The sequence below is a fragment of the Bacillus benzoevorans genome (genome assembly GCF_014207535.1).
GTDB lineage: Bacteria > Bacillota > Bacilli > Bacillales > Cytobacillaceae > Bacillus_BD > Bacillus_BD benzoevorans.
In genome coordinates this window covers 114,301-197,270 of record NZ_JACHGK010000004.1, presented here as the reverse complement: position 1 = coordinate 197,270, position 82,970 = coordinate 114,301, and the positions used below count along the sequence as shown (strand labels likewise).

Here is an 82,970-nt window from a genome sequence, read left to right as displayed (position 1 = left end):
CCTTTAGAGGCCTTCTATTAGACAGTTTTTCTGGATTCCTGGCTCAACCTGTCCTTTTAAGACCTTCTATTAGACAACTTTTCTGGTTTCCTGCGTCATCCTGTCCTTTAGAGGCCTTCTATTAGACAGTTTTTCTGGATTCCTGGCTCAACCTGTCCTTTTAAGACCTTCTATTAGACAACTTTTCTGGTTTCCTGCGTCAACCTGTCCTTTAGGGGTCTTCTATTAGACAACTTTTCTGGTTTCCTGGCTCAACCTGTCATTTTAAGACCTTCTATTAGACAACTTTTCTGGTTTCCTGCGTCAACCTGTCCTTTTGCGGTCTTCTATTAGACAGTTTTTCTGGATTCCTGGCTCAACCTGTCCTTTAGAGACCTTCTATAAGACAGTTTTTCTGGATTCCCGCGTCAACTTGTCCTTTTGCGGTCTTCTATTAGACAGTTTTTCTGGATTCCCGCGTCAACCTGTCCTTTTGCGGTCTTCTATTAGACAGTTTTTCTAGATTCCTGGCTCAACCTGTCCTTTAGGGACCTTCTATTAGACAGCTTTCCTGGATTCCTGGCTCAACCTGTCCTTTAGAGACCTTCTATTAGACAACTTTCCTGGATTCCTGCCTCACCAAGAGACCCCCACTATAAAGAAGAAGTCGAATCAGTTGACTGCGATTAATTAACAGTATATTCTGAAATGTGCGTCGAAACCTTGAACGGAAATCTAAAGTAAAACCAAACTCAACCCAGCCTGGACAGAAAGGAACAAAATTCATGAGTGAAACAAACACATTGACCTTAAAAAGGAATAAAACAAAACGAATTGGAATGGCCATTGTGCTAGGTTCCTTTGCCGGAATTGCCCCGTTATCGACAGATATGTATCTGCCGTCACTCCCACTGCTCGTTGAGGATTTTCAAAGCAGTACGTCTGTAGCCCAGCTCACATTAACATCAAGCTTGCTTGGCATGGCGTTAGGGCAGCTCTTCATTGGTCCGCTCAGTGATCAAAAAGGAAGACGGATACCCCTTGTTCTTTCATTAATCGTTTACTGCGTATCCTCGTTTTTATGTGCCCTCGCCCCTTCTGTATGGGTGCTTATTTTACTTCGATTTATTCAAGGAGTCTCGGGAGCTGGAGGAATGGTCATTTCGAGAGCCATTGTCCGTGATATGTATACTGGTATCGAACTGACAAAATTCTTTGCCCTGTTAATGCTGATTAATGGAGCAGCGCCGATATTAGCCCCTGTTGCCGGAGGACAAATCCTTCAATTCACGACCTGGAGGGGAGTCTTCATTGTATTGGGCGTGTTAGGTATCATAATGGTCAGCGCTGCTTTCTTCAGCGTCCAGGAAACACTTGCTGAGGAAAACCGCATCAAAGGCGGAATAAAGAATACGCTGCTCACCTTGAGAAAACTGTTGACCGATAAGATTTTTATGGGATATGTCTTCACTCAGGGCTTCGTGACGGCTGCAATGTTCTCCTACATTTCCGGCTCGCCCTTCGTGATTCAAAACGTTTTTGGGGCTTCACCGCAAATGTTCAGTATTATTTTTGCCATCAATGGCATGGGAATTATCATTGCCAGCCAGACAACCGGCCGTCTTGCGGGGAAAGTGAAGGAAAGTACGCTTTTGAAAATTGGTCTCAGCATTGCCCTTTTGGGCGGACTTCTGCTTGTTTCTATGCTTACATTGGATGTGGGTCTGGTTGGTGTACTGCCATCCCTATTCTTAGTGGTATCCAGCGTAGGGATCGTCGGAACCACAACCTTCTCGCTCGCCATGCAAAGCCAGGGCAAATCAGCCGGCAGTGCGGCCGCATTATTGGGGTTAATGCCCTTTATTTTAGGTTCAATTATGGCGCCGCTTGTCGGCATCGGTAACGTGCCATCCCCATGGCCGATGGCTATCGGTATCCTCAGCTGTCAGCTAGTCGCTGTCCTATCCTATAGGTTTGCAGTAAAGGGAGCGGCTAAATAAAGGGAAGTAAAACAGGTGTCTTCTCAATCGGGAAGGCACCTGTTTTTTTAGCTGCCGTCAGCTTTTTTTGAAAAATAAATCCCCGTCCATTAAATCCACACGAATTTGTCACAAGGGATTTCTCCCAATATGGATAATTATTCCAATAGGGAGATGATTTTAATGGTAAATTTAGTAAGGCGATACCAATTTTATGCGATGAGCATCTAGAAACAAGGCTTGAAGTTATCAACAATCATCATGAGTCTGCCCCCCAAAAAACACTGTTTCCGCCTTTGCCTCTCATCGCCAACCTTGCCATGTTCATGAACAATCTAGGAATCCTGCGATTGAAAATCAAGAAAGGAGTGAATAAAATGAAAAAGCTGCTTTTTATTATCATTGCGATTATCGTAATCGGTTTTGCCGCACTATCTTTTATGACAGATAGTTTTGGCTTTAAAACCGCGCCGATTCAGGACAAAAAGACATTGAAAAATGACAAGATAGAGCAGATAGAGATTCAGCATGCCTCAAGTGATGTTCATGTCACTTCTACATCCGGCAAGGATATAACAGTCGAGATGAAAGGAAAGGTCAGCAGGAAGTTTAAGGACCAATTTAAACTGGAGGTCACGGAGAATGGCAATACAGTCAAAATTGCTGTGATCCGGGATGACGGAGATTGGAACCCTAATATTGGCATCAATATGGTGGATGTTAATCTGGAGGTTGCGCTGCCGGAAAAGGTTTATAAAGCGATAGATGTCGATCTGGTATCCGGTGATATGGTGGTGAAAAATGTGAAGGCAGACGAAATTTCGCTCAACACTAACTCCGGAGATATAAACGCTGAGGATAGTATCTCCGAAAAGAAATTTTCCATCCACACCATTAGCGGGGATATGACGCTGCAGGATATGAAAGCGGAAAATTTGCAGATTGATGCTACAAGTGGTGATGCGTACATCCGCAAAGCGGAGACAAAATTTGTTACCTTGTCATCCATATCCGGCGATATTCGGTTAGATCATGTTACGGGAGACATTGAAGTTAGGGACATGTCCGGTGACATCCAGATAAGCAATGATAAGCTGAACGGAAATATAATAGTTGATTCCATGAGCGGTGATGTTGGTATTCAATTGAATAAGAATCCTCTGTCGCTGGCATTAAATTATGACGGCATTTCCGGGGAAGCGAATGTACAATTGGACGGAATGCTTTTTGAGAAAAAAACAGAGCATTCCATAAAAGGTGAAATTGGAAATGGCGATTATGTTGTCGATGTCAGAACATCTTCAGGAGATTTCACTATACAATGATGCAAAGAAGAGGCTCTGTTTTCATCTGAACAGAGCCTCTTTTATGTATCGAGGTAAAATCTTGCTCTTTCCGGCTGCCTTTTTTCCATCCCAATCAAAACCGGCCGCTTAATAACCGGCATTTTCCTCGGCTCATTCCTTCACCATGAAAGCCTGGCTGCCTATTATATGAAATGAACGCAAAAAAAGGGGAACTCCTATTCGTTGAATTATTACCCAGGAAATATCGAATTTTGTTTATATTTGTCGTAATTTTTGGAAATTTTTAAAACCCAACTTTACGTCAACATAATTAAAAAAATCATTTATTTGCCGATATAAATAATAATCATAGTGAGCTCAGGGGGGGAGGACAAAATGATGGACCGGGTTTCGAATCAACAACACTACAACGCAACGAGAGTCGCAGCAACTGAAAAAGTAACACCAGTGAAGGAAGAAGATTTTCTGAAGAGCATGGATCAGGAGAAAGAAAAACGTCACAAGGGAATGACGAAAGAAAAAATGGAAGAAGTTGTTCAGGGTATGAATGATTTCATCCAGCCGGCAAGTACTTCCATTAAATTCGTGCTGCATGATCGGCTGAATGACTACTATATCAGAGTGGTAGATGATAAGACAAAAGAAGTCATTAAAGAGATTCCTTCGAGTAAACTGTTAGACGCCTATGCCGATATGATGGAATTTGTAGGGATACTGGTGGACAGGAAAATTTGACATGGACCAGTTGAGATAAATTTGTATGAAAAAATTAAGAGAGGTAAAAGAAAATGGCTAATATGAGAATAAGCGGTCTTGCGAGCGGCATGGACATTGACTCGATTGTCTCGGATATGATGAAAATAAAAAGAATTCCGCTTGATAAATTAAATCAGCAAAAGCAGATCCTGGAATGGCAGCGCGATGATTACCGCTCCATGAATACACTATTGGACAATCTCGACAGAGCCATATTTGACAATGTCTCTTTGCAGAAAAACTTTATAGCGAAGAAAGTAACTTCATCCAATGACAGCGCCGTGTCTGCAGTAGCGATCAACTCGCAGGCGAATGTGTCGAATAAAATTGATGTTGTCAAATTAGCTGAGGCCGCTTCCTGGAAAGCAACAGACGATATAAAAACATCTGGAAATTTTACAGTATCTGCGGAAGATGGTTCAGTAAAAGTAAAAACTGATACAACATTAAAGTTTAAAGTAAAAGATCCTGGGGCAACTGTTTATAGGGAAGTTTCAATTGAAATTAAAACGGATGACAGTATCGACTCGGTAATCAGTAAATTCAATAACTCTGAACTAGGTGTGTCCGCAATGCGGGCAAAAATTGATATTGGTAGTGGGGTATACGAAGATCGAGTTATTTTTTCCTCTAATAAAACGGGTTCTGGAGGAGAACTTATCACAGCCGATACCACTACAGCAACAAATGAATTTTTAGGTGATTTAGGTTTTGCAGCTGCTAAAGGCAAAGTAGGAGAGTATACGTTGGTTCAAGATCAGTCAGGTCAAGATGCAGAGTTGAAAATCAACGGCTATCTAACAAAGCAATCATCCAACACTTTTACCCTAAATGGCATTCAGTATACGCTTAAAAAGAAAACTGATGTGGATAATCCCGCAATCATCTCCACCACCACCGATGTCGACACGGTATTCAACAGCGTCAAAACCTTTGTTGATAAATACAATGAGGTCATTGAGAAAATTCAGGGTGAATTGAAGGAGGAACGGTACCGCTCCTACCAGCCTTTATCGAATAAAGAAAAAGAGGCGATGTCAGATAAGCAGGTAGAACTGTGGGAGGAAAAAGCCCGCAGCGGACTTCTCCGCAATGATTCCATTCTTTCCAGTGCCTTAAATACGATGCGGATGGACTTATATTCGACAGTAGGCGGCTTAACCAGCGATTTTAACCATTTATCAGATATCGGCATCAAAACCTCCAGCAACTATCGCGATGGGGGTAAGTTGATTATTGATGAATCGAAACTGAAGGAAGCGATCAATAAGGATCCAAATGCAGTTTACAAGCTATTTGCGAATGAGGGGACAAGCAAAGAAACAAAAGGACTTGCCAGACGTTTGCGCGATTCCATAAAAAGTTCCATGGAAAGTCTGGTTGAAAAAGCAGGCAGTTCCACGAAAACAAATAGTCAATTCACGATCGGGCGGCTTTTAACCAGTGTTAATTCACAAATTGACCGCTATGAGGAAAGGATGAGCGACCTGGAGACCCGCTACTACAAACAATTCAGCGCAATGGAAAAAATGATCCAGAAGGCTAATTCACAGTCAACGTCCCTCATGCAGTATTTTAGCTAAAAAAGTTAAAATTATGACAACTATGATAAATATACTCAATAACTAAAGTTCCTAAAGGCAAGTAAAGAAAGGAAGTAACCATAATGGCTATGCACAATCCATATAAATCCTATCAGCAAAACTCTGTCAATACCGCGTCACCGGGCGAATTGACCCTTATGCTTTACAATGGCTGCCTTAAATTTATCCTTCTCGCTAAGAAGGCCATCGTAGATCATAATATAGAAGAAAAAAATACGAATTTAATTAAGGCGCAGAAAATCATCCAGGAATTAATGGTTACGTTAAATATGGATATTGCGGTTTCACAGGATATGATGGCACTATATGACTACTGCAATCGCCGCCTAATTGATGCCAATTTAAAAAATGATGCTGCGATTTTAGATGAAGTAGAAGGCTTCATAAAAGAATTCCGTGATACCTGGAAACAGGTGATACAACTGAACCGGCAGAAACAGTTTACAGAAGGCGGCAGGGTTTAGTGAACGCAGTCAAGGATTTTTATGACACAACGGTACAATTAATACAGTTACTAGAAAATCAACAAATAAAACGGGACGAGAAAATTGAACAAATCGAGAACTTACTAGCACATCGGGAGGGGCTTATGGAAGAGATAAAGCCCCCTTTTTCACAGGAAGAACAAAAGTTTGGAATCCTGCTTCCTGAATTAAATCAAAAGCTGCTAAAGCTGCTGGAACAAGAGAAATCTGTCATCCAACAGGATATGATCCTGCTAAAAAAGCAAAAGGAAAATAATAAAAAATACACAAATCCCTATGAATCCCTCATCACCGTTGAGGGCGGCTTCTATGATAAACGCAAGTAAACAAACGGCCGCCTGCAGGAAAATTCAAAATTAGTGATAAATACGTCAGGAATGTCAAAAATTCGACACATTATGAAAAAACTTTGATGATTTAGCAGGAGTTTAAAGGGGCAAAATAGAAATGTAATCATATAAGAAATTCCAAAATAGACATCTTCAAATTGTAAGGTTATGATGTTTATTATAAAGGAAAGCGGTTAACGCGGACCTTTTTAATATTGAAGATTGTAAAAAAGATAAAGGAGGAGTTCACTTATGAATTATAACATTCGTGGTGAAAACATTGAGGTAACTCCAGCAATCAGAGACTACGTTGAAAAGAAAATAGCAAAGCTTGAGCGCTATTTTACTGAAACACCCGCAGCTAATGTAAATGTTAACTTGAAAACTTACACAGATAAAAAGGCAAAAGTAGAAGTGACTATTCCGATGCAAAATCTAGTGTTACGTGCAGAGGAAGTTCACGATGATATGTATGCTGGAATTGACCTTATTACTGATAAATTAGAGCGTCAAATTCGTAAACATAAGACAAAAGTGAATCGTAAAATGCGTGAAAAAGGAAGCCTGAACACCTTGTTCGCAACTGTGAATGATGAACCTGCAGCAGTGGAAGATGACAATGAGCTTGAGCTTGTTCGTCAAAAAAGCTTTGACCTAAAACCAATGGACAGCGAAGAAGCGATTCTGCAAATGAACATGCTGGGTCACAGCTTCTACGTTTTCACTAATGCTGATACAAACCGCACAAATGTTGTTTACAAACGTAAAGACGGACGTTACGGCTTAATCGAAACACATTAAGCTAAAAAGTAACTAAATACTTAACAAATAGTAACGCGGCTCCTAAAATGGGGGCTGCGTTTTTTAACTTTAATCTAAATTTAATCAAAACGTGTTATCCTTCATCATGCACTACAATCAAGCTTGAACCTTCCCAAATGAGGTGATTTTCTCACAAAAAATCTTCATAAAAATGAATCTTAAAAGAAGAGTTTTTCGTATATAAAGAGAAATCTTGCTTTTTATGCACAAGTTGTCACTGATTAGTGGAAGTGGTAAGATAATGGAGGAAACGAACGAAAAGTCAAGGAAGGATTCGTTAACTTCAAAGCGAATCTTTTTTCATGAACAAAAAAACAGTAAGTTTTAAAAATGCAGTAATTTTTTTTCACAATCATATCAATAAAACCGGTGGATGCCTCGATTTTTCAAAGGATTTCGAGCTCGGCGACGGACAGGACGTCCTAGTCAGGCTAGACATAAGGATGTGGCGCTCTGAGCGTGAAAAAAATCGGGCACAAATTCGGCGGAGCGAATTTGATCAAGTAAAAGGAGCGTATGTATGGCTGGGATTTTAAGTAAGGTGTTTGATCCAAACAAACGCGAAATAAAACGACTCACAAAAATGGCAGAGGAAATTGATGCGCTTGGTCCTGCTATGGCCAAGTTGTCAGATGATGAACTGCGGAATAAAACAGAAGCATTTAAAATTCGTTATCAAAGCGGGGAAAGTTTGGATGATCTTCTTAATGAGGCATTTGCCGTCGTTCGGGAAGGTGCTAAGCGTGTTCTAGGTCTGTATCCGTATCCTGTTCAGCTGATGGGGGGCATTTCCCTTCATGAAGGGAATATTTCAGAGATGAAAACCGGGGAAGGTAAAACGTTAACTTCCACGATGCCTGTTTATCTAAATGCTCTTTCCGGAAAAGGGGTACATGTCGTAACCGTCAATGATTACCTTGCCGGCCGTGATGCCAGTGAAATGGGACAGCTTTATACTTTCCTTGGTTTAACTGTTGGATTAAATCTAAATGGTTTATCGAAAGAAGACAAGCAGGCGGCATACGCTTGTGACATTACGTATAGTACAAATAATGAACTTGGTTTTGACTATCTGCGCGATAATATGGTGCTCTATAAGGAGCAAAAGGTACAGCGTCCGCTGTATTATGCGGTAATAGATGAGGTTGACTCGATTTTAATTGACGAAGCCCGTACACCTTTAATCATTTCCGGTTCTGCGCAAAAATCAACCCAGCTCTATATTCAGGCCAATGCCTTCGTTCGTACGTTAAAAAGAGAGGACGATTACACGTACGATGAAAAAACAAAAGGTGTGCAATTAACGGAGAGCGGGATGAACAAGGCTGAGCGTTCTTTTGGCATTGAAAACCTATTTGATATTAACAATGTAACGATTAACCATCATATTACCCAAGCATTAAAGGCCCATGCCAGCATGCATATTGATGTCGATTATGTCGTTCAGGAAGGCGAAATTATCATTGTTGACCAATTCACCGGTCGATTAATGAAAGGACGCCGCTATAGTGACGGACTGCACCAGGCGATTGAAGCGAAGGAAGGCTTGGAAATTCAAAATGAAAGCATGACGCTCGCAACGATTACGTTCCAGAACTACTTCCGGATGTATGAAAAACTTTCCGGGATGACGGGTACGGCAAAAACAGAAGAAGAGGAATTCCGCAATATTTATAATATGAACGTTGTCGTCATTCCAACAAATAGACCGATTGCCCGTGATGACCGCCCAGATTTAATATATGCTTCCATGGAAGGTAAGTTTAAAGCCGTTGTCGAAGATATTGCCGAGCGCCATGCGCTTGGTCAGCCAGTGCTTGTTGGTACGGTAGCGATTGAAACATCGGAGATCATTTCTCATTATTTAATCAAAAAAGGCGTCCGCCACAATGTATTGAACGCGAAAAACCACGGGAAAGAGGCAGAAATTATTGCCTTTGCCGGGCAAAAAGGCGCCGTGACCATTGCGACAAACATGGCCGGCCGCGGTACCGATATTAAGCTCGGTGAAGGAGTAACAGAACTTGGCGGGCTGGCCGTCATTGGGACAGAACGCCATGAGTCACGCCGGATTGATAACCAGCTCCGCGGACGTTCAGGCCGTCAGGGAGACCCTGGGGTAACGCAGTTCTATCTTTCAATGGAAGATGAATTAATGCGGCGCTTCGGCTCCGACAATATGAAGGCGATGATGGCCAAGCTTGGCATGGATGATACACAGCCGATTCAAAGCAAGATGGTATCTAAAGCGGTTGAATCTGCGCAAAGACGGGTGGAAGGAAATAACTTTGATGCCCGGAAACAATTGCTGGAATATGACGATGTCCTTCGTCAGCAGCGGGAAATCATCTATGCGCAGCGGAATGACGTACTGGAATCCGAAAATCTGCGCAGCATCGTCGAGAATATGATCAGTCAATCGCTGCAGCGCAATGTTGCGGCACATGACCTAAGTAATGAGGATTCGGACCAATGGGGTAAATCTGTTCAGGCTTTACTCGATTATGTACACGGAAATCTCCTTCACGAAGGCGACATTACCGCCGAGGATTTACGCGGGAAAGACACAGAAGAAGTAACCGAATTGATTATTGCCAAAGTAAAAGAGCACTATGATGAAAAAGAAGCACAGCTAGGCGAAGAAAGAATGCGCGAGTTTGAAAAGGTAATCGTTCTGCGTGCCGTCGATTCAAAATGGATTGACCACATTGATATGATGGATCAGCTCCGTCAAGGGATTCATTTACGTGCTTATGGTCAAATCAATCCGCTTCGTGAGTATCAGCAGGAAGGATTTGCGATGTTTGAAATGATGGTGGAAGCCATTGAAGAAGACACAGCAAAATACATCATGAAGGCTGAAATCCGCCAGAATCTTGAGCGCCAGGAAGTGGCTAAAGGTCATGCCGTGAATCCGAAGGAAGACGGTGAAAAGGCGAAGAAAAAGCCGGTTGTCAAAAAAGAAACGATTGGCCGTAATGATCCATGTCCATGCGGCAGCGGCAAAAAATATAAAAATTGCCATGGTAAATTTGAATAATTAACCATATCATGGAGGAAGAGGGTCGGCAGAGTTAGTGGCTGTTGGCTCTCTTTTTGAGAAAAAAATGATTTTCATTCAAAAGCTTTTGTTATAGAATTATGCGGGAAACATTCACACATTATTAGGGGTTATTTTTTCGAATATTAAAAATTGAACAATATACAGAGGTGGGTTACAAATGGAATTAGCAGAAATACGTCATGAGTTAGAAAAAATAGCTGAAACATTAGCGGGCTTTAGGGGGTCTCTTTGACTTAGAAAATAAAGAGGCGCGCATTGCTGAATTAGATGAAGACATGTTAAGACCTGATTTCTGGGACGATCAGCAAAAAGCACAAGGTATTATTAATGAATTAAACGCGTTAAAAGACCTTGTGAATGAATATAATGGTTTACAAGAAATTTATGAAAACCTGGAAGTATCTTATGAGCTTGTAAAGGAAGAACCGGATGAAGAGCTTCAAGCGGAGCTGGAAACTGAATTAACAAGCTTATCCGACCGTATGAGTACTTTTGAACTGCAGCTTTTGTTAAGTGAACCATATGACCGCAATGATGCTATTCTTGAATTGCATCCGGGTGCAGGCGGTACCGAGTCACAGGACTTTGGTTCGCTGCTTCTTCGGATGTACACAAGATGGGCGGAGAAAAAAGGCTTCAAAGTGGAAACTCTTGATTATCTTCCCGGTGAGGAAGCGGGGGTTAAGAGTGTTACGCTCTCGATTAAAGGTCACAATGCTTATGGTTACTTAAAGGCTGAAAAAGGTGTTCATCGTCTTGTCCGTATATCACCGTTTGATTCTCAAGGGCGTCGTCATACATCCTTTGTATCCTGCGAAATCATGCCTGAATTTAACGATGATATTGAAATCGAGGTTCGCACAGAAGATATCAAAGTCGATACGTATCGTGCAAGCGGTGCGGGCGGACAGCATATCAACAAAACAGAATCAGCGATCCGGATTACCCATCTTCCATCTGGAATCGTAGTTACCTGCCAAAACCAGCGTTCACAAATTAAAAACCGTGAGCAAGCGATGAAAATGCTGAAATCCAAACTCTATCAATTGGAAATTGAAAAGAAAGAGGAGCAGATGGCAGAAATCCGCGGTGAGCAAAAGGAAATCGGCTGGGGCAGCCAAATTCGCTCTTATGTCTTCCATCCATATTCTATGGTAAAAGACCACCGTACGAGTGTGGAAACAGGTAATATTCAAGCAGTCATGGACGGAGATATTGATATGTTCATCGATGCTTACCTGCGTTCGAAGATTAATTAATCTTTTTCATAATGAACAGCAAAACCCCTGACCGCATTTTTGGCGGCAGGGGTTTTTTTAGCTGTTCACAATATTGAAACAATTGCCGAAACCATTGATATCCATACATTTGCCTTGATTTTGCGACAGTAGAAGAAATGATCCTAATGTCAAATGGAACCGGGGTTGGTATAATGTAGCTGTACTATGCTTTTATTTCCATAAGGGGTGACAAAACTTGAAGAAGAAATTATTAGCACTATTATTCGGTACTTCTCTTGTTCTTGCTGCATGCGGCGGCGGAGACAAAGATGATGCTGCCAAAAGCGAAGGCGGAACAGATACAACAGAAACTGCCAGTGCTGGAGATGCTGAGAAAGTATATGGCCAATACTGTGCCGCTTGCCACAATGCAGACCTAAGCGGTGGTGTAGGTCCTGAACTGAAAACAGTAGGATCCAGATTATCGAAAGATGAAATTGCAACCGTACTGAAAGACGGTAGAAATGCTATGCCTGGCGGATTAATCAAAGGCGAAGAGCTTGATGCTGTTGCTGAATGGTTAGCGGCAAAGAAATAATATAGAAAAGAAAAGGGGCTGCCTGATTTTATACAATAGCTGCTATTGTATAAAGGGAGGCAGTTTCCTTTTCCCTCCAGTGAGTCCCTCCTCCTCCTCATACCTTCAAATTTGAATTTTCTTTCAAAATTCCTGTAAATTCACAATTTTTCCCTGCTTTATCCAACCTTTTTTCCATATGAAAAGAAACTGTAATATTTTTTACAGTTATTTTGTTATCGTATGATGTTATAATGGAATAGTTGCAAAAAGAGGATGGATTTTGTATAAAAATGTCGAAAATTATCGAACGAAGACTTATTCTTTTCCAATAAAATGATATTAGGTGATAAACAAATGATTGAAATGGAAAATGTATATAAGAAATATCCTAATGGAGTGGTAGCGGCTAATGGGATCACTACCCGAATCAAACAAGGTGAATTTGTGTATGTTGTCGGACCGAGCGGAGCCGGCAAATCTACGTTTATTAAGATGATGTATCGTGAAGAAGCACCTTCAAAAGGAACCATTATGATAAACGGAATGAACCTCTCAAAATTAAGAGATGCAAAGGTTCCTTTATTGCGCAGGCAAATCGGCGTTGTCTTCCAGGACTTTAAATTGCTGCCGACACTGACCGTTTTTGAAAATGTGGCCTTTGCCTTGGAAGTAATTGAAGAGTATCCGGAAAATATTAAAAAACGGGTAATGGAAACGTTGGATCTGGTTGGCTTAAAGCATAAGGCACGAATGCTGCCATCTGAATTATCAGGCGGGGAACAGCAGCGTGTAACGATTGCCCGTTCCATCGTGAATAACCCGAAGGTTGTAATTGCGGACGAGCCTACAGGAAACCTTGACCCAGATACATCATGGGACATTATGAAAATATTTGAAGAGATTAATCAAAGGGGAACTACGGTCGTAATGGCTACCCATAATAGAGAAATAGTCAACACCATTAAGCATCGTGTGATTGCGATTGAAAGTGGTGTCATCGCGCGGGATGAGCAGAGAGGTGATTACGGATATGAAAGCTAGAACATTTCGCCGCCATGTAAGAGAGAGTTTTAAGAGTTTAGGAAGAAATGGATGGATGACCTTTGCGTCCGTAGGTGCAGTAACCATTACCCTGCTTCTTGTCGGAGTATTTTTTGTCATCATGATGAACTTGAATCAAGTGGCTAAGGGGATTGAAGAGGATGTTGAGATACGCGTCCATATCGACGTAGCTGCTGCAAAGGACCAGCAGGAAGTATTGCACAAGCAGATTGCTGCCCTCCCGGAAGTAGATAGTGTTAAGTTTTCTCCGAAGGAAAAAGAACTGGATAATTTAGTGCAGAGCTTTGGCGAAGAGGGAGAGGCCTTTAAGTTATTTGAGCAGGATAACCCGCTAAGTGACGTCTTTATCGTGAAAACGAAAGAACCGACTGACACGATCAAGGTGGCAAAAAAAATTGAAAAAATGCAATATGCTGCAAAAGTAAAATACGGTCAAGGGACAGTTGAGAAGATTTTCCAAGTAACGGATACAAGCCGAAACGTTGGAATCATCTTAATTATCGGACTTTTATTTACAGCGATGTTTTTAATTTCTAATACGATTAAAATTACAATTTTTGCCCGTAGAAGAGAAATCGAGATTATGAGACTTGTTGGTGCCACCAACTGGTTTATTCGCTGGCCATTCTTCCTCGAAGGATTGTGGCTGGGATTGATCGGTTCCGTACTGCCTGTAACCATCGTTGGCATCACCTATTTCTATCTCTATGAATTTTTGTCTCCAAAATTAAAAGGCAACTTTATTCAAATGTTAGATTTCAATCCATTTTTCTATCAAGTGGCAGGACTGCTCATTTTAATGGGGGCCTTAATTGGTGTCTGGGGAAGTCTGATGTCTGTAAGGAAGTTTTTGAAAGTCTAATAGCCGGGCCCTTTGGATACTGGAGAATGCTTCTTTTTTCAAGAAGCTCCGGTATCCTGTGCCCTCTTTCTATGAAAAAAGTAATGTTTTTACGATTAGAATAGGATTTATCGTGTGATATTTTAACTAGTATCGATGTAGCTGCCATAGGCAGTTTTAAAAGTGAAATAGATTTACCTATACATAATGTTTTGGGCATTCACGGGAAAGGAGAAATCACAATTGAAAAGATCTATTTTTGCACTATCTGTGACTGCTGTAATGGGATTCAGTACTGTTTTTGCAGCTGTCCCAGTGGAAAAAACACTGGCAGCATCAAAAATGCAAGATTTACAGGATAAGAGTAATGAGATTAAAAGTAAACGAGATCAAATAGGGGATAAGATTGATAGTTCGAATGAACAGCTGGGTGAAATACAAGCCAAGCAAAATCAGGTAACAGCGGAAATCAATGCAATTGATCTCCAAATTGGCGACACAGAAACGAAAATTGTGGAAAAGAACCAGCAAATCAATGAGAAAAAGACCGAGATTGATGCACTGAATAAAGAAATTGACGTCTTAATCAAACGGATTGAAGAGCGGAATGAAGTTTTAAAAGAACGTGCCCGTTCCTATCAGGAAAATGGCGGTAAAATTGGTTATATTGATGTATTAATCGGTGCAAAAAGCTTCAGTGAATTTATTGATCGGATTGGCGCCGTTGCGGTCATCATGGAAGCAGATCAGGAAATTCTGAAGCAGCATACAGAGGATAAAAAGGCTTTAGAACAAAAGCAGGAAAAGGTGAAAGCAGACTTAGCCTCCCTCGAAACGATGCGCCAAGAGCTTGAAACGTTAATGAAAGATCTAGATGTGAACAAAGAAGAGAAAAATAGATTGATGGCCCAGCTGCAACAGGAGGAGACTCAGGTCAAGCAATTGGTCATGACTCTTGAAGAGCAGGAGTCGATCTTAGCCGGCCAGGGTGCAGCGATCCAAAGAGCGATTGAATTGGAGCAGCAAAGACAGCGTGAAGCTGCTCAAGCGGCGAGCCGTACCGCGACTGAAAGCCGCAGCAGAGGCGGCAGCGGACCTGCGGTGGAAGCACCACCGGTTTCGAGCGGAACCTTTACAAGACCGGCTTCGGGCCGTCTGTCATCCGGCTTTGGTTACCGCGGTTTTAATGGCGGGGGCTTCCATTACGGAGTCGATATTGCTCAGGGCGGTACTGTGCCTGTTGTTGCCGCTGCTGATGGAGTGGTGATCCGTTCCTATTTTTCTACTAGCTACGGAAACTGCATCATGATCGCGCATTCGGTTAATGGACAGACTTATACAACGGTTTATGCCCATTTAAGCAGCCGTTCTGTCGAGGATTCGGCTGTCGTTTCAAAAGGTCAGCAAATCGGCTATATGGGCAATACCGGCGATTCATACGGCCAGCATTTGCATTTCGAGCTCCACAGAGGTCCATGGAATGCCGCAAAATCAAATGCAATCAATCCAGTTGGAATTGTTCCGTTGTAATATATTTTAATAGAATCATAAGAAAAGAAGAGTGAATCGCTCTTCTTTTTTTTGCGTATGCTCTAACACCGCTTCCATCTTTTCTTGTGGAAATTCTCATAACTCGTCCATTATTACATATATTGAATTAGATGCAGAGGATGGGCAGAAAGGGAGATGGGAATGAAGCAAAGGTGGATAGCACTTCTCATGATAGGATCCTTACTAACAGGCGCCGGTGGTACTTATGCTGCTATTACCTGGTTAGACGGGGATGCACCGGCAGCGGTTGAATTAAAATCTGAAACAGAAGCAGTGGCAGATGACGCAGCCCAAGAAGCCATTGTACAGGATGTCGAAACAATGGATAAATTCGTCCAGGCTTATCAATTAATTAAAGGCAGTTATGTTGAAGAGGTAAAGGATGAGCAGTTGATTGAAGGAGCCATCCAGGGAATGATTACTTCTTTAAAGGATCCTTATTCGGTTTATATGAACAAGGAAATTTCGAAGCAATTTAATGAAGCATTGGAGCCTTCCTTTGAAGGGATTGGCGCAGAGGTCAGCATGGTGGATGGGAAAATTGTCATTGTCGCTCCGTTTAAGAATTCCCCTGCGGAAAAGGCCGGCGTCAAGCCAAATGATCAAATCCTCAAAGTGAACGGGGAAAGCGTTGAAGGCTTGGATTTATATGAAGCGACGGTTAAAATCCGCGGTAAAAAAGGCACCACCGTCAAACTGGAGCTCCTGCGGCAGGGTCTGAAGGAACCGATTGTCATAGCTGTGAAACGGGACGAGATCCCGCAAATAACAGTCCATTCAAAAGTGAGAAAGCAAGGAGACAAGTCAATCGGTTATATCGAAGTGACTACTTTTTCAAAAGAAACAGCGGCTGACTTCAGTAAGCAGCTGAAGGAGCTGGAGAAAAAGAAAATAGACGGGTTAATTATTGATGTCCGCGGTAATCCAGGCGGTCTGCTCGAAAGCGTGCAGGATATCTTAAAGGAATTTGTCTCCAAGGAAAAACCGTATGTCCAGATTGAAAAGCGTAATGGGGAGAGAGACAAGTTCTATACGACGCTGGAAGAAGAAAAGGCTTATCCTGTAGCGGTGTTAATTGATAAAGGAAGTGCCTCAGCTTCGGAGATTCTCGCCGGTGCGCTTTCAGAGGCTGAGGGCTATACGCTGATTGGGGAGAAAACCTTCGGCAAAGGAACTGTACAGCAGGCAAAGCCAATGGGGGATGGCAGCAATATTAAGCTGACACTGTATAAATGGCTCACACCTGACGGCAATTGGATCCACAATAAAGGGATTAAGCCTGATTTAGAAGTCCAGCAATCGAGGCTGTTCCAGCTGCACCCGGTGCAAATGACGGAACCGTTAGCGAAGGATATGAATAGTGAGCAGGTTAAAAATGTGCAGTCTATCTTGACGAATATTGGCTACGAGCCTGGGAGAACGGATGGTTATTTTGATAATGGTACGGAAACAGCAGTTAAAGCATTTCAAATGGAAAATAATTTGCCTGCCAATGGCAGAGTCGATGAAAAAACAGCAAAAGCTCTGGAACAAAAAGTCATTGATGAACAGAAAAAGGAAAAAAATGACCTGCAATTACAGGCCGCCTATAAATTTATTGAAAAAATTGAGTAAGCTTGGCTGACATATCAGGGATCGGACTCACGCAAGCAATCTCCTGAAGTAATTCTTTCTGGAGGTGCAAGGCATGAGTCCGATCCCTTTAACTTTATTCAGCAGAAATCGCCCACTTCTATAAGTGGGGGATGAATGCAATAAGTTGACCAATTCAGCGGGGGTTCAAACCCCGGCTGAATAAAGTTAATGCCTCCGGCGGATGCCTCGATTTTTCAAAGGAAATTTTCGAGCAAGCTCGAAAAAAATCGGGCGCAAATACGCCAAGGCGAATTTGATCATGTCAGGAAAAATCTTTATTGGAGGAGGACCGCGGTCTCAGATATAGAGTACAATAGTTTTAGAGACAGGAGGCGGGAAAATGGGAACAACAGAGAAAAGGGGTGCCGTCGTTTGGGAAAGGGCTGCATTCTGGCTCGTGCTGATTTTTATTGCTGCCGGTACGGGTTATATGTTTTTCATGGATAAAAATACAAAAGTGTTTATGGGCTTCATGACACTCACCTTAATGGCTGCGATTTCCATCGGGCAAAAGTATATGAAACTGCCTTCCCTTTTTGTCTGTATCCTCTACGGCTTTATCCTAATGGCCGTCGGGTTTGGCACGTTTGGCGGCATGTACCGTATCCCTCATTTCGATGATGCACTCCATATTTTCTCGGGTATCTTTCTCGGATATGGCAGTTGGATTTTATTAAAGTATTTGACAGGGAAGGAATGGAGTAGTAGGCTTCCAAATTCTTTTATCGTTCTCTATATTTTTTGCTTTTCTCTTGCCGGAGCCGGGGTATGGGAGCTTCTCGAATTTGCCGGTGATAAATTATTTCATTTTACCGCCCAGGGCCGGGACCCGGATGACACGATGTTTGACATGATTGACGGGATGATTGGAGGAGCGATAGCAGCCATTTTCATCAGCAAACGCAAGTCTAAACAACAGAGCTCCAGCCAATAATTTACTGCCTCTTCCTAATTTGATAGAATAGAGTTTAATAGTGTCTTTTAACGTTGGATTTAGATTGTAATCTTGAATATAAGGTTGGTGGCGGCATTGGTACAAGAATGGATGTTGGAATTGCTAAAAGGATTGGGAAGGCTGCTGCTGAATCCTGTTTTTTATTATCTTTTTTTCCTAGCAGCCATTTTAGGCGTTTCGAGGGTCAAAAGGGAGAGGAAAAATTTCCATGTCCGTGCCGAAAATGCGTATTTTGAATTGCGGCAGCTGTTGCCGCTTGGGCTTGCCGCGGGTCTCGTTCTGTCCATTATCACCATTGGAGCGGGACTTGTCATTCCCATTGAACTTATCGTTTTTGCTGCGGGCTTCACGCTTCTATGGAGCTTAACTGCGAAAATACGGCTGTTATCTCCTGTTTATACGGTAGGGTTTGCATTTTTTGCCATGCTCTTTTTCCTTAGTAAAAAGTGGGAGCTGCCGCTGATTACGAGCAAAACCCCTGAATGGAGTCCGGACATTCTCTCGCCGATTGCGGTCCTGTTAGCCCTGTTAATCCTTGCAGAAGGCATTTTGATCAGCAGAAATGGGGGTAAAGGAACATCGCCGAAGCTGGTCATTGGAAAAAGAGGGCTGGTTGTTGGGATCCATGAAGTAAAAAGGTTATGGATGCTGCCAGTCTTCTTAATGATTCCGGGCGAATCTTTGGCAGCGCCATTTAAATGGTGGCCGCTTTTTTCTATCGGAGAACAAAGCTATGCACTTATCCTAGTCCCATTCACCATCGGCTTCTTCCAGTATATTAAAGGGATGCTGCCGGCAGAGTCTGTGAAGAGTGTCGGAAAGAGGGTCGTAAAGCTTGGGAGCGTTCTGGTTGTCTTATCGCTGATTGGCTATTGGTATCCGTTGGCTTCGATTGTTATCGTCGCGCTGGCGATCATTGGCCGGGAGATCATTTCTTTCAGACAGCGATCGATAGAGGATAACCTGCCGTTTTATTTTTCAATGAAAAATCAAGGAGTGATGATTCTTGGGGTTTTGCCTGATTCTCCTGCTGCGGGGATGGGCTTGGAAGTTGGCGAATTGGTGATGAAAGTAAATGGTGCACCGGTAAATGATGAGGAGTCTTTTTATAATGCACTAATGCAAAACCGTGCCCACTGTAAGCTGGAGGTTTTGGACGTAAACGGACAGATCCGCTTGACTCAGCGCGCCCTCTTTGAAGGTGACCATCATGAACTGGGAATTCTCTTTGTTCAGGATGAGAGAAAGTGGGAAACAAAAAGAGTGCAGTAACGATTGATTGTTAAATAAGAGAAGCGGAATCGGGAGTCATATCCCGGTTCTTTTTTTGCGTTTTTAACAGCTAGTACTCAAAGAAAGGATAGGTTTCATTTTTAAAGGAAAAATAGCCTATACAGGCACTTAGGAGCTAGCATAACAGGTTTAAATAGTGTGAAAAAATAAATAAAGGGAAATTCAAAAATTTACATTGATTTTCGTAACAATAGTTTATATACTGAAAACAGATTCCGGGTAATAAAATATAGTTTCACAATGTGGAATAGTTCGAATGGAATAGAGAAATGTAAGCGAGTTACTCTGGACAAAGTGTTAGTCATCAAATACAACTTCTGGTAGAAGAAGGAAGAATGAGAATAAAGTTTTTAAAGGGTGGGAATTAAAATGAAGAAAGTAGTAACAATGGGGGAAATTATGCTGCGCTTATCAGCACCAGGTCAGCAAAAGATTCAGCAGACTCAAGCCTTTGATGTTGTCTATGGCGGTGGAGAGGCGAATGTAGCGATTGGCTTGTCGCAATTAGGATTAAAAACGTCATTTGTTAGTAAATTACCGGATCATGCTCTTGGTTACAGTGCCAATCAGCAGCTGAATCGATATGGGGTAGATACCGAGCAAATGCTGTTTGGCGGGGAAAGGATTGGAATCTACTATTTAGAAAAAGGATATTCGATCCGTCCTTCGAAGGTAATTTATGACCGCAGCGGCTCTTCTTTTGCCACATCGAAAACGGATGAATACGATTTAGAGGCTGCTTTTCAAGATGCGGATTGGTTCCATATCAGCGGTATTACCCCTGCTTTAAATGAAGAAATTTTTCAATTAACAAAGCAGTCCTTAGCAGTGGCTAAACGCATGGGGCTAACGACAAGCTGTGATTTAAATTATCGAAGCTCCCTATGGACTTTTGAAAACGCACGCAAAAAAATGACTGAGCTGATGCAGGATGTTGATGTGTGTATTGGAGTCGAACCGCTGCAATTACTGGATGCTGAAGGAAACGAAATCAAAGACCGCTTACCGGCAAAGCCTGGTCCGGATGATTATAAAGAGATTATGCAGGAAATGCATCGAAAATTTGCTTTGAAGTATATTGCGATGACATTTAGAAATCAGTTGTCTGTGAATCATCATCAATTAAAAGCACTTCTTTCAGACGGCAGCGGCTTTTATCAATCTCCTGAAACGGATGTTGAAATCGTCGATCGTGTCGGTACGGGCGATGCCTTTTCAACGGGGCTGGTCTACTCCCTAGTGAATGGGTATGAGCCGCAAAGGGCGGTTGATTTTGCCACGGCATGCTTCGCTTTGAAGCATACCATTGAAGGCGATGCAGGTTTGATGAGTTTAGCAGAGGTGGAACAATATATGGAAAATCGGAATTCCTTTTCCATTAGGAGATAATATTTAGGCTCCAAATGCAAAGACTATGCGGAAATAATTTATATTTCATAAATTAGAAATAAATTAGAAATAAATTAAAGGAGAGAAAAGAGATGAGTTGGTTACCAATACTTTGGGTAATAGTTGGGGTGGCATTGCTTCTATTCTTAAATATGAAGTTCAAGCTGAACAGCTTTGTGGCCCTTTTAATTGTGGCACTATTAGTAGGAATTTTAAATGGTTTATCTTTAGCGGATGTTATTGCGACAGTTAAAGCAGGATTTGGTGGTACTTTGGGAAGTTTGGCACTTATTATTGGTTTTGGTGCTGTACTGGGTAAATTAATGGTTGACTCCGGTGCCGCACAGCGAATTGCCACCACATTAATTGATAAATTTGGGATCAAATATATTGAGTGGGCACTGATTATTACCGGAGCAGTTTTCGGTATCGCAGTCTTTTATGAAGTTGCATTTATTATTCTTGCTCCTCTGGTTATCAGTATTGCAAAAGAAGCAAAAATTCCATTTTTACGACTCGGAATAACAGGGGTTGCAGCTGCGACAATGGCTCATAGTATCTTCCCGCCGCAGCCCGGACCAACTGCGCTTGTTGAAGCATATGGCGCGGATATGGGTATGGTTTATATCTTGGGTCTTATCGTTGTTATCCCGGCAGTTATTTGTGCCGGAATTATCTTGCCAAGATTTTTAAAGAATTTAGATCGTCCAATTCCTAAATTGCTGGAGCAAACGAAACAATTTACAAACGAAGAAATGCCTCGTTTTGCGACAAGTATTCTGGTGCCGCTTACACCTGCTATTATCATTACTTGCGGAACCATTATTAAAATGTTTATTGCAGAGGGTACTATTTTCTTTAATATTGTAAACTTCTTTGGCAGTGCCGAAATCAGTATGTTAATTTCAGTTCTAATCGCTATTTACGTATTTGGCTTAAAACGAGGCCGTAAGATGAATGAAGTCATGGATTCCTTTGCTGATGGTATTAAAGGGATCGCGATGATTATCTTTATCGTTGGTGCCGGTGGTGCCTTCAAGCAAATCATCATTGATTCCGGTACCGGTGAAACAATCGCATCGATGATGCATAACTTACATATGAATCCGTTGTTTATGGCTTGGCTGATTACGGCGATCATTCGTATTATGACAGGCCAGGGGGTTGTATCAGCGATTACGGCTGCAGGGATTATCTCACCGCTGATGGACACAATGGATGTGAATCCTGTTCTGCTTGTATTAGCGACGGCGGCCGGAAGCAACACGATTACACATGTGAACGATGCTTCATTCTGGTTATTTAAAGAATACTTTGGCATCAGCATTAAAGATACCTTTAAAACATGGGGATTGCTGCTATTGGTTAACTCATTAGTGGGACTTTCAGTCGTATTGATTCTCGATATTTTTATGTAACTTTATTCAGCAGAAGTCTCCTATTTCTATAAGTGGTGGGATGAATGCAATAACTTTACCAATTCAGTGAGGGTTCAAACCCCGGCTGAATAAAGTTAAGCCTCCGGCGGATTGCCTCGATTTTTCAAAGGGAATTTTTCGAGCAAGCGCGCTAGTATAGGGCGCAAATACGCCAAGGCGCATTTGATTATTAAAAAGGGAAGGCGCGTCATCATCTGATGCGCTTTCCCTTTTTCTTTACATTTGCGGCTCGATATGAATATTTGAATCCTGCACATCGTGTTCCGCAATCAGCCGTTCTTCCACGTTTTCAGCAATCTGGTGTCCTTCTACAATTGTTAAAGTCGGCTCGACAAAAATAGTGGCATCGACAATTGTTCGGTTGCCGTGCAAACGGGCTTTGATGTCTTTAACTAATTTCACGCCCGGTGTTTTATTAATCGTTGCTTCAAGTTCCTTTAGCTTCTCCACTTCGAATGCATCGGTTAAATCAAGTGACGCTTCCTTGAAGATGCCCCAAGCAGTACGGCAGATCATCAATCCGACGATAACCGCAGCCAATGGATCAAGCCAGGAAAGACCAAAATAGGACCCCAAAATTCCAACCGCGGCACCAACACTGACAAGGGCATCCGAACGGTTATCCTGAGCTGCTGAATACAGTGCCTTGCTGTTAAGTTTTTTCGACAACCGAAGATTGTAAACATAGACAGCAAACATAAAGACGGCGGACAATAATGCCACCAGGGCGGTCATGATGTTCGGGTCACTGGCATCATGCTGATAAAAGGACTGTATCGATTGAAAAATGACCTGAAAGCCAACCGTGAACATAATTAAGGCCGCCATTAATGAGGCGATCGTTTCCGCTCTTGAATGTCCGTAGCGGTGGTTATCATCAGGCGGTTTCTGTGAGATGCGCAGACCGATTAATACTGCCGCCGATGCAAGGATATCAGTTAGGTTATTTAAACCGTCTGCCCACAAGGCTTCTGAGTGGCCGATTTTACCCGCGGTCAGCTTGATGGCTGATAATAAAATATAAGCAGAAATGCTAATCCATGCTCCTTTTTCTGCTTTCTTTAAATTTGTTTCCCCCATCCCATAAAAACCTCCACTAGACCATTGCTTTTTTACACTTTTAGTATAAAATTGCAGCGAAGAAGAACCCCGGCGGAGCAGCAATTTTTAGGAAAAAAGTATAAGTGCAGCTACGCCTCTGTCTTCGCCTTTTGGCTCGCCAATCGGCGAGTTTTCTTTACCTAAATAGTATTCATAGGAAATGTGTATTTTATACTTATCCATAATGACGGCATCGGCTCTTGCTATTATATTGAAATATTTACTACAAATTATTATGATGAAAATGTGAAAAATAGTAAAAACTATTGAACTTTTTCTGTCTCTATTTCATAATATATATGAACATATATTCATATAAGAGAAGAAAGTAGGCGGTTATATGGGACATCACCATGGACACCATCACCACGGACATAGTCATGGCCATTCACACGGTCATGCTGGCAATAAAAAAGCGTTATTTTCTGCGTTTCTACTCATATCACTTTTTATGGTTGTCGAAGTAATCGGCGGTATCGTCACGAACAGTCTCGCCCTGCTGTCAGATGCCGGTCATATGTTGAGTGACGCTGCGGCCTTGGGACTGAGTTTTTTTGCCATGAAGCTTGGCGAGAAGCAAGCATCCCAATCCAAAACCTTTGGTTATAGACGGTTTGAAATTATCGCCGCATCTTTAAATGGCATTACATTAATGGTCATTTCACTGTACATCTTTTATGAAGCCTTTCACCGTTTTCTGAATCCGCCAGAGGTGCAAAGTACGGGGATGCTGATCATTTCCGTTATTGGTCTGTTGGTCAATATTGCCGCGGCCTGGATTTTAATGAGCGGTGATAAAGAGGAAAACTTAAATGTAAGAAGCGCTTTCCTTCATGTGATTGGAGATATGCTTGGTTCGGTTGGGGCCATCGCTGCCGCTTTACTGATGATCTTCTTTGGCTGGGGAATTGCCGACCCAATTGCCAGCATCATCGTTGCTGTTTTAATTCTTATCAGCGGCTGGAGAGTAACAAAGGATTCTTTCCATATATTAATGGAAGGAACACCGGATCAATTTCATATGGATGATGTGAAAGCGGCCTTGTTAAATATCCCGCATGTTATGGAAGTGCATGACCTTCATATCTGGTCAATCACATCGGGAATGCCAATGCTGAGCTGCCATATTGCCATAGAGGCACCAGGCATTCATGATAATATTCTACTGGAGGCGCAGACAATCCTGCATGATCATTTCGGAATCGAGCATAGCACACTCCAGATAGAAAATAATCAAAATGGATGTCCGAATCCACATCCAACCTGTAATTAGTGATGGGCATGTTCAATCGTCTGCTTGAGGATATCCATCACATGTTCATCATCATGTGTGTAAAATAAAGACGTTCCTTCGCGGCGGAATTTAACGAGTCGCAAATTTTTCAGGAAGCGCAGCTGGTGGGAAACTGTTGATTGCAGCAGCCCCAGCTTTTCAGCGATTTCATTGACGGAATGCTCGCCATGAAAGAGCAGATGAAGAATCCGGATCCGGGTAGGATCGGACAACGCCTTAAAGGTCTGTGCCACGATAAATAATGTTTCTTCATCTAGCTCTTGCTCTGCCGCCGGTTGGTTTTCGTTTTCCATTTTATCAACTCCTATTATTCATTATAACGAATATTCACGTAGATAAAAAATCATGAACGAATCATTGTTCATGATTTTTTTAGATCAGGTCACATAGCGGGTTATCTTTATGTTTAAAATAAAACGTGCTATAGTAAAATAAGAGTAATTTATCGTTTTTTATAAATAGGGAGGTGAACCCTCGCTTATTAGACGAGGGACTTTTTGGACGGTTTTAAGTTATTTGTACTTTTTATATTAATTGCCTTAACGGCTTTTTTTGTTGCCGCAGAGTTTTCGATCATCCGTGTCAGGGGGACAAGGATCAGCCAGCTAGTGGAGGAAGGAAATAGAAAAGCCATGGCGGCCCACAAGGTAACGACCCATTTGGACGAGTATTTATCAACGTGTCAATTAGGAATTACGATCACGGCACTTGGAATCGGGTGGCTTGGTGAACCGACGGTAGCGCATATCTTTAAGGCATTGTTTGCTGAGTGGAACCTATCATCTGCAATAGCTGCCCCGGTCTCTGTGATCATTGCCTTTAGTTTGATTACTTTTCTCAATGTCGTGGTAGGTGAATTAGCGCCGAAATCTTTTGCGATTCAAAAAAGTGAACAGATTACCCTGCTTATTGCCTCCCCGCTGATTTGGTTTAACCGCCTGACCTATCCAATTGTTTGGTCGATGAATCATTCAGCTCGTTTTATTACGGGGTTATTCGGCTTTAAAACAGTCTCAGAAAATGAATTGTCCCGCTCAGAGGAAGAGCTGCGGATCATCCTGTCGGAAAGTTATGAAAGCGGAGAAATTAATCAGTCGGAATATAAGTATGTGACGAATATTTTCGACTTTGATGAGCGGGTAGCGAAGGAGATCATGGTACCGCGTACCGAAATGGTGACTCTTTCGATAAATGACAGCAAAGATAAAATTCTCAGCATCATGAATCAGGAAAAATATACCCGTTATCCCGTTGTGGAGGATGGTGACAAAGATAATATTATCGGAATTGTTCATATGAAGGATGTATTAACGGCATGGGTAGACAATCCGGATGCCCCGTTATCCAATTTTGTTAAACCGGCCATCTCCGTCATTGAAACGATCCCGATACATGATTTGCTGCTGCTCCTGCAAAAAGAGCGCAGCTATGTCGCGATTCTGCTTGATGAATACGGCGGTACTGCCGGAATGGTCACGATGGAGGATATGGTCGAAGAAATTGTCGGTGAAATTCGTGACGAGTTTGATGCCGATGAAATCCCGGAAATAAGAAAAAAGGGTGAAGACCACTATATTCTTGATGCGAAGCTTTTGATCTCGGAAGTGAATGATCTGCTCGGTATCCATTTGGACGAAGATGACGTCGATACGATTGGCGGCTGGTTTTTAAATCAATCATATGAAGTAAAACTAGGCGACTCCATTGAAGCAGAAGGTTATCTCTTTACGATAACTGAAATAGATGAGCATCATATTATTTTTATCGAAGTGAAAAAAAGCAGCCCGAAAGAAGCGGAACCAGAAGAGGTTAAAATTTAACCAGTGACCCTTTTAAAAAAAGTAATTTATTTTTCTGCGGCAGAAAAGCCTGGTTGTATCTATATCTTATCCAATTTATAATAGAAATGCAGGATGCTGGTTCTCTTCTGTGAAAACCAGCATTCCTTCTATCTGTAATAGGTAGAAAATTTTATCGCGCTGATTCTTTGTGAATCGGGCCAAAGAGGGTGTCATAATTGGTATTAAAGTATTTATCCGCTTTAGTATTACCATGTCTGATAGTTATATTGTTTGCGAGAGTCACGTATAACCGGGTGTTAGCGCTTGTCTTAACCGTGGCTTTAATTGCAGCCTCTGTATATAAAGGATATACAGATTCACTTACTTTGATTATTATCGACGCCTTTTCCTTAACCGTTGGTTTTTGGTATGCGGAAAGAATCAAAAAAAAGGCAAAACTGCATCCGTAGCGGTTGTCTCTTTTGTTAGGAGACAGGGCTGCCGGCACACATCCATTATCATTCAGAACCTAGACAACTGGCATCCATTAGCAGCCAGTTGCTCACGATAATAGAAACGGAAACCTTTCCACATTGGAACAGGTTTTTTTGTTTTATTTTTGATGGAATGTTTGTTCGTGTTTAGTTGTTTATATTTGCTTTTTTTGTGGTAGAATGGGTATAACTGAATCAATAGGAAACGGGATTGATCTGCGATGGGGAATGGACAGCAGATTCAGATAAAGCAGCAAAAATGGATGGGGGGACAATGATTGAAAGACCAATTTGAATTAGTTTCAAAGTATACACCGCAGGGGGATCAGCCTGAAGCGATCAAGAAGATCGTTGCCGGCATTCATGCGGGGAAACGTCATCAAACCTTACTGGGAGCAACAGGGACGGGAAAAACCTTTACGATTTCTAACGTCATCAAAGAAGTGAATAAACCGACACTGATTATGGCTCATAACAAAACACTTGCAGGACAGCTGTACAGTGAATTTAAAGAGTTTTTTCCAAATAATGCAGTAGAGTATTTTGTCAGCTATTATGATTATTTTCAACCGGAGGCTTACGTCCCTTCTACTGATACCTTTATTGAAAAGGATGCCAGCATCAATGATGAAATCGATAAACTGCGCCACTCGGCAACATCCTCATTATTTGAACGGAAGGATGTTATTATCATTGCCAGTGTTTCCTGCATTTACGGTTTAGGATCGCCGGAAGAATACCGTGAGATGGTTCTGTCTTTAAGAACCGGGATGGAAATTGAACGGAATCAACTATTACGCCGGTTGGTTGATATTCAGTATGAGCGGAATGATATCAACTTTATCCGTGGTACCTTCCGGGTCCGCGGCGATGTCGTTGAGATCTTTCCTGCTTCAAAGGATGAGCATTGCATCAGGGTGGAATTTTTCGGAGATGAAATTGACCGCATTCGCGAAGTCGATGCCTTAACAGGGGAAATTATCGGTGAACGTGAGCATGTGGCGATTTTCCCGGCCTCCCACTTCGTTACCCGTGATGAAAAGATGCAGATTGCGATCCAAAACATTGAAAAGGAATTGGAAGAACGTCTCGCTGAATTGCGCGCGGACGATAAACTGCTTGAGGCACAGCGGCTTGAGCAGAGGACACGCTATGACTTAGAAATGATGCGGGAAATGGGCTTTTGCTCAGGGATTGAAAACTATTCCCGTCATCTGACATTGCGTCCTCCGGGTTCTACTCCTTATACACTTCTTGATTATTTTCCGGAAGATTTCTTAATTGTTATTGACGAGTCCCATGTCACTTTGCCGCAAATCCGCGGGATGTTTAATGGGGATAGGGCAAGAAAGCAGGTGCTGGTGGATCATGGCTTCCGCCTGCCGTCTGCACTCGATAACCGTCCGTTAACTTTTGACGAATTTGATCGGCATGTGAAGCAAATTGTTTATGTTTCTGCTACACCCGGTCCGTATGAGCAGGAGCATTCTCCGGAAATGGTGGAGCAGATTATCCGCCCGACAGGACTCCTGGACCCAATTATCACCGTCAGACCAATAGAAGGACAGATTGATGATTTAATTTCTGAGATTCAAGAGCGAACGGCAAAAAATGAGCGTGTTCTAGTGACGACGCTGACGAAGAAGATGTCTGAGGATTTAACGGATTATTTAAAGGAAATCGGCATCAAGGTGAACTACCTGCATTCCGAGGTTAAAACATTGGAGCGGATTGAAATCATCCGTGAACTCCGTCTTGGAGTCTATGATGTATTAGTCGGAATCAACCTTCTTAGGGAAGGTTTGGATATTCCCGAGGTTTCACTGGTGGCTATTCTTGACGCAGATAAGGAAGGCTTCCTGCGTTCAGAGCGTTCCCTCATTCAAACGATTGGGCGCGCCGCTCGTAATGCGAACGGACAGGTCATTATGTACGGGGATAAAATAACGAATTCAATGGAAATTGCTATAAATGAAACAAAAAGACGCCGTGCGATTCAGGAAGAATATAACCGCAAACACGGCGTCACACCGCAAACGATTCAAAAGGAAATTCGTGAAGCGATTCGTGCCACCCATGCGGCGGAGGAACAAGAAGAATATAAACCATCTTCCCAATACAAGAAGATGTCCAAGAAGGAAAAAGATGAATTCATTATGAATATGGAAAAAGAGATGAAAGAAGCAGCAAAAGCCCTCAATTTCGAACGTGCGGCAGAGCTTCGTGATCTAATTTTAGAGCTGAAATCGGAGGGGTAACCATTCATGGCGTTAGATAAACTAATTGTAAAAGGTGCCAGAGTTCATAATTTAAAAAATGTTGATGTCACGATTCCAAGAGATAAATTGGTTGTATTGACGGGGCTTTCCGGTTCGGGAAAGTCCTCCCTTGCGTTCGATACCATTTACGCGGAAGGGCAGCGGAGATATGTTGAATCATTGTCATCCTATGCCCGCCAGTTTCTTGGGCAGATGGATAAGCCGGATGTGGATTCAATTGAAGGTCTTTCGCCGGCGATTTCGATTGACCAGAAAACCACAAGCCGCAATCCGCGTTCAACCGTTGGAACGGTTACGGAAATCTATGATTATTTTCGTCTCCTTTTTGCCAGAGTGGGCCACCCGACGTGCCCAACCCACGGAATCGAAATTTCCGCACAGACCATTGAACAAATGGTAGATCGTATTGCTGCTTATCCGGAAAGAACGAAAATTCAGGTGCTCGCCCCGGTAATTTCGGGAAGAAAGGGAGCGCATGTGAAAGTCCTCGAGGATATTAAAAAACAGGGCTATGTCCGTGTCCGTATCGACGGGCAAATGTATGATTTAGGCGAAGATATTGAACTGGAAAAAAATAAAAAGCATTCGATAGAGGTTATCATAGACCGGATTGTGGTGAAAGAAGGGGTTGCCGCCCGCCTGTCTGATTCCCTTGAAGCAGCCTTAAAGCTGGGAGAGGGCAATGTGATCGTCGATGTGATGGGCGAGGAGGAGTTATTGTTCAGTGAAAACCATGCCTGCCCAATCTGCGGCTTTTCTATTCCGCTTCTAGAGCCGCGTTTTTTTTCTTTTAATAATCCTTTCGGGGCTTGCCCGGAATGTGACGGACTTGGGATGAAGAAAAAGGTTGACGTTGATCTCGTTATCCCAAATAAAGATTTATCCTTGAAAGAGCATGCCATTGCCCCATGGGAACCAACGAGTTCGCAATATTATCCGCAGCTGCTGGAATGTGTTTGTAACCATTACGGCATTGATATGAGCATTCCGGTGAAGGATATTCCGGAAGAGCAGCTGAATAAAATTCTCTATGGCTCAGATGGTGAGAAAATCCACTTCCACTATGAAAATGATTTTGGGCAAATCCGCGATAATGACATTGAATTTGAAGGGATTCTCAAGAATGTAAACCGCCGTTATCACGACACAAGCTCCGACTGGATCCGTGAGCAGATGGAAAAATACATGGCTGAGCGCCCATGCCAGGCTTGTAAAGGTCAACGGCTGAAAAAGGAAATCCTTGCTGTTTTAATTGCAGGAAAAAATATCGCAGATATTACGGAGCTCTCGGTTGTAGAGGCGCTGGACTTTTTCAATTCCCTGGAATTATCGGAAAAGGAAAGGAAAATTGGTCATTTGATTTTTCGTGAAATTAAGGAGCGCCTTGGTTTCCTCAAAAATGTCGGTCTTGATTATTTAACATTAAGCCGCGCTGCCGGAACCCTCTCAGGGGGAGAAGCACAGCGGATCCGGCTGGCAACGCAGATTGGTTCCCGTCTAACCGGCGTTCTCTATATTTTAGATGAACCATCGATCGGATTGCATCAGCGCGACAATGACCGCCTGATCGGTTCCTTGCAGGAAATGCGCGATATCGGGAATACCTTAATTGTCGTAGAGCACGATGAGGATACAATGCGGGCGGCTGATTATTTAATTGATGTCGGTCCTGGTGCCGGTGTTCACGGCGGCCGGATTATTTCCGCCGGAACACCGGAGGAAGTGATGGCTGACCCGAATTCATTGACAGGACAGTATTTATCAGGGAAAAAGTTTATCCCGTTACCGATCGAAAGACGCAAACCGGACGGACGGTTTATTGATATAAAAGGAGCGGCGGAAAACAATCTGAAAAATGTCAATGTCAAATTCCCACTCGGATTGTTTATTGCGGTTACGGGGGTATCCGGCTCAGGGAAAAGCAGCTTAATCAACGAAATCCTTCATAAATCATTGGCACAGCAGCTGCATCGGGCACGAACGCTGCCGGGGAAATATCGTTCGATTAAAGGAGTCGAACATTTAGAGAAGGTAATCGATATCGATCAATCGCCGATTGGCCGTTCTCCTCGATCGAATCCGGCTACTTATATAGGCGTGTTTGATGATATCCGCGATGTCTACGCTGTAACGAATGAAGCAAAAGTGCGCGGCTATAAGAAAGGGCGCTTTAGCTTTAATGTCAAAGGCGGGAGATGTGAGGCGTGCCGCGGTGATGGGATCATCAAGATCGAAATGCACTTTTTGCCTGATGTCTATGTTCCTTGCGAGGTGTGCCATGGCAAACGCTATAACCGGGAAACACTTGAAGTGAAATACAAAGGGAAAAATATTGCAGAAGTTTTAGAAATGACGGTTGAAGATGCATTGCAGTTCTTTGAAAACATTCCAAAAATCAAGCGCAAACTGCAAACGATTTATGATGTCGGACTGGGTTACGTTAAGCTGGGGCAGCCGGCTACAACGCTGTCAGGCGGAGAGGCGCAGCGGGTGAAGCTCGCTTCGGAACTGCACCGCCGGACAAATGGGAAAACCCTCTATATTTTAGATGAGCCGACAACCGGACTGCATGTGGATGATATTGCCAGACTGCTTCAAGTGCTGCAGCGCCTGGTCGACAATGGCGACACCGTACTCGTCATTGAGCATAATCTTGATGTCATTAAAACAGCTGATTATATTATTGACCTTGGACCTGAGGGCGGCGATAAAGGCGGTACGATTGTTGCATCCGGAACCCCTGAAGAGGTTGCTGAAACGGATGGCTCTTATACAGGAATATATTTAAAGCCGATGTTAGCCCGTGACAGGAGCCGGATGGAGGCAGAGTATGCTGTAACAGGGGATTAAACATTCATGGCAAGGATTTATTTGGATGAGGAGGGTTATTTTTGAAACCTTCTCATCCTTTCATTCGTATAATCGCTATAGGCAATTTCTCTAATTAAAGGAGGAATCAATAATGAATGAACAGCGTAAGCGGATTTTAAAAATGGTCGAAGAAGGAAAACTGACTGTTGATGAGGCACTGGTTTTATTAGCTGAACTGGATAAATCAACCGTTTCAATGGAAGCTAAGCAGGATAACTTAATTAAGGAATTATCGACCTTTGTCCAATTTGATGAAAAGCAAAAGGAAGGACAAAAGGATACTGGCTGGCAGGGGAAAAACCATTCAACGAAAGATAAATTTTTTGATTTCGTTGATATGGCTGTGAAAAAACTAAAGGATTTCGATCTCGATCTTAATTTCGGAAAGCATATTGAAATCTCGCATATCTTCCAGCAAACCGATGCCTTTATTAAAAAAATGGATATCGATGTAGCAAACGGAAATATTACGGTCATTCCATGGGATCAAAAGGATGTCCGTGTGGAGTGTCAGGTGCGCGTATACCGTGTAGATAACCAGGAGCAGGCAAGGATGAACTTTTTAAAGGATGTTATGTTTGCCATCGAAGGCGATTGTCTCCGTTTTTCAACCGGTCAGAAGTGGATGAAACTCAATGCAGTCCTTTATATTCCGCAAACCGATTATGAAAAAATTAAAATCAGAATGTTTAACGGCAATATTGACAGCAGACAATTAGATGTAAAGAAATTCAGAGTGAAAACCGCTAATGGAAAGATTCTCATGGATGAAATCAAGAGCTCCATCATCGAGGCAGAAACGGCTAACGGTGCGATTAGCTTCAATAATTGTGTGGCGGCTGACATGGAGGCTGAAACGATTAACGGTGCGATTACAATCAATGGAGATTTCCGTAAGGTAGAACTGCAGTCGTTTAACGGAGATGTGGAGTGTAAAGTATTTGGCAATCGATGTGAATGGATTGATGCCAAAACCACAACAGGCGGCATTTTGCTGGCCGTTCCGGAAGGCGCTGCGGTGAATGGTGAATTGAAGTCTAATCTAGGAAACTTTAAGGTAGATGTGGAAGGGATTCAAATCGTAGAAGAAAAAAGCGAGCTGATCCAGAAAAACCTAACCTTCAAATCCGTGAAGGATGCTCCAAACAAAATTCATCTATTTGCCGATTCCAAAACGGGGGTCATTAAGATTAGCAAATCATAAATAGAGATAAAATATTCATAATAACGTATGCCCTGTCGTGGATGAGCATATAGTGGGGAATATAAGCTTTATGTTGTAGAGGTGTTGAAATATGAAATGGCTGCTGGGGATTTTAATTAATGCAGTATTGTTTATGGCTCTTGCCGGTTTCTTCAAAGATTCAATCTATATTGAAAGTATTTATGCAGCACTGGGGGCCAGTGTCGTATTGTCGTTATTAAATATTCTAGTTAGGCCGATCTTGATTATTTTGACACTACCGGTAACGGTTTTAACATTGGGCTTATTTTTACTAGTTATTAATGCCGTCACGCTGCTGCTTACCGACAGTATAATGGGAAGTTCCTTCGAGCTGAACAGCTTCGGTACCGCTTTTTTAACAGCGATCATCATGTCGTTCGTCAATCTAATTATTCAAAATCAATTTAAATCGAAGGAGCAGAAGTAATGCTGCTGCGTTTCGAAGCAGGACTAATGGGAAATGGCTTTGTTTCCCCATTAGTCCTTTTTGCGTCGTGCCGTCTCCTTAAGTGACCGGCTCAGTTAAAGTTCAGTGTTGATAATAGCCTTATGTGTATGGCGTGAACGACTTTTCCTTGGCACAAGGAACTTTAGTGAACCCATGCACATAAGGCGGTTTATGAATCAACAACAAGATTTAACAAAGCTAAGCGGAAATAGGTGATTCCATTTGGTTCTCATACAAAAAGTGATAAAATAGTGTTTACTGAATGCCTGCATAAGGATTACACTGTAAAGTATGATTGGGGGCAATACGCTGCGGGCAGTGATAAATATAGAAATGCTTATTGCGAAAGGAGAACTCTTTTGGTTAAAGTACGCACAAAAGACGTGATTGAGAAGTTTAAGCTTGAGCTGATCAGCGGGGAAGAGGGGATTAACCGCCCGATTACAACAAGTGATATATCAAGACCGGGGCTGGAGCTTGCCGGCTATTTTGATTACTATCCGGCTGACCGGATTCAATTAGTGGGCATGACGGAACTGACATTTGCTGAAAAGCTGACTGCAGGCGAACGCGGCTTGCGGATGGAGAATCTATGTACCGATGTCACTCCGGGCATTATCATTACGAGAGATCTTCCCGTGCCGATGGAATTGATTGAAGCAGCGGAGCGTGAATCAGTGCCGCTTTTGCGGACAAAGCAGAAGACCACTCGTTTTTCAGGTCTATTAACGAATTTTTTAGAAAGCAAACTAGCACCGACAACAGCCATTCATGGTGTTTTGGTTGATGTCTATGGTGTCGGTGTCTTAATCATGGGACAAAGCGGCGTCGGTAAAAGTGAAACGGCCCTGGAATTGGTGAAGCGCGGACACCGCCTTGTTGCGGATGACTGCGTAGAAATCCGTCAGGAGGACGAAAATACGCTCGTCGGAACTTCGCCGGAATTAATTGAACATCTCCTGGAAATCCGCGGCTTAGGAATCATTAATGTCATGACCTTATTCGGTGCCGGTGCGGTTTTAAGCAATAAAAAGATATCCCTTGTCATCAATTTGGAGATTTGGGATCAGACGAAGCAATATGACCGATTGGGACTTGATGAGGAGAAAATGAAAATCATTGATACTGACTTGACCAGACTGACCATTCCGGTACGGCCAGGAAGAAACCTTGCCGTCATTCTCGAGGTGGCGGCGATGAACTTCCGTTTGAAACGGATGGGAGTCAATGCGGCGGAGATTTTTACTAACAAGCTGTCAGAGTCAATCGAAGACGGTGGTCAGCAAGACGATTTCTTATACTAATCACTTCCTGGATGAAGAGTACTAAATAATTTGGAGGGGAAAAGATGGAAAAGGCAATACAGCCATTGGATCCGGTAGCGGTCTCGCTCGGCCCTATTGATGTACATTGGTATGGGGTGATAATCGGGGCAGGGATTATTCTTGCCCTGATGATTGCCATGCGTGAATCAACCCGGCGCGGTCTCGATAAAGATTTGTTTGCTGACTTAATGCTGTGGGCGATTCCGATTGCAATCATATCGGCACGTATATATTATGTGATTTTTGAATGGGATTATTATGCCCAAAACACTGGGGAAATCATGGCAATTTGGCACGGGGGCATTGCGATTCACGGTGCTTTGATTGGCTCGGTGCTGACGGCCTATTTTTTTACGAAAAAAAGAAACATTTCCTTTTGGAAGCTTGCTGATATCGCGGCGCCAAGTATCATTTTAGGACAAGCGATTGGCAGATGGGGAAACTTTATGAATCAGGAGGCACACGGCGGAGAGGTGACTCGTACCTTTCTCGAAAACCTGCACCTGCCTGAGTTTATCATTAATCAAATGTATATCGAGGGGGTTTATTATCACCCTACATTTTTATATGAATCGGTTTGGGATTTACTTGGTTTTCTCGTTTTAATTCTGCTGCGCAGGGTGAATCTCGGGAGGGGCGAAATGTTCCTTACCTATGTGATTTGGTATTCAGCCGGACGCTTTTTCATCGAAGGCTTGCGTACCGACAGCTTAATGATTGGAGATCTGCGGATGGCACAGCTGATTTCAGCGGCATTGATTGCCTTCGGTATCATCGCGATGATCTACCGGCGCGTAAAGGGCTATGCGAATATCCGTTATTTAGATAAGAACAGCTAAAGTGCAATAAATCCAGACAGAAAGAAGACAGAGCAGCAAGAAAAGGGAGATAGTGGAAATGACTGGAACTTTAAAAAGAGGGTTTTTGACCGGATTACAGGTGACCTGGACTTTTGGAAAGATCATCTTTCCGATCACTTTAATCGTCACGATGCTGCAGTATACTCCGTTTTTTCCATGGCTGATGGAAGTGATTTCCCCGTTTATGAATGTACTTGGCTTATCAGGGGATGCGGCGATACCGCTTGTCATCGGGAATTTTCTTAATTTATACGGGGCCATCGGAGCGATATTATCCCTTGATTTAACCGTAAAGGAAGCTTTTATTATCGCTGTTATGCTTTCTTTTTCACACAGCATGCTGATTGAATCCGGTGTTGTCTTAAAGGTCGGCGTCAAGCTGTGGATTGTGCTCCTCAACCGCATTGGGCTCGCGATTCTCTCAGCGGTTCTCATTAATCTGCTGTGGCAGGGCGGCTCAGAGCCGGCACATTTCGGTTTCGCCTCAACAGCTGCAACAGCAGTTCCACAAGGCTGGGGAGAAATCAGCCTGCTTGGTTTGCAGCATGCCTTTATGGGAGTGGTGCAGCTGGCGGTGATTGTTATTCCGCTTATGCTGGGGATTCAATTTTTAAAAGAAAAGGGCTGGATCGATTTATTTGCCGGATGGATGGAGCCGGTTACGCGGTTTTTAGGTGTTAGTAAAAATACGGCGACTACACTTGCTGCAGGTCTGACATTCGGTCTGGCATATGGTGCAGGGGTCATGATCCAAGCGGCAAAAGAAGAAGGTGTAACGAAAAAGGATTTAACGATTGCCTTTATTTTTCTCAGTACATGCCACGCGGTGATCGAGGATACCCTTGTCTTTACCCTGCTTGGCATACCGGTGTATTATCTTCTCTTCATCCGTTTGACCGTAGCCATTATCTTAACCGTGACAGTGGCAGTCCTTTGGAAGCGGTCCGAATTGGCAAAAGGAAAGGAATTGACGTATGAATCATAATATTACAACGCTGTTGTTTGATTTAGATGGAACATTGATCGATACAAATGAATTAATTATCCAATCCTTCTTACATGCATTGGATAAATATTATCCGAATCAGTATAAACGAGAAGATGTTATCCATTTTATGGGACCTCCGCTTGAAGAAACCTTTTCGAAGGTGGACGCCGAACGAATGGAACTGCTGCGGCAAACCTACCTTGATTTTAATAAAACACAGCACGACCATTATGTGAAAGAGTTTACCGGCGTTTATGATGCTATTGAAAAGCTGCACAAAGCTGGCTATAAAATGGGTATTGTCACAACAAAACGAAATGTAATTGTACAAATGGGGCTCCGTTTGACGGGGTTGACTCCGTTTTTCGAAACCGTTGTAACCTTTGATGACGTAACAAAAGTGAAGCCAGACCCGGAAGGTGTAAATAAAGCATTGACTTTTTTCGGAGTTTCACCGGATGAAGCGATTATGGTTGGGGATAACTATCATGATATTGAAGCGGGGAAAAACGCTGGTACGAAAACGGCCGGTGTTGCATGGTCATTGAAAGGAAAGGAATTTTTACAGCGCTGGGAGCCGGATTATATGTTAGACACAATGGATGATTTACTCCGCATTCTTGGTGTGAGTCAAGGATGAGAAATACCGAGCGCTATCCGGTTGAAGGGGCTAATTCCTTATGGCATGTCTATAAAACCGTACCGTTTTGGAAGGTGGTAAAAAATTTTATCGTCATTCAAATGGCACGCTATACTCCATTTCTTGGCATGAAAAATTGGCTTTACCGCACATTTTTGCGGATGAAGGTCGGGGAGGAGACGTCCTTTGCCTTAATGGTGATGCTCGATATCATGTTTCCGGAAAAAATCAGCGTCGGCCGGAACACGGTCATTGGCTACAATACCACAATCCTGGCCCATGAATATTTAATAAAAGAATACCGGCTTGGTGAAGTAAAGATTGGCAGTGAAGTGATGATTGGCGCCAATTCTACCATTCTTCCCGGAGTGACCATTGGCGACGGCGCCATTGTCTCTGCCGGAACGCTGGTCCATAAAGATGTACCTGCAGGTGCCTTCGTCGGCGGAAATCCCATGCAGGTGATTAAAAAAGGGTGAAACATGTACACCCGCACCAGGTGACAGATCCCTTGAGGATTCCTGTCGCCTTTTTTATTTATACTGTTATGTAAATCGATGTGGCTTTTGAGAATTTGTTGATTGGAGTGGAAGGCACGAAGACTCCCGCGGGAGAAGCGAGACAGACGAGACCCCGCAGACACGAAGTGTCGAGGAGGCTCGTCGGTCGCCCGCAGGAAAGCGAAGTGCCTGGAACGGAAATCAACACCCCTATTTATCGGAGCCGTTGTTTAAGGTGATACTAATGTTACAACGGAGTACATATCCGCTTTATTCCCTCTTGACAATATCGTTTATGGAAGGCTACAATATCTTTAACTTACTAATACATTAGCGAACTAAAGTATTCTGAAACTGAGGTGTTTTAGCGCATGAGCCGCTTATTTATGTTTGAAAAGCCATTAGGCATGAGAGATACATTACCGGAATTATATGAAACAAAGCATTCGGTCCGCACTGCGATCAGCGAAGTGATGAAGCAATGGGGCTATCAATTTATGGAAACACCAACTTTGGAGTATTACGAAACGGTTGGTGCTGCTTCTGCGATTTTGGACCAGCAGCTATTTAAGCTGCTTGACCAGCAAGGACATACTCTTGTCCTAAGACCGGATATGACGTCGCCCATTGCCAGGGTTGCCGCATCAAAGCTGCTAAAGGAAGATTTACCGCTCCGCCTTGCTTATACGGCGAATGTGTTCCGTGCCCAGCAGCGCGAAGGCGGACGTCCTGCCGAATTTGAACAAATCGGCGTGGAATGTATCGGCGATAGTACAATCAGCGCGGACGGCGAAAGCATCGCGTTACTTGTCGATTCATTAACAGAAACCGGACTGGAGACATTTCAGCTTTCAGTTGGACATATTGGCTTTGTCCAAGAATTCTTTATTGATATTTTAGGAACGGAAGAACGGGTTAAAGCATTAACGACCTTTTTATATGAAAAAAACTACGTTGGCTACAAAGAACATGTGAAGCAATTAACCTTGTCTTCCATTGATAAACAGCGTCTGTTAGATTTTCTCAAACTGCGCGGTGGAGAAGAGGTTATTGATTCTGCCGTAAAACTGCTTGAAAACGGAAAAGGAAAAAGCGCCCTCCTCGAATTAAAACAGTTGTGGGAGATTCTGACGGATTATGGTCAAGCAGGAACAAAGGTTAAATTTGACTTAACACTTGTCAGCCATATGAGCTATTATACAGGTATATTATTTGAAGTGTATGCAGGTCAGGTTGGATTTCCAATTGCCAGCGGCGGACGCTATGACAGGCTTTTGAAAAAGTTCGGCAAGGATACCGGTGCCACCGGTTTTGCCATCCGTCTTGACCGTCTGCTTGAGGCATTAGGAAAAATCGAAGGTAAAGAACCGGTGCAGTGTATCCTTTTTAGCAGCGAGCGCCGCAAAGAAGCGATTACGTTAGCTGCGCAAAAACGATATGAGGGTGTTAAAGTGGTTCTCCAAGATATTAATGGTGTGACGGATATTGATGCCTGTACAAAATTATATGATGAAGTTGTGATGTTAGTTGGAAACGCCGGGAAGGAGTCAGCACGATGAAAGAACCATTAATATTTGCCATGCCGAAGGGGCGTATTTTTGAAGAAGCAGCGGCATTGCTGCGAGAAGCAGGATTCAAGCTGCCGCCGGAATTTGATGATTCACGAAAATTGATTATTGATGTACCAGAGGAGAACTTCCGCTTTATCCTTTCAAAGCCGATGGATGTGCCGACTTATGTTGAACATGGGGTCGCCGACCTTGGGATTGCCGGAAAAGATGTGATGCTGGAAGAAGACCGCGACGTTTACGAAGTATTGGATTTAAAGATCAGTGCCTGTCATTTAGCGGTTGCCGGTCTGCCAAATACAAAAATGAATGATGTCGCACCACGTATTGCGACGAAATACCCGCATGTAGCTGCGGCGTATTTCCGTGAGCAAGGGGAACAGGTTGAAATCATTAAACTAAACGGTTCGATTGAATTAGCGCCGATGATTGGTCTTGCTGATCGAATCGTCGATATTGTTTCCACTGGAAGAACGCTTGTAGAAAACGGATTAGTAGAATATGAACAGATTGTCGACATTACTTCACGCTTGATTGTCAATCCGGTAAGCTATCGAATGAAGGATGAGCGTATCAATGAAATTGTCGAGGCCATTTCAGGTGTATTAAATAAAGAAACTACAATGAAGTAATCATCAGGTGAAACTATATTAACGGGTTAGGAGCAAAGTACGGTGAAAATTATCCAAGTAAATGAAGATATTTCATTAAAACGATCAGTTGATAGTGGAACAGAAGAGCAGCGTGCGATTGTAAAGGATATTATTGGAGCGGTGAAAAGCGGCGGCGATCAGGCTTTGTTTGATTTCACAGAAAAATTTGACCGCGTCCGTCTTTCTTCATTAACTGTAACAGATGCTGAAATAGAGGAAGCCTATAAAGAAGTGCCGAATGCTACGGTCGAAATTATCAAGGAAGCAGCGGAAAATATCCGCGTCTTTCATGAAAAACAATTAAGAAATTCATGGATTACAACGGAGAAAAACGGTACAATGCTGGGGCAAAAGGTGACTCCGCTTGATTCTGTCGGCGTGTATGTGCCTGGCGGAACAGCGGCCTATCCTTCGTCTGTCCTGATGAATGTCGTGCCGGCTCAAGTTGCCGGTGTGGAACGGATTGTTATGGTATCGCCTCCGGGTCAAGACGGGAAACTGCCTGCCGGTGTACTAGTTGCCGCGAAGGAGTCGGGTGTGAAGGAGATTTATAAAGTCGGCGGAGCACAAGCGATTGCGGCATTGGCTTACGGGACAGAGTCCATTAAGCCGGTCGACAAAATTACAGGTCCGGGAAATATATTTGTGGCCTTGGCAAAGCGTGAAGTGTTCGGAGATGTTGATATTGACATGATTGCCGGACCAAGTGAAATTACCGTTCTTGCTGATGAAACAGCAAGAGCCAATGAAATTGCAGCTGATCTGCTTTCGCAGGCTGAACATGATGCACGGGCCTGCAGTGTCCTTGTTACCACTTCCCGCAAATTAGCCGAAGAGACAGCATCAGAGGTTGAAAAGCAGCTGGCAGTATTGCCGCGTAAAGAAATTGCGGCTCCAGCGATTGCTGATTATGGTGCCATCTATGTAGCAGAAACAGTGGATGAAGCGATTGAAACAGTGAATAAACTGGCCCCTGAGCACCTTGAGGTTATCATGGAAAATGCAATGGAAAAGATCGGGAAAATCCGTCATGCCGGAGCCATCTTTATCGGCCGCTACAGTTCAGAACCAGTGGGAGATTATTTTGCCGGTCCAAACCACGTTCTGCCTACGAATGGAACAGCCCGTTTCTCAAGCCCGCTGAATGTGGATGATTTCCAAAAGAAGTCGAGTATTATTATGTACAGTGAGCAGGCTTTTAACGAAAATGCAGCGAAAATAGCCGCATTTGCCCGACTCGAAGGTCTTGAGGCACACGCTCGATCCATTGAAGCAAGATTTAAGAAGTAATTTTGATAAAAGAATACAGGGAGAATTTAAATATGACAAGAAGTGCTTCTATCGTTAGAAATACATCAGAAACACAGATTGAACTAGAACTAAATATTGACGGCACAGGGAAGTCCAACTTGGAAACAGGAGTCCCTTTCTTAAACCATATGCTGGATTTGTTTGCCAAACATGGCCAATTTGATTTAAGAATCCAAGCAAATGGGGACACATATATCGATGATCATCATACGACAGAGGATATTGCGATTTGCCTTGGTGCTGTATTAAGGGAAGCACTCGGCGATAAAAAAGGAATCAAACGCTATGGGAATTTCTTTATTCCAATGGATGAAACTCTGGCACAGGTGGTCATTGATTTAAGCAACCGTCCCGCATTCGTCATTAAAGGGGCTGATTTTCCAAGCCAAAAGGTCGGGACATTTGATACAGAACTGGTTCATGAGTTTCTCTGGAAATTGGCTCTTGAAGCAAGAATGAATCTTCATGTTATTATCCATTACGGTCAAAATACACACCATATGATTGAGGCTGTTTTTAAAGCAATGGCACGAGCACTTGATGAGGCCACAACCATTGACCCGCGTGTAAAAGGTGTTCCGTCATCAAAGGGGATGTTATAAAATGATTGGTATTGTCGATTATGGCATGGGGAATTTATTCAGTGTCTCTAAGGCGCTGGAACGTCTCCATGTTCCTTACTTTATTTCGGAAAAAGCAGCAGAGTTGAATGAAGCAGACGGGCTTATTCTTCCCGGTGTCGGTGCCTTCAAGGATGCGATGGTCCGCTTGAATGAAACCGGTCTTGCCGATTTTATCCGCGGCTATGCGGCTTCAGGCAAACCGCTTCTTGGCATCTGCCTCGGTATGCAGCTGCTGTTTGAGGAAAGTGAAGAGCACGGTTATATGGAAGGTCTTTCGCTGTTACCGGGAAAGGTCGTTCGTTTCCCTGGCGAGTCAAGTGACGGGATATCTTATAAAGTACCGCATATGGGCTGGAACCGTTTGCAATGGGTGAATGGTTCCATCCTGACAGATAACTTAAAGGAAGACTATGCTTACTTTGTCCATTCTTTTTATGTCAAAACAGACGACCCTTCAATCTTGATTGCGAAGGCTTCTTATTTTGAAGAGGTACCGGCTGTTGTCGGCAGAAAGAACGTGTTTGGCATGCAGTTTCACCCGGAAAAAAGCAGCGATCTTGGGGTAGAACTGCTGCGTAATTTCACAGAGTTAGCGTAAAAGAAAGGGGACAGGAGCTATGGCATTTACCATTTACCCTGCCATTGATATGAGAGGCGGGAAATGTGTACGTTTAATACAAGGTGATTATAATCAAGAAACCGTTTATGGCGATTCACCGTTTGATATGGCTAAGACGTTCAAGGAAGCGGGAGCAAACTGGATCCATATGGTCGATTTAGACGGCGCTAAGGATGGCAGACGTGTCAATGATACCTTTGTGATCCAGGCTGCGAAAGAGCTGAATGTCAACGTTCAAATCGGCGGCGGCATTCGGACAGAAGAGGATATCCATCATTATTTAGAAAATGGTGTCACAAGAGTCATTATTGGCAGCATCGCGATTTCAAATCCTGAGTTTGCCATCGAGATGGTGAAAAAATACGGCAGTGCTATCGCCATCGGACTGGATGCGAAAAACGGCTATGTAGCAACACATGGCTGGTTAAATACATCGGAAGTCAAAGCAGTAGAAGTCGGGAAGCGCTTTGCCGATGCCGGGGCGGAAACGTTTATTTTTACCGATATTGCAACAGACGGGATGCTGACAGGACCGAATACAGAAGCTGTCAAACAAATGGCTCTGGAAACAGGTAAAAGCGTCATTGCCTCCGGAGGTGTCAGCTCCCTTACGGATTTAGCCGTTCTGAAGGAATTGGAAGGATCAGGCGTATCAGGAGCCATTGTCGGAAAAGCTATTTATGAAGGAAGATTCACTGTTGCTGCTGCTTTGAAAGAGGTGGGTGTATAATGATTACAAAGAGAATTATCCCTTGCCTCGATGTAAAAGAGGGTCGTGTCGTCAAGGGTATTCAATTTGTTCAGCTTCGTGATGCAGGCGATCCCGTTGAGCTGGCCCGCTTTTATGACGAGCAGGGCGCGGATGAACTCGTTTTCCTTGATATCTCGGCTTCCCATGAAGGCCGGAAAACAATGGTGGAAGTGGTTAAGGCGGTGGCATCGGAGCTGGCGATCCCGTTTACAGTCGGCGGCGGAATCAATTCACTTGAAGACATGAAACGGATTTTACGTGCAGGAGCGGATAAGGTTTCTTTGAATACAGCTGCCGTCAATCATCCGGAGTTGATCACAGAAGGATCGGACTTTTTTGGTGCCCAATGTATCGTTGTGGCGATTGATGCGAAATGGGATGAAGAGCTTGGATCTTGGCGTGTCTACACCCATGGCGGCAGAACAGCGGTTGATAAAGAAGTGATTGCTTGGGCAAAGGAAGCTGTGGAACTCGGTGCCGGTGAAATCCTCCTGACAAGCATGGATTGTGACGGCGAGAAGACCGGTTTCGACCTTGCTTTAACGAAGGCAGTCAGTGAGGCGGTTACCGTTCCCGTTATTGCTTCAGGCGGTGCCGGCAATGCCGAGCATTTTGCTGAGGCCTTTATTGATGGGAAAGCAGATGCAGCACTCGCAGCATCGATTTTCCACTATAAAGAAACCTCTGTACGCGAAGTGAAATCGTATTTAAGGGAAAAAGGTGTAAACGTCCGATGAATATGGAACAGATCAAGTTTGATGAAAAAGGATTAATTCCGGCAATTGTTCAGGATGCCAACACGAAAGAAGTCCTAACGCTGGCCTATATGAATGCTGTTTCGCTTGCGAAATCGCTGGAAACAAAGGAAACGTGGTTTTACAGCCGCTCACGTCAGGAATTATGGCATAAAGGTGCCACAAGCGGCAATACACAAAAGATTGTTGAAATGAAGCTGGATTGTGACCGGGATGCTATCGTGGTTCTGGTGCAACCTGCAGGACCGGCATGTCATACAGGAGCGATCAGCTGTTTCTCAGAACGGATTTTGAAGGAGGTTTAAACTGCTTCATAATAACTACTGAATTGTAACAAAACATTCAAAAGGCACCGATCGTTTTTATTGCACTTACGAACGTATATTTGGTATAATAAATTAAAACCAGTATACGAGGTGTTTTACGATGAAAATCACTCGAATCTGTTTATTAGAAACGAATCATAATGAAGAAATCGACCATCTTACACAAAACATTTCTTGTAAAAAACCAAGAATTACAACTAAAGGAGGTGAAATCCTGGTTACAAAATTCTTGCGGAAGTCTGACCAGTAGAAGGAATGGTCTTTCGCAATAGCCAGCTCTAACAGAGCACCGCAGGTCGTCCTGGACAGTAGGTTCATGACAAGGGTTCGAGTCCTTTCCTGACGGAGTGACGTGAGAATCGTCATGGCATGCCCCTTTTTCTTGGTTCGGGGGCGAATCGTTACTATTTGAAAACTTTTAATAGTTTTTAATAGATTTTTGTAACCAGGAAGAAAAGTGAAACAAGAAGCCAATCTAGCGGATTATCAAATTCTGATGGATCTAGAAAAAATCATCGACCAGCGTGAAAAAGAACGTCCGGAAGGTGCCTATACGACGTATCTGTTTGAAAAAGGCGTCGATAAAATTCTGAAAAAAGTAGGCGAAGAAGCGTCAGAGGTTATTATTGCAGCAAAAAATCGCAGTCACGAGGAATTAAAATGGGAGGCTGCAGATTTACTTTATCACTTGCTTGTCCTCATGCGTGAGCAGGAGCTTCCATTCAAAGAAGTTCTGAATGTGTTAAAGGAAAGACATGTAGCAAAAGAACAAAAATAATTTTCACATAAAAAAAACCGGCGGATTCCGCCGGTTTTTTGCTTGCTTAAGTATGAAAGCTGTCGTAGTTTTTTCTTTCCTGCTCATCCTCTTCTCCGGTGTATAGAAGTGTGATATACTAGATAAGTTAGAACCAAATAACTTTTTTCAGAAGAACCAATCACTTTTAAAGTTTAGAAACGAATACCAATCACGAATTTAGCGGGGGTTCAAACCTCAGCTGAAAAAAGTTAAGCCTCCGGCGGATGCCTCAGATTTTCAAAGGAAATTTTTCGAGCTTGCTCGAAAATATCTGGGCGCAAATACGCCAAGGCGCATTTGATATATGGAGGATTACATGAGTAAAAACTCGCATGTTACACAACCAACAGGCAAAGTATTGTCGTTTATTCCAACGGGTGAATACTATTTTACAAAAGGTTTAAAGGCGTTTCGCCGCCGTGATTTTCATAAAGCAAAAAAATATTTACAGCGCGCTCTTCAGCTTGAACCTCATGAGCCAATGATCGCCTGCCAGCTGGCCATTATTTATACAGAACTAGGCGAATATCAGCAATCAAATCAGCTGCTGCATATGGTCATGGAAGAGATGGATCATGATATGGTGGAGTGTCATTACTTCCTTGCTAATAATTATGCCCATTTAGGTTTCTTTAAAGACGCTTATCATCATGCCAATTGTTATCTGGAAATGGAGTCTGACGGTGAATTTGTCGAGGATGCAGAGGATCTAATTGAAGTGCTGACTCTCGAAGCAGATGAGATCGATGATGAAGATCTTTATGGGCAGGATGACTTAATGATGAAACAGGAGCAGGCGCGGGAATTGCTGGAATCCGGTCATTTTCCAAAGGCGATTAAAATTCTGAATGAAGTGATTAAGGAATTTCCGGAGCATTGGTCTGCTTACAACAATCTAGCGTTGGCTTATTTTTATCTCGGAGAATTTGAAAAGGCATTGCAAATACTGGATGACGTCATGGAACGAAATCCGGGAAATCTGCATGCCGTCTGTAATAAACTGGTCTTTTCTTATTTCCTAAAAGACTTCAAGCAAGTGATGGAGATAAAGAGCATGCTCAAGAAAGTACAGCCAATCCTAACTGATCATCAATATAAGATAGGGGCGACATTCGCATTGGTCGGGGAATATGAACCAGCATATCAGCTGCTGCGTAAGCTGCAAAAGCATGGTTACGAAGGGGACGGTCCCTTCTATTACTGGCTTGCTTATTCATCCTATTTTACCGGGAAGGAGCAGCTTGCTCGTACTGTGTGGGAAAAAGTACTGGAAATCAATCCTGAAAAAGCAGGATTTGAGCCGTGGAGTGAGAATCACCCGACTGCCGCCGGCTATGAAGAGAGCGTGACAACGATTCTGAAAAAGCTGGACAGCAATCATATGGAGGAAAGACTCTTTGCTGTTTTTCTTATCTCCCTTTCAACTGATCAAGGCAGCGATCTTTTCGTTAAAGAGCATCTTAAATTCGAGCAATTTTCAGTGCTGGAAAAACAATATGTGTCCATGATTCGTTCCGGAATTCAGCCGGAAAGCAGCCAGATTCCTGCTGCACATGAAGTAGCATTGATGCTGTACGAACAGCATCAGCCAATCGGAACCGTAGAAGCAGGACTATATTTAATGTGGTTTACTGCTTTTATATCCATGTTCAAGGAAAAGGTATCTTTGAAAAATAAAAAGGCTTATGCTGCGGCAATCGAGTATATCTGGAATAAGCTGCGCAGTGAAAAAGTGTCACAGCAGCAAGTGGCCAATCATTATGGTCTTTCCCTTTCAACCTTGCAAAAATACGTTAAACTGGTGAATCATCATCTGCAATGAGCAAACAAGTGGACTTCCGATCCGTTGTTTTATAGGATAGTGATGAGAAGGTTATACTAACAAAATCTTATCTGCGCAATAATCAAAAGGCTTCGGCCAAGTGGGAATGATTAAAGGAGTGGGACAACGTGACGGAAGAGAAAATTTACGATGTGATTATAGCAGGTGCCGGACCGGCAGGAATGACAGCAGCGGTCTATACTTCACGTGCCAATTTATCAACATTAATGCTTGAACGGGGAATTCCAGGCGGACAAATGGCCAATACGGAAGAAATCGAAAACTATCCGGGATATGAAAGTATTCTTGGTCCGGAATTGTCGACGAAAATGTTTGAGCATGCGAAGAAATTCGGTGCTGAATATGCATATGGTGATATAAAAGAAGTGATTGACGGAAAAGAATATAAAACCATTGTTGCTGGTTCAAAGCAATATAAAACCCGTGCTATTATTATTACAACAGGTGCTGAGTATAAGAAAATGGGTGTTCCTGGCGAAAAGGAATTGGGAGGCCGCGGTGTTTCTTATTGTGCGGTTTGTGATGGTGCCTTTTTCAAAGGGAAAAATCTTTTTGTTATAGGCGGCGGCGATTCTGCCGTTGAAGAGGGCGTTTATTTAACTCGCTTCGCAGATAAAGTAACGATTGTTCACCGCAGAGATGAGCTTCGTGCGCAAAAAATTCTGCAGCAGCGCGCATTTAATAACGAAAAGGTTGAATTTATCTTTAATCACACGCTGAAACAAATCAATGAGACGGACGGAAAGAAAGTCGGCAGCGTCACACTTGTATCGACAGAAACGGGAGCCGAGCAGGAGCTTTCGGCAGACGGAGTCTTCATCTATATCGGAATGAACCCATTATCAAAGCCATTTGCGAACTTAGGCATTACAAATGAAAACGGCTATATCGTTACTAATGAAAAAATGGAAACTGCTGTTCCTGGCATTTTCGCTGCAGGCGATATCCGTGAAAAGACTCTTCGCCAAGTGGTTACAGCCACAGGTGACGGAAGCATAGCAGCAGCAAGTGTGCAGCATTATGTAGAAGAACTCCTTGAAGAATTGGAATTAAAAGCATAGGACAGGGAATTAGTAAATTTTTACAAAAATTCATCTTCTTTTAATTTCTTTGTAATCGTTACGAAATATAATTAGAGTATGATGAAGGTAGAAATTGACCCCCTTTAAAGATATTTCATGAAAGCGCAGGCAGCGTAGCCTGTGCTATTTTTTTGCTCCCATCACTACAATCTTGTTTCATTGTGACCGATACATAAAAATAGTATAATAAAGTGAAAAACTTGTTTTGGCTTCACAAATGCCTCCAAGTGAGGTTTTTTTCTGGATGGTGGGGCTTAGATGGTTCGTGAAGCTTTGCTTCACTCTGGGGTTGGGATGAGTTTTGGACGCAGACTTTTGTTTAGTTTGTGGCTCTCAGAACGCTCATTGAAAGAAAACAACTTGAATATAGATATACTATCATTAGTGAAAGTCTAATTGAGGTGATCCAGTTTGCAGCGAGTGACAAATTGTGTATTGTTAAAAGATGATAAAGTGCTGCTTTTGCAGAAGCCGCGCCGAAATTGGTGGGTGGCTCCAGGCGGCAAAATGGAACCAGGAGAATCTGTTCGTGACTCCTGCATCCGGGAATTCCGCGAAGAAACAGGTATATATTTACGCAATCCTAACATTAAAGGGATTTTCACCTTTATTATGAAAGATGAGGATAAAATCTTATCTGAATGGATGATGTTTACATTCTTTTCAACTGCTGCAGATGGACTCTCTGTCGAAGAGTCGGATGAAGGCATTATCCGCTGGCAGCCAGTTGATGAAATCAGGAATCTTCCGATGGCAGAAGGAGATTATCATATCTTAGAGTATATGATTCATGGGAACGGAATTATTTACGGAACTTTTACATATACTCCAGATTTTAAATTGCTCAGCTATCGTCTTGACCCAAGCTAATGGATAGGAGGGATAAATCATGAGTACCGGAGCAGTAAATGATATTCAATTGGTGATAATTACCGGAATGTCTGGTGCAGGAAAAACCGTTGCAATTCAAAGTTTCGAGGATTTGGGTTTTTTCTGCGTTGACAATTTACCTCCTACTTTACTTCCGAAGTTTTTGGAACTGATGAAGGAATCAGGGAATAAAATGAACAGAGTTGCGCTCGTCATGGACTTAAGGGGAAGAGAGTTTTTTGATCATCTTTTCAAAGCACTTGATGATTTAGCGGAAAGCTCATGGGTGACTCCGCAAATTCTTTTTCTTGAGGCAGATGATGCCACGCTTGTGAGGAGATACAAAGAAACAAGAAGGAATCATCCGCTGGCAAAAAACGGTCTGCCGCTTGAGGGGATCAAGCTTGAAAGAGAACTGCTTGATGAATTAAAAGGCAGGGCGCAAATCATTTATAATACTTCAAACATGAAGCCGAGGGAATTAAGAGAAAAAATCTTAACCGAGTTTGCTTCGACTAAGCAGTCCTTATTTACAGTCAATGTGGTTTCTTTCGGATTTAAACACGGCATTCCGATTGACGCGGATCTTGTGTTTGATGTCCGGTTTTTACCGAACCCCCATTATATTGAACATATGCGTCCGATGACCGGGATGGATGAAGAGGTTTCGGGCTATGTGCTGAAGTGGAATGAAACGCAGAAGTTCTTGGAAAAGGTAACTGATCTTTTAGCCTTTATCCTGCCGTATTATAAACGTGAAGGGAAGGCCCAGCTGGTCATCGCCGTGGGCTGTACAGGAGGCCAGCACCGTTCCGTTGCACTGGCAGAATATATCGGTCATTATTTTGAGAAAGATTACCATACTAGAATTTCGCATCGTGATATAGATAAAAGGAAGGAAACACCGAAATGACGAATAATAGACAGCCCCGGATTGTTGTGATCGGCGGCGGGACTGGATTGCCTGTACTGTTAAGAGGGTTAAAGAAATATCCTGTTGACATTACGGCCATTGTAACAGTAGCCGATGATGGAGGCAGTTCCGGCAGACTGCGGGAGGAGTTGAATATTCCTCCCCCTGGTGATGTTCGAAACGTTCTCGCTGCTCTTTCTGATGTAGAGCCGCTAATTGAAGAAATGTTTCAGCATCGGTTCAAGGCTGCAAATGACTTATCAGGACATTCGCTAGGTAATTTAATCTTGGCTGCCATGACATCGATTACGGGGAACTTTATGCATGCTATTCAGGAAATGAGTAAAGTCCTGAATGTAAGGGGAAAAGTCCTGCCTGCATCCAATCAAAGTGTTGTCCTAAATGCCATTTTTGAGGATGGTTCAATTGTTTCAGGTGAATCGAAGATCCCGAGCTGCGGCAAGAAAATCAAGAAGGTCTTTTTAACACCTGAGCATGTAACCCCGCTGCCTGAAACCATTCTGGCCATTAGAGAAGCAGATTTGATTGTCATTGGACCCGGCAGCCTCTATACAAGCATTTTACCTAATCTTCTTGTCCCTGAAATTGGGGATGAGGTAGCTCGTGCCAAAGCAAAAAAGGTATATATTTGCAATTTAATGACACAGGCGGGAGAAACGCATGACTATACGGCCGGCGATCATATCCGCGCCATTTATGACCATATCAAACAGCCTTTTATCAATACCATTCTGGTGAACAATGAAGATATTCCTCTTCCGGTACAGGAGAAGTACAGTAAGGAAGATGCCGTTCCAGTCCATTTTGATATAAATAGTTTATATTCGCTCGGGCTGGAGGTTATTTTTGGTGAGATTGTTTCGATTGAAGATGATGTGATCCGTCATGATACAAAGGAAGTAGCAAAAATTTTATATTCTTTGTTAATTGATGAAACCTTAAAGCGATCGTGAGCGTATTACAGAGGTGCATTGATTGATCATACACCTAGAAAAGCTTGGCTGCCGGAATCTGTTCCGGTACCAGGCAGCATCGGCTCATGGATTGCCGGTATTGGATAAGCGGGGTACCGCTTATAATGAGAGGGGTGAAGTAGTGTCGTTCGCATCAGAGACGAAAAAGGAATTAACGAATTTAGAGGTAAAAGACTGCTGTGGCAAAGCTGAATTATCAGCGCTGATCCGGATGAACGGCTCACTCTCGTTTGCAAATAAAAAACTGGCTATCGATATTCAAACTGAAAATGCTGCAATTGCCAGGCGCATTTATACGCTAATTAAGAAATATTATACCGTAAATGTAGAATTGTTGGTTCGAAAGAAAATGCGCTTAAAAAAGAATAATGTTTATATCGTTCGCTTAGTGGAAAAAGCACGGCAAATCTTGTCCGATTTGAAAATAATCGGGGAGGGGTTCGAATTTGCTCACGATATTTCTTCGGAATTAATCAAGAAAAAATGTTGTAAGCGCTCTTATTTGCGCGGGGCTTTCCTTGCGGGAGGTTCTGTCAATAATCCGGAGACATCTTCCTATCATTTGGAAATTTCTTCGCTTTATAAAGAGCATAATGATGCTTTATGCGAATTGATGAATTCATTTGATTTAAATAGTAAAACGCTTGAACGAAAAAAAGGCTTTATCACTTATTTGAAGGAAGCAGAAAAAATTACGGACTTTTTAATCATTATTGGTGCAAATACTGCGCTGTTGAAATTTGAAGACGTTCGGATTGTCCGCGATATGAGAAATTCCGTGAATCGGTTGGTCAATTGTGAAACTGCTAACTTAAATAAAACGATTGGTGCCGCCATCCGCCAGGTAGAAAATATTAAATACATTGAACAGACGGTCGGTCTCGGAATCCTTCCTGAAAAGCTTCGGGAAATAGCCGAACTGCGCGTAGCCTATCAGGATGTAACGCTAAAAGAGCTGGGTGAAATGGTATCTGGCGGAAATATCAGTAAGTCGGGAATTAATCACCGGCTGCGAAAAATAGATGAAATCGCTGAAAAATTAAGAAAAGGCCAAATGACAGGAGGAAAATAAAAAATGGTAGAAAAACAGGTGCAAGTGAAATTACGAACAGGGCTGCAAGCACGTCCGGCAGCATTATTTGTTCAGGAAGCAAACCGCTTTTCATCAGATGTGTATTTAGAAAAGGATGGAAAAAAGGTAAATGCGAAAAGTATCATGGGATTAATGAGTCTGGCTATCGGTTCCGGAAGCACGATACAATTAATTGTTGATGGTTCAGATGAAGAAGAAGCACTAAACAAATTAGCAGACTATATCGAACAAGATATCTAAACAAAAAACTCGCAGCGAAAAATCTGCGAGTTTTTTTATGAAGCAAATGATTATTTATCTGATTTCTTTTCAACAGCAGAGCTGCGGGAAATGATATGGTCAATTAGGCCATATTCTTTTGCTTGTTCAGCTGTCATGAAGTTGTCGCGATCTGTATCTTTGGCAATGACATCAAGAGGCTGTCCAGAACGTTCAGCTAAAATACCATTTAATTTATCGCGTAAGAATAGAATGCGTTTTGCGGCAATTTCAATCTCGGTTGCCTGGCCTTGCGCGCCGCCAAGCGGTTGGTGAATCATGACTTCCGCGTTAGGAAGAGCATAGCGCTTGCCGATTGTACCAGCAGTAAGAAGGAATGCACCCATGGAAGCAGCCATACCAATACAAATGGTTTGTACGTCAGGCTTAATAAACTGCATGGTATCATAGATAGCCATTCCAGCTGTAATGCTTCCGCCAGGGCTGTTAATGTAAATGGAGATATCTTTTTCAGGATTTTCTGCTTCAAGGAATAAAAGCTGTGCTACAATTGAGTTAGCCACATTATCATCGATAGCGCTTCCCAGCATAATGATGCGGTCTTTTAATAAGCGGGAATATATATCATAAGCCCGTTCGCCGCGGTTTGTTTGTTCAATAACTGTTGGGATTAAATTCATATTTTACATCCTCCTCAAGTTATAATGAGATCAGCAGAAAGTGGTAAATACTGCTGTTACTTGTAATTTAATCATACACTGATGGTCAAAAGAGGTCAAATGATTAGACTCATAAGCCAGAAGGATTATTCGACTTTTTCAATCAACATTAACCTTTCCATTTTTACCCACAATATATGATCTTCATACTTGTGTTTTTTAAAAATAGGCACTGTTAAACCTTGTTGTTGGTCATATACCGCTTTATAAGAATATAAAAAACCTCTCATTCAAAAAGAATAAGAGGTTTTTCAACCATTGTTTACGCCCTCGGAGGGAATCGAACCCCCATTTCCAGAATCGGAATCTGACGTGCTATCCGTTGCACCACGAGGGCAAAATAATAAACTTGTTAACCAACGCTTTTCTATTATACTCGATCCTCCTTGCATTTGCAAGGCTCTTTTTATGCATAGTTTTAAGCGATTTTGTCATAAAAATCCCGTGACGATAATAATACTGTTATTGTAGAATGAAGAAAGAAGGTGGTGGCATAAATGGATTTACGACCAGGTTTAAGACAGCAGCAAACGATAAAACTGTCGATGACCCAGGAACTGACACAGGCGATCACATTGCTGCAATACTCCACACAGGAGTTATCGGAATTTCTGGAAAATAAGGCGATTGAAAATCCCCTTTTACAAATTGAAGCAGGGAATATCAAGACCATTGACCCGCGTTATGACAGAGTAAAGAAGGTTAAAAGCTCCACCCAGGCCGACCGGCAAAGCTGGCTCGAGCAAATGGCAAAAAATGAAACATCGTTAGTCAGTTACTTAATGTCACAAATTGACCTTGGACAATACAATCATGAGATGAAAAGAATACTTAACTTTTTAATCAACAGCCTTGATGCAAACGGTTACCTCCCGATGGGCCATGATGAGTGTGCTCATATTCTGGAGGTTCCCCATGAGAGGGTGGAAAAAGCTGTTGCATTGATTCAAGGGCTTGAACCTGCCGGAATAGGGGCAAGGAATTTACAGGAATGCTTATTGCTGCAGCTTGAGCGTAAAGAAAAGAAAAATCATCTTGCTGAAAGTATTATTTCGGATTACTTTGTTCTTTTTGCTGAAAAGAAATGGAAGCTCGTCGCAAAGCACTTAAATGTCGAATTGAAGGAAATTCAGAATGTTTTTGACTATGTTCAGTCTTTAAATCCACGTCCTGCATCTGATTTTTCCTCCGAGCAAACCGCCTATATTATTCCTGATATTACAATTAAGTGGGATGGGAATTCCTTTTCAGTCAGCATTTTTGATGAGGTTCTGCCAAAAATTGAGTTTAATCAATCCTATTATGAAAAATTCAACCGCTTTCAAGATAAACAAGTGCAGCAATTTTTAAAGGAAAAGCATCATGATTATCATTGGATTGCTAGAAGTATCGAGCAAAGAAAAGAAACGATACACAAGGTTGCACTAAAAATCGTGGAGAAACAGCCTGACTTCTTTATTTACGGTCCGGAGAAACTGAAACCGATGACGATGAAAGAAATTTCTGAGGAATTAGGCATTCATGAATCCACTGTCAGCCGGGCAGTCAGGGAAAAATATGCTCAGACTCCGTTTGGTACTTTCGAACTGAAATCCTTTTTTTCAAGTGCTATAAAAACAGCTTCTAATGAAGATACCGGTTCCCAGGAAGTGAAAAAATGGATGACGAAGCTAATAGATGAAGAAGATAAATATCAACCGCTTTCTGATCAGGAATTAGTGCGTTTATTAGAGGGAAAAAAAGGTATAATAGTATCGAGAAGGACAATCGCGAAATATCGTGATCAATTAGGGATTCCATCTTCGTCAAAGAGAAAAAGGTTCGGATAACTTTATTCAGCTGAATAAAGTTATGCCTCCGGCGAGCCTTGCATTTTTCAAAGGAAATTTTTCGAGCAAGCTCGACGACGGACAGGACGTCCTAGTCAGGCGAAGCCATAAGGCTTTTCTTAGAATTTTAGTTCTTAGAAAAGTCAATCGGGCTTAGCGCGACAGGATGTGGCGCTTTGAAGCGTGAAAAAAATCGGGCGCAAATACGCCAAGGCGCATTTGATTATGGGGTGAGGAACACGAAGCATAAGTTGGTTTTGTATACTCGAAACGGCTGCCACCTATGTGAGACAGCGAAAGAAATATTACTTAAGTTAATGGACGAATGTCCTTTTGATTATGAAGAGCGCGATATCAGTTTAAATGACGACTGGACAGAGAGATATGGTTTAATGATCCCGGTTGTTGAAATTGATGGGAAAGAAGTCCAATATGGACAGGTTGACAAAAAGTTCATATATGAAACGCTTACAAAAAAATAATGGGCATTTCTTACTTGAAATAGTAAAACATCCCTGTTAGTATACAAGTGCAGGGAGATTTTTTTTGAAGCAAGTGGGACAATAAATGTCTAAGTGGGACAAAAACTGACCAGTTGTGAAGGAGCAGCATAAAATGAAATCAGTAATAAAAGTTCAAAAAAAATTATTGCCTGACCTGCTTGAAGTTATGCAAAAAAGATATCAGATTCTTAAGTTTATTGGCTCGATGGAACCGGTCGGCAGAAGAAGTTTGGCCATGCAGCTCGGTTTGACTGAACGGGTTCTGAGAAGCGAAGTGGATTTTTTGAAGAAGCAAAACTTGCTTTACAGCACGGGTTCCGGAATGAGTTTGACGGATGAAGGAAAGGATCTTTTACTTGAACTTCATTTTATGATGAGAGACATTTCGGGGATTGATCAGCTGGAAGCCCAATTGGAGAAACGGCTTCAGATTAAAAAAGTCATGATTGTTTCCGGGGACAGCGATGAACAGCCGTGGGTCAAAAACGAGATTGGCACAGCCTGTGTCACATGCATAACGGGTAGTCTGCAGGGGGAAAATATCATTGCCGTTACCGGGGGTTCGACTATGGCCTCCGTTGCAGAGATGATGACGCCAATGAGCGGGAAACAGGAGATTCTATTTGTGCCGGCAAGAGGGGGCATCGGAGAAGATGTCAAAAACCAGGCCAATACGATTTGTTCAAGAATGGCTGAGCAAACAGGTGCTAAGCACCGGGTTTTATATGTTCCCGATCAGGTAAGCAGTGATTTGTACCAATCACTTATCAAAGACCCTGAAATTAACGAAGTATTATCTTTAATTCAATCAGCGAGCATGGTTTTACATGGCATAGGAGACGCTATCACAATGGCGGAGCGAAGAAAATCAAGCAGTGAAATCATGACAAAGCTTAAAGAGTCCCATGCGGTCGGTGAAGCTTTTGGCTATTACTTTAATGAACATGGTGAAGTGATTTACAAGGTCCAGACCATCGGACTGCAATTAGATGACTTAGCGAATGCAAAAAATATCATTGCAGTTGCCGGAGGTTCTTCAAAGGCCCAGGCCATACGTGCCTATTTGAAACAAGCTCCAAAATCAACGATATTGATTACCGATGAAGGAGCAGCAAAAGAGTTGTTGCAAGGGTGAATCCCTTTCATATAATAATAATCCTGAATCCATAAAGGAGGAAATTTAACATGGCAGTAAAAGTTGGAATTAACGGTTTTGGTAGAATTGGACGTAATGTGTTCCGTGCAGCGATAAATAATCCTGAGTTTGATATTGTAGCGGTGAATGACTTAACAGATGCTAAGATGCTGGCACACCTTTTAAAATATGATTCTGTTCACGGAGTTTTAGATGCAGATATTTCTGTTGATGGCAACAACCTTGTAGTAAATGGAAAAACAATTACGGTTAAAGCTGAACGTGATCCGGCACAAATTGGCTGGGGAGCACTAGGTGTTGAAGTGGTAATAGAATCAACAGGCCGTTTTACAAAACGCGATGATGCGGCGAAACACTTAGAAGCTGGTGCTAAAAAGGTTGTTATTTCGGCTCCGGGTTCAAATGAGGATATTACAATTGTAATGGGTGTAAACGAAGAGAAATATGATCCGGCAAACCATCATGTCCTTTCAAATGCATCTTGTACAACAAACTGTTTAGCACCGTTTGCTAAAGTACTGCAAAATACATTTGGCATTAAACGCGGGATGATGACGACGATTCACTCTTATACAAATGACCAGCAAATCCTGGATTTGCCGCATAAAGACTACCGCCGTGCCCGTGCAGCAGCTGAAAACATGATCCCGACAACTACAGGAGCAGCAAAAGCCGTTGCGCTAGTATTGCCTGAATTAAAAGGTAAATTGAATGGAATGGCTGTCCGTGTGCCAACACCAAACGTATCATTAGTTGATTTAGTTGTTGAACTGGAAAAAGAAGTAACAGCAGAAGAAGTAAATACAGCACTAAAAGCAGCTGCAGAAGGCGAATTAAAAGGTATTCTTGCTTACACTGACCTGCCGCTTGTATCAAAAGACTTTAACGGCGCAACTGTTTCATCTACCGTTGACGGACTTTCAACAATGGTTATGGAAGGCAATTTAGTAAAAGTTATCTCTTGGTATGATAACGAAATCGGCTACTCTAACCGTGTGGTAGATTTAGTCCAATATATCGGATCAAAAGGACTGTAAACAGATAATTTTATTTTTAACTGAAAATTATTGGATTATCTTCCAACTTACGACTATAATGTAAAATGGGAAACAGGGGAGAGGGGGTACAAGCCCCGCTCCTTTTTGTGCGGAAAAAGGAAGAACAGTCCGTTTTTCTTGGGTTTTGTCTAAGAGTAACAGGGTTTCGTGCATCATGTTTTAAGCAAGACTTTCGCAGGCATACTACATCACAAAGATAGATTTTTTCAGAACCTGAAAGTTTTAAATAGAGAAAAGACTGCTTGATCCAACAGCTTCTAAAGGAGGACCTTTTGTTGAATAAAAAAAGCGTAAGAGATGTTGATTTTAAGGGAAAACGAGTTTTTTGCCGTGTTGATTTTAACGTACCGATGCAGGATGGACAAATAACAGATGAAACCCGGATTCGCGCAGCCCTGCCAACAATTCAATATTTACAGGAGCAAGGAGCAAAAGTGATCTTAGCCAGCCATCTTGGCCGTCCAAAGGGAAAAGTTGTTGAAGAAATGCGCTTGACACCAGTAGCAAAACGCCTATCTGATTTATTAGGCTCTGATGTGAAAAAAGCGGATGAGGCCTATGGTGAAGCTGTTAAAGCGATCATTTCAGAAATGAACGAAGGAGATGTCCTGCTTCTTGAAAACGTCCGTTTTTACCCAGGAGAAGAGAAAAATGATCCAGAATTAGCACAGGCGTTTTCTGAATTAGCGGATATATATGTCAATGATGCTTTCGGTGCTGCTCACCGTGCACATGCATCAACAGAAGGAATTGCTCACCATCTTCCTGCCGTTTCCGGTCTTTTAATGGAAAAAGAATTAGAAGTGATTGGGAAAGCACTTTCTAATCCGGAACGTCCGTTTACTGCTATTATTGGAGGAGCAAAAGTTAAAGATAAAATCGATGTGATTGATAATCTCTTGGATAAGGTTGATAATCTTATTATTGGCGGAGGCCTGGCCTACACCTTTATTAAGGCGCAAGGTCATGAGATTGGAAAATCTCTGCTTGAAGAAGATAAAATCAACTTAGCCAATTCATTTATAGATAAAGCAAAAGCAAAGGGTGTCAATTTCTATATGCCAATTGATTCTGTTGTGGCTGAAGAATTTTCCCCTGATGCAAATACAAAGGTCGTTTCGATTAATGAAATACCTGCTGAGTGGCAGGCACTTGATATCGGTCCGAAAACAGCGGAACTTTATCGTGATGTCATTCAAAAATCAAAACTTGTCATTTGGAACGGTCCTATGGGAGTTTTCGAAATGGATAAGTTTGCCAATGGAACAAAAACCGTTGCAGAAAGCTTAGCTGAAGCGAACGATACATATTCTATCATTGGCGGCGGAGATTCTGCAGCAGCTGTTGAAAAGTTCCATCTAGCCGATAAAATGAGCCATATTTCTACAGGCGGCGGCGCTTCGTTAGAATTTATGGAAGGTAAGCAATTACCTGGAGTAGTCGCACTAAATGATCGATAATTTCTGCAGTGGAATCAAATATAACAAAAAGCGCTCATCAGATATACAGAATTAGGAAACACTTAGGAGAGGCTTGAAAGGAAGTTATAGAATGAGGAAACCAATCATCGCAGCAAATTGGAAAATGCATAAAACTCTTTCAGAGGCTAAAAGTTTTATGGAAGAGATCAAAAAGTCCACGATCCCGACTGGTGAGCAGGTTGAAACGGTTGTCTGTCCGCCGGCTTTATTTCTTGAAACATTAGTATCGCTTGCGGGTCAAACAGAAGTAGGTATTGGTGCGCAAAATATGCATTTTGCGGAAAAAGGGGCCTTTACTGGTGAAATCAGCCCTGCTGCACTAGAGGATCTTGGCGTAAAATATGTCATTATCGGTCATTCAGAACGACGTGAAATGTTTAATGAAACAGATGAAGCTGTCAATAAAAAACTGGCAGCTGCATTTAGTCACCATTTAGTTCCAATCGTTTGTGTCGGTGAAACATTAGCACAGCGTGAAAGCGGCATTACGAATGAATTTGTCGCAGGACAGGTCGAGAAAGCTTTGGCCGGGCTGACGGATGAGCAAGTCAAACAGGTTGTCATTGCCTATGAACCGATTTGGGCAATTGGAACAGGAAAATCTTCAACTCCTCAAGATGCCAATGAAGTTTGTGCTCATATTCGTTCTGTTGTCGCAGGTCAATTTTCACAAGATACAGCAGAAGCGGTTCGGATTCAATATGGTGGAAGTGTAAAACCAGAAAATATAAAGGAATATTTAGCGCAGGCAGACATAGACGGCGCTCTTGTCGGCGGTGCCAGTCTGGAATCGGCATCATTCCTTCAACTAGTGGAGGCAGGTAAGAAATGAGTAAATCACCAAAAGCATTAATTATATTAGATGGTTTCGGGTGCAGGGATGAAGTAAAAGGAAACGCGGTGGCACAAGCCAAAAAACCTAATTTAGATCGTTTATGGAATGACTTTCCTCACAGCCATCTTTTAGCTTCAGGAGAAGCAGTAGGGCTTCCAGATGGTCAAATGGGAAATTCCGAAGTCGGACATATGAATATCGGTGCCGGCCGGGTCGTCTACCAAAACTTCACAAGAGTAAATATTGCAATTCGTGAAGGACAATTTGAAAAAAATGAAACATTTTTAGCTGCGATCGATCATGTGAAAAAACATGATTCCAGCTTACACTTATTTGGCTTGCTTTCAGACGGCGGTGTACACAGCCATATTACACATATGTATGCCTTATTGCGTCTTGCAGCAGACCATGGTCTGAAAAAAGTCTATGTACATGGATTTTTAGACGGCCGTGATGTAGGTCCGCAAACAGCGGAAATTTACATCAAGGATACACTGGAAAAAATGAAAGAATATGGCGTTGGAGAATTCGCAACGATTTCCGGACGCTATTATTCTATGGATAGAGATAAGCGCTGGGAACGCGTTGAAAAATGCTACCGTGCCATGGTTTACGGTGAAGGACCGGCTTATACGAATCCGCTGGATGTCGTAACAGACAGCTATAAGCATGAAATCTATGATGAGTTCGTTCTTCCTTCAGTGATTACACAGGAAAATGGCGAACCGGTTGCAACGATTCAGGATAATGACGCGGTTATTTTCTATAACTTCCGTCCTGACCGTGCGATTCAAATTTCAAATACCTTTACAAACGATGATTTCCGTTCTTTTGAAAGAGGAGAAAAACATCCAAAAGGTCTTTGTTTTGTCTGCTTAACCCATTTCAGCGAAACTGTGAAAGGCTATGTAGCGTTTAAACCGACAAACCTGGATAATACATTTGGGGAAATTATGTCACAGCATAATTTAAAACAGCTGCGTATTGCGGAAACAGAAAAATATCCGCATGTTACATTCTTTTTTAACGGCGGCCGTGAGGAACCGTTTCCTGGTGAAGAGCGTATTCTCATTAACTCACCAAAGGTTGCGACATACGATCTACAGCCGGAAATGAGCGCCTATGAAGTAACAGATGCCCTTCTAAAGGAGATTGCAGCTGATAAATTTGATATGATCATCTTAAACTTTGCCAACCCTGATATGGTTGGGCATTCAGGTAAGCTTGAACCAACAATCAAAGCGATTGAAACGGTTGATGAATGTTTAGGGAAAGTGGTAGATGCGATTTTAGCAAAAGGCGGGGAAGTCATTATTACAGCCGACCACGGAAATTCCGATGAGGTGATCACCCTTGAAGGCAAACCAATGACAGCTCATACAACAAACCCAGTGCCGGTCATTGTAACAAAACCAAACATCGAACTGCGCAATGACGGGATCCTGGCTGACCTGGCTCCAACCTTGCTGCACATGATGGGCATCGACACACCAGCCGAAATGACAGGAACCTCCATCATCAAATAAGGTGCCAGGCACCGCAAAAAGACAATTGTCCATTTTTGGTGCCTGGCACCGCGAAAAGACAAATGTCCTCATCTAGAGGACATTTGTCCCGATTACGGCGCCAGGTACCATTTAAATAAAAAGTTCATATAGACAAAGGAGAGATTTTTAATGCCTTATATCCAACACGTTTACGCCCGTGAAGTTCTTGATTCCCGTGGTAATCCAACAGTAGAAGTAGAAGTATTAACAGAGTCCGGATTTTTCGGACGCGCTTTAGTTCCATCTGGTGCTTCAACTGGTGAATATGAAGCAGTTGAACTTCGTGACGGAGACAAATCCCGTTACCTTGGTAAAGGTGTTTTAAAGGCTGTTGAAAACGTTAATGAAGTGATTGCTGAAGAAGTAATCGGCATGGACGTAACTGATCAAGTAGCGATTGACCAAGCGATGATCGAACTTGACGGTACAGAAAACAAAGGAAAACTTGGCGCCAATGCCATCCTTGGTGTTTCTATGGCAGTTGCTCATGCTGCAGCTGATTCTGTAGGACTTCCATTATACCGTTACTTTGGCGGATTTAACGCAAAGCAGCTTCCAACTCCAATGATGAACATCATCAACGGCGGATCTCATGCTGATAACAACGTTGATTTCCAAGAATTCATGATTCTTCCTGTAGGCGCTCCTACCTTCAAAGAAGCACTTCGTATGGGTGCGGAAGTATTCCATTCATTGAAAAAAGTTCTTTCAGGCAAAGGCTTAAATACTGCAGTTGGTGACGAAGGCGGATTTGCGCCAAACCTTGGTTCTAACCGTGAAGCATTAGAAGTGATCATCGAAGCGATCAAGGCAGCAGGTTATGAGCCTGGTCAAGATGTATACTTAGGTATGGACGTTGCTTCTTCTGAGTTCTTTAACAAAGAAACAGGCAAATACGATCTTGCCGGCGAAGGCCGCACAGGCTTAACTTCTGAAGAAATGGTTGCTTTCTATGAAGAACTTTGCAATGAGTTCCCAATCATCTCCATTGAAGATGGCTTAGACGAAAACGACTGGGAAGGCCACAAATTATTAACGGACCGTCTTGGTAAAAAAGTTCAGCTTGTTGGGGATGATCTATTCGTTACCAACACGAAAAAACTTGCTCAAGGTATCGAACAAGGCGTGGGCAACTCCATCCTAATCAAAGTGAACCAAATTGGTACATTAACAGAAACTTTTGATGCTATTGAAATGGCAAAACGCGCAGGCTACACAGCTGTTGTTTCCCACCGTTCCGGTGAAACAGAAGATGCCACTATCGCTGACATCGCTGTAGCAACAAACGCTGGTCAAATCAAAACTGGTTCTATGTCCCGTACAGACCGTATCGCAAAATACAACCAACTTCTTCGCATCGAAGACGAACTTGGCGATGCAGCTGTTTATGCAGGCTTACAATCTTTCTATAATTTGAAAAAATAATTCCCTTATTGCGGCTTGGCGGCGAATTTTGTCTCCCTGAGCCGTTTTTGGGACCGCAATTAGTCAACACCTCCTATTATGTGTAAGCAGTTCACATAATAGGAGGTGTTTTGTTATTAAAATGAAAAAAAATCAAATTACATTTTTACCTCCATAAAAATAAAATTTAGGGTCTTTTTTTCGCAAAAAAGCGCTTAAACCCCCCTGAAATTACATTTTTCCCTTTTTGATTAATAGACTGATTTGGTTTATGCTCAAGGAAAAAAGGAGAGTGTGAAATGGAGGTAAACGTTGTTTCAAATGGCTTTCACATCGTAAAAACAAGAGACCAAATCGGCGGCACACTTAGAACGGATGTCTTTGAGCTTGACACGGGAAGGTTTCAGGCATTTTCAAATTACATACAGGATAAAGAAGAGGAGATCATCGGCTTTGCTGAAAGCTTTAATGCAAAGGAGGCTATCCGCCTGTCACGAAAGGATTTAAGAAAACAATGGCAGTCCGCAAGATAAATCAGGATCATTGGTGAGATGGACATAATTATCCGAGAAAGTTGTTAATAAAACTAGAAAGTATTTGTCTCCAGCCGAAAAATATGCTACATTAAAAATAATGTAAAAGTGCGTATTTAGGAGGTTTACTTCATGTTGCATACTATTTTGCTGATTCTATTAGTCATTGTGTCGATTGCTCTTATTGCCGTTGTCCTTCTTCAGTCAGGAAAAAGTGCCGGCTTATCAGGTGCTATTTCAGGTGGAGCGGAGCAGTTATTCGGAAAACAAAAAGCACGCGGAATTGATTTAGTGCTTCACAGAATGACAATCGTATTAGCTGTATTGTTTTTTATTTTAACTATAGCGGTTGCCTACTTTCAACTTTAATAAAGTAAACAGCCTGGCCAGTCGGTCAGGTTTTTTTTATACGCGCCCGAAAGAATTACTAGAGCATTCCTGCAAATAATAATGAAAGACTCTTTCGAAACAGACAGAGAAACAAAGAGGGATTAAACACATGAAAATCATAACACCTAAACCATTTACAATCGGAGAGGGAAAAAGGGCTGTTTTACTGCTGCATGGATTTACCGGCCACACAGCCGATGTCCGCATGCTCGGCCGTTACCTTGAAAAAAGAGGCTATACCTGTCATGCCCCATTATACAAAGGTCACGGGGTACCGCCGGAACAGCTTGTGCACACCGGACCTGAAGACTGGTGGAAGGACGTAATGGATGGATATGAATATTTGAAAAATAAAGGCCACCATGAAATCGCCGTTGCCGGACTTTCACTCGGGGGGGTATTTTCATTGAAGTTAGGATACAATGTACCTGTTAAGGGAGTTATCCCCATGTGTGCACCGGCCTATATAAAGAGTGAAGAAGTGATGTATGAAGGAATCCTCGAGTATGCCCGCGAATATAAAAAACAGGAAGGTAAATCCGAGGAACAAATCAACAAGGAGATGGAAGAGTTTCAAAAGACTCCGATGCAAACTCTAAAGGCGCTGCAAGAATTGTTTACCGAAGTTCGGGAACACATAGACCTGATTTATGCTCCTTTATTTGTGATCCAGGCCCGCCATGACCAAACGATTAATACGAATAGCGCCAATATTATTTACAATGAGGCGGAATCCACAATAAAGGAAATAAAGTGGTATGAAGAATCAGGCCATGTCATTACCCTCGACAAGGAAAGAAACCAATTACATGAGGATATTTATCAGTTTTTAGAGAAACTGGATTGGGAAGAATAAAGAGAAAAATCTCTAAAGGAGAGATTTACATGGAAGAAAAAATAAAAGATTATATAGAACGACTCTTGCATTACATGAAAGATGAGGCATATAAGCCACTAACCGTGCAGGAATTAGAAACAGCTTTAGAAGTCACAGATTCTGCTGAGTTTAAAGACTTTGTCAAAGCCCTCGTACAAATGGAGGAAAAGGGACTGGTTGTCCGGACACGAAGCAACCGTTATGGTTTGCCGGAAAAAATGAATCTTGTAAAGGGAAAGCTGACCGGACATGCAAAGGGGTTTGCTTTTGTCATTCCGGAGGAACCGGGGATGGACGACATTTTCATTCCTCCGCATGAAAAAAATAATGCGATGCACGGTGATATTGTTCTTGCCCGTGTTTCTGCGCAAGGTTCCGGTCAGAGACGAGAAGGAACGATTGTCCGAATCCTTGAGCGGGGAGCCCAGCAAATTGTCGGGACTTATACAGAAAGCAAAAACTTTGGCTTTGTCATTCCGGATGATAAAAAATTTGCCGGGGACATCTTCATTCCAAAAGCCGCTTCCCATGGAGCTGTAGAAGGCCATAAAGTGGTTGTTAAGCTGACGGTTTATCCAGAAGGGAGAATGAGTGCAGAGGGTGAAGTTGTGCAAATTCTTGGGCACAAAAATGACCCTGGTGTAGACATCCTTTCAGTCATTCATAAACATGGGCTGCCGCAGGAATTTCCTGAAGAAGTATTACAGCAGGCCGTTGATACCCCTGACTCGATTGACGAGAGTGAAATTCAAAACCGCCGCGATCTGCGCAACGAAGTGATTGTCACCATTGACGGTGCCGATGCGAAGGATTTGGATGATGCGGTTACCGTCACGAAACTGAACAATGGGAATTATAAACTCGGGGTACATATTGCCGACGTGAGCTATTATGTCCGTGAAGGAACTCCGATTGATTTGGAGGCAGCCGACCGCGGCACAAGTATATATTTAGTCGATCGGGTTATTCCAATGATACCGCACCGCCTTTCTAATGGAATCTGTTCCTTAAATCCAAAAGTAGACCGCTTAACGCTATCGTGTGAAATGGAGATCGATTCCGATGGTGTCGTGGTTAACCATGATATTTTCCAAAGTGTCATTAAAACAACGGAAAGAATGACCTATTCTGATGTGAATAAAATTTTAACCGAAAAAGATGAGGAATTAATCAAGCGTTATGAGCCGCTTGTTCCAATGTTTCAGCTCATGGAAGAGTTGGCACAGATTCTTCGCGACAAAAGGATGCACCGCGGAGCGATTGACTTCGATTTTAAAGAAGCGAAGGTTCTGGTCGATGAAGAAGGGAAACCGGCAGATGTTGTCTTAAGGGAACGTTCCGTCGGAGAAAAATTAATTGAGGAATTCATGCTAGCCGCGAATGAAACGATTGCTGAGCATTTCAGCTGGCTTGAAGTGCCGTTTATCTATCGGATTCATGATGAACCGAAGGAAGACAAACTGCGCCGTTTCTTTGAATTTATCACAAACTTTGGCTATATCGTAAAGGGAACAGCCAATTCCGTTCATCCGCGTGCGCTTCAAGAGATTATCGAAGAGGTGCAGGGCAAACCGGAGGAAATGGTTATTTCAACTGTTATGCTTCGTTCGATGCAGCAAGCCAAATACGAACCGGATAACCTCGGACACTTTGGATTAGCAACTGAGTATTACACTCATTTCACCTCGCCGATCCGCCGTTATCCCGATTTAATCGTTCACCGCCTCATCAGAACGTATTTAATCGAAGGAAAAATGGATCAGACCACAAGAGAGAAATGGGATGCCAAGCTTCCGGGGATTGCGGACCATTCCTCGAAAATGGAACGGCGCTCCGTTGACGCTGAAAGGGAAACAGATGAGCTGAAGAAAGCGGAATATATGGAGGATAAAATCGGGGAAGAATTTGATGGCATCATCAGTTCTGTTACCAATTTCGGGATGTTTATTGAACTGCCGAATACGATTGAAGGACTTGTTCATGTCAGTTATATGACTGACGACTATTACCGCTATGACGAAAGACATTATGCCATGATTGGCGAACGTACCGGACATGTCTTCCGCATTGGGGATGAAATCACGGTCCGCGTGATTAAGGTAGATAAGGATGAACGCTCGATTGATTTTGAAATCGTCGGCATGAAGAACACACGCAGACGCGATCCAAATGAAGGAACGAAAGTGATTAAAACCGGCAGTTCCGAACGCAAGCCGCGCAAGGGCAAAGGCGATCGCGGTGAAGGCGGACGAAATCGCAATAAAACCGGTGACAGAAGCAAAAATGGGAAAAAGAAAAACAGAAACAAAAAATTCTATGAAAATGCTCCTAAAGCAAAAAGGAAAAGCAAAAAACGTTAGGACGTCCTAGTCAGGTGAAGCCATAAGGCTTTTCTTAGAACTTTAGTTCTTAGAAAAGTCAATCGGGCTTAGCGCGACAGGATGTGGAGCTTTGAAGCGTGAAAAAAATCGGGCGCAAATTTGATCTAACGAACAAGCACGGGACTATCCTGTGCTTGTCCTTATCATTGTATACAGTCCTAATTTTTGCTAAAATATAGAGCAGTAGAAAGTGGGGAAGCTCTATGCCAAAAGGTGAAGGTAAAACGATTACACAAAATAAAAAGGCTTATCATGACTATTTTATTGAAGAAACCTATGAAGCAGGGATTGTCCTGCAAGGGACGGAAATTAAAGCGCTGCGTGCCGGCAGAGTTAATTTAAAGGATTCCTATGCGAAGATCCTCAATGGGGAAGTATTTCTGATTGGAATGCATATCAGTCCATACGAGCAGGGCAACCGCTACAATCATGATCCGGAGCGGACAAGAAAGCTGCTGCTGCATCGGAAGCAAATCAATAAGCTGATCGGCGAAACGAAAGAAATTGGCTACTCAATTGTCCCATTAAAGATCTATTTGAAAAACGGTTATGCGAAAATCTTAATCGGTCTTGCAAAGGGTAAAAAGAAATACGATAAGCGTGAGGATTTAAAGCAAAAAGAAGCGAAACGGGATATTGAACGTGCCTTCCGCGACAGACAAAAGATGTAAGCTATTCTAGTTGGCAGCATATCCAACTGTTAACAATTGATCTTCGCTAGTTTTATGCTATAATAATAAATGTCAGCAGGGATTGCTGATGATAATCTTCGCTCGATTCCTTCGAGCATCCTAACGTCAGCGGCATTGCCGCGAATCGAATAGGTGATTCAGTTCATCATCGATTTTCTATATGGGGACGCTACGGATTCGACAGGGGTAGTTCGAGCTTAGGTTGCGAGTCGAGGGGATCGGCCTCGTTAAAACGTCAAAGCCTATAACTGGCAAAACAAACACAACTTTAGCTGCTGCCTAATTAGCACAGCTGTTCGCCCCTCCATCGCCTATGTGGTAGGGTAGCGGACTCAAATTTAGTAGGCTACGCCGGATTCCACCGTCTGAGGAAAAAGGAAGAGAATAACCAGACTAGCTGCCCGGACGCCCGTCGATAGGCATATGGTGCAGCGAATCGCGAATATATCGACTACACTCGTAGAAGCTTAAGTGCCGATATTCTTGGACGTGGGTTCGATTCCCACCGTCTCCACTACATAACCTGGTAGTGGTAAATACACATACGAACAGACTTGCCAATAGTGGTGAGTCTGTTTTTATTTAAGATTAACAAACTCATTTTCAAAAGCAATTTTTCTTTCAAGCTCTTCCGGGGTGTATTTCCCGTTCCAAACTAATATAAATAAAAAAAGCTTAGCCTCTAATCGCTAAGCCCCCCTTATGCACTATGTATGGCAGTTGTTCTATATCGTTCATCTATACCATAATTATGGATAAATTTTAGTGATACCTGAAAGCGTTTTTACAATTTCTTGGCAGCGGCCCCACCTACGCCGATTACCATGACAGCCACACGCGCTGTCCGCCTATTACTTATTATAAGGCGGTTTTACATAATATTAAATCATTTTCATAACCATTATTTCGACAGCATTTTTTGCTAAAATACTGCGTAAATTGGCTCCGATTTTGACTGGCCGGGTTGAGTTAGCTGAAAAGCTGTTTAAAAGGAGGGTCCGTTCGGACAACCTCAGCCGGAGAACCGGAAAAGCTGTCCGAATCCCAGGTACATTCAGACAACCTCACCACGAAAACCTAAAGCTATCCGAATCCAAGACGCCCTCCCTCTAACCAAAACACGCCTTTCAAAAGGGGGTCTATCGGTCTTCGGTTTTTACGGTAAGAAAAGAAGAGCAGTTCTGCTCCTCTTTTCTTATTTTTTCTCAGCAAGCCAAGCTGCAACAGCTTCTGCATCTGCTCCCTTTAGAAGTCCGGCAGGCATAGTGGCCCCGCCATTTTCAATGATCCCTAAAATTTCCTCTTTGGAGTATTTTGAACCAATTGCATTCAAATCAGGAGCAGTTCCACTGACTAAATCCGCACCATGACACGCTGAACAGCTTTGCTGAAATTTAGATTCAGCTTCACCGGTATCAGCAGCAGGGGTTGTCTCATCGGCAGCCTGCCCATCTGCGGTGCCCTCATCACCTGCTTGATCATTTGCCTGATTGTTTTCTGTCGTGCCTGTGTCTTGTTCAGCCTTGTCATTGCCACCGCCGCAGGCTGACAGGAAGCCCAGAAAGGCAAAACATAATAGACCATATAATAATTTCTTCATAAATTTCACCTCCATCTACATGTTTTGTTAAAAGGTGAATTATTATGCTTTCTAAGCTCTTAAAAATAAATTTTTTTCTTTTGCCGAAACAGGATGCGACCTAGCAGAGAAAATGAAACGCAAGCAAAGAAAACCCGATTTCACAGTGGAAATCGGGTTTTAGTTCTATAAAAAATACGTTTTATAATAGCTATCATCAATTAAGAAATTTGTTTTAGTTTTTCTGTTAGCGCCATAAATTTTTCTTTATTTCTGTCGCGCAGTGAGAAGTCGATTTCCTTTAATAATTGAGCTTTTTGGAAATCACGAAGTGCTTTGTCCAAAACCATTTCAGCAATTTGTAAATTAGTGTTTTCTACTTCAGGGTCTTGAGGTGCATTAAGAAAATTTCTCTTCATCGGAAATCAACTCCTTAACCTTTTTTCGATTATAACAAGGAAAGTGTGAAAATTCAATTGTTTTGCCTTGGGAAAATTATCAAAATTTTTATTTGCGATAACAATATGATTATTCTAATAAATACTTGCCCGCGCAGCTTTTTTTTTAACTAATAAAAAAGTGTAAAAAGGAGATAGAAAATGTTTGACCCGAAATAATGTGTATGGTAAAATTAAAAATTTGAATTTAATAGAAAATAGTGATATGATGAAATTGTAAGCTTATGGAGGTGAATTGTTTGTTTCAGATAGGTGACAAAGTTTTTTATCCAATGCATGGGGCTGGTATGATAAAAGCAATTGAAGATAAGGAAATTCAAGGTGAAAAGCAGTCATATTGTGTGATTACCATTCCGATTAGTCATATGGATGTTATGATTCCACTGGCAAAAATGGATCAGCTGGGTGTTCGTTCGGTAGTAGATAGAGATACAATGAATCATATTTTATTCGATTTTCATCATATAGAACCAAATAGTTCCTTGCCGTGGAAAGAAAGGTATAGGCTTAATTTAGAAAAATTGAAAACCGGAAAAATGAGTGACTCTGCAGAAGTTGTCCGGGACCTTATGTACCAAAATAAGGAAAAGAGTCTGAACGCAAGTGAGAAACAAATGCTGCATCAGGCGCAAAGAAACATCATAAGTGAGATTAGCATGATTAATAATATTTCTGAAAACCAGGCAGCTGACTTATTAAAAAGATCAAGCTGAAAAGTATCCGCCATTCTCTTTTATGGTGGTTTTTATTTTTGTTGAAACCATATGGAACGAAATATAGCTCTATTTGAAAAAAGGTGGTATCCGCGGATATCACCTTTCGTATTGAACTTCATTCAGTAAAAGTCTTTCTTTTCTAAAGCGAATTTGATACTAGTCTCTATTTGTCATTCTTAATTTATACATATTTCCATCTTTCCAATAGCGGCTATTATAATGAAAGTGTTGCGCTTCTTGTCTGGAACGGCATCGGCATCGGCATGAGCTGCGTGAACAGCGTGAGCAGCGTGAACGAGAACGACGGCGTCGGCGCCGGCGGGAGCGAGGACCGCCGCTGCTTCTGCGAGAACTTCTTCCAGAGCGGCGGGAACTTCTACCAGAGCGGCGTGAACTTCTGCAAGAACGGCGTGAACTTCTTCCGGAGCGGCGGGAACTTCTACCAGAGCGGCGAGAACTTCTGCAAGAACGGCGTGAACTTCTTCCGGAGCGGCGTGAACTTCTGCAAGAACGGCGGGAACTTCTGCCAGAGCGGCGAGAACTTCTACCAGAGCGGCGTGAACTTCTGCAAGAACGGCGTGAACTTCTGCAAGAGCGGCGTGAACTTCTACCAGAGCGGCGTGAACTTCTGCAAGAACGGCGAGAACTTCTACCAGAGCGGCGTGAACTTCTACCAGAGCGGCGAGAACTTCTGCAAGAACGGCGTGAACTTCTACCAGAGCGGCGAGAACTTCTGCAAGAACGGCGTGAACTTCTACCAGAGCGGCGTGAACTTCTGCAAGAGCGGCGAGAACTTCTGCGCGTACCGTGAGTGCTTCTGCCGGAGCGGCGTGAACTTCTGCAAGAACGGCGAGAACTTCTGCGCGTACCGCGGGTTCTATGGCGATCCCTGCTTCGGCATGTATCACGTTCATTCTCTACCGCTGCGAGAACAGGTTCACATTGAGCATGCTCTTCTTGAACAGGTTCATGTTGCTTCCTCTCAACACACATTTCTTCCTGTACCGCCTCTCGACGTTTGGAACGCCTTTTGCCAAATGGATTTTGAAAAAGAAAATCGTCTAGTCGATGATGTCTAGCGGTTTCTACGGCCTCCTGAATATCATGATTGGAGAAAAAACCCATAAAATTAACCTCCTTATTTTTATATAGGAGAAATGGAAACACATTGATTATCCCTATAAGACAAATATATCTATCTTACATTTTCTCCTCTTACCTTAAAGTACGTATATTGTCCTCTTCTTGCATGAGACAAACGCGTAATTTATTAAAAATAGACGAGTATCTTATAGTGTCATTGCTACAGATACTTCATAGGATTAAACTAGCAAGCTATTTCTTTTAGGAGGCTGGGATCATTGCCGTTCAATGTATTTTCAGCCTGAATCTGAATCATATGACAAGGCAACCGGAATGGCCTCGAGAGAAAGGATGACAAATATGACCTCTGGAAAGACAGTCCCTGAATATCAGCTGTATATTCATCCGCAGGATGTCATGGAACTGCGAAAGGATATTTGGATTGATGATCCGCTTCCAGCCGTTTTAAAAATAAACAAGAAAAAACTTGATATTGACTTCGCCTACCGCGGATCACATATTCGCGGCTTCGAGAAAAAATCCTACCATATTATCTTCTACAAGCCGAAAACGTACCTCAGGGCAAAGGAAGTTCACCTCAATGCTGAGTTTAAAGACATTTCTCATATCAGAAATAAATTATCATTAGACTTTTTTTCTGAAATTGGCTGCCTGTCGCCGGAGTCCCGCTTTATTTTTCTAAAAATAAATGGGAAAAATGAAGGCCTTTATCTTGAATTGGAATCGGTAGATGAATACTTTTTAGCGAAGCGCAATTTGGCTAAAGGGGCTATATTTTATGCGGTCGATGGCGATGCTAATTTTTCTTTAATGAGTGACTTGGATAAGGGAGTAAAGCAGTCGCTGGAATTTGGTTATGAAAAAAAATGCGGAAGTGAAGAAGCGGACTTTTATTTGCAGGATTTGATTATTAAAATCAACACCATTTCGAAACTTGAGTTTGAAAAGGAAATCATTCAATACCTTAACGTTGAACAGTACCTTCGCTGGCTGTCAGGTGTTGTTCTGACACAAAATTATGATGGGTTTGTGCATAACTATGCTTTATACCGCAGTGATCAAACAGGGCTTTTCGAAATCATACCATGGGATTATGATGCCACATGGGGCAGGGATGTCAATGGAAAGGATATGCCCGAGGATTATGTACGGATTGAAGGCTTTAATACTTTAACAGCCAGGCTTTTGGCAGTCCCGTCCTTTCGCAGGAGATACAAGGAGCTGCTTCTGGAGATCTTGGCGAATCAGTATACGGCAGAGTTTCTCAGACCGAAAATCGAAACGATGTATCACTTGATTCGTCCATATGTAGCGAGGGACCAATACGTTAAGGACAGAATAGAACTTTTTGAAAAGGAACCGGATATCATTATTGATTTTATTCAGGCAAGAAGCAGGTATATCAAGAGCCAGCTTAGCCATTTGGATTAAAGTAGCAATAGGCTAATGCGAAATTTAACTTGTTTAGGCGAAATTCTCATGCCAAACCAGTCCGTGATACGTATATATGCAGTATTAATAACCAATATGGATATATAACAAGGAGGATTCATATGAGTAACAATGGGGAAGCCGCTAAGCCAAACAGCACGTCACAAGAGAAAACTATGAGTGCTGCAGCACAATCATATCATTCGTTTCTTGAGTCTTTAAAAGGAAAAACAGTAACAATTTATCGGGGAGGACCAGAATCAAAAACAGGTACTTTACTAGATGTAAAATCAGATTATGTGACACTTTACGCTAACAATAACAACAACAATAATAATAACAATAACAATAACAACAATAACAACAATAATAACAACAATAATAACAACAATAATAATACAGTGGTCTATTATCAGGCGCAGCATGTCAAAAGTATCAGCGAGGATTCAAAGTCCAACTCCGCGCAAATGGTGCAGTCACAACAGGAGGATACAGTGGAATTTTCTGAAGCCGACAGCTTCGCAGAACTAGTGGAACAGCTGGCAGGTGAAACGATTCAAATTAACCAGGGTGGTCCTGAATCAAAATATGGAGCATTACTGGGAGTGAAAAATGACTTTCTCCATCTTTATACAGAGGATGACGGAATTGTTTACTTTAATATTCACCATATCAAAAGTGTAAGTAAATATCAAAATAATAACAACGATAACAACAATAACAACAATAACAATAATAATCAGCAGCAAATTGTTTATCCGGAAGCTATTGATGCGTCTGACTTTGGCGGCGTTTTTAAACATTTAGAGCATAAATGGGTTTCCATTAACCGTGGTGGTCCAGAGGCGATGGAAGGTGTACTTGTTGAAAACTCAGGCGGTCACTATACATTAGTAAGCAATGAAGAAGTATTGCGCATCCATCCATATCACATCCGCAGCATTAGTTCCGGTGCAAAAGGATCCATGCAGCAAAACAATAATCAAAATAACAACCAAAATAACAACCAAAATAACAACCAAAACAATAATCAAAACAATAACCAAGCAGAAAATTCCTCCAACGAAAATAAAAATAAGGATAATAAAACAAAAGATTCCTCCAAAAGTTCACGAAGCAAATCAAGAAGCTCTGAGAAGGTTACCAAAACAATCGATTATCATTGGAAAGGTTAAATCTAATTGTTGATGATGGTGCATAAGCATTACCTGCTGTGCACCATTTGTCTAATAAGGGTGAAAGGAGGAGGCAGAATGAATGGATTAAAGAATCTCTGCGGTAAGGAAGTGGAAGTTGAAATATCAGGCAAAACGGTCTTTTCCGGGATCCTCATTGATATAGGTCTTGATATATTGGTGCTGTTTGATGGTCAGGACTATCATTATATACCGATGCTGCATCTGCACAATATAAAGGAAAGAGAAAAGAAATTTAATGAGGAAGATACACCGCAGCCTTCTGAGGATATGCCTTTTTTACAGGAGAAAGAGGAAATTTCCTATCGTAAAATTCTCACAAATGCAAAAGGGCAGTTTCTTGAAGTTTTTGTGACAGGCAATAAATCGATACACGGCTATATTACGAGTGTGTTAAATGACTATGTGGTATTTTATTCCCCCGTTTATAAAAATCTTTTTATTTCCATGCAGCATTTGAAAAGGCTGACCCCGTATTCCAAACAGCTTACACCTTATCTTTTAAGCAATAAAGAATTACCCGTTGTGCCGGCTGCGATTCCCTTAGCTAGATCATTCGATGAACAAATTAAAAAATATGAAAATCAATTGCTTGTTTTTGATCTCGGAGATCATCCAAATAAAGTGGGAGTACTAAAAAGCGTCGCCAATAATATAGTGGAACTTGTCAATGCCCAGGGGAACAACACATTTTGGAAATTAACTCATTTAAAAACAGTGCATATTCCCTAATGTACAGGAGGAAAACCAATGAACAGATGAACCGTTGCCCATTGGTTTTTCTTTTGCATGCTTCCCATAATCAGCGGTATCCAAGAGATTGGGAAATCTTCGTACTGTATTCCAGTGATTTTTTGATATAAAAGTCTGGATCTGTTTCTTTAAAACGTACCATCGGTATAGAGATACTAAAAGCACCCTCCACCATTCCCTTATGGTTATAAAAAACAGAAGCAATGCAGTAAATCCCCATTTCATTCTCTTCGTTGTCAACCGCATATCCATTTGAGCGAATCCTGGCTGCCTCCTGCATAAATGAATCGAAATCCGTAATTGTATTCGGGGTGATTTGTTTTATTTCACTATTATCCCATACTTCTTTGATGATTTCGTCTGTATAGTGGGCAAGCAATGCTTTTCCAACTGCTGTACAGTACATAGGCGCTCTTTTTCCAACCCTTGAATGCATCCGGAATAACACTTTACTAGGTTCAAATTTATCAATATAGACCACTTCTTTATTATCTTCAACAACCAGGTGAACCGTTTCTCCAATTAAATTAGATAGCTCACTGATATAGCTTCGGGCTATTTTAAAGGAATCGATTTGTTCTACCTTATTATTTCCTAATTGAAATAATTTGAATGTTAACTCATAATGCCCTGTTTTTTCGTTCTGTTCCACATATCCCATGGAGATTAAAGTGGATAATAAACGATGAACGGTTGCTTTATTTAATTGTGCCGTCTTGCTTATCTCGGTCAGGCCAATTCCATCGTGTTCCGCAACAATTTCAAGAATGGTAAGAGCACGTTCAACGGATTGAACCCTTTCTTTCTGAATCATGGAGAGTTTCCTTTCCTAAAAACTAATATGATTGACTAAAGATCATTGTAGCATAGATAAATAATTTTGTGTAAGTCAGCCATATAGATGACTTATGCGGCTGTCTTTTCTTTTTTTGGGTATAAAGAAATATAATAAAAGAACTAATTCCAAAAAAATGACTGAAAGCGAATACATTTAGACTAGAAAAAATAAATTTCGAATGCTAGAATACTAGTATCGAGTATAATGTCTTTTTTCCGGATATTATCTGGTATCTAACTATTACTAAGTCGTTATAATAAAAATTAACAACATTATCGGATATCATTAACTAACAATGGGAGTGTAAAAGATCATGTTTAAAGGATCTGCAAGACTAGCCGGTGAGAACAACAAAGAATATTCATACAGGGTCATCAAAGAAGGGATCATGTCGCTAAAACTAAGGCCGGGTCAAGCAATCAGTGAAGTAGAGCTGGCTGATGCATTGCAAATATCCCGTACACCTATACGGGAAGTGATGGGAAAATTAAGAGAAGAGCACCTTGTTGAAGTACTTCCACAGGTGGGATCATATATTTCGAAAATAAAACCGCAATTAATTGAGGAAGCGGCTTTTATGCGCTACACGTTAGAAAAAGAAATTATGAAGATGGCCTGTGATTCTTTTCCGGAAGACAAGCTGCGTGAGCTGAAGCGGAATGTAGCTTTACAAGAGGAGATCATTGAGCGAAAAGCTACAGATGGCTTAGCATTCCATAAATTGGATACTAAATTTCACTCAATTATTTTTCAAGGAAATAACAAAGAGCATGTTTGGGATGCGATTACAAGGCTGAGCACCCATTATAATCGGATGAGGGTTCTTTCAGAAATGGAGAATTCTTTCTATACGGCATTCATAGAGCATAAAAATATTATCAAAGTGATTGAGGAAAAGGATATCGAACATGTAGAAGAGGTTGTCCATACTCATATTCTCAAGCCGACAAAGAATTGGGGAAAATTGTATCAGCCTGACAGCCCTTATGCCGATTATTTTGATCTTTCCTATAAAATGCCGATCTTTCAATAAGGATTAAAGGGGGCTGAGCTTTCAGCCTCTTTTTTTTATAAAGAAAATGTAAAAGCATACAATATTCGCTTGTCACACTCATAAGAGTATGCTAGTATACAAGTATACAGAATTTTTTTTCTGTATATGCGTCAAATGAACAGCTGATTCGTTATCGGATATATTTCCATGGGATGTACATATTAATAGTTGAATGAAATGGATCAGCCTTTTGTTTGATAAAAATAAAGTGTAGCTGGTTTCTAAGCTTTAACGTTTTGCTATCAATAAAGATAAAACATATAAAGAAACTCAAGCAGGGGTGTTGAATGATGTTACCGAAATTTGAAGTTCTCCAAGAAATGCATGAAGGATATGCAGTTGCCGTTATTCGCGGGAAAAATAAACAAGATGCAGTTGAAATTTCAAAAGCGGCATTTAAAGGCGGAATTCGTTCTCTAGAAGTGACGTTTTCTACTCCTGGAGCAGAGGATGCTATTGCCGAATTATCGGCTTTAGGCGAAAAAGGCATGATTGTCGGCGCGGGTACAGTATTGGACGAAGAAACAGCTAGAATCGCCATTATGAAAGGTGCACGTTACATTGTAAGCCCTCATCTTGATGCGAAAATTGCTGTTATGTGTAACCGCTACTGCGTACCATACTTGCCTGGCTGCGGTTCAGTAACTGAAATCATGGAAGCACTAACCCTGGGTGTAGATGTTGTAAAGCTCTTCCCTGGAAGTTTAATGGGCCCTGGTTTTATTAAAGATGTGAAAGGTCCAATCCCCCATGTGGCATTAATGCCATCAGGCGGTGTAAGCGTTGATAACGTTGATAAATGGATCAACAATGGTGCATTTGCCGTTGGAATTGGCAGCGCCTTAACAAAAGGTGTAGTAAATGGAGATTACAGCTCCGTTGAACAAGTAGCACGCCAATTCATGGATAAAATCGCATCCGTAAAAGCTTAAAAATATCGGATCAATTGAATCCTTCTAAATAAATAAATTTTTCAATGTTTACACATTTAAGACAAGGGGAGGAAAAGTGAATGGCATCTTTTATCCACGATAATTTCATCTTAAATAATCAAACAGCTGTTGACTTATATCATAAATACGCAAAAGACATGCCCATCTATGATTATCATTGCCATCTTTCACCAAAGGATATTGCTGAAAACAGAAAGTTTAACAACATAACAGAACTTTGGCTTGAAGGCGACCATTACAAATGGAGAGGCTTAAGAGCGCATGGTATTACGGAGAAGTATATTACCGGAGACGCGGATCCGAAAGAAAAGTTCAAGGCCTGGGCGGAAACGGTTCCCTTTACAGTGGGGAATCCGCTTTATCATTGGACACATTTAGAATTAAAAAAATACTTTAATATAGATGCATTACTGAATCCAGATACATGCGAACAAATTTGGAATCAATGTAATGAACTGCTGCAGCAGGACGAGTTTTCTTGTCAAAGTTTAATCAAAAAATCTAATGTCAAAGTCATTTGTACAACAGATGATCCAACAGATGATTTGCACTATCATGAACAAATTAAGCAGCAAAAGGATTTCGGCGTTAAGGTCCTTCCGACATTCCGTCCGGATAAAGGATTAGAAATCAATAAAGATACGTTTGTTCCTTTTGTCAAAGCACTTGAAAAAGTAACGAATAAAGCGTTATCCACTTATTCAGAATATGTACAAGCTATCGGTGAGAGAGTGCAATATTTCCACGATAAAGGCTGCCGCATTTCTGACCATGGTTTAAGTGAAATTCCATTTGCTCAGTCAGAGCCAAGTGAATTAGAACGAATTTATCTGGCCGGGCTTAAAGGTGAAAAGGTCAGTCTTGAAGATGAAAAGAAATTTAAAACAGCGCTCCTGATTTTCCTTGCCAAGGAATACAAGCAAAAAGATTGGGCGATGCAAATCCACTTTGGTGCGATCCGTAATAATAATACGAAAATGTTCAAGAAACTTGGACCGGATGCCGGGTTTGATTCGATTAGTGACCAAGGTGAAGTAGCTGCTCCATTAAATGCTTTGCTTGATGCATGCGAACAGCAGGATGCTCTGCCAAAAACTATTATTTATAATTTAAATCCTGTTCACAATGAACTCATTGGAAGCACGATTCAAAACTTCCAGGCAGAGTCAGGTATTCCGGGCAAGATTCAATTCGGTTCCGGCTGGTGGTTTAATGATACAAAACCGGGTATGATTCGCCAATTATCTTCATTAGCGGATCAAGGTTTACTGGCTCACTTTGTTGGCATGCTGACAGATTCACGCAGCTTTATATCTTATAGCCGCCACGAATATTTCCGCCGCATTCTTTGTAATTTAGTCGGAGAATGGGTAGAAGCTGGAGAAATCCCAAATGACCAAGCGATGCTGCAAAGCCTGATTGAGAATATTTGTTTTAATAATGCAAAAAAATATTTCAGTATAGAGTTAGATTAAGGAGGAAAAGAAAATGGAAATGGGTTTCCGTTGGTATGGAAAAACTGATTCGATCCCTTTAGAGTATATCCGTCAAATCCCCGGAATGAAAGGGATTGTAACAGCTATTTATGATATCCCTGTAGGGGAAGCTTGGCCGCTTGATAAGGTTATGGAATTAAAAAAGACAGTCGAAGATGCAGGTTTGCATATTTCTGTTATTGAAAGTGTACCGGTTCATGAAGATATTAAAATCGGGCTTCCAACACGTGACAAATATATTGAAAACTATAAAGAAACATTACGCAACCTTGGTAAAGCCGGCATTCCGTGCGTATGCTACAACTTTATGCCGATTTTTGACTGGACTCGCTCTGAATTAGAGTATGAACTGCCGGATGGTTCAACAGCACTTATTTTTGAAGAAGAGAAAATCAAAAAGATGGACCCATTAAGTGGTGAATTATCCCTTCCAGGATGGGACAGCAGCTACAAGAAAGAAGATTTACAAGTGTTATTTGATCACTACAAAAATGTAGATCACGAAAAACTCTGGGCAAACCTTGAATATTTCATTAAAGCGATTATGCCGGTTGCTGATGAAGCCAATGTAAAAATGGCGATCCACCCGGATGATCCTCCATACGATATCTTTGGTTTGCCGCGTATTATTACAAACAAAGAAAATCTGGAAAGATTTATTAACCTATATGACAGCCCGAACAATGGACTTACCATGTGCAGCGGTTCATTAGGTGCTGAACCAAGCAATAATTTCCCTGAAATGCTTCGTTATTTCCTTGAAAAGGGCCGTGTAAACTTTGTTCATGCGCGTAACATCAAGCTGACTGGCGGAAAGTCATTCCAAGAATCTGCGCACGTGTCTGAATATGGTTCAATCGATATGTACGAAATCATTAAAGCAATGGCAGATAATAATTATACAGGTCCAATCCGTCCTGACCACGGCCGTATGATTTGGGGAGAAACGGGCAAACCGGGCTACGGATTATTTGACCGTGCCTTAGGGGCAACGTATTTAACTGGTTTATGGGAAGCTGAACAAAAAAGTCGTCAAAGCAAATAATTCACAGTAGGGGGATTTAATCATGGCAGTTCCATTTAAAGTTGATTTAACAAATAAAGTTGCTGTTGTTACAGGCGGCGGCGGTGTGCTTGGTTCTTATTTTGCCAAAGCGTTAGCTGAATGCGGAGCAAAAGTGGCGATCGTGGATTTGAATCAAGAACCAGCAGATAAAGCAGCAGAAGAAATTAAAGCTGCTGGCGGCACAGCAATTGGTGTGGCCGCAAATGTACTTGATAGAGAAGCTCTTGAAAAAGCGAAAGAAATCATCGATAGAGAGCTTGGTACTTGTGACATTCTATTGAACGGTGCAGGCGGTAACAACCCTCGCGGAACAACGGATGATGAATTTTATGATGTAGAAGCAGTTAAAAACAATCCTGAACTAAAAACGTTCTTTGAACTTGATCCAAAAGGGGTAGGATTTGTCTTTGACTTAAACTTCTTAGGTACTTTGCTTCCTTCTCAAGTATTTGCCAAAGATATGATTGGCAAGAAAGGCGCGAACATCATCAATGTATCATCGATGAATGCCTATACACCATTAACAAAAATTCCAGCATACAGCGGAGCAAAAGCAGCGATCAGCAACTTTACACAATGGTTAGCTACTTACTTTGCTAAAACAGGTATCCGTGTTAATGCGATCGCACCAGGATTCTTAGTAACAAAACAAAATGAAAAATTATTATTTAATGAAGATGGTTCTCCAACTGCACGTACTGGAAAGATTCTTGGCAGCACGCCAATGGGCAGATTTGGCGAGGCAGAAGAATTAATCGGTGGACTTCTATTCTTTGCCAGCGAAGAAGCAGCAAGCTTTGTAACAGGCGTTGTTCTTCCTATCGATGGCGGATTCTCTTCGTATACTGGCGTTTAATTAGTTAACACGATATTTCATTAGGCTGCTACCCCCTGATTTACGCGGGTAGCAGCCTTCATTATGTATTCTTATAGGTTTTTCATTGGATAAGCTTCTATTTTTTTTCAAAGGATAAAGAAGCACGGATAGATTTACATATGAAGCATTTGGGAGGTTATTTACTTGAAGGATAGAATTGAGGATTTTCAAAAAACAAAGGACTTCCTAGTTTGTGTCGATTCAGACGGCTGCGCCATGGACACGATGGATATAAAACACAAAGTGGCATTTGGTCCAGAAGCTGTGAATACTTGGGAGCTTCATCATATTAAAGATCATTTTCTTGAAGTTTGGAACGATATCAATCTTTATACAAAAACAAGAGGGATCAATCGCTTTAAAGGGGTTGTAGCCACATTTGCGGCTTTAGAAAAAGAAGGAATTGAGATGCCGGATATCTCTTCTTTTAAAAAATGGGCAGAAACAACTTCAGAACTATCAGCTCCATCTCTGCAAAGAGAAATCGATAAAACAAATGATGAGCAATTAAAGAAAGCACTGCAGTGGAGCAATGCGGTTAATCATGCGATTGAAACAAAATTAGCCGGCAGCGACAAGCCAGTTGAAGGCGCTAAAGAAGGATTAGAGGCTGCTAATAATGTGGCCAATGTAGCCATCGTTTCTTCTGCTAACGGAGCAGCGGTTTTAGATGAATGGACAAGACATGAACTTGCTGTACATGTAGACGTTATGCTAGGTCAAGAAGCCGGAACAAAAGCTTATTGTATTCAAGAAATGAAGAAATTCGACTTTGACAATACACATGTATTAATGGTCGGCGATGCACCTGGCGACTTAGACGCAGCGAATAAGAATGGTGTCCTGTATTACCCTATTCTTGTCGGAAAAGAGAAGTTCTCTTGGGATCGGTTTAAAAATGAAGCATTAGCCAAGTTTATCGATGGTGCCTTCGCCGGAGAATATCAGCAGCAATTAATCAAAGAATTCAATGATAATTTGAAATAAACGGCAGGAGGTTTGTTTACGATGAAACCAAAAATTGCACAAAATATCCCAATGCCTAAAGTGGATTTAAAGGCAAAACCGTATCACTTATCGGATGAAGATATTAAATGGGTAAAGGATACCATTTCTGGCATGTCGGATGAAGAAAAAATCGGGCAATTATTTATCAACTTATTTTTCTTTGGTGAAGACAAATTTAGCGGTAATACTTATACAAACAAAGAACTCCTAGAAAAATTCCACATCGGCGGTGCTCGCTACCAAGGCGGTACTGCAGAGCAAGTGCAAAGTTTACTAAACGATTTACAATCCTATACCAAAATCCCTTTATTAGTCGCAGCAAACTGTGATGCCGGCGGTAATGGGGCATGTAATGATGGAACGTATGTGGCTGCCGCAGCAATGTGTGAAGCATCAGGAGATGAGCAAGTGTCCTATGATGCCGGTTATGTCAGCGGGCGTGAAGAAAGAGCGATCGGGGTGAACTGGAATTTCGATCCGTGTGTCGATATTTTGAAAAATTGGAGAAATACGATTGTTA

The 82,970-nt window shown here is 42.1% G+C and carries 75 protein-coding genes, 1 tRNA gene, 1 other RNA gene and 2 pseudogenes (1 of these 79 running past the window's edge); 72 read left to right on the top strand and 7 right to left on the bottom strand.

Annotated features, from left to right (window positions below; all coding sequences use genetic code 11):
- Window positions 1-764: 764 nt before the first annotated feature.
- The 18 genes from HNR53_RS08540 to HNR53_RS08455 all read left to right on the top strand — a co-directional run bounded on the left by HNR53_RS08540 (window position 765) and on the right by HNR53_RS08455 (window position 22,269).
- Window positions 765-1,979, top strand: coding sequence for a multidrug effflux MFS transporter (locus tag HNR53_RS08540; protein ID WP_184524875.1), 1,215 nt, complete (start codon window positions 765-767; stop codon window positions 1,977-1,979).
- 356 nt (window positions 1,980-2,335) lie between these two features.
- Window positions 2,336-3,283 (top strand): DUF4097 family beta strand repeat-containing protein, encoded by a 948-nt coding sequence (locus tag HNR53_RS08535; protein ID WP_184524874.1) that lies wholly within the window; start codon window positions 2,336-2,338, stop codon window positions 3,281-3,283.
- Between the two features lie 357 nt (window positions 3,284-3,640).
- Window positions 3,641-4,000: a flagellar protein FlaG gene (flaG, locus tag HNR53_RS08530; protein WP_184524872.1), complete on the top strand. Its 360-nt coding sequence runs from the start codon at window positions 3,641-3,643 to the stop codon at window positions 3,998-4,000.
- 53 nt (window positions 4,001-4,053) lie between these two features.
- On the top strand, window positions 4,054-5,604 hold the full coding sequence (locus HNR53_RS08525) for a flagellar hook-associated protein 2 (RefSeq protein WP_184524870.1): 1,551 nt from the start codon (window positions 4,054-4,056) through the stop codon (window positions 5,602-5,604).
- 83 nt (window positions 5,605-5,687) lie between these two features.
- A complete protein-coding gene (fliS, locus tag HNR53_RS08520; RefSeq protein WP_184524867.1) occupies window positions 5,688-6,089 on the top strand; it encodes a flagellar export chaperone FliS in 402 nt (133 codons plus the stop codon).
- A complete protein-coding gene (gene fliT, locus HNR53_RS08515) occupies window positions 6,089-6,436 on the top strand; it encodes a flagellar protein FliT (RefSeq protein WP_184524865.1) in 348 nt (115 codons plus the stop codon). The genes fliS and fliT overlap by 1 nt, the downstream gene beginning before the upstream one ends.
- A 255-nt stretch (window positions 6,437-6,691) precedes the next feature.
- Window positions 6,692-7,240, top strand: coding sequence for a ribosome hibernation-promoting factor, HPF/YfiA family (gene hpf / locus HNR53_RS08510; RefSeq protein WP_184524863.1), 549 nt, complete (start codon window positions 6,692-6,694; stop codon window positions 7,238-7,240).
- A 541-nt stretch (window positions 7,241-7,781) separates the two neighbouring features.
- Window positions 7,782-10,301 carry a preprotein translocase subunit SecA gene (gene secA, locus HNR53_RS08505; protein ID WP_184524861.1) on the top strand — a complete coding sequence of 840 codons (2,520 nt, stop codon included), beginning with the start codon at window positions 7,782-7,784 and terminating at the stop codon, window positions 10,299-10,301.
- Between the two features lie 181 nt (window positions 10,302-10,482).
- Window positions 10,483-11,584, top strand: a protein-coding gene (gene prfB, locus HNR53_RS08500; protein WP_184524859.1) for a peptide chain release factor 2 whose coding sequence is annotated in 2 segments (ribosomal slippage) — window positions 10,483-10,554 and window positions 10,556-11,584 — 1,101 coding nt in all. Because the reading frame shifts where the segments join, the coding sequence is not laid out codon by codon here.
- A gap of 217 nt (window positions 11,585-11,801) precedes the next feature.
- Window positions 11,802-12,143, top strand: coding sequence for a cytochrome c551 (gene cccB, locus HNR53_RS08495; RefSeq protein ID WP_184524857.1), 342 nt, complete (start codon window positions 11,802-11,804; stop codon window positions 12,141-12,143).
- Window positions 12,144-12,479: 336 nt separating this feature from the next.
- The gene (ftsE, locus tag HNR53_RS08490) at window positions 12,480-13,166 is read left to right on the top strand and encodes a cell division ATP-binding protein FtsE (protein ID WP_184524855.1); all 687 of its coding nucleotides are present in this window, start codon (window positions 12,480-12,482) and stop codon (window positions 13,164-13,166) included.
- On the top strand, window positions 13,156-14,049 hold the full coding sequence (gene ftsX / locus HNR53_RS08485; RefSeq protein WP_184524852.1) for a permease-like cell division protein FtsX: 894 nt from the start codon (window positions 13,156-13,158) through the stop codon (window positions 14,047-14,049). The genes ftsE and ftsX overlap by 11 nt, the downstream gene beginning before the upstream one ends.
- Before the next feature lie 222 nt (window positions 14,050-14,271).
- Window positions 14,272-15,558 (top strand): murein hydrolase activator EnvC family protein, encoded by a 1,287-nt coding sequence (locus HNR53_RS08480; RefSeq protein WP_184524849.1) that lies wholly within the window; start codon window positions 14,272-14,274, stop codon window positions 15,556-15,558.
- Between the two features lie 162 nt (window positions 15,559-15,720).
- A complete protein-coding gene (locus HNR53_RS08475) occupies window positions 15,721-17,193 on the top strand; it encodes a S41 family peptidase (RefSeq protein WP_184524847.1) in 1,473 nt (490 codons plus the stop codon).
- Between the two features lie 361 nt (window positions 17,194-17,554).
- On the top strand, window positions 17,555-18,148 hold the full coding sequence (locus HNR53_RS08470; protein ID WP_184524845.1) for a DUF2238 domain-containing protein: 594 nt from the start codon (window positions 17,555-17,557) through the stop codon (window positions 18,146-18,148).
- A gap of 96 nt (window positions 18,149-18,244) precedes the next feature.
- Entirely contained in the window at window positions 18,245-19,441 is a 1,197-nt protein-coding gene (locus HNR53_RS08465; RefSeq protein ID WP_184524843.1) for a PDZ domain-containing protein, read from the top strand.
- Between the two features lie 390 nt (window positions 19,442-19,831).
- Entirely contained in the window at window positions 19,832-20,851 is a 1,020-nt protein-coding gene (locus HNR53_RS08460) for a sugar kinase (RefSeq protein ID WP_184524841.1), read from the top strand.
- A 92-nt stretch (window positions 20,852-20,943) separates the two neighbouring features.
- Window positions 20,944-22,269, top strand: a complete 1,326-nt coding sequence (locus HNR53_RS08455) for a gluconate:H+ symporter (RefSeq protein ID WP_184524840.1) — start codon at window positions 20,944-20,946, stop codon at window positions 22,267-22,269.
- 237 nt (window positions 22,270-22,506) lie between these two features.
- Here HNR53_RS08455 and HNR53_RS08450 read toward each other — a convergent pair whose 3' ends face one another.
- A complete protein-coding gene (locus HNR53_RS08450; protein WP_184524838.1) occupies window positions 22,507-23,370 on the bottom strand; it encodes a cation diffusion facilitator family transporter in 864 nt (287 codons plus the stop codon).
- Window positions 23,371-23,731: 361 nt separating this feature from the next.
- On the opposite strand from HNR53_RS08450, the gene HNR53_RS08445 reads away from it, so the two are divergent.
- A complete protein-coding gene (locus tag HNR53_RS08445) occupies window positions 23,732-24,664 on the top strand; it encodes a cation diffusion facilitator family transporter (protein ID WP_184524836.1) in 933 nt (310 codons plus the stop codon).
- Here HNR53_RS08445 and HNR53_RS08440 read toward each other — a convergent pair.
- Entirely contained in the window at window positions 24,661-24,978 is a 318-nt protein-coding gene (locus HNR53_RS08440) for an ArsR/SmtB family transcription factor (RefSeq protein ID WP_184524834.1), read from the bottom strand. The two genes, HNR53_RS08445 and HNR53_RS08440, sit on opposite strands and share 4 nt — an antisense overlap.
- A 204-nt stretch (window positions 24,979-25,182) precedes the next feature.
- Here HNR53_RS08440 and HNR53_RS08435 point away from each other — a divergent pair, with 204 nt between their 5' ends.
- The 27 genes and pseudogenes from HNR53_RS08435 (at window position 25,183) to HNR53_RS08305 (ending at window position 52,537) form a co-directional block, all read left to right on the top strand.
- On the top strand, window positions 25,183-26,505 hold the full coding sequence (locus tag HNR53_RS08435; RefSeq protein ID WP_184524832.1) for a hemolysin family protein: 1,323 nt from the start codon (window positions 25,183-25,185) through the stop codon (window positions 26,503-26,505).
- Between the two features lie 197 nt (window positions 26,506-26,702).
- Complete coding sequence (locus HNR53_RS08430; RefSeq protein WP_184524829.1) at window positions 26,703-26,936, top strand: CsbA family protein; 234 nt, start codon at window positions 26,703-26,705, stop codon at window positions 26,934-26,936.
- Between the two features lie 302 nt (window positions 26,937-27,238).
- Complete coding sequence (uvrB, locus tag HNR53_RS08425) at window positions 27,239-29,218, top strand: excinuclease ABC subunit UvrB (RefSeq protein WP_184524827.1); 1,980 nt, start codon at window positions 27,239-27,241, stop codon at window positions 29,216-29,218.
- A gap of 6 nt (window positions 29,219-29,224) precedes the next feature.
- Complete coding sequence (gene uvrA / locus HNR53_RS08420; RefSeq protein WP_184524825.1) at window positions 29,225-32,089, top strand: excinuclease ABC subunit UvrA; 2,865 nt, start codon at window positions 29,225-29,227, stop codon at window positions 32,087-32,089.
- A gap of 112 nt (window positions 32,090-32,201) precedes the next feature.
- A complete protein-coding gene (locus tag HNR53_RS08415; RefSeq protein ID WP_184524823.1) occupies window positions 32,202-33,314 on the top strand; it encodes a DUF4097 family beta strand repeat-containing protein in 1,113 nt (370 codons plus the stop codon).
- Window positions 33,315-33,405: 91 nt separating this feature from the next.
- The gene (locus tag HNR53_RS08410) at window positions 33,406-33,762 is read left to right on the top strand and encodes a phage holin family protein (protein WP_184524821.1); all 357 of its coding nucleotides are present in this window, start codon (window positions 33,406-33,408) and stop codon (window positions 33,760-33,762) included.
- Between the two features lie 380 nt (window positions 33,763-34,142).
- Window positions 34,143-35,087, top strand: a complete 945-nt coding sequence (gene hprK, locus HNR53_RS08405; protein WP_184524819.1) for an HPr(Ser) kinase/phosphatase — start codon at window positions 34,143-34,145, stop codon at window positions 35,085-35,087.
- A 44-nt stretch (window positions 35,088-35,131) separates the two neighbouring features.
- A complete protein-coding gene (gene lgt, locus HNR53_RS08400) occupies window positions 35,132-35,947 on the top strand; it encodes a prolipoprotein diacylglyceryl transferase (RefSeq protein ID WP_184524817.1) in 816 nt (271 codons plus the stop codon).
- Between the two features lie 58 nt (window positions 35,948-36,005).
- Window positions 36,006-36,953, top strand: a complete 948-nt coding sequence (locus HNR53_RS08395; protein ID WP_184524815.1) for a nucleoside recognition domain-containing protein — start codon at window positions 36,006-36,008, stop codon at window positions 36,951-36,953.
- The gene (gene ppaX, locus HNR53_RS08390; protein WP_184524813.1) at window positions 36,943-37,596 is read left to right on the top strand and encodes a pyrophosphatase PpaX; all 654 of its coding nucleotides are present in this window, start codon (window positions 36,943-36,945) and stop codon (window positions 37,594-37,596) included. Before HNR53_RS08395 ends, ppaX begins: the two co-directional genes overlap by 11 nt.
- Window positions 37,593-38,075, top strand: a complete 483-nt coding sequence (locus HNR53_RS08385; protein WP_184524812.1) for an acyltransferase — start codon at window positions 37,593-37,595, stop codon at window positions 38,073-38,075. The genes ppaX and HNR53_RS08385 overlap by 4 nt, the downstream gene beginning before the upstream one ends.
- 392 nt (window positions 38,076-38,467) lie before the next feature.
- A complete protein-coding gene (locus tag HNR53_RS08380) occupies window positions 38,468-39,655 on the top strand; it encodes an ATP phosphoribosyltransferase regulatory subunit (RefSeq protein ID WP_184524811.1) in 1,188 nt (395 codons plus the stop codon).
- Window positions 39,652-40,296: an ATP phosphoribosyltransferase gene (gene hisG / locus HNR53_RS08375; protein WP_184524810.1), complete on the top strand. Its 645-nt coding sequence runs from the start codon at window positions 39,652-39,654 to the stop codon at window positions 40,294-40,296. Before HNR53_RS08380 ends, hisG begins: the two co-directional genes overlap by 4 nt.
- A 42-nt stretch (window positions 40,297-40,338) precedes the next feature.
- Window positions 40,339-41,607, top strand: a complete 1,269-nt coding sequence (gene hisD / locus HNR53_RS08370; RefSeq protein WP_184524809.1) for a histidinol dehydrogenase — start codon at window positions 40,339-40,341, stop codon at window positions 41,605-41,607.
- 32 nt (window positions 41,608-41,639) lie between these two features.
- On the top strand, window positions 41,640-42,230 hold the full coding sequence (gene hisB / locus HNR53_RS08365; protein ID WP_184524808.1) for an imidazoleglycerol-phosphate dehydratase HisB: 591 nt from the start codon (window positions 41,640-41,642) through the stop codon (window positions 42,228-42,230).
- Between the two features lies 1 nt (window position 42,231).
- The gene (gene hisH, locus HNR53_RS08360) at window positions 42,232-42,849 is read left to right on the top strand and encodes an imidazole glycerol phosphate synthase subunit HisH (RefSeq protein WP_184524807.1); all 618 of its coding nucleotides are present in this window, start codon (window positions 42,232-42,234) and stop codon (window positions 42,847-42,849) included.
- A 19-nt stretch (window positions 42,850-42,868) separates the two neighbouring features.
- Window positions 42,869-43,600 (top strand): 1-(5-phosphoribosyl)-5-[(5-phosphoribosylamino)methylideneamino]imidazole-4-carboxamide isomerase, encoded by a 732-nt coding sequence (gene hisA, locus HNR53_RS08355; RefSeq protein WP_184524805.1) that lies wholly within the window; start codon window positions 42,869-42,871, stop codon window positions 43,598-43,600.
- A complete protein-coding gene (gene hisF / locus HNR53_RS08350; protein WP_184524803.1) occupies window positions 43,600-44,358 on the top strand; it encodes an imidazole glycerol phosphate synthase subunit HisF in 759 nt (252 codons plus the stop codon). Before hisA ends, hisF begins: the two co-directional genes overlap by 1 nt.
- A pseudogene (hisI, locus tag HNR53_RS08345) lies at window positions 44,355-44,675 on the top strand (phosphoribosyl-AMP cyclohydrolase); the annotation flags it as partial. The gene hisF and the pseudogene hisI, both read left to right, overlap by 4 nt.
- A gap of 499 nt (window positions 44,676-45,174) precedes the next feature.
- A pseudogene (hisE, locus tag HNR53_RS08340) lies at window positions 45,175-45,480 on the top strand (phosphoribosyl-ATP diphosphatase); the annotation flags it as partial.
- 337 nt (window positions 45,481-45,817) lie between these two features.
- Window positions 45,818-47,323, top strand: a complete 1,506-nt coding sequence (locus HNR53_RS08335; protein ID WP_184524801.1) for a tetratricopeptide repeat protein — start codon at window positions 45,818-45,820, stop codon at window positions 47,321-47,323.
- Between the two features lie 128 nt (window positions 47,324-47,451).
- Complete coding sequence (gene trxB / locus HNR53_RS08330; protein ID WP_184524799.1) at window positions 47,452-48,405, top strand: thioredoxin-disulfide reductase; 954 nt, start codon at window positions 47,452-47,454, stop codon at window positions 48,403-48,405.
- 432 nt (window positions 48,406-48,837) lie between these two features.
- Window positions 48,838-49,296 carry an NUDIX hydrolase gene (locus tag HNR53_RS08325; RefSeq protein ID WP_184524796.1) on the top strand — a complete coding sequence of 153 codons (459 nt, stop codon included), beginning with the start codon at window positions 48,838-48,840 and terminating at the stop codon, window positions 49,294-49,296.
- A 19-nt stretch (window positions 49,297-49,315) separates the two neighbouring features.
- Window positions 49,316-50,209, top strand: a complete 894-nt coding sequence (gene rapZ, locus HNR53_RS08320) for an RNase adapter RapZ (RefSeq protein WP_184524794.1) — start codon at window positions 49,316-49,318, stop codon at window positions 50,207-50,209.
- The gene (locus HNR53_RS08315) at window positions 50,206-51,183 is read left to right on the top strand and encodes a gluconeogenesis factor YvcK family protein (protein WP_184524792.1); all 978 of its coding nucleotides are present in this window, start codon (window positions 50,206-50,208) and stop codon (window positions 51,181-51,183) included. Before rapZ ends, HNR53_RS08315 begins: the two co-directional genes overlap by 4 nt.
- A 142-nt stretch (window positions 51,184-51,325) precedes the next feature.
- Entirely contained in the window at window positions 51,326-52,276 is a 951-nt protein-coding gene (whiA, locus tag HNR53_RS08310; RefSeq protein ID WP_184524790.1) for a DNA-binding protein WhiA, read from the top strand.
- 3 nt (window positions 52,277-52,279) lie between these two features.
- The gene (locus HNR53_RS08305) at window positions 52,280-52,537 is read left to right on the top strand and encodes an HPr family phosphocarrier protein (protein WP_184524788.1); all 258 of its coding nucleotides are present in this window, start codon (window positions 52,280-52,282) and stop codon (window positions 52,535-52,537) included.
- 50 nt (window positions 52,538-52,587) lie between these two features.
- Here HNR53_RS08305 and clpP read toward each other — a convergent pair whose 3' ends face one another.
- Together clpP and HNR53_RS08295 are read right to left on the bottom strand one after the other, a co-directional pair.
- Complete coding sequence (gene clpP, locus HNR53_RS08300; RefSeq protein ID WP_184524786.1) at window positions 52,588-53,196, bottom strand: ATP-dependent Clp endopeptidase proteolytic subunit ClpP; 609 nt, start codon at window positions 53,194-53,196, stop codon at window positions 52,588-52,590.
- 304 nt (window positions 53,197-53,500) lie between these two features.
- Window positions 53,501-53,572, bottom strand: a tRNA-Arg gene (locus HNR53_RS08295).
- Window positions 53,573-53,732: 160 nt separating this feature from the next.
- On the opposite strand from HNR53_RS08295, the gene rpoN reads away from it, so the two are divergent.
- From rpoN to ssrA, 14 genes are all read left to right on the top strand, one after another.
- Window positions 53,733-55,064 (top strand): RNA polymerase factor sigma-54, encoded by a 1,332-nt coding sequence (rpoN, locus tag HNR53_RS08290; protein WP_184524784.1) that lies wholly within the window; start codon window positions 53,733-53,735, stop codon window positions 55,062-55,064.
- A gap of 176 nt (window positions 55,065-55,240) precedes the next feature.
- Complete coding sequence (locus HNR53_RS08285; protein ID WP_343065302.1) at window positions 55,241-55,546, top strand: glutaredoxin family protein; 306 nt, start codon at window positions 55,241-55,243, stop codon at window positions 55,544-55,546.
- Window positions 55,547-55,679: 133 nt separating this feature from the next.
- Entirely contained in the window at window positions 55,680-56,702 is a 1,023-nt protein-coding gene (locus HNR53_RS08280) for a sugar-binding transcriptional regulator (protein ID WP_184524782.1), read from the top strand.
- 50 nt (window positions 56,703-56,752) lie between these two features.
- Window positions 56,753-57,760, top strand: coding sequence for a type I glyceraldehyde-3-phosphate dehydrogenase (gene gap / locus HNR53_RS08275; RefSeq protein WP_184524780.1), 1,008 nt, complete (start codon window positions 56,753-56,755; stop codon window positions 57,758-57,760).
- A 296-nt stretch (window positions 57,761-58,056) separates the two neighbouring features.
- The gene (locus tag HNR53_RS08270) at window positions 58,057-59,241 is read left to right on the top strand and encodes a phosphoglycerate kinase (RefSeq protein ID WP_184524778.1); all 1,185 of its coding nucleotides are present in this window, start codon (window positions 58,057-58,059) and stop codon (window positions 59,239-59,241) included.
- Between the two features lie 91 nt (window positions 59,242-59,332).
- Window positions 59,333-60,094, top strand: a complete 762-nt coding sequence (tpiA, locus tag HNR53_RS08265) for a triose-phosphate isomerase (protein WP_184524776.1) — start codon at window positions 59,333-59,335, stop codon at window positions 60,092-60,094.
- The gene (gpmI, locus tag HNR53_RS08260) at window positions 60,091-61,623 is read left to right on the top strand and encodes a 2,3-bisphosphoglycerate-independent phosphoglycerate mutase (RefSeq protein WP_184524774.1); all 1,533 of its coding nucleotides are present in this window, start codon (window positions 60,091-60,093) and stop codon (window positions 61,621-61,623) included. Before tpiA ends, gpmI begins: the two co-directional genes overlap by 4 nt.
- A gap of 150 nt (window positions 61,624-61,773) precedes the next feature.
- Complete coding sequence (eno, locus tag HNR53_RS08255; protein ID WP_184524772.1) at window positions 61,774-63,069, top strand: phosphopyruvate hydratase; 1,296 nt, start codon at window positions 61,774-61,776, stop codon at window positions 63,067-63,069.
- A 278-nt stretch (window positions 63,070-63,347) separates the two neighbouring features.
- Entirely contained in the window at window positions 63,348-63,581 is a 234-nt protein-coding gene (locus HNR53_RS08250) for a hypothetical protein (protein WP_184524770.1), read from the top strand.
- Between the two features lie 132 nt (window positions 63,582-63,713).
- Window positions 63,714-63,950 (top strand): preprotein translocase subunit SecG, encoded by a 237-nt coding sequence (gene secG, locus HNR53_RS08245; protein ID WP_377802058.1) that lies wholly within the window; start codon window positions 63,714-63,716, stop codon window positions 63,948-63,950.
- A gap of 130 nt (window positions 63,951-64,080) precedes the next feature.
- The gene (locus HNR53_RS08240) at window positions 64,081-64,827 is read left to right on the top strand and encodes an alpha/beta hydrolase (RefSeq protein WP_184524768.1); all 747 of its coding nucleotides are present in this window, start codon (window positions 64,081-64,083) and stop codon (window positions 64,825-64,827) included.
- A 29-nt stretch (window positions 64,828-64,856) separates the two neighbouring features.
- Window positions 64,857-67,208 (top strand): ribonuclease R, encoded by a 2,352-nt coding sequence (gene rnr / locus HNR53_RS08235; RefSeq protein WP_184524766.1) that lies wholly within the window; start codon window positions 64,857-64,859, stop codon window positions 67,206-67,208.
- 224 nt (window positions 67,209-67,432) lie between these two features.
- Complete coding sequence (gene smpB, locus HNR53_RS08230; RefSeq protein WP_184524764.1) at window positions 67,433-67,900, top strand: SsrA-binding protein SmpB; 468 nt, start codon at window positions 67,433-67,435, stop codon at window positions 67,898-67,900.
- Between the two features lie 183 nt (window positions 67,901-68,083).
- Window positions 68,084-68,438, top strand: a transfer-messenger RNA (tmRNA) gene (ssrA, locus tag HNR53_RS08225).
- A 678-nt stretch (window positions 68,439-69,116) separates the two neighbouring features.
- Here ssrA and HNR53_RS08220 read toward each other — a convergent pair.
- Together HNR53_RS08220 and HNR53_RS08215 are read right to left on the bottom strand one after the other, a co-directional pair.
- Window positions 69,117-69,521 (bottom strand): c-type cytochrome, encoded by a 405-nt coding sequence (locus HNR53_RS08220; RefSeq protein WP_184524762.1) that lies wholly within the window; start codon window positions 69,519-69,521, stop codon window positions 69,117-69,119.
- Between the two features lie 200 nt (window positions 69,522-69,721).
- The gene (locus tag HNR53_RS08215) at window positions 69,722-69,919 is read right to left on the bottom strand and encodes an IDEAL domain-containing protein (protein ID WP_184524760.1); all 198 of its coding nucleotides are present in this window, start codon (window positions 69,917-69,919) and stop codon (window positions 69,722-69,724) included.
- A 263-nt stretch (window positions 69,920-70,182) separates the two neighbouring features.
- Here HNR53_RS08215 and HNR53_RS08210 point away from each other — a divergent pair, with 263 nt between their 5' ends.
- From HNR53_RS08210 to HNR53_RS08190, 5 genes are all read left to right on the top strand, one after another.
- Window positions 70,183-70,671: a CarD family transcriptional regulator gene (locus HNR53_RS08210; RefSeq protein ID WP_184524758.1), complete on the top strand. Its 489-nt coding sequence runs from the start codon at window positions 70,183-70,185 to the stop codon at window positions 70,669-70,671.
- A 293-nt stretch (window positions 70,672-70,964) separates the two neighbouring features.
- A complete protein-coding gene (locus HNR53_RS08205; RefSeq protein WP_184524756.1) occupies window positions 70,965-71,753 on the top strand; it encodes a hypothetical protein in 789 nt (262 codons plus the stop codon).
- A gap of 364 nt (window positions 71,754-72,117) precedes the next feature.
- Window positions 72,118-73,209 (top strand): CotH kinase family protein, encoded by a 1,092-nt coding sequence (locus tag HNR53_RS08200; RefSeq protein ID WP_184524755.1) that lies wholly within the window; start codon window positions 72,118-72,120, stop codon window positions 73,207-73,209.
- 122 nt (window positions 73,210-73,331) lie between these two features.
- Window positions 73,332-74,384: a spore coat protein gene (locus HNR53_RS08195; protein ID WP_246439421.1), complete on the top strand. Its 1,053-nt coding sequence runs from the start codon at window positions 73,332-73,334 to the stop codon at window positions 74,382-74,384.
- Between the two features lie 78 nt (window positions 74,385-74,462).
- The gene (locus tag HNR53_RS08190; protein ID WP_184524754.1) at window positions 74,463-75,137 is read left to right on the top strand and encodes a DUF2642 domain-containing protein; all 675 of its coding nucleotides are present in this window, start codon (window positions 74,463-74,465) and stop codon (window positions 75,135-75,137) included.
- 70 nt (window positions 75,138-75,207) lie between these two features.
- On the opposite strand, the gene HNR53_RS08185 is transcribed toward HNR53_RS08190, so the two are convergent.
- A complete protein-coding gene (locus HNR53_RS08185; RefSeq protein ID WP_184524753.1) occupies window positions 75,208-75,972 on the bottom strand; it encodes an IclR family transcriptional regulator in 765 nt (254 codons plus the stop codon).
- Between the two features lie 337 nt (window positions 75,973-76,309).
- Here HNR53_RS08185 and HNR53_RS08180 point away from each other — a divergent pair, with 337 nt between their 5' ends.
- The 7 genes from HNR53_RS08180 to HNR53_RS08150 all read left to right on the top strand — a co-directional run.
- On the top strand, window positions 76,310-77,029 hold the full coding sequence (locus HNR53_RS08180) for a GntR family transcriptional regulator (RefSeq protein ID WP_184524751.1): 720 nt from the start codon (window positions 76,310-76,312) through the stop codon (window positions 77,027-77,029).
- A 311-nt stretch (window positions 77,030-77,340) separates the two neighbouring features.
- Window positions 77,341-77,982, top strand: a complete 642-nt coding sequence (locus HNR53_RS08175) for a bifunctional 2-keto-4-hydroxyglutarate aldolase/2-keto-3-deoxy-6-phosphogluconate aldolase (protein ID WP_184524946.1) — start codon at window positions 77,341-77,343, stop codon at window positions 77,980-77,982.
- A gap of 80 nt (window positions 77,983-78,062) precedes the next feature.
- Window positions 78,063-79,478: a glucuronate isomerase gene (gene uxaC, locus HNR53_RS08170; protein ID WP_184524749.1), complete on the top strand. Its 1,416-nt coding sequence runs from the start codon at window positions 78,063-78,065 to the stop codon at window positions 79,476-79,478.
- Between the two features lie 13 nt (window positions 79,479-79,491).
- The gene (gene uxuA / locus HNR53_RS08165; RefSeq protein WP_184524747.1) at window positions 79,492-80,544 is read left to right on the top strand and encodes a mannonate dehydratase; all 1,053 of its coding nucleotides are present in this window, start codon (window positions 79,492-79,494) and stop codon (window positions 80,542-80,544) included.
- 22 nt (window positions 80,545-80,566) lie between these two features.
- Window positions 80,567-81,421 carry an SDR family oxidoreductase gene (locus tag HNR53_RS08160; RefSeq protein ID WP_184524745.1) on the top strand — a complete coding sequence of 285 codons (855 nt, stop codon included), beginning with the start codon at window positions 80,567-80,569 and terminating at the stop codon, window positions 81,419-81,421.
- Between the two features lie 165 nt (window positions 81,422-81,586).
- Window positions 81,587-82,429, top strand: a complete 843-nt coding sequence (locus tag HNR53_RS08155; protein WP_184524743.1) for an HAD family hydrolase — start codon at window positions 81,587-81,589, stop codon at window positions 82,427-82,429.
- A gap of 21 nt (window positions 82,430-82,450) precedes the next feature.
- Window positions 82,451-82,970: the beginning of a glycoside hydrolase family 3 protein gene (locus tag HNR53_RS08150; protein WP_246439419.1), read on the top strand. Its footprint extends 1,229 nt past the window's final position; only the first 520 of its 1,749 coding nucleotides appear in the window; the start codon lies at window positions 82,451-82,453; its stop codon lies off the right edge, out of view.

Coding starts and splice junctions, on each gene's coding strand:
- HNR53_RS08540 (WP_184524875.1), top strand. CDS start 765: ATGAGTGAAACAAACACATTGACCTTAAAAAGGAATAAAACAAAACGA.
- HNR53_RS08535 (WP_184524874.1), top strand. CDS start 2,336: ATGAAAAAGCTGCTTTTTATTATCATTGCGATTATCGTAATCGGTTTT.
- flaG (WP_184524872.1), top strand. CDS start 3,641: ATGATGGACCGGGTTTCGAATCAACAACACTACAACGCAACGAGAGTC.
- HNR53_RS08525 (WP_184524870.1), top strand. CDS start 4,054: ATGGCTAATATGAGAATAAGCGGTCTTGCGAGCGGCATGGACATTGAC.
- fliS (WP_184524867.1), top strand. CDS start 5,688: ATGGCTATGCACAATCCATATAAATCCTATCAGCAAAACTCTGTCAAT.
- hpf (WP_184524863.1), top strand. CDS start 6,692: ATGAATTATAACATTCGTGGTGAAAACATTGAGGTAACTCCAGCAATC.
- secA (WP_184524861.1), top strand. CDS start 7,782: ATGGCTGGGATTTTAAGTAAGGTGTTTGATCCAAACAAACGCGAAATA.
- ftsE (WP_184524855.1), top strand. CDS start 12,480: ATGATTGAAATGGAAAATGTATATAAGAAATATCCTAATGGAGTGGTA.
- ftsX (WP_184524852.1), top strand. CDS start 13,156: ATGAAAGCTAGAACATTTCGCCGCCATGTAAGAGAGAGTTTTAAGAGT.
- HNR53_RS08475 (WP_184524847.1), top strand. CDS start 15,721: ATGAAGCAAAGGTGGATAGCACTTCTCATGATAGGATCCTTACTAACA.
- HNR53_RS08470 (WP_184524845.1), top strand. CDS start 17,555: ATGGGAACAACAGAGAAAAGGGGTGCCGTCGTTTGGGAAAGGGCTGCA.
- HNR53_RS08460 (WP_184524841.1), top strand. CDS start 19,832: ATGAAGAAAGTAGTAACAATGGGGGAAATTATGCTGCGCTTATCAGCA.
- HNR53_RS08455 (WP_184524840.1), top strand. CDS start 20,944: ATGAGTTGGTTACCAATACTTTGGGTAATAGTTGGGGTGGCATTGCTT.
- HNR53_RS08450 (WP_184524838.1), bottom strand. CDS start 23,370: ATGGGGGAAACAAATTTAAAGAAAGCAGAAAAAGGAGCATGGATTAGC.
- HNR53_RS08445 (WP_184524836.1), top strand. CDS start 23,732: ATGGGACATCACCATGGACACCATCACCACGGACATAGTCATGGCCAT.
- HNR53_RS08440 (WP_184524834.1), bottom strand. CDS start 24,978: ATGGAAAACGAAAACCAACCGGCGGCAGAGCAAGAGCTAGATGAAGAA.
- uvrA (WP_184524825.1), top strand. CDS start 29,225: ATGGCGTTAGATAAACTAATTGTAAAAGGTGCCAGAGTTCATAATTTA.
- HNR53_RS08415 (WP_184524823.1), top strand. CDS start 32,202: ATGAATGAACAGCGTAAGCGGATTTTAAAAATGGTCGAAGAAGGAAAA.
- HNR53_RS08410 (WP_184524821.1), top strand. CDS start 33,406: ATGAAATGGCTGCTGGGGATTTTAATTAATGCAGTATTGTTTATGGCT.
- lgt (WP_184524817.1), top strand. CDS start 35,132: ATGGAAAAGGCAATACAGCCATTGGATCCGGTAGCGGTCTCGCTCGGC.
- HNR53_RS08395 (WP_184524815.1), top strand. CDS start 36,006: ATGACTGGAACTTTAAAAAGAGGGTTTTTGACCGGATTACAGGTGACC.
- ppaX (WP_184524813.1), top strand. CDS start 36,943: ATGAATCATAATATTACAACGCTGTTGTTTGATTTAGATGGAACATTG.
- HNR53_RS08385 (WP_184524812.1), top strand. CDS start 37,593: ATGAGAAATACCGAGCGCTATCCGGTTGAAGGGGCTAATTCCTTATGG.
- HNR53_RS08380 (WP_184524811.1), top strand. CDS start 38,468: ATGAGCCGCTTATTTATGTTTGAAAAGCCATTAGGCATGAGAGATACA.
- hisG (WP_184524810.1), top strand. CDS start 39,652: ATGAAAGAACCATTAATATTTGCCATGCCGAAGGGGCGTATTTTTGAA.
- hisB (WP_184524808.1), top strand. CDS start 41,640: ATGACAAGAAGTGCTTCTATCGTTAGAAATACATCAGAAACACAGATT.
- hisH (WP_184524807.1), top strand. CDS start 42,232: ATGATTGGTATTGTCGATTATGGCATGGGGAATTTATTCAGTGTCTCT.
- hisA (WP_184524805.1), top strand. CDS start 42,869: ATGGCATTTACCATTTACCCTGCCATTGATATGAGAGGCGGGAAATGT.
- hisF (WP_184524803.1), top strand. CDS start 43,600: ATGATTACAAAGAGAATTATCCCTTGCCTCGATGTAAAAGAGGGTCGT.
- HNR53_RS08335 (WP_184524801.1), top strand. CDS start 45,818: ATGAGTAAAAACTCGCATGTTACACAACCAACAGGCAAAGTATTGTCG.
- rapZ (WP_184524794.1), top strand. CDS start 49,316: ATGAGTACCGGAGCAGTAAATGATATTCAATTGGTGATAATTACCGGA.
- HNR53_RS08315 (WP_184524792.1), top strand. CDS start 50,206: ATGACGAATAATAGACAGCCCCGGATTGTTGTGATCGGCGGCGGGACT.
- HNR53_RS08305 (WP_184524788.1), top strand. CDS start 52,280: ATGGTAGAAAAACAGGTGCAAGTGAAATTACGAACAGGGCTGCAAGCA.
- clpP (WP_184524786.1), bottom strand. CDS start 53,196: ATGAATTTAATCCCAACAGTTATTGAACAAACAAACCGCGGCGAACGG.
- rpoN (WP_184524784.1), top strand. CDS start 53,733: ATGGATTTACGACCAGGTTTAAGACAGCAGCAAACGATAAAACTGTCG.
- HNR53_RS08280 (WP_184524782.1), top strand. CDS start 55,680: ATGAAATCAGTAATAAAAGTTCAAAAAAAATTATTGCCTGACCTGCTT.
- gap (WP_184524780.1), top strand. CDS start 56,753: ATGGCAGTAAAAGTTGGAATTAACGGTTTTGGTAGAATTGGACGTAAT.
- tpiA (WP_184524776.1), top strand. CDS start 59,333: ATGAGGAAACCAATCATCGCAGCAAATTGGAAAATGCATAAAACTCTT.
- gpmI (WP_184524774.1), top strand. CDS start 60,091: ATGAGTAAATCACCAAAAGCATTAATTATATTAGATGGTTTCGGGTGC.
- eno (WP_184524772.1), top strand. CDS start 61,774: ATGCCTTATATCCAACACGTTTACGCCCGTGAAGTTCTTGATTCCCGT.
- HNR53_RS08250 (WP_184524770.1), top strand. CDS start 63,348: ATGGAGGTAAACGTTGTTTCAAATGGCTTTCACATCGTAAAAACAAGA.
- secG (WP_377802058.1), top strand. CDS start 63,714: ATGTTGCATACTATTTTGCTGATTCTATTAGTCATTGTGTCGATTGCT.
- HNR53_RS08240 (WP_184524768.1), top strand. CDS start 64,081: ATGAAAATCATAACACCTAAACCATTTACAATCGGAGAGGGAAAAAGG.
- rnr (WP_184524766.1), top strand. CDS start 64,857: ATGGAAGAAAAAATAAAAGATTATATAGAACGACTCTTGCATTACATG.
- smpB (WP_184524764.1), top strand. CDS start 67,433: ATGCCAAAAGGTGAAGGTAAAACGATTACACAAAATAAAAAGGCTTAT.
- HNR53_RS08220 (WP_184524762.1), bottom strand. CDS start 69,521: ATGAAGAAATTATTATATGGTCTATTATGTTTTGCCTTTCTGGGCTTC.
- HNR53_RS08215 (WP_184524760.1), bottom strand. CDS start 69,919: ATGAAGAGAAATTTTCTTAATGCACCTCAAGACCCTGAAGTAGAAAAC.
- HNR53_RS08210 (WP_184524758.1), top strand. CDS start 70,183: ATGGAGGTGAATTGTTTGTTTCAGATAGGTGACAAAGTTTTTTATCCA.
- HNR53_RS08200 (WP_184524755.1), top strand. CDS start 72,118: ATGACCTCTGGAAAGACAGTCCCTGAATATCAGCTGTATATTCATCCG.
- HNR53_RS08195 (WP_246439421.1), top strand. CDS start 73,332: ATGAGTAACAATGGGGAAGCCGCTAAGCCAAACAGCACGTCACAAGAG.
- HNR53_RS08190 (WP_184524754.1), top strand. CDS start 74,463: ATGAATGGATTAAAGAATCTCTGCGGTAAGGAAGTGGAAGTTGAAATA.
- HNR53_RS08185 (WP_184524753.1), bottom strand. CDS start 75,972: ATGATTCAGAAAGAAAGGGTTCAATCCGTTGAACGTGCTCTTACCATT.
- HNR53_RS08180 (WP_184524751.1), top strand. CDS start 76,310: ATGTTTAAAGGATCTGCAAGACTAGCCGGTGAGAACAACAAAGAATAT.
- HNR53_RS08175 (WP_184524946.1), top strand. CDS start 77,341: ATGTTACCGAAATTTGAAGTTCTCCAAGAAATGCATGAAGGATATGCA.
- uxaC (WP_184524749.1), top strand. CDS start 78,063: ATGGCATCTTTTATCCACGATAATTTCATCTTAAATAATCAAACAGCT.
- uxuA (WP_184524747.1), top strand. CDS start 79,492: ATGGAAATGGGTTTCCGTTGGTATGGAAAAACTGATTCGATCCCTTTA.
- HNR53_RS08160 (WP_184524745.1), top strand. CDS start 80,567: ATGGCAGTTCCATTTAAAGTTGATTTAACAAATAAAGTTGCTGTTGTT.